Source organism: Pseudomonas sp. MWU347 (assembly GCF_017947305.1).
GTDB lineage: Bacteria > Pseudomonadota > Gammaproteobacteria > Pseudomonadales > Pseudomonadaceae > Aquipseudomonas > Aquipseudomonas putida_A.
In genome coordinates this window covers 57,672-173,014 of record NZ_JAFGZB010000003.1, presented here as the reverse complement: position 1 = coordinate 173,014, position 115,343 = coordinate 57,672, and the positions used below count along the sequence as shown (strand labels likewise).

The following is a 115,343-nucleotide window of genomic DNA, read 5'->3' as shown; positions in this document are numbered from 1 at the left end:
ACCCTGAACTTTGCCGAGCACCTGCTGCGCCGTCGTGACGATGCAGTCGCGGTGATTGCCGTGGCGGAAAACGGTCAGCGCGAACAGCTGACCTGGGCCGAACTGGCCGAGCACGTCGCCGGTTTTCAGGCCAGCCTGCAAGCCGCCGGTGTCGGCCTCGGCGACCGCGTGGCCGCGTGCATACCCAACACCTGGCAGACTCTGGTGGCGATGCTCGCGACCACCAGCCTCGGGGCGATCTGGTCGTGCTCGTCGCCGGACTTCGGCACCCACGGCGTGATCGACCGTTTCGGCCAGATCGAACCCAAAGTGTTGATCACCTGCGCCGGCTACCGTTACGCCGGCAAAGACATCAACCAGACCAGCAAGATCAACGAAATCCTCGCGCAACTGCCATCGCTGCAGCAGTTGATCATCGTGCCCTACGCTCGCGCGCAGACCCGTACCGAGGATTACCAAACCCACGCCAACGTGACGTTGTGGGACGAGTTCTACCAACCCGGCGGCGAACCGCGGTTTGTCCCGGTGCTGTTCAATCACCCGTTGTACGTGTTGTATTCCAGTGGCACCACCGGCGTACCGAAATGCATCGTGCACAGTACTGGCGGCGTGTTGCTGCAGCATGCCAAGGAACACGGACTGCACGTCGATCTCGGCCCCGGTGACCGGTTGTTCTACTACACCACTTGCGGCTGGATGATGTGGAACTGGCTGGTCTCGGCCCTCGCGGTCGGCAGCGCGGTGGTGCTGTATGACGGCTCGCCGTTTCACCCGGGCCATGAGCGCTTGCTCGACCTGATCGACGACGAGCGCATCAGTGTGTTCGGCACTAGCCCCAAGTTTCTCGCGACACTGGAAAGCAGCGGTTTAAAGCCTGCGCACAGCCATGATCTGAGTAGCCTGAAGACCCTGCTCTGCACCGGCTCCGCGCTGTCGCCGCAGAGTTATGACTTCGTCTACCGCGACTTCAAGCCCGATGTGTGCCTGGCGTCGATGTCCGGCGGCACCGATGTGGTGTCGTGCTTCGTCAACGGTAATCCGCTGTCGGCGGTGCGCCGCGGCGAAATCATGGGCAAGAGCCTGGGCATGGCGGTTGAAGTGTGGAACGACGCCGGCGTTGCCGTGATCGGCGAAAAAGGCGAGCTGGTCTGCACCCGGCACTTCCCGGCGATGCCCGTCGGGCTGTGGCATGACCCTGACGGCGCAAAACTGCGCAAATCCTATTTCAGCCTGTTCCCCGGTGTCTGGGCCCAGGGCGACTACGCCGAGCAATTGCCCCACGGCGGGATGCTGATCCACGGCCGCTCCGACGCCGTGCTCAACCCCGGCGGCGTGCGCATTGGCACGGCGGAAATCTATCGTCAGGTCGAGAAAGTCCCGCAGGTGCTGGACAGCGTGGCGATCGGACAGCAATGGCAGGACGATGTGCGCGTAGTGCTGTTTGTCCGTCTGCAGGACGGAGTGACGCTGGATGACCATCTGCAACAGCAGATCCGCCAGGTGATCCGCGCCAACACCACACCGCGCCACGTGCCGGCGAAGATCGTCGCGGTGACCGATATTCCGCGCACCATCAGCGGCAAGGTGGTGGAACTCGCGGTGCGCAATGTGGTGCATGGCGAGCCGGTGAAAAATACCGATGCGCTGGCCAATCCCGAGGCCTTGGAGCAGTTCCGCAATCGCCCGGAGCTGTCCGATTAGCACGCCATGCCCTTGTGGGAGCGGGCTTGCTCGCGAAAGCGGTGTGTCAGTCCCGCTGATATCGACTGATGGATTGCATTCGCGAGCAAGCCCGCTCCCACAGGGGTGAGGTGTTAATCCATCAGGCCCCAATCGCCTGATGTGGTGGGCGCAGGCAGCGGCCGCGCAATCGCCTGGAGCTGTCGGACTGATCCCTCATGCCCTTGTGGGAGCGGGCTTGCTCGCGAAAGCGGTGTGCCAGTCCCGCTGATATCGACTGATGGATTGCATTCGCGAGCAAGCCCGCTCCCACAGGGGTGGGGTGTTAATCCATCAGGCCCCAATCGCCTGATGTTGTGGGTGCGGGCGCCGGGCCCGCCTCGGTGTGCAGTTTCAAACGCAGGCGCAGATTGTTCTGCGAATCGGCATGCTTGAGCGCTTCGTCCTCACTGATCACGCCCTCCACCACCAGCCCGTACAGCGCCGCGTCGAAGGTCTGCATGCCGACCTCGCCGGACTTTTCCATGATGCCCTTGAGTTCGCCCAACTCGTTGCGGCGGATCAGGTCGGCGATGGTCGGGGTGCCAAGCATCACCTCGACCGCCGCCCGGCGCTGACCGTCCAGCGTACGCACCAGCCGTTGCGAGACGAACGCCTTGAGATTGTTGCCCAGTGCATGCAATAGCTGCGGGCGGCGTTCTTCGGGGAACAGATTGACGATACGGTCCAGCGCCTGATTGGCGTTGTGCGCATGCAGCGTCGACAGCACCAGGTGCCCGGTGTCGGCAAATGTCAGCGCATGCTCCATGGTTTCGCGGTCACGGATTTCGCCGATCAGCACCACGTCCGGGGCCTGGCGCAGGGTGTTTTTCAGCGCCGCATGGAAGCTGCGGGTATCGACGCCGACTTCGCGTTGATTGATGATCGAGCGCTGGTGTCGATGGATATACTCCACCGGGTCTTCGATGGTGATGATGTGCCCGCTGCTGTGGCGGTTGCGGTGATCGATCAGCGCGGCCAGCGAAGTGGACTTGCCGGAGTCGGTGGCGCCAACGAACAGGATCAGCCCCTGTTTGAGCATTACCGTTTCCAGCAATACCGGCGGCAGTTTCAGGTCTTCGAAGCGCGGGATATCGAGTTTGACGTTGCGGATTACAATTGACACGTCATTGCGTTGCTTGAAGACGTTCACCCGAAAACGCCCGATGCCCGTACGGGAAATCGCCAGGTTCATTTCCAGATCCCGATCGAACTCGCGCCGTTGCTCGGCGTCCATCAGGGAGTTGGCGATGGTCTCGACCTCGCCGGGCTTGAACGGCCGCTCGCTGAACGGCGTCAGCACGCCATCGATGCGCGCACTGGGTGGCGCTCCCGTGGACAGGAACAGGTCAGAGCCGTGCTGGCTCGACAGACGGAGCAACAGTGCATCGATTTCCATGGCAATAAGCACCCGCGAAGCATTCAATGAACAGAAATGACCCGCTGTCGTGACGTAACGGGTCATACAGCGTCTACCGCAAGTGCAAGAATAGTAGATGCCAACGCACTGACCGACGCTCAGGATACATGTGATGAACGCAGCACCCTCCCCCGATGACGCCCAAGCCCTGATCGCCCGTACCGACTGGAGTCGCACGCCGTTGGGCGCTTCTGGCACTTGGCCGCAAAGCCTGCGCACCGCGGTGGACATCGTGATTCACTCGCCGATGCCGATGCTGCTGTTGTGGGGGCCGCAGCTCACGCAGATCTACAACAATGGCTTTGCGATGCTCGCCGGCAGCAAGCATCCGCACGCTTTCGGACAGCCGGCGCACCTTATATGGCCGGAACTTCAGGACTTTACCGACCCGATTTATCGAGCCGTCCTACAAGGCCAGGTGCGCACCTACAGCGAACGGCGATTTACCCTGCAACGCGAAGGCGTAGAGTCCGACTTCTGGCTGGACCTGACCTACAGCCCCATCCGCGATGAAAACACGCAGGTGGCCGGGATCCTGGTGACCGCCATCGAAACCAACGAACGCCGGCGCATCGCCCTCGAACTGCAACGCCGTTCCGAAGAAAGCCTCAAGGCCCAGCGCGATACCGAGGAGCGCCTGCAACTGGCGCTGGCCGCCACCGATGCGGTCGGCACCTGGGACTGGGACATCGGTGAAGACCGCTTCATTGCCGACGCCCATTTCGCCCAGTTGCACGGCATCGATCCGGCCCACGCCAGTCAGTTGCCGATCAGCGACTACCTGCAAGGCGTGCACCCCGAAGACCGCGCGTTGATCGCCCGCAGCATCAAGCATTGCATCACCCACGGCACCGAATACGCCGAGGAATACCGCCTGCTGAAAGCCGACGGCGAACTGCGCTGGGTGTTTGCCCGGGGCCGCTGTTACAAGGATCACCACGGGCGACCGGTGCGTTTCCTCGGCGCCGCGCTGGATCTGACCGAGCGCAAGCACACCGAGCAGGCGCTGCGTCAGAGCCAGACGGAATTGCAGCTGATCATCAATGCAATGCCGATCCTCATCAGTTACGTCGACCACGAAGAGCGCTTTCGCCTGAACAACGCGGCGTATCTGGACTGGTACGGCCTGACGCCGCAGGAACTGTATGGCCGCACCATTCGCGAAGTGATCGGCGAAGAAGCCTACTTTCTGCGTGCGCCGTACATTGCAGAAGCGCTGGCCGGACGGCCCTGCTCGTTCAGCCTGTACACCCCGCATCGCGACGGCAGCAGCCGCCATGCGCTGATGAATTACCTGCCGCGCCACGGTGCTGATGGCTCAGTCAACGGTTTCTATATTTTCGTGATCGACGAATCCGAACGGAAGAAGACCGAAGAAGCGTTGCGCAATCTCAATGAAACCCTGGAGGAGCGGGTCAGTGCCCGTACCGAGCAACTGGCCCAGGCCAATCAGCGCCTGCAGAACGAGATGTTCGAACGCGAGCGCGCCGAAGACGCGTTGCGCCACGCGCAGAAGATGGAAGCGGTCGGCCAGCTCACTGGCGGTATCGCCCACGACTTCAACAACATGCTCACCGGGATCATCGGCAGCCTTGACTTGATGCAACGCTACATCGCCGACGGCCGTGCCGATGAAATCGGGCGCTTCACTGAAGCGGCGGTGTCATCGGCCAACCGAGCAGCGGCGCTGACCCATCGCTTGCTGGCGTTCTCGCGCCGGCAGTCGCTGGACCGCAAGACCCTCAACGTCAACGAACTGATTCATTCGCTGGAAGATTTGATCCGCCGCACCAAGGGCGACCCGATCGAACTCACGCTGCGCCTGGCCGACGATGTCTGGCCGATCAGCACCGACGTCAGCCAACTGGAAAATGCCCTGCTCAACCTGGTGATCAACGCCCGCGACGCCATGCCCGATGGCGGCGAACTGCTGATCGAAACCGCCAACGTCTACCTCGACGGCAACGACATCACCACCCTCGAACCGGTCAAGGCCGGCGACTACCTGATGCTGGCGGTCAGCGACAACGGCACCGGCATGACGCCGTCGGTGCGCGCCAAGGCGTTCGATCCGTTCTTCACCACCAAACCGATCGGCCAGGGCACCGGGCTCGGACTGTCGATGATTTATGGCTTCGCCCAGCAGTCGGGCGGCCATGTCAGCCTCGACAGCCTGCCGAATCAGGGCACCTGTGTGCGCTTGTACTTGCCGCGCCTGAACCTGCTGGAGCCGGAACGGCCAGTTGTGGAAACCCTCGGTGCCGCGCCGACGGCCACTTGCGGGGAAACCGTGGTGGTGGTTGAGGATGACCCGGCAGTGCGCATGCTGGTGCTCGATCTGCTCAAGGAGCTGGGTTACCTCGCCCACGAAGCCGCCGACGCCAGCGCCGCCCTGCCGCTGCTGGAATCGGAGCTGCGTGTGGATCTGCTGGTGACCGACGTTGGTCTACCGGGGATGAATGGCCGGCAACTGGCGGAAATCGCCCGCCAGCATCGTCCGGGGCTGAAGGTGCTGTTCATGACCGGCTACGCGCAGAAAGCCGCCGAGCGTCAGGGCTTTCTCGAGGATGGCATGGACATGGTGGCCAAGCCGTTTTCGATTGAAGTGCTGGCCAACAAGATCCGCGAGATGATCAACCAAACGCCGTCACTTGAGGCATAATCCCGCGCCCCGCCGTCACCGCGTTACAGGTATCGCACGATGAAAGCCCAAGCCCGCCACATTCTGGTGAAAACCGCCGAAGAGGCCGAACAGCTCAAACAACGCATTGCCAAGGGCGAAGCGTTTGATGTGCTGGCGAAGAAATACTCGACCTGCCCGTCCGGCAAACGCGGCGGTGATCTGGGTGAAGTGCGGCCGGGACAGATGGTCGGCGCGATCGATGCGGTGATCTTCAAGAAGCCGCTGCGCACGGTGCATGGGCCGATCAAGAGCAAGTTCGGCTATCACCTGGTGCAGGTGTTTTTCCGCGATTGAGTGCTTGGCCTTAGGGCCTCTTCGCGAGCAAGCTCGCTCCCACAGTCTGGAATGCGGTCCCCTGTGGGAGCGGGCTTGCCCGCGAACCGATTGCGCAGCAAGCGGCCATCCACCGCTTACCTGGGAATCAATGCCCCCGGCACCTGAATCACCCGACTTGCCAGCCAATGCCCCGCCTGCGCCGCCTCGACCGGACTGCCACCCAGCAACCGCCTGGCCAGATACGCCGCGCTGAACGAGTCCCCCGCCGCCGTCGTATCCACCACCTTCTCGACCTGCTGCGCCGGCACTTCGAACGCCTCATCATCGCAGCGAATCAGACACGCCTCGGCGCCACGCTTGAGCACCACCTCCGGCGTGCCGATCTGCGCGTACGCCTCGAACACTGCGTCGCAATCGGCAAAATGGAACAGCGCCTGTTCGTCATCCACGGTCAGCAACGCCAGATCGACATGCGGCAACACGCTGCGATAGGCCGCCCGCGCCTCTTCCTGTGAGGCCCACAAGCGTGGTCGATAATTGTTGTCGAAGACGATCCGCGCATCGCGCTGGCGGGCTTCGATCAGGGTCTGGATCAAGCGTTCGCGGCCCTTCGCACCTAACACTGCGAGGGTGATGCCGCTGAAATACAGCACATCGTAGTCCGGCAGCGCCGCCAGAATCGGCTCCGCCGCCGGGGTGGTGAAGCAATCGCGCACCGCCGCTTCATTGCGCCAGTAGAGGAAACGCCGTTCACCGTTGGCGTCGGTCTGAATGCAGTACAAGCCGGGCAAGCGACCGGGCAGACGCTGCACGAGATCCAGGCCAATGCCTTCGTCAGCCCAGCTCTGGCACATGGCGTCGCTGAAGCTGTCGTCGCCGAGCGCGGTGACGTAATCGACCTGGGCTTTGTCGCCGAGGGCGCGGGACAGGTACACCGCGGTGTTCAAGGTATCGCCGCCGAAGCTTTGCTGCAGGCTGCCGTCGGCGCGGTGCTGGAGTTCGATCATGCATTCACCGATCAGGGCGATGCGCGGGGTATTCGGGCCCAGGGGGCTGAGGCTGGTCATCGGGAGGTGTCTCTGGATAATCATCGGTGTTTGGGCGGCCCTCATCGCGAGCAGGCTCACTCCTACAATTGGAATGCATTCCCTTGTGGGAGCGAGCTTGCTCGCGAATGGCCACGACTCGGTCTGAAGCCTTAGAAACAAGTCTCCATGCTTTCGACCACGGCCAACTGCTCATCCACCAGCAACCCCACCCGCCACTTGTCGAACGTCAGGCACGGGTGCGAGGTGCCGAAGGAAATGATATCGCCCACCCGCAATTCAACCCCCGGCGCCACGCTCATGAACGCATGCTGGTCCATCACCGCCGTCACCTTGCACGCGCCGACATCGTCGCCCACCGCCGGCAACACACCGGCCTTGTAACGCAGCAACGGCACCGGCAGCCCGGCATCAAACGCCACGTCACGTTTGCCGAGGGCGATCACCGCGAAACCCGGCTCCGGCATCGACTGTACATGCGCCCAGACCTCCAGTGCCGGACGCAGGCCTTCGTGCAGATCGCCGCGACGATCCAGCACGCAGCACTGCGCTTCCTTGTAGATGCCATGGTCATGCGCCACGTAACTGCCAGGGCGCAGCACACTGAGGAAGCGTCCGCTCGCATTCTGCGTTTCGAACGACTCGGCAATCAGGTCGTACCACGCCGAACCCGAGGCGGTGATGATCGGCTTGGCAATGGCAAACGCGCCGCTGTCCTGCAACTGCACCGCCAGACGCACCAGCGACGCGGCGAATTCACGAATGCCGCTGACCGCGTGATCGCCATGGATCACCCCTTCGTAACCCTCGATGCCGGTCAGAGCCAGCGCCGGTTGCGCGTTGATCGCCTGGGCCAGCGCGATGACTTCCTGCTCGCTGCGGCAACCGCAGCGGCCACCGACCACGCCGTACTCGATCATCACATTCAACTTCACTCCGCGCGAGGCGAAGTAGGCGCCGAGATCGGCGACGTTGTCCGGGTGATCGACCATGCAGTAGAAATCGAAATCGACATCGGCCAGCAGATCGGCGATCAGCGCCATGTTCGGCGTGCCGACCAGTTGGTTGGCCATCAGCACCCGGCGTACACCGTGGGCGTATGCGGCGCGGGTCTGGGTGGCGCTGGCAAGGGTGATGCCCCAGGCGCCGGCGTCGAGCTGACGCTGGAACAGCGCCGGGGTCATGCTGGTCTTGCCGTGGGGCGCGAGCTCGGCGCCGCTGTCGCTGACGAACTTCTGCATCCAGCGAATGTTGTGCTCCAGCGCCTCGCGGTGCAGCACCAGCGCCGGCAGGCTGACGTCACGCACAAGGTGCGCACCGATGGCGGCTTCGCCCTTTTCCACAGCGGTATTGATGGCAGTCGTCATGCTTGAACTCCTCACTGTCGCGGCCGCAGGCAGCCGCGGTTATTCGTTGATGCGCCGGGCGAGGCTGTTGGCGCTCTCGATCAGCACCCGGCGATAGTCGTCGTAATTGTTCTTCGCATCGGCCCGTGGGGCGACGATGCACAGGGTGCAGATGGCCACGCCACTGGGGTCTTTGACCGGCGCGGCGAAGCAATGGGTGAAGGTGTCGGCCACGCTGTCGAACGAGAAGAATCCGTCGATGCCAGCCTGGCGGATCTCCGCCAGAAAGCGCTCCAGCGGCAGGCGTTCGCCGTCGGGCAGGATGTAATCGTCTTCGTCGATCAGGTCGATGATCTGCTGGTCGCTCAAATGCGCCAGCAGCAAGCGCCCGGACGCGGTCCACGGGATCGGCGCGTTTTCGCCGATGTCGGACGAAATGCGGAAATGCCGCTCGCCCTCCTTCATCAGCGCCACCGTGTATTTGCGCCCGTTGAGCAGGCACATTTGCGCGGTTTCCCGGGTCTGGCTGACGATCTCCTGCAAGGCGTGATCGGCCTCGCGACTGAGGTCGAAATGGCGCAGGTGCGCCTGCCCGAGGAAGTACAACTGGCGCCCCAGATAGACGTGACCGTCCTTGCCCACCGGCTCCAGAATCCGTCGTTCCAGCAGTGACGCCACCAGTTCGTAGACCGTGGATTTCGGGCTGCCGATGCCATTGGCGATGTCGTTCGGACGCAGCGGCTGGCCGATTTCCTTGAGGAAGTCGAGGATATCGAACGCCCGGTCCAGACCACGGGCCCGGCGTTTGATGGTGTCTTCGGTCATGTCAGTGGTTCCCATAAAAAGTGCCGGGATGGTAACTGGCCTGAGGTGTTGTGTCAGTTGGATCGAGGCCCTCACCCCCCGCCCTCTCCCGGAGGTAGAGGGAGCCTAACCGTATCGATGCAAATGTAAGCGTCATACGCGAAATTCGCATCGATACAGATCAGTCCCCTCTCCCTCCGGGAGAGGGTTAGGGTGAGGGGTAGCCATCACTCAAACCTTTTTCTTGTAAGCGATGCAATCGATCTCGACCTTGCAATCAACCATCATGCTCGCCTGCACACAGGCCCGTGCCGGGGCGTGTTCAGGCTTGAAGTACTCGCCGAAAACCTTGTTGAAACTGCTGAAATCCCGTGGATCGTCCAGCCATACGCCGGCGCGCACCACGTCCTCCAGGCCATAACCGGCCTCTTCGAGAATCGCGATCAGGTTTTTCATGGTCTGGTGGGTCTGCTCGACGATGCCGCCAACGATGATCTCGCCATCCACCGCCGGCACCTGGCCGGACACGTGCAGCCAGCCATCCGCTTCAACGGCGCGCGCGAAGGGACGTGGCTGACCGCCAGCGGCGGTGCTGCCGGTGCCGTATCGAGTAATGCTCATGGGTACTTCTCCTGATGACAAAACAAAAAATTAGAACCGCGTGCTCTTGAGAAACTCGGCCAGACGCGGCGATTGCGGGCGTTCGAACAGTTCCTTGGGAGGCCCCTGCTCTTCGATCCGCCCCTGATTCATGAACACGATCTTGTCCGAGACCTCGAAGGCGAAACGCATTTCGTGGGTCACCAGCAACATGGTCATGCCGTCTTCGGCCAGGCCCTTGATCACGTTCAACACTTCACCGACCAGCTCCGGATCGAGGGCCGAGGTGACTTCGTCGAACAGCATCAGACTGGGGTTCATCGCAATCGCCCGAGCAATCGCCACACGCTGTTGCTGACCACCGGACAACTGCCCGGGAAAGTGATTGCGCCGCTCCAGCAGGCCGACACGCTCCAGCCATTTTTCGGCCAGCACCACGGCTTGGTCCTTGTGCATTTTCTTTACCTTGAGCAGACCGAGGGTGACGTTCTGCAACGCCGTCAGGTGCGGGAACAGGTTGAATTGCTGGAAGGCCATGCCGGTCATCGCACGATGGCGGGCGATGACTTTTTCGGCGTGACGCACACGTTTGCCACCGACCTCGTCATAGCCGATGGACTCGCCGTCGAGCAGGATCTGCCCGCCCTGGAACTCTTCGAGCATGTTCACGCAGCGCAGCAAGGTGGTCTTGCCCGAACCGCTGGAGCCGATCAGCGTCACGACGTTGCCGCGCTGCATGCTCAAGTCGACGCCCTTGAGCACTTCGACTGCGCCGTACTGCTTGTGCAGGCCACGGATGTCCAGCAGCGGCTGAGCGTTCTGAACGTTGGAAACTTGAGCTTGACTCATGGCAGGGCCACCCGCTTTTCAATATGCCGGCCGAGTAATTCGATGCCGTAGTTGATGACGAAGAACAGAAAACCGGCGAACAGGTAGAACTCCAGAGTCATGAAGGTCCGGGCGATGATCTGTTGGGTGCTGAGCAACAATTCGGCGACGCCGATCACCGAGAGCAGGGTCGAAGCCTTGACGATTTCGGTGGACGAGTTGACCCAGGTCGGCAGGATCTGCCGCAACGCCTGGGGCAACAGCACGTAACCGAGGGATTGATAAAACGTCAGGCCAATCGCCTTGCTCGCTTCCATCTGCCCGCGTGGCAATGCCTGCAAGGCGCCGCGCACGATCTCGGCGACGTGCGAACCGCAAAACAGCGTCAGGCCCAGCGCACCGGCCTGAAACGCGCTGATCTGCCAGCCCAACGCCGGCGCCATGTAGAAGCAGGCCAGCACCAATACAAACACCGGCGTGCCGCGAATAATGTCGACATAAAAGCGGAACGGCGCGCGCATCCAGAACTTGCCGTAAGTCAGCACCAGACCGGTGACAACCCCGAGCAGCGTGCCGAACAGAATCGCCAATGCCGACACCTGCACACTGGTCAGGAAGCCTTGCAGCAACGTCTCGCGTGCCAACCACAATTCATGCAACCAACTGGGAGATTCGTACATCGCAGCCTCCTATCGGCGGATCGCCAGACGCTGCTCGAGGTAACGCAGCAGCATGGCAATGAGGTAACAGGCGGCGACATACAACGCCGTGGTCACCAGCCAGGTTTCGATCACCCGGTAGCTCTCGACGTTGATCTTGCGCGCGTAATAGGTCAGCTCCGGCACCGCAATCGCGGCGGCCAGCGAGGTGTCCTTGAACAGCGAGATAAAGTTGTTCGACAGCGCCGGCAACACGTTGCGCAGCATCACCGGCACGGTGACGTAGGCCTTGACCTGCCACTCACCGAGTCCGATCGCCAGCCCCGCTTCGCGCTGGCCTTTGGGGATGCTCAGCAAGCCGCCACGGAACACTTCGGTCAGATAGGCACCGGCATACAGCGACAGCGTGATGATGAACGACGGGATCTTGTCCAGCCGGATACCCAGGCTTGGCAAGGCAAAGTAGATCAACAGAATCAACACCAGAATCGGCGTGTTACGCACCACCGTGACGTACACCGAGGCCAGCACCCGCAAGGCGCGATGCTTCGAGAGCAAGGCAAACGCCATCAGCAGGCCGATCACGCAGCCGATGGCGATCGACACCAGCGCCAGTTCAAGACCCAGACCGAGCCCCGCCAGCAAGGTGTCGAAATCGCGCCACACGGCAGCAAAGTTCAACTGATAGTTCATGGTCAGCAGTACCTTGAGCGGGGCGCGTGCAGGCGCCCCACTCTCACGGGATCATTTGAATTCGACAGGGAAACCGATCGCCGGCGACGGCAGGTCGACACCGAACCATTGCTTGAAGGATGCCGCGTAAGTCGGGAACTCAACGCCGGTCATGGCTTCATGCAGAGTGGTGTTGACGAAGTTCAGCCAGTCCTGATCGCCGCGCTTGACTGCGCAGGCGTAGGTCTGTGGGCTCCACGCGTAGGTCGGGCTGCGGTAGCGGCCAGGGTTCTGCACCATCAGGTACTTGACCGACGACTGATCGGTAGCAGCGGCATCGGCGCGACCGGAATTCACCGCCTGATACATCAGATCGACACTGTCGTACTGATCGACCTTGGCCTTGGGCAGCGCCTGATGCACCAATTCTTCGGCATAGACGTTTTGCAGCACGGCCACAGTAACGCTGTCACCGGCCGCCTGCAGGTCTTCGATTTCCTTGTACTTGCTGTTGGCCGGCAGCAGCAGGCCGACACCTTCGCGGTAGTACGGCAGGGTGAACGCCACTTGTTGCGCACGGCTGGCGGTAACGGTGATGAACTGGCAGCTCATGTCGACCTTGTCGGTCAGCAGATTGGGAATTCGCGCGTCGGACGACTGCACGACGAACTCGACTTTGCTTGGGTCATTGAACAACCCCTTGGCCACCATCCTGGCGATGTCGATATCAAAGCCCTGCAACTTGCCGTCCGCACCCTGAAAGTGCCACGGCGCATTGGTGCTGCCGGTGCCGACAATCAGCTTGCCCCGGGCCAGAACACTGTCGAGCTTGCTATCGGCTGCCTGGGCCATGCCCATCACAGCGGACGAAGCCGCAAGAACGAAAACACACGCTTTGAACAACGAAGGACGGCGATGCATGGCAAGCACTCCAGGATGATGTTTATTCCGCTATACCGGAACACGGTTTGTTACTACGGAATAGACAGCAGAAAGTGTGCCACAGGCATCACAGGGAATCTGTAGAGGGGTTAAATGTTTTTGGAATCAACGGGATGCAGGAAATGCGAAAAATGGAGTCAGGTGCGGGTACTGATGGGCTGCGCTACCTTAGGCTACAAATAACGAGTAGCAGGTTCCCAGATGGAGCACGAAGGACTACTTCGGTGCAATGTGGTTAGCGATTCAAGGGGCCAGCTCTCCATATCTATCGGCAAGCGGCTTTGTCGTAGACCTCTCCCCGCTCTCTTCTCCCTACCGCAATCACGGTAACAACCAAAACCTCGTTCTTTACGCGATAGACCAGCCTGTATCCAGCACTGCGAAGCTTGATTTTGTAGGCGTTTCCCAACCCTCGGAGTCGATCGGCAGGAACGTGAGGATTGACCAGACGTGTAGAGAGCTTTTTCTTGAACTGATCCTGAAGTGCTGAATCAAGCTTTCTCCATTCCCTCCAGGCTTTCTCGGAAAACTCCAGCTCATAGGTCATCTATAGAGACCTTGATGGTGGGATCGTTTTCTCGCTCCTTGCACAGTGCGATCAGTTCCAGATCCTCAAGGCGATTCATCATCGCCTCATACTCCTTTGCGGGAACACAATAAAACGCTGGCTCATTTCGATTGAGGATTGCAACAGATTGGCCGCCACCGGCGGCCACGGTACCCATGGGGTTTCTTTTCAATTCAGAAATACTCGCAACGATATTGGAAAGAACTACGTGAGTCATGATGGTGCTCCCTGGAGTGCTGTTAATGGTGCTTAAAATAGCACTCCAAGACGGCTTCGACGCCTATCGCTTATTACCGACTTCTCTTTTATTGAGTGAAAAAAGGTATCACGTCCCGACATTCCACATTTCCGGGCTTCGTGTCGGGCCGGTCCTTCATAAAAGTGGGAAAAATCTCGCGAATCCACAGGCCACCTGTAATTTCTGACAGTAGACCTGTTCTTCACCCTTCTTTAACGTCATCGAACCTTCGAGGTCGTTGAAAAGGAGTTCTCAATGAGCACTGCCGATACCATTTCCAATCTGGCCCCGGTTTACCGCAAAGCCCTGAAAACCTGGCGCCCGGTGATCCTGTATTTCGCCAATGAACACTGCCCCGCCTGCGAGTTCGCCGGGCCGGTGTTTCGTGAGGTGGCCGAGCCGTACCGTCATCGCGCCAACATCTACATGCTTAACACCAGCGAGTCGCCACGCCATCCGCTGGTTACCGGAACGCCTACCGTGCTGTTCTACAAGAACGGCAGGTTGCTGAAGAAGCTCAAAGGGATTGGCACGGAGGAAACACTGGCGGCGGACTTTGCCCGGCATATCGGCAGGACCAGGGCACCGGTGGTGCAGCAGAAACCACGACATGACCTGCCGTGGTTGCGCCGCACATTGAGCAGGCTCTGCACAATCACGCGTGCGCATCGGCAGGTGATTTGAGGCAGTGCATTTCCCGTAATCGTTGCGGCGTCTGTCACATCGCTTTCGCGGGCAAGCCCGCTCCCACAGGGGTCAACGTTGTTCACACATTTCGTGTACGACGCGTGCACTGTGGGAGCGGGCTTGCCCGCGAAGGGGCCGGCACCGTCAGCGCAAGGCTGCTGCCTTACGCAGAATCGCGCACCAGCAACACCTGCGTCACCCGTCGTTCCTCAACGGCTTTGACGGTCATTTGCCAGCCTGCGTACTGCAGCCGATCGCCGATCATCGGCAAGCGATCCAGCAGGCTCATCACCAGTCCGGCCAGGGTCTGATAGTCCTCGGTCGGTTCGGCGCCAAACCCGGTGCGCTGGCGAACACGCGTCAGGTTCAACGCGCCGTTGACGATGAACCCGCCCTGCCCCTCGATCACGTCCGGACCTTCGATTTCGCTGGCATCAGGCAGTTCGCCGGCAATCGACTCGAGGATGTCGGTCATGGTCAATACGCCGACGAAGTCACCGAATTCGTTGACCACGAAGGCAATGTGGGTCGACGCCGCGCGCATCTGCTCCAGCGCATTGAGGATCGAATAGCTGTCGAGCAGGTTGATGGTCTTGCGTGCCAGGTGTTCCAGATTCGGCTCGGTACCGGCCAGGTATTCCTTGAGCAATTCCTTCTTGTGCACGAAGCCCAGCGGTTCATCCACCGCGCCGTGGCGAATCAGCGGCAGACGTGAATACGACGAGTGCATCAATTTTGTGCGAATCGTTTCGGCGTCGTCGGCCAGATCGATGGTGTCGACGTCCGCGCGTACGGTCATCAGGTTCCGAATCGGCCGCTCGGCCAGTTGCAGCACACCACTGATCATCACTCGCTCGCGGCGATCGAATAGCTCCGCACTCGGGGCTTCGCCGTCATCCAGCAGATCGGAAATTTCCTCGCCGACCTCCTCCGCCTCCAGCTTGCGCCCGCCCAGCAGACGCATTACCGCGTGGGCCGTGCGCTCACGTATGGGGCGCAAGCCTTGCATCGAACGTTTGCGTCGGGCCCGGGCGATCTGGTTGAACACCTCGATCAGGATCGAGAAACCAATCGCCGCATACAGATAACCTTTCGGGATGTGGAAACCCAGGCCTTCGGCCGTCAGGGCGAAACCGATCATCATCAGGAAGCCCAGACACAGCATGATCACCGTCGGGTGCGCATTGACGAAGCGGGTCAGCGGCTTGCTGGCGACGATCATCAGGCCGATGGAAATGATCACCGCGATCATCATCACCGCCAGTTCATCAACCATGCCGACGGCGGTGATTACCGCGTCCAGCGAGAACACCGCATCGAGTACCACGATCTGCGCGACGATTGGCCAGAACAGCGCGTAGGCGGCGTTGGTCGAGCGCTGGCCGACGTGGCCTTCGAGTCGTTCGTGCAGCTCCATCGTCGCCTTGAACAGCAGGAACACACCACCGAACAGCATGATCAGGTCACGGCCGGAGAAGCTCTTGTCGAATACCTCGAACAACGGCTGCGTGAGGGTGACCAGCCAGGAAATACTCGCCAACAGGCCCAGGCGCATGATCAGCGCCAACGACAGGCCGATGATTCGCGCACGGTCGCGCTGATGCGGCGGCAGTTTGTCCGCCAGGATCGCGATGAACACCAGGTTGTCGATACCCAGCACCAGTTCCAGCACGATCAGAGTCAACAAGCCTAACCAGGCCGTGGGATCCGCTAACCATTCCATAAAATGTCTCGATCTCTCTTCAGTGAATTCAGGCTGCCGGGCACGGCAAAGTGCAACGCGAAGGCTCTGAAGCCGCGTTGTCAACGATAGTCGGGAGTCGAAAAACCGGATGCTGCGAGTGCGTCAAGACCGCGCCTGGGCGCGAGGAGAAGGTACGACTGGGAGGCTCCAAGAGGGTGTTCATGCAAATCCTGAATGAAAAATGGCCTTGGAGCGTACAGGCTCAAGGCACATTTTCTACAGCGGCAAATCATTTCAAAATCTGTAAGAGCACAAGAAATGTGTTTTTCCTGTTGGCCCTTTCGCGAGCAAGCCCGCTCCCACAGGGGTTGTTCGTCGGACGCAAGTTCTGAGTTCAAAGAGGAGCCAATGTGGGAGCGGGCTTGCTCGCGAAGGGGTCACCAAACACGCCACATCATCGCCCGGCAAAACGCAACCGCGACAACTGCCGCAAATCCCCCTCTACGTAATAATCGTTGGTCCAGCTGTCATCCACCGCCAGCGGACTCACCTGCTTGAGCTCGAGTTTTTTCGCGAAATAGCGAAAGCGGTAATGCTCATAAAACCGCAGCAACTCCAGGCCATAGCGATCAGCCAGATCGGTGTCGCCACGAATGATCAGGAAGTTCTCGTCATTGCCGTTACTGGCTGACGTACTGAGGTTGTGACTGCCGCTGATGATGGTCGGCGCATCGGTGGTGAAGTCGGTGATCACGGCTTTGGTGTGCACCAGCAGGTTGCCCTTCTGGCCTTTCATGTTTTCTTTCAGCCAGCCTTCCAGCCCGGTGTTGAGCAAAGCTGTGGCAGCGAATTCGGCGGTGCGGTCGGCATGAAACCCGGTGATGCTGCTCGCGGTATTTTGCAGGCCGTAACGCAGGATGTCGTCATGCGGTTTGCCGAGCAGCGCGTTGAGAATCGCGTCCGGCAGGCTGAAAGCGGTGACGAACAACACGTCCTTTTTCGCCGCCTCGATGATCTCGACGAACTCACGCAAATCGCCACCACCGCTGCGTGGCGAGAACCCGGCGAACAGCGCCTGTGTTGGGTCCATCGGGTTGTGCTCGGTGATCCAGCTGCGCGTCGCAGCGACGTCGGCCGGGTTGGCCCAGACTTCTTCGAACACTTGCAAATACCGCGCGGCAACCATCACGTCGTCGAGCGTATGCACCACGTTAGCCTGGCGATAAACACCGTTGGCGGTGAAATTGGTGCTGCCGCACAGCACCGCCTGCGGTTGCCGCTGACCCGCGCCATCGACACGGCTGAGAACAATGAATTTGTCGTGAAAGATGTTATGGGTGACCCGGCCGCGTTTGTTCGCCGCCGGCAATTTGGCAAGGTTCGTTTCGTTCAGGGTCGTATCTGGATCATCAGGCTGAGCGTGATACAGAACGCGCACCTGAACCCCACGGGCAAATGCCGCATTTAAAGCGTCGATGATCGCCTGCAATTGATACTCGTAGATCGCGATGTCCAGCGCCCACTGCGCGTCCACCGCACGTTCGATAAAGCCCAGTAATCGCTCCAGCAACCCGTTCTCCAGCCACAGTCGCGCCGCGTCGGGCCAAGCTTCGATGGGCAGGTTCTTGTTGGCGCTGATCTGCGCGTCAAGGTCGGGAAACTTGCGCTGGAAGGCCTGACTGGCGGCCACAGCACGGTTGAAGATCACACTTTGATTGGCTGGGTGGCCGTCGTCACTGGTGATGCTTAGCTCCAGTGATTCGCCCAATAGCGGCGCGTCCGCCGTGCCGTAGGCCAAATGCACGCGATAGTGCATGGTCGTGCCCGGATTGACCGCGTAATCGGCCCAGCGGAATTTCTGTAGCGGCGCTTTATCGCTGGGCGTGGCGTGATACTGCGGGAAGGTGTGCGTCTTGCCGGGAAATGTCAGGCTGTTGAACAGGAACAACCACGGTTTGTCGCCCTGCTGCTTCTCAATGGCAAACCCAAGCAGGCCTTTGCGTCGGGGCTCGGCGAGGTCCATGGCGAGTAATACGCCGTTGGTGCCGGCGTAGGCTTTGACGCGAAAATCGTCCTGAGGATTGGCGACCAGTACCCGCATGATTCACTCCTTGTGATTGGGCTGGTGTGGAGCATAGAGGGTCGCTCCCTGATTGCCATGTTCACTTGGAATTGAGTGGATGCCATCGCCAGCAGGCTGGCTCCTACAAGGATTTTTGTCGCACTCGTAATCTGTGAACACCGCTCACAGTGTGGGAGCGGGCTTGCTCGCGAAGAGGCCCGCACAGGCATCACACATCATCGATATGCCGATATTCCGCACTCAGCGCCGCCGCTAATTCCCGCGCCCGTGCCAATCGGATGGGCCCGCGCTCAATGTCGATCAACAATCCCGGACACTCCAGCGGCGGCATCGACGGTAAGGCTTTCAAACGCCCATCCGTGACCACCAGCAAGCGCTGCTGCTCGGCCGGGAAGCGCTTTTGTCGCTGCACCAGCCATTGCTGTGCCTGCGTCAATGCCGCCACCAACGGCGTGCCGCCGCCCGCCCCCAACGCCTCCAGCCAGGTGCGCAAGCCACTCGATGCTTTCAGACCTTGCACCTGCCATTTCGGCGCGCTGCCGCTGGCGGTCAGCAGGGCCAGCCGCGCACGCTGCCGATAAGCATCATCGAACAATTGCGCGAGCAACCCCTTGGCATCGCTCAGCGCCTGATGCCGACGCGTTGAAGCCGAGGCATCAACGATCACCAGCCACAGCTCATGGGGAGTTCGAGTACGCAACTGGAACTGCAGATCTTCACGAGTCTGCGGCCGACCATTGAGCAGCGTGCCCGGCCAGTTCACCAGGCCGCTGCGCGCAGCGTGGCGCTGGCCCTGGCGTCCGTGGTCGAGGCGTCCGGCGCGGGGTCTGGCATTCGCCCCCGCGTCGGATCGGGGACGAATGCCGGTTACTTTTTTGGCCAGCTCGGCACTTCGCGGCGAGCGCCAGTGGCCAGTGCCGGGGCGGGCATATCGCCCCGCTGGCCCTGCCCTTCGCTCGGTTCGGCCTGGCTACTGGCCGGGTTCTGCGCGGGTGGCTGAGGGCTGGAAGAAGAGGATTCGCGACGGCGATGCCGCAGGGCAAATTCCGCCACGGCGTCGATGTCCTGCTCGGCAATCGCTGCAGCGCCGCGCCATGCTGCGTGCGCACGGGCCGCCCGCAGCCAGACCAGATCGGCACGCAAGCCATCGACACCCGCCGCAAAACAACGCTCGGTGATGTTCGCCAACGCGTCGTCGTCCAGCGCAATGCTCGCCAAGGCGATGCGCGCCTGTTCGCAGCGTTCGCGCAGCGCTTGCTGCCGGGCTTCCCACTGCGCGCAGAACACCTGTGGATCGCTGTCGAAATCCAGGCGGCGGCGGATGATCTGCCCGCGTTCGGTCGGCGCGGTGTGGCCGCTGAGGGCGACGTTCAGGCCGAAACGGTCAAGCAGCTGTGGCCGCAATTCGCCCTCTTCCGGGTTCATCGTGCCGATCAATACAAATCGCGCCGAATGCCGATGGGAAATACCGTCGCGCTCGATCAGGTTGGTGCCACTGGCTGCCACATCGAGCAGCAGATCCACCAGATGATCGGGCAGCAGGTTCACTTCATCGACGTACAGCACACCGCCGTCAGCCTTGGCCAAAACACCGGGAGAAAACTGCGCACGACCCGCGCTCAGCGCCGCGTCGAGATCGAGGGTGCCGACCAGACGTTCTTCGGTGGCACCCAATGGCAGCGTGACGAATTGACCGCTGGCGAGCAGATCGGCCAAGCCACGGGCCAGGGTCGATTTGGCCATGCCGCGCGGGCCTTCGATCAGCACGCCACCGATTTTCGGGTCGATGGCGGTCAGGCACAGCGCGAGTTTCAGGTCATCGGCGCCGACCACGGCGGAGAGCGGGAAATGCGGGGTGTCGGTCATCTTCGGTACTCGGTCATGGTCGGTGTGAATTCATTTCAATGTAGGAGTGAGCCTGCTCGCGATAGCGGTGGGTCAGCGACAAATAGGTTGGCTGATACACCGCTATCGCGAGCAGGCTCACTCCTACAAAATGTTGTGGTGTGTCAGGTGTCTTCTTCTATATCCAGCAGCAGGTTTTCCAGTGCTTCTTTATACACGCCGGGTTCCTGCCACATCCCGCGCTGCTGCGCTTCGAGCATGCGCTCGGTCATGTCGCGCAGCGCATGCGGATTGTGTTCACGAACAAAATCGCGGGTCGTCGGGTCGAGCAAATAGGCGTCCGCCAGCAACGCGTACTGATGATCATCGATCAGTTGCGTGGTGGCGTCGAAAGCGAACAGGTTATCGACTGTCGCCGCCAGTTCGAACGCGCCTTTATAGCCATGACGCTTGACCCCGTCGATCCATTTCGGATTGGCCGCCCGCGAGCGTATCACTCGGTTTAGTTCTTCTTTCAGGGTACGGATTCTCGGCAGATCCGGCTGGCTGTGATCGCCGTGATAACTCGCCGCCGCTTCGCCGCGCAGGGTTTCCACCGCCGCGAGCATGCCGCCCTGAAACTGGTAATAGTCGTTGGAATCGAGCAAGTCGTGCTCGCGATTGTCCTGGTTCTGTAGCACCGCTTGCACCTGACTCAGACGCTGGACGAACTGTTCACGAGCGGCGGTGCCTTCGTCAGCACCGCCGTAAGCGTAGGCGCCCCAGTTCAGGTAGACCTCGGCCAGATCCTCGCGGGTCTGCCACAGGCGCCCGTCGATCGCGCCTTGCACACCGGCGCCGTAAGCCCCGGGCTTGGCGCCGAAAATACGCCAGCCGGCCTGGCGCCGTGCCGCGTCGGCATCCAGCCCCGATTGCAGCAGCGCTTCACGCTCGGCGCGGACTTTGGCGGCCAGCGGATTGAGGTCATCCGGTTCGTCCAGCGCCGCCACCGCTTGCACGGCGGCGTCGAACAGGCGAATCAGGTTGGCAAAGGCATCGCGGAAGAAGCCCGAGACCCGCAGCGTGACATCGACTCGTGGCCGGTCGAGCAGGCTCAGCGGCAGAATTTCGAAGTCATCAACGCGCTGACTGCCGGTGGCCCAAACAGGACGCACGCCCATCAACGCCATGGCCTGGGCGATGTCGTCACCGCCGGTGCGCATCGTCGCAGTGCCCCACACCGACAGCCCGAGCTGGCGCAGGTGATCACCGTGATCCTGCAAGTGGCGCTCAAGGATCAACGTGGCGGACTGGAAACCGATGCGCCACGCGGTGGTGGTCGGCAGGTTGCGTACGTCCACCGAATAGAAGTTGCGCCCTGTGGGCAACACGTCGAGACGACCACGACTGGGCGCGCCGCTTGGGCCGGCGGGGACGAAGCGACCGTTGAGGGCGTCGAGCAGACCGCGCATTTCGGCGGGGCCGCAGGCGTCGAGGCGTGGGGCGACGACTTCGCGCAGGCTATCAATGATTGCCCTCACTTCAGCCCCCCTCGGTTCCTGTAGGAGTGAGCCTGCTCGCGATGGCGTCAGGTCAGACAATTCAGTGTTGAATGACACACCGCTATCGCGAGCAGGCTCACTCCTACAAAGGGCGTGCACTGTTTCGGAGATCAGTTGGGTGGCGAATAGCTCAAGGCGTTCGCGGGTATCACCGGCGCTGCGCCAGACTTCGTCGCTGACGCTTTGCAGCTCTGGCGGACGCGGGCCGCTCCACGGATCGGCAAGCACACAATCCAGCGGATCAAAGCCCAACTCAAACGCCTTGGCCAACGCCCGCAGCAGACTCGACTGCGCACCCTTGCCGTCGCCGCGCGGGATGCGCAGCAGCGCCAGCAGCGTGTCGATGCGCAAACGTCCGGTCGGCGACTCGCCGAAAATGTGCAGGCCATCGCGGATCTGCGATTCCTTCAGGTCACACAGATAGGTGTCCAGACGCGGCAGCCAGATCGCTGCATCGGCGTCGCTGTCCAGACCGGCGTCGAGTTGCAGTTCGCGGTCGATCTGCGTCTCGCGCACCAGTTGCAGAATGTCGCGCTGCAGCTCCCGCGCACGACGCGGATCGAGCAGTTGCGCCTCGTAATATTCGTCGGCCAGCAGCTCCAGATTGCGCAGCGGGCCGTAGGTTTCGGCGCGGGTCAGCGGCGGCATCAGGTGGTCGATGATCACCGCTTGCGTGCGCCGTTTGGCCTGGGCGCCCTCGCCCGGGTCGTTGACGATAAACGGATAGATGTTCGGCAGCGGCCCGAGCAATGCGTCCGGCCAGCAATTTTCCGAAAGGCCGACGCCCTTGCCCGGCAACCATTCGAGGTTGCCGTGCTTGCCGACGTGAATCACCGCGTGCGCGCCGTAGGTGTTGCGCAGCCAGAAATAGAACGCCAGATAGCCGTGCGGCGGCACCAGATCCGGGTCGTGGTACACCGCACTCGGATCGACCTGATAACCGCGCGCCGGTTGAATGCCGACGAAGGTCAGGCCAAAACGCAGCCCGGCGATCATCATCCGCCCGTCGCGGCACATCGGATCGTTTTGCGGCGCGCCCCAGCGTTCCAGCACTGCCGCGCGATTGGCTTGCGGCAGCGCGTTGAACATCGCCAGATAGGCATCCATCGCCAGACTTTGCTGGCACGGACGCAGGTCGATGCTGTCGAGGTCGTTGCTGACGCCGCCGAGCAATTGCTGGATTAACGCGGTGCCGCTGTCCGGCAACTCCGCCGTCAGCGGGAAGCCTTCCGCCTGCAACGCGCGCAGGATATTCAATGCCGCCGCCGGCGTATCGAGACCGACGCCATTGCCGATTCGACCATCGCGGGTCGGGTAGTTGGCGAGGATCAGCGCGATGCGTTTTTCCGCGTTCGGCAGCCGCGCCAGATCGCTCCAGCGCCGCGCCAGTTCAGCGACGAAATCCATGCGTTCGGGTTGCGCCCGGTAGCAGACCACGTCGGACTGGCTGCGCTCGCTGCGCCAGGCCAGATCCTTGAAGCTGATCGGCCGGCTGATGATGCGCCCGTCGAGTTCCGGCAAGGCGATGTGCATTGCCAGATCTCGCGGGCCAAGGCCCTGCTCGCTGTCGCGCCAACCGGGCTCGTTGTCCTGAGCGCAGATCGCCTGAATCACCGGAATATTGCGCCGGAACGGGCGCAGATGCGGGGCTTCTGGACTGGACTGCGCGAAACCGGTGGTGTTGAGAATCACCGCCGCCTCGACCTCGTCCAGCCAGTCCTCGACCACGCTCAGACAGCCGGGTTCTTTCAGGCTGGCGACCGCGATCGGCAACGGATTGAGCCCCGCCGCCTGCAAGCGCTGGCAGAACACATCGATGAATGCGGTGTTCGCCGCTTGCAAATGCGATCGATAAAACAACACCGCCGCGACCGGTTGACCGGGCAGCCATTCGGCTTGCCAGTCGCTCAGTGCGGCGGTGTTTTTCTGTGGGTGATAAATCGCTGTACGCGGCAACGCCTGCGGCTCGCCCCAGGCGTAGTCACGCGCCAGCCAGCGGTTGGCCAGGCAATGGAAGAAGTCCAGCGCATTGCCCATGCCGCCCTGACGCAGGAACTGCCAGAGGCGGTCGCGATCTTCGGCGGGCACCGTGCTCAGGTCGCTGAGTTCCGGGTCGGGACGATCATCCCCCGGTACCAGAATCACCTGCACCCCGCGCTCGGACAACTCCACCAGTCGCTCGACGCCATAACGCCAATAAGCGATGCCGCCGTGCAGCGAAATCAGAATGACCTTGGCGTGCCGCAGCACCTCATCGACATACAGGTCGACCGAGGCGTGATTCTGCACCTGCATCGGATTGGCCAGGCGCAGGCTCGGGTAGTCCTCAGGCAGTTGCTGCGCCGCTTCGGCGAGCAGCGCCAGGCTGGAATCGCCGCTGCACAGGATCACCAGCTCGGCGGGGGTTTGTCCAAGGTCGGCAATGTTGTCATCCGACACGAAACCGCCGGGCTGGGTCCTGAGCAGGTGCATGGCTTAAACGCTGAGCGCGGCGCGCAGTTGCGCTTCGAGTTGCGCGGCGTCGAGTTCCTGACCGATCAGCACCAGACGGGTGACGCGCGCTTCGTCAGCGCCCCACTGTCGGTCGAAGTGCTTGTCGAAACGCGTGCCCACGCCCTGAATCAACAGGCGCATCGGCTTGTTCGGAATCGCCGCGAAGCCCTTCACGCGCAGAATGCCGTGCTGCACAACCAGTTGCGTCAGCGCGTCGAGCAGCAGGCTTTCGTCGGCTTGTGGCAGTTCGATCGAGATCGAATCAAAGGCGTCGTGATCGTGGTCATCGTGGTCGTCATCACCGTCGTGGTGGTGATCGTGATGGCTGTGGCGGCTGTCGATATGTTCTTCGGATCCGGCACCGAGGCCGATCAGCACGTCCAGCGGCAGGCGACCGTTGCTGGCTTCGATGATTTTCACCGCTGGCGGCAGTTCTTCGGCGACTTCGGCGCGAACGCGAGCCAGATCTTCGGCGCTGGTCTGGTCGGCCTTGTTGAGGATCACCAGATCGGCGCTGGCCAGTTGGTCGGCGAACAGCTCATGAAGTGGCGATTCGTGATCCAGGTTCGGGTCGAGTTTGCGCTGGGCATCGACCTGATCCGGGAACGCGGCAAAGGTGCCAGCGGCCACGGCTGGGCTGTCGACCACGGTGATCACCGCATCCACGGTGCAGGCGCTGCGGATTTCCGGCCACTGGAAGGCTTGTACCAGCGGTTTTGGCAGGGCCAGACCGGACGTCTCGATCAGGATGTGATCGAGGTCACCGCGCCGGGCGACCAGTTCACGCATCACCGGGAAGAACTCTTCCTGCACCGTGCAGCACAGGCAACCGTTGGCCAGTTCGTAGACGCGGCCAGTGGCTTCTTCTTCGGTGCAGCCGATGGTGCATTGCTTGAGGATCTCACCGTCGATGCCCAGTTCGCCGAACTCGTTGACGATCACCGCGATGCGACGGCCCTGAGCGTTGTCGAGCATGTGTCGCAGCAAGGTGGTTTTGCCCGAGCCGAGGAAACCGGTGACGATGGTGACGGGGAGTTTGGCCAGTGTTTTCATCGGATGCCCTTTGGCAAGGTGGCGGGCATACGGGACGAGATCCGCTGCGAGCGTGCGCGCGGAAGAATTCGCCACCGGATCACCCCGCCCGGTTGTAGTGAGAAATCTGTGACGAGGCAGGTCTCCTGGCTGACGGTGTTCGGGCCTTGGGCCCGGCGTTCGCTGCGCCTTCCCGCGGGCTCAGTGGATTGAGCTGGCAGTGGCGTGGCAACGAACTTCACCGTTCACAGTTGCGGGGGCAGCCGCGGCTTTGACCGCGTTCCCTTCTTAGCTTCGGCGTGGGCCGAAGAACCTCGAAAGCGCAAGGCTACGCATGGCTTGAGGATGGGTCAATGCTTTGGTTTTTTTTTGGATTGGGGGCATATCCGTTGCTGCGGTAACGGCCTCCTATGGTTTCGCTCTTACAGCGGTCACTTTTTCCAAACGCCGGGTTTGAGGTTTGGGGTTTGGGGGCATATCCGTTCCTTCGGGTGTTGCCTCTGGCGGTTTCGCTCTTACAGCGAGTCACCTTTTCCAAACGCCGAAAAGGTAACCCAAAAGGCTTTGCCCCGGCGTACGGCACTTCGCTTAGGCTCAGTGTTCCCTCGCTACGGTGTCCATCCGGGGGCATCGCCTCCGGTTTGCTTCGCTGCACCTCCTCTCGATGTATGCGGCTTCGCCGCATGGCGCTGCGCGCCTAACCCCCGGATGAACACCTACGCTCGGCCTGCCGAAGGGGCTGAAGATCAAAAGCCACTTCAAGAGCCAGAGCCAAAGCCAAAGCCAAAGCAGATCAAAAGATCACAGCCTTCGGCAGTTCCTACAGGGGATTGGGTGTATTCAGTTTGGGATTTGGTCGGCTGTCAGGCCGCCTTCGCGAGCAAGCTCGCTCCCACAGTTGGAATGGGTGTGTTCAGTTGGAAATTGGTCGGCTGTCAGGCCGCCATCACTGGCAAGCCAGCTCCCACAGTGGGATCGGGTGTGATCAGTTAGAAATTGGTCGGCTGTCAGGCCGCCATCGCCAGCAGGCTGAAAGCGTGCACCCCATGCGGCGAAGCCGCCCCACTCAACACAATGAGCGTTAGCTCGAGTACCGCTTTTGATCTGCGGGCCCGTCGGCAGGCTGAGTGGAGGGATTTATCCGGGAGCGCAGCGACCGTTTGGCGCAGCCAAACACAGCGAGAGGAGGTGCAGCGAAGCAAACCGTAGGCGCTGCCCCCCGGATAAATCCCGCAGCGAAGGAACCCGAGCCTAGGCGAGGGCCGAACGTCAGGGCATAGACCTTTTGGTTACTTTTGGGGCGTTTGCCAAAAGTGACCCGCCGTAAGGGCGGAACCCTAAGTGGCCGTTACCGCAGCAACGGATCCACCCCCAAAATTGACTAAATCCCCCACCCCATGCTCTCCTACACAACTTGTTACGGGTGCCCTTCACAGGGTGAAACGGGAAACCGGTGAATCATGTGCTTTACTCAAAGCCATGTCAGTCCGGTGCTGCCCCCGCAACGGTAAGCGAGCGAAGCGTCAGATCCACTGTGCCAACGCGGCATGGGAAGGTGACGCTTGCAGGTCGGCCAGACGCCAACCCCTCGTGAGCCCGGAGACCGGCCCGCAACACACAGTGCGCATTGTGCGTCGCTGAACATAACAAACCCGCGGTGGGCGGGCGCTGTTCGAACCTCTGCGTGCCCGACTCGCAGGGGTTTTCATGCGCTCTATATCACCCGCTGACACTCCAGAGGGAAGCGCCATGTCGATCATCAGCAGCACCGGCAGCAACACCGACAAAATCTCCAGCACCGCCACCTTGAGCCAACGCCTGACCGCCGCGATCTTCGCGTCGATTCTGGGTGCCAGCCTTGTGTACTTCGCCGGTTTCTCGCACATCGAAGCGGTGCACAACGCCGCTCACGATACCCGCCACAGCGCCGCGTTCCCGTGCCACTGAGACCTGCAGACATGATCAAGCGTATCGCGCAAACCGCAGGCTTCACCGGCCTGCTGGCCGCCCTGCTGCTGACGTTGCTGCAAAGCTTCTGGGTCTCGCCGCTGATTCTACAAGCCGAAACCTTCGAGAAGTCCGAACCGGTGGCCGTTCACGAACACGCCGCCGGTACGGCTGCTCACACCCATGACGCCGAAGCCTGGGAGCCGGAGGACGGCTGGCAACGCGTGGTCTCGACCACCGGCGGCAATCTGGTGGTGGCGGTCGGTTTCGCCCTGATGCTCGCTGGCCTGTACACCCTGCGTGCACCGACCAAAACCTCGCAAGGCCTGCTCTGGGGCCTGGCCGGTTACGCGACCTTCGTGCTCGCACCGACCCTGGGCCTGCCGCCTGAACTGCCGGGCACCGCTGCAGCCGATCTGGCGTCGCGGCAAACCTGGTGGATCGGCACCGCCGCTTCCACCGCTGTCGGCCTGGCGCTGATCGTGTTCAGCCGCCACTGGCTGATGAAGCTGCTCGGCGTGGCGATCCTCGCCGTGCCGCACGTGATCGGCGCACCGCAACCGGAAGTGCATTCGATGCTCGCCCCGGAGGCGCTGGGAGCCCAGTTCAAAATCGCTTCGCAGTTGACCAATGTGGCGTTCTGGCTGGCCCTGGGTCTGATCAGCGCCTGGTTGTTCCGCCGCAAAAGCGATGGTCAATACCACGCATGACCGATGACCGCGCAGCGCCGACCTTTGTGGTCGGCCTGGGCTGCCAGCGCGGCTGCCCGGTCAGCACGCTGCGCGCGCTACTCGATCAAGCGTTGCAGGCGCATCGTATAGAACTTGAAGCGGTCAAGGCCTTGGCCAGCATCGATCTTAAACGCGATGAACCCGGCCTGCAGGAACTGGCCAGTCAACTGGCGTTGCCGCTGTTGTATTTCAGCAGCGACGAACTGGCCAGTTATCAGCAACGCCTGAGCCACCATTCGCAGATCGCCTATGAGCGCACTGGCTGCTACGGCGTGGCGGAAAGTGCCGCCCTGGCCCTTGCCGAGCAGTTGATTCAGGCACCGGCAAAACTGCTGATTTCCCGGCAAAAATACGCTCAGGCAACCTTGGCATTGGCCGGCGCTGCGTAAATTCCCGATAATCCCCCCGTTTGATCATGAGCAATCTTCATCTGAAGCGTTGCCCTGCCCCGTTTTTCACAGGATTTCTTCATGACCGTCTACTTCATCGGCGCCGGCCCAGGCGACCCGGAATTGATCACCGTCAAAGGCCAGCGGCTGATCCGCAGCTGCCCGGTGATCATCTACGCAGGCTCGCTGGTACCGGCTGCGGTGCTGGAGGGGCATCAGGCTGAAACCGTGGTCAACAGCGCCGAATTGCATCTGGAGCAGATCATTGAATTGATCAAAACCACCCATGCAAAGGGCCAGGATGTGGCGCGGGTGCATTCCGGCGATCCGAGCCTGTATGGCGCGATTGGCGAGCAGATTCGTTATCTGCGCGAGCTGAATATTCCGTTCGAGATCATTCCCGGCGTCACCGCGACCGCAGCGTGTGCGGCGTTGCTTGGCACGGAACTGACACTGCCGGACGTGTCGCAGAGCGTGATTCTGACCCGCTACGCGGACAAGACCGCAATGCCGGCGGGTGAGGAGCTGAGCAGTCTGGCGCAGCATGGCGCGACCATGGCGATTCATCTGGGGGTCAATCATCTGCAGAAAATCATCGCCGAACTGCTGCCGCATTACGGCGCGGATTGCCCGATTGCGGTGATTCACCGGGCGACGTGGCCGGATCAGGACTGGGTGGTGGGGACGCTGGCGGATATTGCCGCGAAGGTTGCGGCCAAAGGGTTTCGGCGCACGGCGTTGATTCTGGTGGGACGGGTGTTGGGCAGTGAGGTGTTTAGCGAATCGTCGCTGTATCGCGCGGGGCATGCGCACCTCTACAGACCCTGAATCATATGGGATTGGGTGCCAACCTGTGGCGAGGGGATTTATCCCCGATGAACTGCGCAGCAGTTCCTTTTCTGGGGCTGCTTCGCAACCCATCGGGGATAAATCCCCTCGCCACACAATAAACAGGCACTCATTAATCAAGTGCATAAAAAAACGGCGCTCACGGGGCGCCGTTTTTCGTGTTCGCAGTGAACACCTTACTCAGTAGTAGGCGTTTTCTTTCTGCGTGTGGTCGGTCACGTCGCGCACACCTTTGAGCTCTGGAATACGCTCGAGCAAGGTGCGTTCGATGCCTTCCTTCAGGGTCACGTCGGCCTGGCCGCAGCCCTGGCAGCCGCCGCCGAACTGCAGCACGGCAATGCCGTCCTCGACCACATCGATCAGGCTGACCTGACCGCCGTGGCTGGCCAGCCCCGGGTTGATTTCGGTTTGCAGATAGTAATTGATGCGCTCGTTGACCGGGCTGTCGGCATTGACCTTCGGGACTTTGGCGTTTGGCGCCTTGATGGTCAGTTGGCCGCCCATGCGGTCGGTGGCGTAATCGACGACGGCGTCGTCAAGGAACGCTTCGCTGAACGAATCGATATAGGCTGTGAAGCTTTTCAGCCCCAGCGCGGTATCTTCAGGTTTTTCTTCGCCCGGCTTGCAGTAGGCAATGCAGGTTTCGGCGTACTGGGTGCCAGGCTGGGTGATGAAGACGCGGATGCCGATGCCTGGAGTGTTCTGCTTGGAGAGCAGATCGGCCAGGTAATCGTGGGCGGCGTCGGTAATGGTAATAGCGGTCATGGAAACTCCTCGCAGGCTTGGGCGCAGTTTACGCCAATCATTGCGCCGGACAAAGTCCTAGTATTTTTGTCGGGAAAGATTCTCGACAGGTGCGCGCATCGGTTCGCCCTCGATCCGCGCTTTAAGCCACTGATAGCTGCGTTTTTCCACCCATTCGTAGCTCAACCATGACCCCACACCAATCGCCAGAGCGCAGACGATGAACATCAGATACGGGTTGATTCCGTAGCGTCGCGCGATAAAACCACCAACCGACAACACCAACACGTGCATCAGATACACTGAATAGGAACAGTCACCGAGCCATTTCATCACCCGATTGCGCTCGACGTAGCGCTCCAGCGCCATGCAAGCCATCACCAGCACCGCGCTCGGCACGCCCCAGTTCAATAACCTTGGCGCCGGTGCCAGGTGATAGATCGCCATCATCGCAGCGCCCATCGCCAACAGCGGCAGCCACAGGCCGGCGCCAATCCAGCCCCGGCGATAGAGCACGCCAATGCCGATCCCCAGCAGAAACTCGTAGACGATGTCGGAACGGTAAAACTCGTTGAGCCAGCCGAACGCCTGACACACCGAAAACAGCAACGCGGCGACCACCAGCAAGCGCACCTGCCAGCGGAACACCAGCGCGCATCCAAACAACACATAGAAGAGCATTTCGTAGTTGAGCGTCCAGCCGACATTCAGCGTCGGATAAATCCCGTAACCGCCGGGGTTTTGCGCAGGAATGAATAACAGCGACGCGAGGAAATGCGCCCAGTCCACCGTCTGATCCGGCAACATTGGCCGGGCGAACAGCACCAGCAACGCCATCAACAGCGTGTACAGCCAGTACGCCGGGACAATGCGAAACAACCGATACAGCAGAAACCGCGCCGGAGGCAGCGCTTTGCTTTCGGTGGAGAGGAAAATCACCAGACCACTGATGACGAAGAAAACATCGACGCCGACTGCGCCCTTGTCGATGAAGAATTGCCCGACCGGGCCGCGCGCCTTGAAGTCGAAGAAAATCTGCATGAAGTGGTGACAGACCACCGTCCACGCGGCAAGCGCCCGCAGGGCCTGCACTGAAATCAACATGATCGGCTCCTGTCCACAACTCTCAAAACCACCACCGCCCCCTTGTAGGAGTGAGCCTGCTCGCGATGACGACATGTCAGGCGACAACCATTCTGAATGGACTGACGCCATCGCGAGCAGGCTCACTCCTACAGGGAATGTGCGGTGTTGCTAAGAATTGGGACAGCAGACCTGTATTAAATGATCAAAGATTCTGGTAGCGGTTCATGTCCAGCACGCCCTCTTCCACCGGATCGGTTTCGTGGAGGTATTGGCTCAGGTCGTGGAAATAGAACCAGAATTGCGGATGACTGCGACGAATCCCCCAGCGTTCGACGATTTTCTCGAAACGATCGGCATCCTTGGCATTCTCCATGGCATCGACAAACTCCGGCACTTGTTCGGCTGGAACGTTGAAGATGAAATTCGGATAGCTGCTCAATACGCCCGGGTAGATGGTCAAGGTGTCGAGCCCCGGTTGATAGCGCAGCGATTCGCCCAACAGAAACGCCACGTTACTGTGCGCACGGTTGCGCAGCAGGCTGTACATCTCGCGTTTGCCGCTGCGGGTTTCGATGCGCAGCATGGTTGCTTCCGGCAATTGGTCGATCACCTTCAAACCGGCGGCCGGACGCGAGGTCAGGCGACTCAGCGCCTGCTCGGCGTTCTGTAGCGCCGGGTCGATATTCGGTCGCGAGCAATAGGCGCCGTCACAGCGATTGATCGGATCCGGCCGCGCATTGAGGTCGCCGTAACGCGCCAGCAACTGCATGGCGAAATCGTATTTAGGGTCCTTCGGATCGAGTTTCAGCGCGGTCGGTTTGTCGTCGTCGATCGCCTCATAGTCGAGCCACATCTTGAACTGGCCGCTGCTTTGGTACCAATCATCGAGGTAGTCCTCGCGGGAATCGGCCGGCATCAGGCGCAGGAAGTTCTGCTCGGCGCCGTTGCGGATCAGGTCGAAATACAGACGCGTCTGCGCCTGATGGGAGACGTTGCCGAACACATCGAAGTTGACCGCCAACTGATAATAGGTGCGCTCCAGCAGTGGATAGTCGAACAGCCACATGGTCTGTGGCACTTCGCCGATCAGGCCTTTGGTCACCGACGCACTGTCGAAGTGGCGGAAAATGCTCAGCAGCGCGTTGTCGTTGCCGGCCCACAGGGTTGACCAGCTCGGAGCCGGCAGTTCGGCGTAACTGTCGCGGCGCAGGGCTTCGTATTCGTTGCGCTTGTTACGGTAGTTGTGCCACAGGCTCAGCACACTGCCGACGTCATCGTTCTGCCCAGGCATTGCCAGCAACGGCGTGGCCTGGCCGCGATAGTTGGGGTCGGTGATGTACAGATCATGTTCCGGAGCCTGGAACAGCGCCCAGAAGTTATCGCGGATCACATCCGTCGCAATCTGCCCACGGCACACCGGCCCGCGAATGAAGGTGCGGACGAAGTATTCAGCGTTATCGAGCATGAACTGATAACGCGCCTGCGCCGGAATCGCCTCGAAGGTGGCGAACGGGTTGGCCCGGCTCTGCGGGCCGTAACCCGGCAGCGCGTTGACCTGCCAGTTTCCGCTGTAGAACAGACTCTTGACCCGCGCCATCTTCGCCGCACTCAGCGGATAGGTGATGTGGGTCTTGTGCACGATCACCCCTCGCACCGGCCACAAGCGGTAATACACCTGAGTGCCCGGATCGTCATTCGGGCGGCGGGTGGCGATCAGGTCGATCGGCTGCCCTGTCGGCGTGCGCGAACGCACCCACTGGAAGTAGTGCCCCGGCTCGCCGTCCTTGAAATAGATATGCGCGAGGAACCAGTGTTCGAACAGCCAGCGCCCGACCAGACTCTGCCGCGCCCCCGGCGCATTGAGCAGGTTTTCCCACTGGACGATTTGCAGCGCTTCCCTGGCGCTCGGCGCCAGCCCCTGCTCGTCGATCGGCGCACCGGACGCCAGCCAGTGTTGCAGGGTCTGGTATTGCTGATCGGTCAGCCCCGTCACCGCCAGCGGCATGCCTTCTTTCGGGTGGGCGCCGGCATAGCCGTCAAACTCGGCGGGCATCGCGCACATGTTTTCCCGTTGCAGGCCGAGCACGATGTCTTCCGGGAGCTTGGCATTCGGTGTCAGCGGGGTTTTGTGGCCCAGTTCCAGCATCCGCGCCATCAGCGCCGCCTGGCTGCCCTGAGCGTCGAGTACCGAATAAAAGCCCTTCTGCTGCCAGGCACGTTTGCCGAAAGCGTCGTAGAACAGCCGAGTGGTCGGCGCCGCCTGAGTGCGCTCGCCATCGTAGACCGGCATCTTGCTCGCGCCCCGCGCTGCGCCTTCGCCGCTGCCCAGATTGAGCTGGCACGCCGAGTCGTAGCAGGCATGGCAGGCCACACACTTCTCGGTGAAGATTGGCTGGATGTCACGCGTATATGAAATAGAAGGTGAGATCGCGGGTTCCTGCGCAATGGCGCCCCAGCTTAAAAACAGCATGAAAATGCTGATGACGCGGTACGACATGCCCATGATCCCGATCGTGAAAAAAACGCCCGCGATTCTACAGTATGACGCTCGTACCAACATGAACGATATTCATGCAAAAGCAGCACGTGCTCCAAAAGCGCACAGGTTTGTTATGATCCCGGCCCTTCGTCATGGTCTTTTTCGAGTAGTCCCAATGTCCGATCGCAGCGTCCGCCTTCAAGCTCTCAAGCAAGCCCTCAAAGAGCGCATCCTGATTCTCGACGGCGGCATGGGCACGATGATCCAGAGCTACAAGCTCGAAGAACAGGATTATCGCGGCAAACGCTTCGCTGACTGGCCGAGCGACGTCAAGGGCAACAACGACCTGCTGGTGATTACCCGTCCGGACGTGATCGGCGGCATCGAAAAGGCCTATCTGGATGCCGGCGCCGACATTCTGGAAACCAACACCTTCAACGCCACACGCATTTCCATGGCCGACTACGGCATGGAAGAACTGGCGTACGAATTAAACGTAGAAGGCGCGCGACTGGCGCGCAAGGTGGCCGACGCCAAGACCGCCGAGAACCCGGACAAGCCACGTTTCGTCGCCGGCGTGCTCGGCCCGACCAGCCGCACCTGCTCGCTGTCGCCAGACGTGAACAACCCCGGCTACCGCAACGTCACCTTCGATGAACTGGTGGAGAACTACACCGAGGCCACCAAAGGCCTGATCGAGGGCGGCGTCGACCTGATCCTGATCGAAACCATCTTCGACACCCTCAACGCCAAAGCCGCGATCTTCGCCGTGCAAGGCGTGTTCGAAGAGCTGCACATCGAACTGCCGATCATGATTTCCGGGACCATCACCGATGCGTCCGGCCGCACCCTGTCGGGCCAGACCACCGAAGCGTTCTGGAACTCCGTGGCCCACGCCAAGCCGATCTCGGTCGGCCTCAACTGCGCCCTCGGCGCCAGTGAGCTGCGCCCCTACCTGGAAGAGCTGTCGAACAAGGCCAGCACTCACGTTTCCGCGCACCCGAACGCCGGTTTGCCGAACGAGTTCGGCGAGTACGACGAGTTGCCGGCGCAAACCGCCAAAGTCATCGAAGAATTCGCCCAGAGCGGTTTCCTCAATATCGTCGGCGGTTGCTGCGGCACCACCCCGGGCCACATCGAAGCCATCGCCAAGGCCGTGGCCGGTTACGCACCGCGGCAGATTCCGGACATCCCCAAGGCCTGCCGCCTCTCGGGCCTAGAGCCGTTCACCATCGATCGCAGCTCGTTGTTCGTCAACGTCGGCGAGCGCACCAACATCACCGGTTCCGCCAAGTTCGCCCGTCTGATCCGTGAAGACAACTACACCGAAGCCCTGGAAGTCGCCCTGCAGCAGGTCGAGGCCGGCGCGCAGGTGATCGACATCAACATGGACGAAGGCATGCTCGATTCGAAGAAGGCCATGGTGACCTTCCTCAATCTGATCGCCGGGGAACCGGACATCTCCCGCGTACCGATCATGATCGACTCCTCGAAATGGGAAGTGATCGAAGCCGGTCTGAAGTGCATTCAGGGCAAGGGCATCGTCAACTCGATCAGCATGAAAGAAGGCGTCGAGCAATTCATCCATCACGCCAAGCTGTGCAAACGCTACGGCGCTGCGGTGGTGGTGATGGCGTTCGACGAAGCCGGCCAGGCCGACACCGAAGCGCGCAAGAAAGAAATCTGCAAACGCTCCTACGACATTCTGGTCAACGAAGTCGGCTTCCCGCCGGAAGACATTATCTTCGACCCGAACATCTTCGCCGTGGCCACCGGCATCGAAGAACACAACAACTACGCTGTGGACTTCATCAACGCCTGTGCGTACATCCGCGACGAGCTGCCGTATGCGCTGAGTTCCGGCGGCGTGTCCAACGTGTCGTTCTCGTTCCGTGGCAACAACCCGGTGCGTGAAGCGATTCACTCGGTGTTCCTGCTGTATGCGATCCGCGCCGGCCTGACCATGGGTATCGTCAACGCCGGTCAGCTGGAAATCTACGACCAGATCCCGCAGGAGCTGCGCGACGCCGTCGAAGACGTGATCCTCAACCGCACGCCGGAAGGCACCGACGCCCTCCTCGCCATCGCCGACAAGTACAAGGGCGACGGCAGCGTCAAGGAAGCCGAGACCGAAGAGTGGCGCAGCTGGGACGTCAACAAGCGTCTGGAGCATGCGCTGGTCAAGGGCATCACCACGCACATCGTCGAAGACACCGAAGAGTCGCGCCAGTCGTTTGCGCGGCCGATCGAAGTCATCGAAGGCCCGCTGATGTCCGGCATGAACATCGTCGGCGACCTGTTCGGTGCCGGCAAAATGTTCCTGCCGCAGGTGGTGAAATCCGCGCGCGTGATGAAACAGGCCGTAGCGCATCTGATCCCGTTCATCGAACTGGAAAAAGGCGACAAGCCGGAAGCCAAGGGCAAGATCCTGATGGCCACGGTAAAAGGCGACGTGCACGACATCGGCAAGAACATCGTCGGCGTGGTGCTGGGTTGCAACGGCTATGACATCGTCGACCTCGGCGTGATGGTCCCGGCGGAGAAAATCCTCCAGGTCGCCAAGGAAGAAAAGTGCGACATCATCGGCCTGTCTGGCCTGATCACCCCGTCGCTGGACGAGATGGTCCACGTTGCCCGTGAAATGCAGCGTCAGGATTTCCATCTGCCGTTGATGATTGGTGGCGCGACCACCTCCAAGGCGCACACCGCCGTGAAGATCGAGCCGAAGTACAGCAACGATGCGGTGGTCTACGTGACCGACGCCTCGCGTGCGGTCGGTGTCGCGACGCAGTTGCTGTCCAAGGAACTCAAGGCCGGTTTCGTCGAGAAGACCCGTCTGGAATACGTCGATGTGCGTGAGCGCACCGCCAACCGCAGCGCCCGTACCGAGCGCCTGAGCTACGCGGCGGCGATTGCCAAGAAGCCACAGTTCGACTGGGCCAACTACACGCCGGTCAAACCGACTTTCACCGGTACCCGGGTGCTGGACAACATCGACCTCAATGTTCTGGCCGAGTACATCGACTGGACGCCGTTCTTCATCTCCTGGGACCTGGCCGGCAAATTCCCGCGCATCCTCGAAGACGAAGTGGTCGGTGAAGCGGCCACCGCGCTGTACAAGGACGCCCGCGAGATGCTCACCAAGCTGATCGACGAAAAGCTGATCAGCGCCCGTGCGGTATTCGGTTTCTGGCCGGCCAATCAGGTGCATGACGACGACATCGAACTGTACGGCGATGACGGCAAGCCAATGGCGCGCCTGCATCACCTGCGCCAGCAGATCATCAAGACCGACGGCAAACCAAACTTCTCGCTGGCCGACTTCGTCGCACCGAAAGACAGCGAAGTGACCGACTACGTCGGTGGTTTCATCACCACCGCCGGCATCGGCGCCGAAGAAGTCGCCAAGGCCTATCAGGATGCTGGCGACGACTACAACTCGATCATGGTCAAGGCACTGGCCGACCGTCTGGCCGAAGCCTGCGCCGAATGGCTGCACCAGCAAGTGCGCAAAGAGCACTGGGGTTACGCCAAGGATGAGGTGCTGGACAACGACGCGCTGATCAAAGAACAGTACTCCGGTATCCGTCCGGCACCGGGTTATCCGGCCTGCCCGGATCACACCGAGAAAGCCACGTTGTTCACCCTGCTCGATCCTGAAGCCAGCGAAATGCGTGCCGGGCGCAGCGGCGTGTTCCTTACCGAGCATTACGCGATGTTCCCGGCGGCAGCGGTCAGCGGCTGGTACTTCGCCCATCCGCAGGCGCAATACTTCGCCGTCGGCAAGGTCGACAAGGATCAGGTGCAGAGCTACACCTCGCGCAAAGGTCAGGAACTGAGCGTGACCGAGCGCTGGCTGGCGCCGAACCTCGGTTACGACGAATAAGCGCAACGGTCAGTCCCCGAACCTCCCGGGGACTGACCGTTCAGCGGGTTTTACCCGCCTGACATTTGCCCGGACGTACCGGGCATTTGTGCGTTGCCGGCAGACAAACCGATCCGTTCGATCTCCTCTCGCGACAATTCGATGAGCCTGGCATTTCGCGCGGCCGCCTGGTCGAACAACCTGCTCAGATACAGCGGATCGTCAGCACTCAGACCTTCGTCCTCGCCCTCCTCCATCAACTGCAGTTCATCCATTTGCCGGAACGCCTCGGGCTGCTGCTCCTTGAGATAGTCCAGCCAGTAATCGCGCTGGATCAGGTCCTCCAGAAATCTCTCGGAGCGTTCCGCGCTGACCACTTCGGCCCGCGCATTGACCAACTGCTGCGGGGTGACACCGGAGGCAAATTTCATGTTTTTCGGCTGCCCGGGCAATTCCAGTCCATCGTCCCAGCCCCCGGTCAGACCGATCCGGTAACCGAGGCGGACTTCGGCTTCGTCGAAACCACTGCGCGCCGCCACCGCTTTTGCCAGCTCATCGACCTTGTCCAGCCGAAACAGCTGCCGCGACAGCGACAACAAGGCCTCGCCGCGGATTCCCGGACGGCCGGCCGGCAAATCGAGCAAGGCGTTGTAAGTGAAGACCTTGCCCTCCAGACCACTGAACGTAAGGATGCGCCCGTCCACGCAAGTCCCGTGTGTGGCCGAGCCGGCGAAAATCACCTCGCGCAGCTCACTGTTGGCCGCCGCCGCTTCCATGACCATCCACACCCGTCGGGTCAGATCGGCGTTGGCCACGCGAAACTCCTGGGTGTCCTGCAATCGATCAAGCAAATGGAAGAATGCCGCGCTATCCGGTTCGGCAGAGAGTTGATCCCAGAGTTTGTCGCGTGCCAACGCCTGCTCCGCCGGCAGATTCGCCAGCCACGGCGCCTTCTGTTGCGCATGGGCCTGTTCGCCCGGCAGGGTTTCGTCGGACTCGATGCTGTCGGTGGTTTCACTGAGCCCGCCGGCAACGTCGTCAGCCATTTCCTCCAGATCGGAACTGGAGAAACCGAGCACTCGCAGGCGATTACCCGCAGCCTGATAGGTTCTGAGCCTTTCAAGCGACTCCTCCGACAGGTTGTAGTTGTCAGTCAGGTCGGTGCCGTCCATCAGCTCATCGTGCTGACCGTCCAGCGCCTGTTCGGGGATGACGGTGATGTCGTTGCGACTGAGGTTGAGTGTCCGCAGGTGCTGCGCATACAGCGTCCCGGCCGGCCATTCGGCCAGGTTGTTATTACGCAGATCCAGACTTTGCAAATGCTCGAAATAGCTGACGTCGAACGCATCAAGATGGTTGTAGCTCAGGTCCAGTGTTTGCAAATGCTGCAGACCGGACAGCGCGGCATACAGCGGCTCGGTGTCAGTGAAGTTGTTGCTGGCAAGCTCGAGTCGCTCGAGCTGCGGCATTTGCCGGACGCCATCAGGCAGCGCGGTGAGTTCATTGCCACTGAGGGTCAGATCGCGCAGGTGAGTGAAGGACTTGAGAAAGCCGTTGCTGCCTTCGGCCGTCACTCGTGTGCCTGTCAGGTTCAAGCTGCTGACATGCCCGAAGTCCTCGGGCAGCGGCGGTAGATCACCCAATTGCAGGCCGTTGAGATCCAGAACCGCATCGCCCCCGACAATCGATAACCTTGCGCGCCAGCACGTCAGGATGCGCCACGCCGCCAGGCTGCGCGATTGCGAGGAGATGACCCAGTCAACGCCACGGGTTTCCCGGGTATACAGCCAGCCATTGAGTCGGCGAACGAGGGTTTCAAAGGTCTGGCTCCAGCCCGCGATCCGCTCGCCGATCTGCACATCGGTCGCACCCTCGGTACGCAGCGCCTCGATCACCTGCATGGCTTGTTCATCGGTAAGGGCCGGCTGCACTCGCTGCAGGTTCTGGCGCATCCGTGTCAGCCCGGTACTGACAGGCGCCTGCGTCAGCGGCAGCAACTGCCGGGCCACTGACAAACCGTTCTCCGCCGGCGGAAAAGTCGCCGGCACTGGCTGCCGGGCAAACGCATCCAGCGCGCCGGCAGGCAGGCCGAGGGTGTGCTCGAGCCGCAGTTGCCCCAGACGCAATTCAGCCGACGCCGCTGCGGTCAGCGGCGCACCGGTCAGGTTGATATTGAGCAGTGCGGTGCTCTCGAGTACGGCAGGCGGCAACGTGCTGATACGGGTATCGCGCAGATCCAGCCACCACAGTTGCGGCAGACCTTCGGCCCCTGTCGGCCACTGTTGCAGGTGCGTTGCCTGCAGGTCGAGGGCCTTTAAACGTTGCAGGCTGTCGACGTTCAGTTCGCTCAGCGGATTGTTCCGCAGATTCAGCTGTTCGAGCGCAGGCAATCCACTCAATCCGCTCTCCAGGCCTGAAGCGTCGGTCAACTGATTGTCGGCCAGATCCAGGTGCACCAGGCGCGAAAGGCTCTGCGACTCGATCGGCCATTCGTGCAAGGCATTGTCACTCAGATCAAGGGTTCGCAATTCGCTGAACGCACTGAGAAAACCGCGCATCTGCGCGGCCGCAACGCGCTGGCCGTTGAGCAGCAGCGTGCGTACATGCGCAAATGCGTCAGCGGGTAACGCCGGCAGGTCGCTGAGCATCAGCCCCGACAAGTCCAGAGTCGAAGCGCTGATGGTCGCGCCATAGCGCTTGAACATGCCCTTGCGCCAACTGGTTTTCAGGACATGGGCCAGGTTTGATCGCGCGACAAGTTCGCGCAGCGATTCTGCCGACACCACCACGCGCTGCTGCCACTGATTGAGTTGGCTATCCAGCGCGGCATATTGATCGCTCAAGGCATTGATGGCGGTGAAACGCTGCTGCTCATTCGGCCATTGCTCGAAGAAACGATTGAACACCCCCTCGGGCGATTGATTCACGCCCTCGCCCAGGCGCCGCAACTCGCCGCGGCAATAATCCCTGACCATCGTCTCTCGATCGATCAGGTGTTCCGGATGGGTCTTGATGTATTCGTACACGCCGGTGAAGTTTTCCCGGGAGAATCTTGACCAGTCCAGCGACAGCCCCGACCAGAGTTTTTCATGGCCCTGCAGCAGTGCTGCCGGCACGGTGCTGATCCCCGTGTCTCTGAGGTTCAGACGTTCCAGGGCCGGTAACTCCAGCACCCCCGCAGGCCAGTCGAACAATGAGTAGGCGACGATTTCCAGTGTGCGCAGATTACGCATGCCGCTGACATCGAAGGCCAGCGGCTGATAGCTCGAGGTGCTGACGCTCAATGCTTCAAGACGGGTCAGTTGAGCCAGACGTGCCGGCATGTCAGCGGCAAAGGGCATTGCGCTGTAAAGCGTCAGGTCAGTGAATTCCGGCAGGTTCTGCAACACCGCCGGCACGTTGGTGAACGCTTCTGCGGTGGCGTTGATGCGCAGCGACTTGAGCCTGGGGAAACTGCCCAACAGTTCATCGACGTTGGCATCGCTGATGCACCGCCCCCTGACTCGCAGATCGCGCACATGCGAGAAGTCCGCCGTCAGCACCGGCAACGGGTCATCGCAGGTCAGATCGAGGCGTGCCGCACTCACGTGACGATCGGCCAGCGGCGAATTGCGCCAGCTCTGCTTGAGGCTGCGCACCACGCTGGATCGGCCGCCGATCATCGACTCCAGCGTCGACTCAGGGGCCGGCACACCTTCCCATTGCGCCAGCGACGATTCGAGTTCCTGCCATTCACGCAGGCGCCTTTGCAACAGCTCGTAGATCTGCGCGTCAGTCCGGCCGGTTGCCAGTTGTCTGAGGATGAACCCGCCCGCTTGCTGATCGGTAAGCGCCGGATACACGTCCTGCACGCGCGTCACCAGCAACGGATTGACGCCTTCGCCGCGACCGCTGGCGTAATAACCGAGCCCGTGCTGGCGTATCCGCACCGGCGCCTTGAAGCGTTGCTTGTGGCCATGGCGTCTGCTCGCCAGTCGAGCCAGTTCGGCACGGTGTCGGGCCACATACCGGATCAGTGCCCGACGCAGTCCGGCGCTACGCGCAACCTGGGTAAAACCCAGGGCCTGTCGCGACTGGTCGGGCAAGGCATGGAGGATTGAGGCAAAAAAGTTGTCGCCGTGACGCGGAATGCTGTTCAGCTCTTCGCCGCGCTCGTTGTACGCCTGATAGACCGGCCCGCGCTTGACCAGATACTTGGTTTGGCCGGCACTTTCGCTGCCGACACTGTCAATCAACGGCCCGTCGAGGCTACCTTCGCGCACCTCGAGACGCACCTCGTCCGACCAGCCCGGCAGTCGTTCCAGGGCGCGCAAGGTCAGCCATTGGCTTTCGCTGCCGCCGGAATTTTCCATGTGCAGGCCGGCGACCGCGTGGTTGAAGCGGCGTCGCCGGGCAAATTCACGGGAGATCTCCAGCAGCCGCAACGGCACCCGCTTGCCGCTTTGCAGGCGCGCCAGCTCCTCGGCGTTCGCCTCCAGCAGCACGCGGATTGCCGCCGAACTGCCCAACCCCGGTGTCGCGGCTTGCAGCCTGGCGATTCGCCGGTCGTTCAACGCGGGCTCGTCATAGAGCCTGTCGAACATCGCCGGTTGCCGGGTGCGCAGGTAATCGGCGATCTGTTTGCGCAGTTCCAGCGGCCGCGATTCGACCACACGCGCCGGCTCGGCGCCCAGCAGCCAACGTGTTTGCGGCTCATCCAGCGCGGCCAGAATACGTTCAGGCAATTGGCCGTCGAGCACTTCGGCGCGGGTCACCTGGATCGGTGTATGCGTCTGGCCCTCGATCAAGCCTGATTCTGCGCCGAACAGCCGGCTGGGGCCGGACAGCTGCGCTCCGTCGAAGACTTGCAGAATCTTTCCGCTCGGCCAGCGCGGCATTTGCGTGAGCATTGGCAGCGTCAGCAGATACGAATCATCCAGGGGGGTTCCTCGTTCGACCTGATCGATCAGCCGCCCGACCTGCTGCTCCGCTTCATACAGGCGCAAAGTGTCGGCCAGGGCCAGTGGCGCTGGCTGATGATCGAGGTGCATCTGGCGCAGGGCTTCATCACTGACACCACTGACATCGGCGATTTCGAGCAGTTGCGCATCCGAAAACGCCTCAGTCGAGTGACCGATGCGCCGCAGCAGGGTCAGTCGATCCCAGCTCAACGGTCGCTCCAGGTTGTGGCGCCAGGCCCCCAGTCGATTGTGCTCAAGGATCGGTTGATACGCCGCAGGATCATGCGGGTGGCGGATGCGCCAGCTTTTCAGGGTCTCGTCGTAGTGCGTCTGGTAGACCTTGCCCTGCTGGCGAATGAAGGTCTTGCCGTCGAATCGATACACGCCCTGCGCATCAGGCACGGCACTCGCCGGCAGGACACTATCGCTGACGTAAGCATCAAGGTCAGGCTTCCACAGGCGGACCGAGCCGTCAGGCCGTTCGACCGGCTGCAGATGCTCGATCACGGGCTCGGCGGAGGCCGCCTGGAGTCGGCCTGCGCCCTTGCCGACCGCGCCCATCACGCCAATCAGCGCCAGGTTCTGCGCCACATCGACCAGATGCGCCTTGGCAGCCTGGCGATCACCTTCCGACCATTCGATGGCGCCTTCGAATGATTCATAGAGCAGTTGCCCGGCCATCACGGTCATCATGATTTCGCCCAGTACCGGGACAAACATCGACACCAGGTTCAACGCCATCATGCCGAGCTCGAGCAGATGACTGAGTTTTTCTGCGCGTACCCGGGCGTCGACATCCGCTGTGGGGACGGCGTGGGCCTTCGCATCGGCGATAAATTTGGCCTGGTGCTGCTCATAGAGGTACTGCCACAGATCGGTATTGTCGGCCCAGATCCCGGCCACGCCTTTGCGGGTGGTTGGCAACGGGTCGAGAAACGGGTCAGGCTGCGGCTCGCGCTTGCCGGGGGCTTCGGGTGGCAGCTCCTTGATTCGCGCGATGGTCGACAGTGGCGGTATCAGCTGTGCAACCTTGACCCAGATCGAATGCAACGGGTCACTCGGCGAGTCCGCAGCCTTTTGGGTGAACTGACTGAAATAGTAAGGACGGTCGGCATAGGCCACGAACTGACTGAAAAACTGCTGGTAAGCAGTCGGGCCTGGCGCGGAAGCCGTAGGGTCAGCAGCGGTGAACTTGCCTTTGAACACCTCACGCATCTGCGCCATGGTGTAGCGCTTGAGCGGGTGTTGTGGGTCATGGGGAATGTAGACGATGAACTCGTTGGTGTAGCGGTAGCGCTCGCTGATGCTGAACACCACGCAACCGGTCATCCGCCGCTTCATCAGGCTCAGATCACGAAACCACACGGCCTTGCCGCCGAGTTGCGGATAGATCTGGCCGTCCACCACCGACAGAATCATCCGGTAGTCGGCGGGCTCGATGTCCTGTTTCAGCAGCGCCCATTCAGCGGCGGCACGCAACGCGGTTTTCTGGCTGGCAATGAAGTGCCGGCGCAAGGTGTCGGTTTTCTCGAAAAACGCTTTGATCCTTGCCTGATAACGGGCACCGACGTCCAGCGAACGACACAGCGTCAGAAACTGCCTGACCGTGATGCCGATGTCTACTGCCTGAAACTCGCCCGGGGTTGCCGTCTCGACCACGAAACCGGATCTGGCGTGATAGGCACCTGCTTCACATTCCGAAGCCTCGAAGTTGTGCAATGCCGCTTGCAGCAAGGGCAGCTTCAACACTTCGAACGTGGAAACTTCAACTTCCAGCACCCCGAGTTCGAGGGGCCGTCTGAGACACAGCAAGGTCTTGCCGAGATCGACCGTGACGTTGAACTGGTCCTTGAGTGCCTTACCGAGCAACGCCTGGGCAAATGCATCGATGTTTTCAAGGCCGGCCATGGTCTTGTCGAGCCGGGTCTGGGCGACAAAGGCCGCCGTGACCCGCTCTTTCAAGGCTTGTTGCTGATCATTCGAGAAATGGTGATAGCCGTGCGCTGGCCGGGTACTGGCCACTTTCATCGCGGCCCGCCGCTCGGGTGAAGCGGCGATCAGCCAATCGGGGATCATCTGCTCCAGCAGCTTGCCGTGAAGGCTGGCGCTGACCGGTGCGCGGGGCAATGTCGGGGGATGAGTGGACATCCTGTCTCTCCTGAAAAATGGGAGGACAGGACACCATGTCCGCCACGGTGATCTGCGGTACATAGTTATCGTATCGGCATGGACGTGTTACCGGACAAGTCTGGAACCCGCGTGCGACCACGGCACAACCCGCTGGATTGACTATGCTATCGGGACAGCCTTTCGGACGGGGGATTTATGGACGATCCAGTCGACAACAAGCCACCGAGCTTCTGGCAGATGCTGCACAGCGTGATGGCTGCGGCATTCGGCGTGCAAAGCGGGAAGAACCGGGCAAGGGACTTCACCCATGGCAAGCCCAGCCATTTCGTGATCCTGGGGATCGGCTTCACCGCCGTGTTCGCTTTGACGCTGTTTGTCATCGTCAAGCTGGTACTGCATTTCGCCGGGGTCTGACGGGGTTCAGTGCATCAGGATCTGCAGGCTGAACGGGTAGCGATACGACGTGGGGTGGCCCTTGGCCGACAACTTGCGAAAACTCACGCCGTAATCCGGCGACGCGCCCATGGCCAGCATTTGCTGTGCCTGATGCTTGTCGATCAGTTGCAGCAGCGACAATTGCCGGTCACGTCCGCCAAAACGATCCAGATCGACGCCCTGCTCATAATCGTGCAACTCCACCAGCGCCCACCCGCCGAGAGTGAAGTGACCGCCCACCAGCGCGCTCAAGCGCCCGTCGACCACCGCCTGCAACGCCTCGGGTGAGGTATTGACCGCGCTGAACAGCACATCCTTGCCAGGGACTTTGCCGGCTTCGGCAAACGCATGCATGGCGCCGAACGCCATTTCATCATTGGCTGCCCACACCAGCGACACCTTCGGATAACGGTTGACCAGTTGTCGCGCCTGCTCGTAGGCACGCTGCCGGGTCCAGCCGCTGTACACCAGTTGCCGCAGTCTCACCTGCGGATGCTCGGCCAGAGCGCGTTGCATGCCCTGCTCGCGCAATTGCGCTGACGGGGTGATCTTCAGGCCGGAAAACGCCAGCACCTCAATCTGTTCGCCCCGCGCCACTGGAGGATGCAGGCGAATCAGCTCTTTCATCATCAGGTAGCCGCCCTCCTCGTCATTCGGCACCAGGCTGCCGATGCGATCGGCACGCTCGCCGATCATCGCCTGCTGATCGGGGGTGAGCACCGCGTTGACCATGAACAGCTTGACCCCGCTGCCCTCCGCCATACGCAGGATCTGCGGCGCCACGTACTGCTCGTTGACGAATACCAGATAGTCGGGACGATTCGGTCCCTGCAGGGCAACTCTGGCCTGAGCCAGGGTGAATTCCGGCTGGCGCTGGGAATAGAGAATCTGCAAATCGACGCCCAGGTCGCGGGCGGCCGCCTGCATGAATTGCGAGTAGCTGACCCAGAAGGCTTCCTGAGTTGAACCAGGATTGAGGAACAGCACCGACTCGGCCCGGGCCGCAGAGCCGAAAACCGCACCGAACAGCAGAAGGCTGAGGTGGAAAAACTTCAACATGAATGATCCGGGCCCAAGGAAAAATGGCCGCGCATTATAGCCCTCGAACCAGCGGCTATTGACGCCTGATCCCGCTTTTTGTCCGACAATCGTCGGAAGCGGACCCGGATCGGTCGTTTACTGATGACTGACCCAGAATACCGCCGTCCCTACTACCAGAATAATCAGGAACAGAATGGCCCATGCATCGACACTGCTATCGCTTTTTCTTGCCTTGGTCGGATTGCTCATTGCATCGCCTCTTGTCGGTTTTATCGGTGATTGCAGAAAGACTCGATCACAGTTAAGACGATGATTGTCCCCGCGACAAATGTGGGTTAATCAACAACTATTCTCGTTAGGCGATTTGGTTCTTTACATATACTCAAACATCACTTTTGCGCATAACTGCAAACGGGTATATTGCCCCGGCTCCGTTAGGGAGTGCGCGGCCGTGCGCGCGTAATTGCCGAGGCACCATCGGACTCCAGCAAGCGAAAACGCAGCGTTTTCCGAGTAGCCCAAAGCCTGAGAACAGGACTTATATGTACGTATACGACGAGTACGATCAGCGGATCATCGAGGACCGCGTCAAGCAGTTCCGTGATCAGACCCGACGCTATCTGGCAGGCGAGCTGAGCGAAGAAGAATTCCGCCCCCTGCGCCTGCAAAATGGCCTCTACATCCAGCGTTTTGCGCCGATGTTGCGCGTGGCGGTGCCTTACGGCCAACTGACATCGCGTCAGACGCGCATGATGGCCAAGATTGCCCGTGACTACGACAAGGGCTACGCCCACATCAGTACCCGGCAGAACGTGCAGTTCAACTGGCCGGCGGTGGAAGACATTCCGGACATCCTCGCGGAACTGGCCACCGTGCAGATGCACGCGATCCAGACCAGCGGCAACTGCCTGCGCAACGTCACCACCGACCAGTTCGCCGGTGTCGCTGCCGATGAAGTGATCGACCCACGCCCATGGTGCGAAATCGTCCGTCAGTGGACTACATTCCACCCGGAATTCGCCTACCTGCCGCGCAAGTTCAAGATCGCCGTCAACGGTTCGACCGCTGACCGTGCGGCCATCGAAGTCCACGACATCGGCCTTGAGCCGGTCCACAACGCCGCCGGCGAGCTGGGCTTCCGTGTGCTGGTCGGCGGTGGCCTGGGCCGTACCCCGGTGGTCGGCGCCTTCATCAACGAATTCCTGCCATGGCAGGACCTGTTGAGCTACCTCGACGCCATCCTGCGGGTGTACAACCGTTATGGCCGTCGCGACAACAAATACAAGGCGCGGATCAAGATCCTCGTCAAGGCGCTGACCCCTGAAGTGTTCGCGCAGAAAGTCGATGCCGAGATGGAACACCTGCGCGGTGGCCAGACCACACTGACCGAAGCCGAACTGCATCGCGTCGCCAAACACTTCGTCGATCCGGACTACAAGGCGCTGGAGAACCAGACTGCCGCCCTGGCCGAACTCGACAAAGAGCATCCGGGTTTCGCCCGCTGGCGTTCGCGCAACACCCTGGCGCACAAAAAGCCGGGCTATGTGGCCGTGACCCTGTCGCTGAAGCCGACCGGCGTTGCGCCGGGCGACATCACCGACAAGCAGCTGGACGCCGTCGCCGATCTGGCCGAGCGCTACAGCTTCGGTCAACTGCGCACGTCCCACGAGCAGAACATCATTCTCGCCGACGTCGAGCAGAGCCAGTTGTTCACCCTCTGGGGCGAGCTGCGTGAAGGTGGTTTCGCCACGCCGAACATCGGTCTGCTGACCGACATCATCTGCTGCCCGGGCGGCGATTTCTGCTCCCTGGCCAACGCCAAATCGATCCCGATCGCCGAATCGATCCAGCGCCGTTTCGACGACCTGGACTATCTGTTCGACATCGGTGAGCTGGACCTGAACATCTCTGGTTGCATGAATGCCTGCGGTCACCACCACGTCGGCCACATCGGCATCCTCGGGGTGGACAAGAAAGGTGAAGAGTTCTACCAGGTGTCCCTCGGTGGCAGCGCCAGCCGTGACGCCAGCCTGGGCAAGATCCTCGGCCCGTCCTTCGCCCAGGACGACATGCCGGACGTGATCTCGAAGCTGATCGACGTGTACGTTGAACAACGTACCGAAGACGAGCGCTTCATCGACACCTACCAGCGTATTGGCATCGACCTCTTCAAGGAACGCGTCTATGCAGCGAATCATTAAGAACAACGAGGTGGTCGACGAAACCTGGCACTTGCTGCCCAAGGACGCGACCCTCGACGGTATCTCCAACTGCGACGACCTGATCGTGCCGCTGGCCCTGTGGCGTGATCATGCTCACGCGCTCAAGGCCCGCGACGGCGGGCTGGGTGTGTGGCTGGACGCCGATGAAGAAGCCGAGGAAATCGGTGACGACGTCGCGCAGTTCCAGGTCATCGCGCTGAACTTCCCGGCCTTCACCGATGGCCGCAACTACTCCAACGCCCGCCTGCTGCGCGACCGCTATGGTTTCAAAGGTGAACTGCGGGCGATTGGCGATGTGCTGCGCGATCAGCTGTTCTACATGCACCGTTGCGGCTTCGATGCGTTCGCCCTGCGCGCCGACAAGGACCCGTACGAGGCACTGGAAAGCCTGAAAGACTTCTCGGTGACCTACCAGGCCGCCACTGACGAACCGCTGCCGCTGTTCCGTCGCCGCTGACTCGAATACGCCTTGAGCACCTGCTCAAGGCGTACTTCCCTCCTCTTCTGTATCCGAACTGGCCAGCTCATTGGCCGGATGGCGCGCCAGTGCCTGATCGGTGAGCTGACGAATCAGCGCCTGACGTTCATTTCTGAAATTGTCGTGAATCGCGTTCATCTGCACCGCTGCCTGATCGCGCGTCAGCTCCGCCTGCTCCTCCAGGCGCGCCAATGCCTGCGAAGTTCGAACATAGACAAGGGCGAAAGCGTCGGGGTAGGCCGATTCGAGAAACTCGACCCAGAATCGCTGGCCGATACACCAGTCGGGAAACGCCGAAGAGCCTTCAATACGCATCACGGCCTGATTGGCCTGATCCAGTTCTACCTGCGAGACCTCGACATTCAACGGGCTGCTCATCGCCCTTGGCTGCCCAGGCAAATTCAGACGTTCCGCCAGCCCCACCCGATAGGCCAGACTGAATTCGAGCGCATGCTCGTAGACACTCGGTTGGGCGCGGGCGTTGATCTCTGCCAAGGTGCGCTCTTCCAGCGTTTGCAGGCGAAACAAGCCTCTGAGCAAATGCGTCAATTGCCGCTCCAGCGGCGCGCCATCGATCCCGGCCGCGACCGTGGCTCGGTAACACAGAACCTGGACTTCCATCTCACTGAAAACCGCGGAATAACCATCGACACTGGTGGCGACGCGCGCCGTGCGGAACAATTCGCTGCGCAACCGCGTGTCTTCAGCGGCCGCCTCGACCACATTCCACACACGCTGACTGAAATACGGGTACAACCGGGTGTAATCGGCCGTGTGGATCAATTGTGAAAGTACATTGAAGAAATCCCGCGAGCCGGGCGCTGCCCTTACCGCCTCCCAGGTAACGCTGCGCGGTATCGCTTCGACGGCAGGCCTGCCGGTCAGCCAGCGCGCACTCTGACCTTCATACGACACGCTGGGTAGCGGCTGGTGTTGATAGACCCGGGCCATTACACCGAAACTGACGCTGTTCGCCCGTTGATACGCCGCAATCTGTCGCAAGGCGTCAGGCGACAAGGGGTTACCCATCAGGCGAACGGCGCGGCTGACCATCAGCGGAGCCCTGAGAACCGCCTCCGGTACCGTGCTTATCTGGTTATCGCGCAGATCGATCAGTTGCGGTCGTTTCAAACCGGTGGTTCCCTCGGGCCAATGATCGATTGCGCAACCGCGCAAGCGCAGTCTTTCCAGATCCGGCAGCGAGCTGACATCCGGGGCATGCGCAAGGTCTGCATTGAAGTCCAGACTCAGCACCCGCAGCTTTTTCAATCGCGCCAGTGACGGCACCGATGCAGAAGATAGACGAATATGGTTCTCGCTCAGATCCAGATGCGTCAGCCAGGGCATGCGCTCCAATGCCATCGGTAACTGGGTCAATTGGTTCCCCCTCAGGGAAAGGCTGCGCAAATTTCTGAAATGACGCAAAAACGCCGTCAGTCCCTGCGGCGTAATGCCTTCCATGACCAGATGCGTGACATGGCTGAAGTCCCCGACCAGCAGTGGCAACTCTCCCAAGGGCTCCGGAGCGAAGCTCAAGGTGTCGGGTGGCGCGTCGCCCGAGGCCCCTGGCTCTCTGCGCCAGCAGCGGATGATCGCGCGCATGGCACGGGCCTTCGCTGACTGTGGAACGTCAACCAATGAGCCATCGATCCCCTTGTACTGCGTTTGCCGCGTCACCCAACGATTCAAGACTTCGCGAATACCGAGAAACTCCAGCCGCAGCAATTCCAGCTTCATCAGCACCAGAATCTCATTGCGGCCCAAAACGTTGAGTAGCGCATGGATCTGCGCAGGGGAATGGGCCGGGTAGAGTTCCTGAATACGGCGCACCATCACTGAAACGCTCACACCTGAGTTCGCCCAGGGCCCTGCCGGTGGCCGTTCAGCCAGGGCCATGGGCGAATAATCGCCGGGACGGCCGCCCATGGTTCTGGCAAACGTTGTTCGCCGTTTCATGGCAAGTTCGGTGATTTTCTCCCGCAGCCCGCTCGCCCCGGTCTCGAGCGACAGGCCCAACGCGACCTTGCGTTGCGCCGACAACCCATGCCAAAGGGCCTGGAAATAATGCTCGCGGGTGCGCCCGGAAAATGACTTCAGCGCAGCATCATTACCCTGCTGAACGCTGATGCGGTCCGCCAACACATTGATGACCACCCGCTCACTGGATGAGCTTGACGCCGTCGTCGCAACACTGTCATGGCTGCCCGACCACTCCTGTATCTCGATCGCTGAAGCCCCTGACCAGCCCGGCAAATGCTCAAGGGTATCGAGCACCAGGCGATTGGTACTGTGGCCACCGCCACTATCCAGGTACAGGCCTTCATAGGCTCGACACACAGCAATTGCCTGTTGATAGCGGCGTACCTCCTGCGCCAGCCGCAATGGTACGCGGGCAGCGTCCAGCTCCTGCGCTTCGCCATCCAGGGCACTGCCCGCCAACTCCTCGGCAACACTGGCAGGCAGATCGGCAAAGGTCTTCACCAGAAACGCCACCCGGCCATTGCTCGGCGCTTCGTGGCGTCGATAGATTCGCTGGAACAACGGCTGCCGGCGACCTTGTGCCTGCTGGCCGATGATTTGCACCAGCTTGCGCGTCTGAACCGCCGAATCCTGGCTCGTCAAGCCGAGCAAGTTCTTGCGCCGCTGGCTGCCGAGTGCAGCCAGCAGAGAACGGTACAGTTTCCCCCGATGCACATCCTGCTGAGTTATCTTCAGGATCGTAGTGGCGGTGGGTGCGCCATAACGATTGATTGGCGTGCCCGCTGCATCGACGACACTGATGACGCAGTCTGCCGGCCAACTGGCCGATGTCGTCAGCAGGTGCAATTGCAGGTCAGCATCCGCCATGGGGGCCGACAACGGGATCTGCAGTTGCTCGATAAACTCCGTCACCGCTGCATCGGCGCGAAATCTCCACACCGTGTCGAGCAGCAAGGCCGGCGGATGACCGCGATCTACATGGATCTGACGCAACACGCTGTCTTCGATACCGCAGACAGCCAGAGCCTGCAGCGCACTGGCATCCGACAGCTCCTCGCGGGGATGGCCGAAGCGGCGCAGCAGCTTCAATCGATCCCAGTCCTGAACCAGCTCGCTGTCATGACGCCAGGCACCCCGATCATTGGTTTCGAGCAGCGGTGCATAGCGGCTCGCCGATTCCGGCGGCGCCTGCACTTCCCACAGCCCGGTCTGAGGCTCGGGGCGCACTGCATAGTGCAGATCATCGAGCGTCAGGTACGCCTGGCCATCGACCCAACGCAAGCCGCGGCCATCGCGACGCACTCCGGCAGGCAAGGCCCGACGCTGTTGATACACGTGCAGGTCAGGCTTCCAAAGGCGAGGCTGCCCTGAAGCCAGTTTGACCATGCGCAAGCGCTCGATAAAAGCCGATGACCTGACGACTTTGAACGCTGTGCCTACCGCCCTGGTACTCGCAGCGAAAGCCGCCATCAGAATCAGGTTTTCGACGACATCAAAAAAGTAATCCGTCGCCTGCTCCTGCTCGCCTCTGGACCAACTGGCAATCCCTTCATAGACCTGTGAGAGCAACTGCACCGCAGTGACCGCCAATAACGCCTCTCCTACTACAGGTATGAACGATACGGCGACCAACAGCAGGTCGACCCCGATTGCCTTATAGGTGTCCAGTCGGCCCAGCCGGGTTTTCTCGTCTTCATCGTCCGTTGGCACCACTACGAGCCGAGCGTCAGCCGTGGTCTGTTCGGCGTGCTGGCGATACATCAGGGTGAACGGGTCGCCCGCAAAATCGATGCCGGACAACGTCACGTAGAACGAGGCACGAGGCAGGATTGAATGACTGTGCGGATACAAACGCCCATCGAGTTCGGTCACCCACGCTGCGCGCTCACTGATCTTGATGAAGCGCATGAAGAATTGGCGAAACGCTGCGCCTTTCAACCGCTGGCTCAACTGTTTCTCGAAATCGCTGAAGGATGAATACTCCTTGAGCGGGTGCAACGGATCACCTGGCAGGTAAACAACGCAACGGTAGTCGTTGTCGGCGAGCTCACTCACCGGGCCGATAAACAGCACACCGTTAAGTGTGACACCAAGCATCCGCAAGGCCTGATAACCCAGGGTGTTGTTGCCCAGTTTGATCGTGTCCCGGTTATCCTTGACTGCCTGCAACATCTCATGCACTTCGACACTGATGTGTTTCTTCAGCAATGCGACGTGCCGATCCACCTCGAAGCGACACCGCAAGTTCGCAGTAAACTTGCTGCGCAACGGATTGGCCTCGGCATCCACATTGAAGACCGCACGAAGATGAGTCTGATATTGCTGGCCCAAGTCCAGGGTTCGACACAACAGCGCAAATTCATGGGGCTGGATCGATAATATATGCGCTTCTCGACCGGTTACTTTCTCGGGAATATAGATCAAGGAGGTATCGTTATAATTTGTGGCCTGAGTCTCACGGAGTTCGAAGTTTTCGCAGGCGGCCGTGAGCAGATCCCGATCGACTGGCAACACCAGTTTCCTGCGCAAGCCCAACAGACTAGAGGTGGAGCGCACATGCTGAAAAATCACCCCGCTGATATCCAGCGACTTGCCGAGCTTTTGCGACATGGCGCTGGTCAGTAACGGCGCGCAAAATGCTTCGGGCGACTTGAGCGTCTTCAGAAACGGGTCCATTTCACTCTGGGCGCGATGGCTGGCCATCATGCTTTGATAAAGTGTTTGACGCAGTTCATCCGATGCCGACAGCAGCCAGCCGGGAGCATTGTTCTTGATTAACTCAAAGAACATGCCTTTTTGTTCGGGTGTCAATACAGGCGCGACAGCCTGTACAGGTAAGGAAGACATTCTGAATATCTCGAAAACTGAAAGTAGCAACAGCTTATCGAGCAGGCCTTTTTATAAAAGCGCGAATTGCCGATGAAAAACTTCAAGTTCGAATCAACTATTCAAACTCAAACTATACATATATACCGCCACCATAAAAAAACCCCTTTCACCGTTACAGTGAAAGGGGTTTTTCGTTGGCCTTTTCTTACCAGAAGCGTTGCTGGGTCAAGCGGCTCCACCAGCTCAGCAGCACGCGATCCACTGAACCGCTGGCAGCCATGCCGATGCGCTCCTGCAGGCTTTTGCGCTCGGCGTAATGCAGGTGATAAACCTCGGCTTTCTTCGCCCGGTCTGCCAGGTATTCATCGCTGGTCTTGAGTTCGTCGATCAGTTGTTTGTCCAGCGCTGCAACACCAAGCCAGACCTCACCGGTGGCCACTTCGTCAATGGCCAGTTGCGGGCGATAACGGGAAACGAAGTTCTTGAACAGCTGATGGGTGATGTCCAGGTCTTCCTGGAACTTCTCCCGGCCCTTTTCGGTGTTTTCGCCGAACACGGTCAGGGTGCGCTTGTACTCACCGGCGGTCAGCACTTCGAAATCGATGTCGTGCTTTTTCAGCAGACGGTTGACGTTGGGCAACTGCGCCACCACACCAATCGAGCCGAGAATCGCGAACGGCGCGCTGATGATCTTCTCGCCAATGCACGCCATCATGTAACCGCCGCTGGCCGCGACCTTGTCGATACACACGGTCAACGGCACGCCGGCCTCGCGAATACGTGCCAGTTGCGAAGACGCCAGACCGTAGCTGTGCACCATGCCGCCGCCGCTTTCCAGACGCAGTACCACTTCGTCCTTGGGCGTGGCGAGGGTCAGCAGTGCGGTGATTTCGTGACGCAGGCTCTCGGTGGCCGAGGCCTTGATGTCACCGTCGAAATCGAGCACGAACACCCGGGATTTGCTCTCGGGTTTGTTCTTCTGCTTCTTCTCGGATTTTTCCGATTTGGCCTGGCCCTTGCGCAGGGCCTTGAGCTGATCCTTGTCGAGCAGGGTCTGCTCCAGACGTTCACGCAAGCCTTTATAGAAATCGTTGAGCTTGCTGACCTGCAACTGCCCCGCCGACTTGCGCCGGCCCTTGCTGCGCAATGCAGCAAAACTGGCGAGCACCACCAGGATGGCGACCACCAGCGTTACGGTCTTGGCCAGGAAGCTGGCGTATTCGGTGAAAAACTCCACAGAGACTCCTTAAAACAATGCGCGGATGCAAAACACGCGCGGGATGGTTCCAGCATACCCATGCGCCGCCTCGTCGGCCAGCCGTGAAACCTCTGGCAACAGGCCTGTAACGAGCATTTCAAACAAGCGTATGTTTTTTCATTGACAGCACTCTTTCATCCTCATAACCTCGCCAAACCTTCAACGTACCGGGATGACGCGGACGTGGGCAGCATCTATCTGATTCGACATGGCCAGGCCTCCTTTGGTGCAGACGACTATGACGTCCTGTCGCCCATCGGTGTGCGCCAGGCAGAAGTCCTCGGACAGCACCTCGCCGAGCTGGGAATCCGCTTTGATCGCTGCCTGGCCGGCGACCTGCGTCGTCAGCAACACACGGCCAGCAGTGCGCTGGAGCAATTCAGCGCCAAGGGCCTGTCGGTACCGACGCTGGAGACCGACTCCGCGTTCAACGAGTTCGATGCCGACGCGATCATCCGCGCCCTGATCCCGGCCATGCTCGAGGACGAGCCGGAAGCCATCGACATCCTGCGTAACGCTGCGCAGAACCGCGCCGAATTCCAGCGCATCTTCGCCCTGGTCATCGAGCGCTGGCTGGCTGGCACCTACGACACACCCGGGCTGGAAAGCTGGCTGGGTTTCGTCGAGCGGGTACAGGCCGGACTGCACCGGATCCTCGAACAGGCCGACGGCAACCAGAAAATCGCCGTATTCACCTCCGGCGGCACCATCACCGCCCTGCTCCACCTGATTACCCAAATGCCTGCCCGGCAGGCCTTTGAACTGAATTGGCAAATCGTCAACACCTCGCTCAACCAGCTGAAGTTCCGCGGTCGCGAGGTGGCTTTGGCCTCCTTCAACAGTCACGCACACCTGCAACTGCTGAAGGCTCCGGAACTCATCACTTTCCGCTGAGTCCGGATAATTGTGACCCTTGCTGTAATCAACCAGCGCCTAACCCAAGAAAGGATCGAACCATGACCTCCGTAGCTGATGCCGTAAAAGCGATGCAAGCCAAGTTCAACCCAGCCGCTGCTGCCGGTCTGGATCTGGTTTTCGGTTTCAACATCACCGACGAAGACAAGCACTACGCGCTGATCGTCAAAGACGGTACTTGCGACATCCAGGAAGGTGAAAACCCGGACGCCAACTGCACCCTGGTAATGGACAGTGCAACCCTGAAAGACATCGTCAGCGGTGAAACCGACGGCATGCAAGCGTTCATGGGCGGCAAGCTGCGCGTTGAAGGCGACATGATGTTGTCGATGAAGCTGTCCGAGCTGTTCCCGTCGTAAGACGTCGTTCGGTTTAAAGAAAATCCCGCCCCTGTGGCGGGATTTTTGCGTCTGGCTCCCGGGTTTCGTCATAAACAGGCCATAGGTGGGAGGGGGCTTGCTCCCGAAGACGTCGGATCAGCCACAAGTTTTGCCGCCTGTCACACCGCTTTCGGGAGCAAGCCCCCTCCCACATTGGTCACGTGGCGCACCATAAAACGCGGCATGCACCTTCTACTACGTTGGAGCTGTCATCAACCAGCAAATGATGCCGCCAACAGCTCCTGCGTATACGGATGCTGCGCATCGCTGAATAGCGCACGGGTCTCGCCACGCTCCAACACTTCGCCATCCTTCATCACAATCAGGTCATGGGCCAACGCCCGTACCACCGCCAGGTCATGACTGATGAACAGGTAAGTCAGCCCGTGCTCTTCCTGCAACCGCCGCAATAAAGCAACGATCTGCTTCTGCACCGTGCGATCCAGTGCCGAGGTCGGCTCATCGAGCAGAATCAAATCAGGCTTGAGCACCAGCGCCCGAGCGATGGCAATCCGTTGCCGCTGGCCACCGGAAAACTCGTGCGGATAGCGATGTCGGGTGGCCGGATCGAGACCGACTTCGCGCAGCACATCGATCACCGCCTGCTCACGCTCGGCAGCATTCAAGTCGCTATGTACCTGCAAGCCCTCGGCAATGATCTGCTCCACACACAGGCGCGGGCTGAGGCTGCCGAACGGGTCCTGAAACACCACTTGCAGGCGTTTGCGCAGTGGCCGCAGCTGCTTGCCGCTCAACTGCTCCAGCGCCTCACCGGCAAAGCGAATGCTGCCCTCGGCGTCGATCAGGCGCAAAATCGCCTGACCCAAGGTCGACTTGCCCGAGCCCGACTCGCCGACAATCCCCAGCGTCTTGCCGCGCTGCAGGTTCAGATCAATGCCCTTGACCGCCTGCAGCCAATTCTTCGGCCGCAGCCAACCGCCTCCCAGGCGAAAACGCACATGCAGATCGCGCACCTGCAACGAGTCCTGCGCCACATCCCGGCATAGCGCCTCGCCCCCCGGCTCGGCGTTGAGCAATTCGATGCTGTACGGATGCTGCGGCGCACGGAACAGTTGCTCGCACGACGCCTGCTCGACGATCCGCCCACCGCGCATCACCGCCACCCGTTGCGCAATGGTGCGCACCAGATTCAGGTCATGGCTGATGATCAACAGCGCCATGCCGAGCCGCTGCTGCAAGTCTTTGAGCAGCAACAGAATCCTGCGCTGCACCGTCACATCCAGCGCCGTGGTCGGCTCGTCGGCGATCAGCAGTTGCGGCTCGCAGGCCAGCGCCATGGCAATCATCACCCGCTGGCGTTGACCTCCAGAGAGTTGATGCGGATAGGCCTTGAGCCGTTCGCGCGGTTTCTGAATCCCCACCAGTTCGAGCAGTTCAAGAATCCGTTCACGGGCTTGCGCGCCCGCCAGGCCTTTGTGCAACGCCAGGCTCTCACCGAGTTGCCGCTCGATGGTATGCAGTGGATTCAGCGAACTCATCGGTTCCTGAAAAATCATCGCGATGCGGTTGCCCCGTAACTGGCGCAGATAGCGCTCATGCACACCGAGCAGCTCTTCACCGGCATAACGAATGCTGCCGTCGATCCGCGTGATGTTCGGGTCAAGCAATTGCAGGATGCTGTGAGCAGTCACCGATTTGCCCGAGCCCGACTCGCCGACCAGCGCCAGGCATTCGCCCGGACGAATATCGAGGTCGATGCCATGCACCACTGGCTGACCGTTGAATGCCACACGCAGGTCGCGGATTTCAATCAGGTTATCGTTCATCTCAAGTCCTCGGATCATAAGCATCTCGGCAGGCCTCACCGATGAACACCAACAGAGAAAGAATCAGCGCCAGGGCAAAAAACGCCGTCAGCCCCAACCACGGCGCTTGCAGATTGCTCTTGCCCTGGCCAATCAATTCGCCCAGCGAGGCGCTGCCGGCGGGCATGCCGAAACCGAGAAAATCCAGCGCCGACAAGGTCGCGATCGCTCCGGTAAGAATGAACGGCAAATAGGTCAGGGTCGCACTCATGGCGTTGGGCAAGATGTGACGGCTGATCACCTGCGCATCGCCAACCCCCAGCGCCCGCGCGGCTTTCACGTATTCCAGACCGCGGCTGCGCAGGAACTCGGCGCGCACTACATCGACCAGACTCAGCCAGGAAAACAGCGCCATGATCCCCAACAGCCACCAGAAATTCGGCTCGACGAACCCGGACAGGATGATCAGCAGATACAACACCGGCAGCCCCGACCACACCTCCAGCAATCGCTGCCCGAGCAGATCGACCCAACCGCCGTAATAGCCTTGCAAGGCACCGGCCGCAATGCCGATCAGCGCACTGGCGGCGGTCAGCGCCAGGGCAAACAGCAGCGACACCCGCGTACCGAAGATCACCCGCGCCAGCACATCCCGCGCCTGATCGTCGGTGCCCAGCCAGTTCTCGCCGCTCGGTGGACTCGGTGCCGGTTCAGTCAGGTCGTAATTCACCGTATCGAAACCGAACGGGATCGGCGCAAACCATATCCGCCCGCCCTGCCCCTCGATCAGTTGCCGCACCTGCGCGCTGCGATAGTCCGGCTGGAACGGCAATTCGCCGCCGAAATCCTGCTCGGTGTAGCGCTTGAACGCCGGGAAATACCACTGGCCCTGATACTCGACCAGCAGCGGTTTGTCATTGGCGATCAACTCGCCGCCCAGGCTCAGGCCAAACAGCAGCAGAAACAGCCACAGTGACCACCAGCCACGTCGATGGGCCTTGAACCGCGTCCAACGGCGCTGTCCGATGGGAGATAGAGTCAACATCAGGCAGTCCTCGCGGTGAAGTCGATGCGCGGGTCGACCAGCGTGTAGCACAGGTCGCCGAGGAGTTTTATCAGCAGGCCGAACAGGGTGAAGATGAACAGCGAACCGAACACCACCGGGTAATCGCGGGACACCGCCGCTTCGTAACTCAGGCGACCGAGGCCATCCAGCGAGAAGATCACTTCGATCAGCAGCGAGCCGCCGAAAAATACCGTCACCAGTGCCTGAGGCAGGCCGGCCACCACCAGCAGCATCGCGTTGCGAAACACATGGCCGTACAGCACCTGACGTTCACTCAGGCCCTTGGCCCGCGCCGTCACCACATACAGCCGCGAGATCTCGTTGAGAAAGCTGTTTTTGGTGAGGATGGTCAGCGTGGCGAATCCACCGATGACCAGCGCGGTGACCGGCAACACCAGATGCCAGAAGTAGTCCGCGACCTTGGCCCACGGCGACAGCTCGGCGAAGTTGTCGGAGACCAGTCCGCGCACCGGAAACCAGTCCAACGCGGAGCCGCCGGCAAACACGATGATCAACAACAGCGCAAACAGAAACCCCGGCATCGCATAGCCGATGATGATCGCCACGCTGCTCCAGACATCGAACGCCGAACCGTTGTGCACGGCCTTGCGGATGCCCAGCGGAATCGACACCAGGTAAGTGATCAACGTGGCCCACAAGCCCAGTGACAAGGTCACCGGCAGCTTCTGCCAGATCAGCTCGGTGACGCTGGCACCGCGGAAAAAGCTCTGGCCGAAATCCAGTTGCGCGTAGCTCTTGAGCATCAGCCACAGGCGCTCATCAGCCGGTTTGTCGAAGCCGTACTGGCGCTCGATGTCGGCCACCAGTTTCGGGTCGAGACCCCGGGTGGCGCGGGATTCGCCACCGATGGTTTCAACATGACCACCGCCCACCGCCGCGCCGACACCAATGCCCTGCAACCGGGCAATCGCCTGTTCCACCGGGCCACCCGGCGCAGCCTGCACGATGACGAAGTTGACCAGCAGAATGGCGAGCAACGTCGGCACGATCAGCAGCAGACGCCGCAGGCTATAACCCCACATGGGCGTACTCCTTTTGCTGTTGCTGCATCTGCGTGGCGGTCAGCGCGGTCGGGCTGATTTCCCACCAGGTATCGAGTCCGGCGTCATACAACGGCGCCGTCGCCGGACGACCAAAACGGTTCCACCACACCGTGGAAATTCCCGGTGGGTAGTAATTGGGAATCCAGTAATAGCCCCACTGCAACACCCGATCCAGGGCATGGGCATGGCGCAGCAGACTTTCGCGGTTGTCGGCCTGCACCAGCCCTTCGAGCAAGGCATCGACCGCAGGATCACGCAACACCATGTAGTTGTTCGAGCCGGGATCGTCGGCGCCGTCGGAGCCGAAGTAATTGAACATCTCGCGCCCCGGCGCCTGACTTACCGGGTAGCCGACGACGATCATGTCGTAGTCGCGATTGCGCACGCGGTTGGTGTATTGCGCGGTGTCGACCTGGCGAATATCGAAGCCGATGCCGATCTGCGCCAGGTTGCGCTTGAACGGCAGCAGCAGTCGTTCAAAGCCCTTCTGGCCGTTGAGAAAAGTGAACTGCAGCGGCTCGCCATTGGCATTCACCAACTGATCGCCACGGGGTTTCCAGCCGGCGGCTTCCAGCAACTTCAACGCTTGCAACTGCTCGGCGCGGATGTTGCCGCTGCCGTCGGTTTTCGGCGCTTCGAAGACCTCGGTGAACACCTCGTCGGGGATCTTGCCGCGCCATGGTTCGAGAATTTTCAGTTCCTCGGCGTCCGGCAACTCGGTGGCGGCCAATGCGCTGTGCGAAAAATAACTGCGCTGGCGCAGGTACATACTGCGCATCATCTGCCGGTTGCTCCATTCGAAATCCCAGAGCATGGCGATCGCCTGCCGCACCCGACGATCCTGAAACATCGGTTTTTGCAGGTTGAACACGAAACCCTGCGAACCTTGCGCAGCACCCGGCGCCAGATGTTCGCGAAGCAATTTGCCCTGCTCCAGCGCCGCCCCGGCATAGCCGATGGTGTAACTGGTCGCGGAAAACTCGCGGTTGTAATCGAAGCCACCGGCCTTGAGCACTTGCCGGGAAACATCGGTGTCGGCGAAGAACTCCACGCTCAAGTGATCGAAGTTATACAGGCCGCGAGTGATCGGCAGGTCCTTGGCCCACCAGTCGGTAACACGCTGAAATTTCACGCTGCGCCCGGCATCCACCGCGCTGATCCGGTACGGGCCACTGCCCGGCGGGATTTCGAAACCGCCGCCCTCGGCGAAATTGCGCGTACGCCACCAATGTTCGGGCAGCACCGGCAGCGTCGCCAGATCCAGCGGCAAGGTGCGGCTGTCGTTGTTCTTGAAGTTGAAGCGCACTTGCGTTGGCGACTCCACCACTACGTCGGCGACGTCACGAAACTGCTGGCGATATTTGAGGCTGCCCTGAGTGGTGAACAGCTCGAAGGTGTAACGCACGTCTTCGGCAGTGATTGGCGTGCCGTCGTCGAACCGGGCCTTGGGATTGAGGTAGAAGCGCAGCCAGCGACGATCCGCATCCAGTTCCATCTGCTGCGCCACCAGGCCGTAGACGCTATAGGGTTCATCCTTGCTGCGATAGGCCAGCGGCGCGTAGAGCCAGCCGTCGATGTCGGCGACACCGGTGCCTTTGTCGATGTACGGAATCAGGTGATCGAACGGACCGCTTTCCAGTGAGGAGCGGCGCAGTGTCCCGCCCTTGGGGGCGTTGGGGTTGGCGTAGGCCAGGTGTTGAAAGTCCGGGGCGTATTTGGGGGCTTCGCCGTAGACCGTTAACGCAGGTTGCGGGGCGGCCCAACTGAATGGGCTTGAGAGCGCAAAAGCGCTGAGCAGAATGAGCCTGGATAGCATTGGCAGATCCTTTCACAAGGTGTTGCTACTGGCCTCTTCGCGAGCAAGCCCGCTCCCACAAGGAAGTTGTGCTCACCGCAGATTCCCCACGGGAACGGGCTTGCTCGCGAAGAGGCCAGTACAGTCACCAAACCTTCTGCCTACCTGTGATGTGCAACAGGCCGGCGATTTTTATAGGGCAGGCTTAGATCAATAAGTGACTAAAACCCGCCGCCTCTGGGCATTCTCAGAACTTGTAATTGACCCGCGTATACAACGTCCGCCCGAACGGGTCGCCGTATTTCGGGTCGTAGCCGCTCTGGAAGGTGTAGGTCTGGTTGCTGAACGGTGGCTCGCGGTCGAACAGGTTCTTCGCGCCGAGGGTCACGCTCAGGGTTTTACGCCAGGTGTAGGTGCCGGCCAGATCCCAGACGTTGTACGAACCAACGTAATCGTGGGTCTCGCGGTCGGAGTCGTGGTAACCGCTGGTGTAGCGGTTGGTCAGGGCGATACCGTAGGGGCCGTAATTCCAGCTGCCGGTCAGGCTGTGGCGCCAGCGGGCCACGGCACCGGCCGAGGAAAAGTCGCCACCACGGAAATCGCCGAGCTTGTCGATGTAGTCGCCCTTGAGCTGCTGCTGGTACTCGTAACGGCTGACATAGGTGCCTTGCAGGCCAATGCCGAAGTTGCCGTACGGGGTGCTCGGCAAGCGGTAGTCGAAGCTGACGTCGACGCCATTGGTCTTGATTTTGCCGAGGTTGGCCAGGCCGGTAACGATGTGATCAATGGAGCCGTCCGGCTTGCGCACCAGACGATCCGGATACAGCTCCGGGTTTTCGAACACCGCCGATTCCGGGAATTCGGCGATCTGATTGGCGATGTTGATCCACCAGAAATCCAGCCCGGTGCTCAGGCGCTCGAATGGCTGATAGACGAAACCGAGGGTGACGTTGCGCGCGGTTTCCGGACTGAGGTCCGTATTGCCACCGGTGCGGCTGTAGAACTGCTGGGCGCAGTCGCGGTTGGCGATCCCGCCGTTGCTCGGGTTGCCACCGGCACACAGTCGCGGGTCGTTGTAATTGGCGACGGTGAACGTCGTGAAGTTCGGGTTGTACAGCTCATACAACGACGGCGCGCGAAAACCTTCACTGTAGGCGCCGCGCACCACCAGTTGCTTGAACGGCTGGAAGCGGAACGAGTATTTCGGGTTGGTGGTGCTGCCAAAATCGCTGTACTTGTCGTGGCGCACGGCGGCGGACAATTCGAGGCTGTCGAGCACTGGCACGTTGACCTCGGCGTACTGCGCCGAGACGCTGCGATCCCCGGCGACGCTGGCATTGGGGTCGACACCCAGGCTCTGCACATCGGCGGCGAACTGGGCAAAATCCTGATGGAAATCTTCCTTGCGGTATTCGCCACCCAGCGCCAGTGCCGAAGGGCCGGCGCCGAACCAGTCACCGATCTCGCGACTGACACGTCCATCAATCGCCTTCACCCGCCCCACTGCCGTCGAGTAATCGCCGTCCACCGCGTTGGCTGCCAGCAGCGCCTGCCCGGCAGCGGTCTGCGCGCCAAACGGGTTGATGATGCCGTTGGCAATACCGGCGCTGACGGCGCGGTCGTTGACGTAGCCGGCCTCGATGCTATTGACCACTTTGTTCTGGTTGTACGACGCGCCGACGTTGTAGTCCCAACCGACCACGCTGCCGTCGAAACTCAACAGCAAACGCTGGCCGGTGTTGTCGTCTTCGTGCTGGCGCGCGCCAACGGCGGTTTCGCGCCAGTTCACATCCACCGGTTGCGTCGGGTCGAGGGCGAAACCGTTGGGGCCGGGGGTAATGCCGTTACCGGGGTAGAACGTCGTGCCGGGATTGACCTGATTGCCCATCAGCGTACCGGGGCCGATCTGCGTGCGGTTTTCGTTGCGTGCCCAGAAGTATTCGAGGCTGACGTTGTGATCATCCGCGAGCTTGCCGGTGGCTTTGGCGAAAGCCGAGGTTTTCTCGGTTTCCGGCACCAGATCGAGGTAGTTCCACAGGCTCTGGCGGCAGATGCCATTGCGCGCCAGCAGGCCCGGGGCGTTGCAGCCGGAACTGGCCAGCGGGTTGGTGGCGTTGCTGCCCTGACTCCAGTTGGCCGGCGATGCGGTGCCGGAGGTGTAATCGAGGCCGCGTCCCGGCTGGTAGTTGTAGGTGTAGCCACGATCCTCGGCAGCCAGTCGTTGCTGCTTGTCATGACTGACCACGCCAAACACGTTGAAACGGTCATCCTGCAAATCACCGAAGCCCCAGCTACCGCTGAAGTTACGACTTTCACCACCGCCGGCATGGGTCGGCGTGTCGTAGTTGGTGCTCAGTTGGCCTTCGGTGAGACTGGTCTTGGTGATGAAGTTGATCACCCCGCCGATCGCATCGGTGCCGTACAACGCCGAAGCACCGTCACGCAGTACTTCGACACGGTCGATGGCGGCGAACGGAATGGTGTTCAGGTCAACCCCGGAGCCATTGATCGCATTGGTCGCGTTGTTACTCAGCCGCCGGCCATTGAGCAGTACCAGCGTCTTGTTCGGGCCGATACCGCGCAAATCGGCATACGACGCCCCACCGCTGCTCGAACCCACCGAACGACCGGAGCCGACCGAGGACTGGTTGGCGGAAATCCGGCTGACCAGTTCTTCCGTGGTGCTCACCCCCTGCTCGCGCAGTTCTTCAACTCGCAGAATGGTGACCGGCACCGCGGTTTCCGCATCGACCCGGCGAATCGCCGTGCCGGTGACTTCCACCCGTTGCAACTGGGTCGTGGGTTCGTCGCTAGCGACTGCCGGCAAGGTATTGATCGCCAGCAGCAAGGCCAGGCTCAAACGGGATCTAACGGGTGAAAAATGGATCATGAACAGCCATCCCTGCGTTTTGGTTTATGCAGGGATGTGCAATGGACAGCAGGGTTTTATAGAGCTCGATTTAGACCGTTGGGTGATGAGGTTATGCAAAAAAATGGCAGGTGTGGATCAAGCCAGTTCCATCTCCCTCAGCAACCGGGTATCCAGCCCAAACCGCTCCTGGGAAACCATCCTGAACTGCCCTTCAGCCAATTCGCAGCTCACCAGCAGATTCCACGAGTGCCGGGTTGCCGCCGAGGGGATCAGTACAAACGGATGCTCTGCCAACAACGCATCGGCGAACAGTTGTTGATTGGGGGAAGGCTTGGCGGGGCTCAACCAATAAGGATTCGGCACATCCTCCGGCTGGACGATTTTCACTTTTGCTTCGCTGACGACCTCAAAACACGTGAGCACATAAGGTTCACTGTCCAGCGCATCAAAGCTGTGATTCGCTGCCACCTCCAGAATGGCCGACGACGGATCGACTGATGCATAAACGACTCGCCGCCCGGGTATGTTCCATCGGCCACCATTGAGATTCGAACCCATCCCGCTGTCCCACGTCCCGCCATAAACCTCGGGGTCCAGCCGCCAGGCATACCAGTGCTCGTCCCAGGGCAAGGGATTCATGTGTAAACCCCGTATATCAGTTGCCCCAGATACTGCTCCACCATCTGAAACCCCAGTGAATGCCGGATAAACTCCACCGGTACGCGACCGTTCAGGTAGGTGCTGGGCTTGCGCAGCCACTCCTCGGCCCGTGACTGCCTCCCGAAGGCGCGAGTGGCCTTTTCCAGCACCAAGGCATATTGGTAGGCGACGACGCTCTGCTGCGGGTCAAGCCGTACCGTTTTACCTTCCTTCAGTAATCGGCGTACGGTGCTGACCGACTTGCCGGTGATGCGTTTGACCATGTCGCCTTGCAGATAAAGCTCAGAGGTTGAAAGCATGTTGACGACATCGTTCAGCTCAAAACCTTCGTCGGTCAGGTCAACGATCAGAAAGGCATCGTCACCTATGTTCCGACCATTCACGAGCAAGTCGACAGGTCTGCCCTCGGCCCTCTTCACCCCCGTCAGCCGGGGTACCTTGACGCTGGGCATCGTGACCTCCTCCATGGGGCATCTGGCACGATCGGTGCGCCAGTGAAGGCGATGGGAATAAGCAGGCGTTTCGTATTCGAGGTGGGGAGTTCGCATAATCCATCCGTTATCAGAGGCCTGAGCGTCCAAGCCGTTTACGACTTCAATGTCATGTCCGATGCTATAGATCGCGCTTCCGACGACCAACCTGAGAATGTCGTCGGAAATATCCCCGTTTCTGCGAAATCCAGACCTGTTTCCGTAGGACATTACCCACGAATACCGCGCGCTCAACTGCCGAAGTGATAACTCACATCCAGCCACCACTGCCGCCCGTACGGGTCATAGTTACCGGTCGGGTAATACGGCCAGCCAGCCGAGTCATCGTGTTTGATCTGGTTGAGCACGTTGTTCACGGTCAGCCCGACGCTGGCGCGGTCATTGAGTTTGTATCGCGCACTGGCGTTGAACACCGTCCACGGCGACAGGCGCCCGTCACCCGCGCCGTTGGTCACCGACCCATAGCGAATGCCCATCAGCGTCGCCGTGGCCTTCTGGTAATCCCAGGTCAGGCTGGCGTTGACCTTGCTGCGCCAGTCGTAATTGGTCCGCGATGTGCGCCAGTCCTGGGTCGGCGCCTCGTCGGACTCCTTGTAGAAATGCGAAAGCACCAGGGTATAGCCCAGCGCCGAACTGAACGCGCCGTACTGGCCGGCGCCCCAGCGGATGTTGCTCTTGAAGTCCAGCCCACTGACCCGCTCGCTGGCGGCGTTGATCGCATTGACCCGCACTCGTTGCAACTGATTCGGATCGATGGCGGCATTCCCCGGATTGCGGTCGATGCGCGCCAGGGTCGACTGGCAGTTGGCCGAGTTGATGTCCTGGGTGCCGTTGCGGCATTCGTTCTCTTGCTGCAACAGGCGATTTTCGTCGACGGTGGTCAGCAGGTCGTCGATCTCGACTCGCCAGAAATCGGTGGAGAAATCGAAATTGCGCGACGGCGACCAGACAAACCCATAGGTCCAGGATTTGCCGCGCTCGGACTCAAGATCCGGGGTGCCGCTCTGGGTGTAGTCGACCCGCCCACGATCACACGCGCCCTGCACGCCCTGGCTGCAACCGTAGTAGTCGATCTGTGCCGGGTAGTAACCGTTGCTGTCGGACTGGTAGATGTAGTTCAGGTCCGGCGCGCGGAAACTGGTGCCGTAACTGCCGCGCAGCAAAAGACTGGTGATCGGGCGCCATTCGAGGCCGAGGTTATAGGTTTTCTGCTGCTCGCTGCGGCCGCTGAATTTGTATTGGTCCCAACGCCCGGCGGCGGTGGCCAGCACGGTGTCGGTGACCGGAATACTGAACTCGCCGCCCGCCGCGTAGCGCTTGCGCGAACCGCCGGAGCTTTGCGCCGGGCTCACGCCATAAAAGGTGCCGTTATTCAGAGCGTCATCCGGGTCGACGCGATATTCCTGCTTGCCGGCTTCCAGCACGCCGGCGAATCCGACCGGGCCGGCCGGCAGGTCAAACAAGTCGCCATTGATCGAGGCGTTGTAGCTGGTGGAAACCGACTTGCTGCGCTGGGTCAGGTTGCTGCGAAACTGCTCCCACTCTTGTGGCGTCAGCGGGCGATCGAGGCGCGAGGCGTCCGGGGCGAACACCGGATAACCGCCACTCACGCCCAATTGCGGGCCGAGGTAGAAATCCTGAATCGATGAAAGCGGCGTGTAGCGCGTGGTTCTGACGCTGCGGTACTCCGATCGGTTGGCCGCCAGATCATAGCTCCAGCCGGTGTCGGCGATCTTGTCCGAGAGGCCGAGGGTGCCGGTCCACGAAGTGTCGGTCCACTTGCTGTTGTTGCTGGTACGGCCACCAATTTCCTCTTCACCGTAACGCCGATACCAGCGCTCGAGATTGCCGCTGTTCTGGTTGATGAAATCCGGTGAAGTGAAGGTCGGGCCACGGGTGTTGTTCTGGATGTGATCAAGGCCATACATCAAGTCGGCAAACACCTGACCGCTGTCGCTGAAATGCCAGGTGCCACGGGTGTAGCCGTCGTAGTTTTCCTTTTGCGTCTGAATGGTCCAGTAATCGTTGTACATCTGATCGGTGCGGCAACGGCCAGCGTTGTTCAACAGCTTGTTGTCGAAGGTGCCTTGATAGGCGCCGCAACCGGGGCCGAGGTAGCGGTTGTTGCTCAGGTCGCGACGGTAACCGACATCCGCCAGCGGGCCGCTCTGCATGAAGCCGCGATCGTCGGCCCAGATCGGATCGCGGTTGGTCAGCTCCAGGCCGAACAGGCCGTCGAAGTCGCCCCAACTGCCACCACCGCTGATTTGCAGGCGTTTATTGTCGCCACCGCCACGCTCGCTGGTGCCGCCCTTGAGATTGACGTCGACGCCATTGATCTGCTTCTTGAGGATGATATTGACCACCCCGGCAATCGCGTCCGAACCGTAGATCGCCGAGGCGCCGCTGCTGAGGATTTCGATGCGTTCGATGACCGCCGAGGGAATGTTCGCCAGGTTAGTGAAGTTGACCTTGCCGTCATAGGGCGTCGGGTAATCGGCGACGCGCCGGCCGTTGATCAGCACCAGCGTGTGGTTGGGGCCGAGGCCACGCAGGTTGATCGCACTGGCTGCCGGTTGCCAGGTGTTGCCGTAGTCCTCGCCCTGGGTCATGCCGGTGTTTTGCGTCTGCGTCGCCAGGGCGTCATAGACGTTCTTGTAGCCGCGCGCTTCCATTTCTTCATGGGTGATGACGTTGACCGGGGTCGCGCCATCACTCTGCGCACGGGCGATTCGCGAGCCGGTAACGGTGACTTTTTCCATGCGGTAATCGGCGCTGGTGGCTGGGGCCACAGCGCTGACTTTGGCCGCCACCGGCGTACTCGCCTCACCTTCGCGCACGCTCAGGCCCTGGGCACTTTGCTCGACGTGCAAGCCGCTGCCGAGCAAGGCCTTCTCGACGGCCTGACGCCCGCCCAACGCACCGCGCACCGCACGGCTGCGCTTGCCTTGCACCAGATTCTGACTGAAGGAAATCGGCACGCCGGTCTGGCGTGAGATATCCAGCAAGACCTCATCCAGCGGGCCGCTGGCGATGTCGAAGGTGTAGACCTGGGCCGCAGAATCCTGCGCATACACCGCGATCGGCCCTAGCCCCATCGCCAGTGCGGCGGCGAGGGTCAGGCGCGGAAATTGTTGTTTGAATGAAATCATCAAGGGCTTCCCTGTTGAAGGCGTCTGCAGGGAATGAGCAGCGGGCCGGCGCTTTTTATAGGGCGGCGATTAGGCCAAGAAGTTATGACGCTATAACCGCGCGCCGATGCTGACCCAATAGGGGTTGTGCCAGGTGACGCGGATCGGCAGCGAGCGCTCCAGCAGTTGCAGGGTGCGGTCGCTATCGTCCAGCGGATAGAGGCCGCTCAGGCGCAGATCGGCCACTTCGGGACTCAGGTGCAGAATGCCCCGGCGATAGCGGCGCAGGCTGTCGATCACTTCACTCAGCGGCCGGTCGCGCACTTCCAGACGACCTTGCACCCATGCGCTTTCCTGACCGTTGCTGCGTTCGAGGGCGAGAATGTCCTGGGCGTTGAACAGCAGACTTTCCCCCGCCTCCACCACTTGCCGCGCACCGCCGGCGGTGACCACTTCGACCTGCGAGTGCAGCATCACCAGCCGCGTAGAATCGTCGCCCTGTTGCACCAGAAATTTCGTCCCTAGCGCCCGCATCCGCCCATGTTCGGTCTCGACCACGAACGGCCGCGCGGGATCCTTGGCGACATCCACCAACAACTCGCCCGTACGCAATTCCAACAAGCGCTGAACCGCATCGAATTGCGTCACTACGCGCGTCCGCGCATTCAGGCTCAGCGCACTGCCATCCTCCAGGGTGAAATCGCGCCGCTCGCCGGTGCCGGTCGCCAACTCCCCCACTTCCGGCAGCCAGCCATAGCGGCGCCCGAGCAGACCGGCCAGCACAGCGATGCCGAGCACGCTCAAGCTGCCACTGACAAAGCGCCGCCGGCTCGACGGCGCATTCAGGCTGTGCAGCAGACTGTTGCGCGACAGCCCGCGCAAGGTCGGGCTGCGCAGCAAGTTAAGGCCGCCGCCCATTTGTTCAATGATCCGCTGATGGCGCGGATCAGCCGCGCGCCACACTTCGAACGCCGCACGCTCGCCAGCGCTGGCCTCGCCGGACTGCAACAGCGCCATCCACTGCGCCGCTTCATCGATCACCGCCTCATCCGGCCTCATGCCTGCATCGCCTGATAGCAGCGTTTGAACGCCTCGACCATGTATTGCTGCACCCGACTGGTGGAAACCCCGAGCCGCTCGCCGATTTCGCTGTAGGTCAAACCGTCGAGCTGATGGTAGAGAAACGCGGCTTTGGCCTTGGCCGACAAGCCATTGAGCAAGCGATCGACCGCCAGCAGCGCTTCGATCACCAGCGCGCGCTCTTCCGGTGATGGATGCACCGGTTCCGGCGCCAGCGCCAGGCTTTCCAGATAGGCACGTTCGAGATCCTGGCGGCGCCAGCCTTCATAGACCAGGCGCCGGGCGATGGTGGTCAGCAGCGCCCGCGGCTCGCGAATGGCGCTCGGGTCCGGCAGGGCCAGCACCCGTAAAAAAGTTTCCGAGGCGATGTCCTGTGCGCTGTGCGGGCAACCCAGCGTGCGGCCAACGGCAGCGCACAGCCAGCGATAGTCCTTTTGGAACATTTGCCCAATCATCCGGTAATGCGGGTTTTGAACATCCCCCATGCCTTGCTCCCTGAAACGGGTCCCACCCGCTGCGAAAAACCATCGTTCTGCCGGGATCGTCCGGCTCTTGATCAGGCGCGACTGTGCAATAGCGTTGCGGACATTTGAAGTAATTAAAAATCAGGATAAGCAAACCTTTGAGAATAAGGCGCTCCGTCGCCGCAGAAATATTGACTGACACAACGTTGACCCTGATCAGTTGCCAGCGCGCAGCCACTCTCTAATCTGCGCGCTTCATCGAACGCCAAGGACGGCTCACCGGGAGCCCGCGGCTATCCCTTCAAGGAAGAAAACCATGCGATCACTGAAGATTATTCTGCTGTCATCGGCCTTCAACGGCCTGACTCAACGCGCCTGGCTGGAACTGCGTCAGGCCGGGCACTCGCCCAGCGTCGTGGTGTTCACCGACGAGGCATCGGTGTGCGAACAGATCGAACACAGCGGCGCCGATCTGGTGATCTGCCCGTTCCTCAAGGACCGCGTACCGCAGGCGCTGTGGAGCAATGCGCGGCGCCCGGTGGTGATCATCCACCCGGGCATCGTCGGTGATCGTGGCGCCAGCGCGCTGGACTGGGCGATCACCAATGAACTCACACAGTGGGGCGTGACTGCGCTGCAAGCGGTGGAAGAAATGGACGCCGGCCCGGTCTGGGCCACCTGCGAATTCAATCTGCCGTCGGGCTTGCGCAAGTCCGAGCTGTATAACGGGCGGGTCAGCGATGCGGCGATTCGCTGCATTCGCGAAGTGGTCGACAAATTCATCGACGGCGTGCAACCCGTCGCGTTGGACTACACCGATCCCAAAGTCCGTGGTCGCCTGCAGCCAAACATGAAACAGGCCGATCGCACCTTCAGCTGGCACGACTGCTCGCGGTTCATCAAACGCTGCATCGACGCCGCTGACGGCCAGCCCGGGGTCTTGGCAAGCCTGGCCGGCGGGCAGTATTACGTGTACGACGCGCACCTCGATCAGCGCACCGGCATTCCCGGCAAGATTCTCGCGGTACATGACGACGCGGTGTTGGTCGCGACCGGCGATCACAGCTTGTGGATCGGCTCGTTGCGGCGCAAGCCGCTACCCGGCGAGGAGACCTTCAAGCAACCGGCGCGGCATGTGCTGGCCGGGCAACTGAACGGCGTGCCGACCCTCGACTGGTCGATCGCCAGCGAGCCGTTCAACGACGAGGCCTATCAGCCGATCCGCTACCGCGAATCCGGGCATGTCGGGGAGCTGACGTTCGAGTTCTACAACGGTGCGATGAGCACCGAACAGTGCCAGCGCATGGTTGAAGCGCTGCGCTGGGCCAAGTCCCGTGACACCCGCGTGCTGTTGATCAAGGGCGGGCGCGGCAGCTTCTCCAACGGCGTGCACCTGAACGTGATCCAAGCGGCGCAGGATCCGGGCGCCGAAGCGTGGGCGAATATTCAGGCGATCGACGATGTTTGCGCCGAGCTGCTCAGCGCGCGGCAACTGGTGGTCAGCGGCGTGACCGGCAATGCCGGGGCTGGCGGCGTGATGCTCGCACTGGCTGCTGACATCGTGTTTGCCCGGGCCGACATCGTGCTCAATCCGCATTACAAAAGCATGGGCCTGTATGGCTCGGAATACTGGACCTACAGCCTGCCGCGCGCCGTCGGCCCGGCGATGGCCGAGCAACTGACCCAGGCCTGCCTCCCGGTCAGTGCCACGCAGGCGCTGCAACTGGGCATGGTCCAGGAAATCGGCCCGCGCTGCCCGGATGAGTTTTCCTTGTGGTTGCTGCAACGGGCCAACGCGGCGCTGACCGACCCGACCTACGCTGCCGTGCGCGAGCGCAAGTTGCGCGTGGATCAGGTGCTGATCCAGCAATGTCGGGAAAGCGAACTGCAAGAGATGCAGGAAGACATGCTCTACAACCGCAACCAGTTTGCCGAGAAGTGCAGCCACTTCGTCTACAAGCGCAAGGCCTGCGGCACGCCGGCGCGATTGGTGGAAGACTGGGCGCGGGTGCGTTCGACCGAGTTGGCCAGTTGATTTTGCGGTGACTGCCTTCCCCTCACCCTGGCCCTCTCCCAAGGGAGAGGGAACTGACCAGAGTGTCTGGCGCCCAGCATCGACCTGGAATATCTCGGCCGATTATGGATTCAACGCTGATCGCTCAAGTCGGTGTATTTCTTCAATATCCCCCAATCAGCCCCCTCTCCCAAGGGAGAGGGAACTGACCAAAGTGTCTGGCGCCCCGCATCGACCTGAAATATCTCGGTCGATTATGGATTCAACGCTGATCGTTCAAGTCGGTGTATTTCTTCAATATCCCCCAATCAGCCCCCTCTCCCAAGGGAGAGGAAACTGACCAAAGTGTCTGGCGCCCCGCATCGACCTGGAATATCTCGGCCGATTATGGATTCAACGCTGATCGCTCAAGTCGGTGTACTTCTTCGATATCCCCCAATCAGCCCCCTCTCCCAAGGGAGAGGGAACTGACCAGAGTGTCTGGCGCCCCGCATCGACCTGAAATATCTCGGCCGATTATGGATTCAACGCTGATCGTTCAAGTCGGTGTATTTCTTCAATATTCCCCAATCAGCCCCCTCTCCCAAGGGAGAGGAAACTGACCAAAGTGTCTGGCGCCCCGCATCGACCTGGAATATCTCGGTCGATTATGGATTCAACGCTGATCGCTCAAGTCGGTGTATTTCTTCAATATCCCCCAATCAGCGCCCTCTCCCAAGGGAGAGGGAACTGACCAAAGTGTCTGGCGCCCAGTATCGACCTGGAATATCTCGGCCGATTATGGATTCAACGCTGATCGCTCAAGTCGGTGTATTTCTTCAATATTCCCCAATCAGTCCCCTCTCCCTCCGGGAGAGGGTTAGGGTGAGGGGCTTTTGCCTTTACAATGCCCGCACCTCAGACACCGGCCCGCCCATGGACATCGACCTCGCCCGCACCTTTCTGGAAATCGTTCGCCACGGCAGTCTCGCGGCGGCGGCGCAGAAGCTGTTCGTCACGCAGACAGCGATCACCGCCCGGGTGCAGAAACTCGAAAGTCAGCTGGGCAGTACGCTGTTCGTGCGCAACCGCGCCGGGGCGAAACTGACTGCCAACGGCGAGGCCTTCGTGGTCTACGCCAATCAACTGGTGCAGACCTGGGAAGCCGCGCGGCGCGACCTGCCGTTGCTGGACGGCTATCACAACGTGCTGCACATCGGCGGCGAAGTCAGCCTGTGCAACCCGTTGATGCTCAGCTGGGCCGCCGAACTGCGCGATAAGATTCCCGGCCACGCCCTGCGCATGGAAATCCGCGACGGTGAAAACCTGTTGCGCCAACTCGAACTCGGCGTGCTCGATGCCGCGCTGGTCTATCAGCCGGAATACTGGCCGGGCCTGCAGGTTGAGCAGGTGCTGGAAGAAAAACTGATTCTGGTGCGTGCGCCGAACCGCCCGGATCCCTACGTCTACATCGACTGGGGGCCGGATTTTCGTCGCCAGCACGACGCCGCACTGCCGGAGAAGGCCAAAGCCGCGCTGAGTTTCAACCTCGGCCCGTTGGCCCTGCAATACATCCTCGAACATGGCGGCAGTGGCTACTTCCGTACCCGTGTGGTGCGCAGCTATCTGGAAACCGGCGCACTGGAAGCGGTCACCAAAGCCCCGGAATTCGGTTACCCGACCTATCTGGTGTACGCCCGCGAGCGCGACTCGGCGACGCTGCAACAGGCGTTCGATCTGCTGCGCCAGGTGATCGCCACCGATGACGACTGGTCGCAACGCTGGAACCCGCTGAGCTGAGTCGGCCGCTTTACACCGGAGCATGGCGCAACTGACCTCAAGGTGCGGCCTGCACAAACGGCCGGATCGGCTAATCTGCCGGGTATAACAACAATACCCACAGGTGAACGCAGTGAGGCAGACCACCGAGGCATTCCGCAGCCGCTACCGTGCGGCCATTCATCCGCTGTACAACCCGTGGTTGCACGGCGCCTTCGTGCTGCTGTTCGGCGTACTCGCGATCGGCGCTTTCTGGAGCAGCGCGCATCAGGTGCAGCCGCTGGAATGGCTGAGCGTGCCGTTGACCCTGCTGCTGTTCAACTTTGGCGTGTACATGGTCCATCGCCATCTCGGCCACCACAAAAAGACCTTCGCCAAGCTGTTCTATGCGCGGCATGCCGGCGACCATCACAGCTTTTTCACCCCCGGCCACATGACGTATGACGGCGCCCGCGACTGGCGGGTGATTCTGTTTCCAGCCTGGCTTATCGTCGTGCATACACTGGTTTTCACCCTGCCGCTGTGGTGGCTGCTCGCGCAGTTCAACGCCAATGTCGCCGGGCTGTTCGGCGGCTGCATGGTCCTGGGTTATCTGACCTACGAGGTGTTTCACGCTTGCGAGCATCTACCGCCGAATAATCCGCTGACCCGCCTGCCGTGGATCCGCCAGATGCGTCATCTGCACGAATTGCATCACCGCCGCGAGCGCATGCAGGAGCGCAATTTCAATATCGTTTTTCCGCTGATGGATTACCTGTTCGGCACCCTGTACTGGGAGCCGCAACCCGCCCCGTTGCGCTATTCGAGATCGCCCATGACCCGCATGCAGCACCAGATCGATATCGCCGGCGAACCGATCGCCGTGCTCCGCTACGCCGCCAGCGTCAACCACTGGCCCGAGTGGCACCCGTCGTCGCTGAAAATCGACGGACCGCAAGGCCCGCTGCATGCCGGCGCGCGTTTCGAAGAAGACATTCATGCCGGCGGGCGCGCCGGCCATTTGCGCTGGGAGGTCACCGAGTATCTGCCCGGTCGCCGCTGGTGCGCTCAGGCGCGGGGCGATCATGGCTTGTCGCTGTTGCTGACCTACGAGTGCGCGGCGCAAGGCGACGGCACGCGGTTCGTGCGCACTCTGGATTACCGGTTCGATGGCCTTGGCATGCGCCTGGCCAATCTGCTGCTGCTCAAGCGCCGCATCGAACGTGAATCGGCGACCTCGATGCAGGCCCTGCGCGACATGGCGCTCAGGCACCTGACGCTGACCGGGCACCTTTCATGAAGCGCCTGCTGTTACTGCTGGTGATCCTCGTCATCGCGTTTCTGCTGCTGATGCCGACCAAGGTACAGCCGGTGGCGTGGAAGCCGCCGGCGGCGCCGTCACTGAACGAAGGGGTCTACGCGGAAAACCAGCGACTCAAAGCCGCCAAACAGGTTGGCCCGAGCGACATCGACGGCCCCGAAGCACTGCTGCTGGAGGGCGATTACCTGATCACTGGCCTGCATGACGGGCGACTGATCCGCACCAGCCTCGATGGCAAGGAGCGCAAGGTGCTGAGCGACACTGGCGGCCGGCCGCTGGGCCTGGCGCGGCATCCCAACGGTTTGCTGGTGATTGCCGACGGGGTCAAAGGTCTGCTGTCGCTCGACGCCCAGGGTCAGTTGATTCCTCTGACCACCGAGGCCAATGGCCTGCCTTTCGGTTTTACCGACGACGTGGCGATCGACAAGTCCGGGCACTACGCCTATTTCAGCGATGCCAGCAGCCGTTGGGGTTACGGCCATGACGGTGAGGCGATCATTGAACATCGCGGTGACGGGCGCCTGCTGCGCTATGACTTTCAGACCGGCAAGACCAGCGTGCTGCTGGACAAACTGCAGTTTGCCAACGGCGTGACCCTCGGCCCGGATGACGCTTATGTGCTGGTCAACGAAACCGGCGCCTACCGCATCAGTCGTTACTGGCTGACGGGACCCAAGGCCGGTACCCATGACCTGTTCATCGACAACCTGCCCGGCCTGCCGGACAACCTCGCGTTCAATGGCAGCAACCGCTTCTGGGTCGCGCTGTACGCACCGCGCAGTGCCTTGCTCGATCGGACCGCCGGGCATCCGCGGGTGCGCAAGATGATCGTGCGCGCGCTGACGGTGCTGCCAAAACCGGTGGAGAAACGCGGGTTCGTCCTGGGGCTGGATCTTGAGGGCAAGGTGATCGCCAATCTGCAGGACGCCAGCAGCGGCAATTACTCGCCGATCACCACAGCGCGCGAGTATGGGGACTGGTTGTATCTGGGGTCGCTGAAGGCTACGCACATGGCGCGGCTGCCGTTGGCGGATGCATTGAAATGATGCATGGCAAATGTGGGAGCTGTAATTCCAATGTGGGAGCGAGCTTGCTCGCGAAAGCGGAGTGTCAGGCAACGATAATGTTGGATGGGCTGGCCTCTTCGCGAGCAAGCCCGCTCCCACAGGGGAACCGCATTCCAATGTGGGAGCAAGCTTGCTCGCGAAGGCGGAGTGTCAGGCAACGATGATGTTGAATGGGCTGGCCTCTTCCCGAGCAAGCTCGCTCCCACAGGTTCAAGCGGCTGGCACAACCTTTGTGGACACCTAAAAATCCTGTGGGAGCGGGCTTGCTCGCGAAGTCGGACTGTCAGTTACCGGATCTGTCGAACTTGTCCGGATCTTCGTCTTCAGGAAGATCTTCGTCCGGCTCTTCGGGAAAAGTGGTGGTGTGTGCCGGGCTGTTGGGCTCAGGGTGAGTGGGAACCGGGTCGAAACCGCCCTGCTCTTCACTGGGGAATCTGGGTGTGTTCATGTGGCACCTCGCAAAGAGTCGCTGAGTGAAGACTCTGTACATTCGAGGTGCCGGTCAGGGGCTGCGTTCAGTCATTTCACCATTTTGAATCGGTGAAGCGACTGACGGTCAGGATCGAGCCTGCAACTGCGCGACGATCTTGTCTTTGACCTGCAAGCGTTTCTCTTTGAGTTTCTTCAGGGTGTCATCGCTGGGTGCATCCGAGGTCGCCGTCTCGGCCTTGACTACTTCGGCGTCCGCCTGGGAATACTTGTTGATCAGTGCATCCAGAAATGGATCCTCGGTGCGTTTTTGCTGGACCTCTTCCTTCGTTAGCTTCAAGTCCTGATACAGGTCATGAGTCACCGGCATGGAACACCTCCGTCAGTTGATCGGCAACCAACGCGACCGATTGCGCTGGCAGTTATCAGAATGGCCTTGGTCGGGCCGTTCTGTCGACCACCTGTCAGACCAGCGGTTGCCGTTCGTCGCCCTGTCGGAAACGCGATCAAACCTTTTTCCGCTGTGCTCCCTCCATTGCATAACGTCAACAAAAACCTGTGTGGAGATACATCAATGGACGGATTCAACCTGCGTCATCTCGTTCTGGCTGTCGCTCTGAGCAGCGGCATGGGCAGTGCCTTCGCCGCCACTTCCAACGACTTCGTCGACAACGCCGCTGCCGGTGGCATCGCGGAGATCGAGACCAGTCGCCTCGCCCTGGAAAAAAGTCAGTCGGCCGACATCAAGGCGTTCGCCAACATGATGATCACCGACCACAGCAAGGCCAACGACGAACTGGCCAGCATTGCCAAGGCCAATGACATTGAGGTCCCGGACACCACCACCCTGGTCAAACAGGCCAAGGAAAAGATCCTCGACATGCGCGATGAATCCTTCGACGCAGCCTACGCCAACAACCAGGTCAAGGCCCACGAAGAAACCATCGAACTGTTCAAGAAAGAAGCCAACACCGTCACCGACGACAAAGTCAAAGGCGCCCCCGAACTAAAGGCCTTCGCACAGAAAATGTTGCCGGCGCTGGAAAAACACCTGACCGCGGCCAAAGAGCTGCAAGCCAAGCACCCGAGCAAGTAACCCGGGCGCTGTACAGCAAAAGGCCGCATTGATTAATGCGGCCTTTTGTCGTTTCAGCGCGATCAACCGCCGTCAGTATCGATGTCGGCATCGGTTTCTTCACCGGGCTTCGGACGATCGGGCTCAGGTTCGAAACCGGGGCTGAACTCGTTGTCGTTGTCGGTGTGTTTGTTCTTTTGATCCACCGCCGGATCGGCGCTCTGCGCCTGCTCGGTGCCACCCGTGGGTTGCGTTGGCGGACTCTGTCCCGGCACTTGCGGGTCGATGGCCGGGTCGTTGCGATTGATCGGCTCTGTACCGTGGTTCTGTTGTTGCTTGGTTTGCTCGTTCATGGCTACCTCGTTTTTCACTACCGGCGCGACTCAAACCCGTCGGCCTCGTATATTCGAAGCCGCTACGGTGCCAACGTTCAAAACATCGCTGGTTTGAAGGGCGCCGACTAGAGTTACCGGGGCATTCCTTGCGCCGGATCAAAAATATCCTTGCGCACCTGAACAACTATTTTGAACGGCAAAGGTCACTGACTTCGCACCGGTCACTTTTTACAGAACCGGCCCCAATACGCTACGGAGCAACAGGCACATGGCAGCACTGCAGAACAGCACATTCGATGCGATGAAAAACAAACAACCCCAACTGCTGAGCGAATGGATCAACGGCCTGGAAGCCAGCGGCGCCACCCGCAATCTCAAGGACCATGACCTGCAACAACAGACCAGCGAATTCCTGCAACTGGTGATCAATGGCTTGCAGGATGACAACGGCACCAACATCAATGCGCCGGGTTGGGAAGCCACCCGCCAGTTCCTCGAAAAGCTCTCCCACAGCCGTGCCCAGCTCGGTCAGGATTCGCAGCAGACTGCCAGTTTCATCTTCGCCCTGAAGGGCCCGCTGTTTGCCCTGCTGCAAGCGCACTATAAAGAACAGCCAGCGCTGCTCGCCGAACAACTCTGGGAAATTTCCGAACTGTTCGACGCCTTCGGCATGCACACCATCCGTACCTTCCAGAAGTCCCGTGAAGCGGTGATCAAACGCCAACAGGAAGAACTGCTGGAGCTCTCCACGCCGGTGGTCAAACTGTGGGACGGCGTCCTGGCGCTGCCGATGATCGGCACCCTCGATTCGCAACGCACCCAAGTGGTGATGGAGTCCTTGCTACAACGCATCGTCGACACCGGTTCGGAAATCGCCATCATCGACATTACCGGCGTACCGACCGTCGACACTCTGGTTGCGCAGCACCTGCTGAAAACCGTGACCGCGATTCGTCTGATGGGTGCCGATTGCATCATCAGCGGCGTGCGTCCGCAAATCGCCCAGACCATCGTCCACCTGGGCCTCGACCTGCAAGGCGTGGTGACCAAGGCCAATCTTGCCGACGCACTGAAGCTTGCCCTCACCCGCCTGGGCATCAGCCTCGGCAAAGCGGTCTGAGCCGATGGAACGTATCCCGATTCTTCAAATGGGCAAGTTCCTGCTGGTGACCATTCAGGTCGACATGCACGACCAACTCGCCCTCACGTTGCAGGACGACTTGTCCGAGCGCATCAGCAACACTTCGGCTCGCGGTGTGCTGATCGACATCTCGGCGCTGGACATGGTCGACTCGTTCATTGGCCGGATGATCAGCACCATCTCCGGGCTGTCGAAAATCATGGACGCCGAAACCATGCTGGTCGGCATGCAGCCGGCCGTGGCGATCACCCTGGTCGAACTCGGCCTGACCCTGCCCGGCGTCAGCACCGCACTGAACGTCGAGCGCGGGATGAAACTGCTGCAGGAACGAGTAGACCGGCAATGACCGTACGCAGCAGCGGTACTCAACCGATCAACATCGAGCAGGACGTGGTACTCGCCCGGCAGACGGCGCGCAAACTGGCCACCGAATGCGGAATGCGCCTTATCGACCTGACAAAAATGGTCACGGCGGTCAGCGAGCTGGCTCGCAACACCATGGTTTACGGTGGTGGCGGCGACATGGACTGGCAGATTCTCGATGAAGATCACAAGGTCGGTCTGCGCCTGACGTTCCGTGACGAAGGCCCCGGTATTGCCGATATCAAACTGGCGATGACCGACGGCTGGACCTCCGGCAGCGGCATGGGCCTGGGCCTGACCGGCGCGAAGCGGCTGGTGGACGAGTTCGAACTGGACACCGAGCCTGGCAAGGGCACCCGAATAACGATCACCCGATGGACATGAATATCGCGGGGTCACTGACCCAGGTGCTGCTGATCGAAGACAGCAGCCAGATCGGCCATGCCCGGCGCACCGCGCAGCGGCTCGCCGAGCAACACGGCTTTGATGCAACGGATGCCGGACGTGTGGCGCTGGTCGCCACTGAACTGGCGAGCAACATACTCAAGCATGCCAGTCGCGGCGAGTTTCACCTGCGTCTGTTGCCGCGTCCCGGTGGATTCGGCATCGAAATGCTCGCGATCGATCGCGCCCAGGGCTTTGACCTGGACGCCTGCCTGACCGACGGTTTTTCCACCGGCGGCACACAGGGCATCGGTCTGGGTGCCGTGGCGCGGCAGACCGAGGTCTTCGACGTGCACGCCGATGCCCGTGGCGCGGTGCTGCTGGCGCGTCTATATCCGCGCGGCGACCGCCAACCGGACTTGCGCTACGGCGTCAGCCAGCATTCGCTGCACAACGATCCGGCGTGTGGCGACACCTGGCACCTGGCGTACAACGGCGCGAATGTCAGTGCGCTGATCATCGACGGCCTCGGCCACGGTGAGGATGCCGAACGCGCGGCCAAGGCCGGCGAGCGGGTGTTCGCCGAGACTCCGTTCGCCAGTCCGGTGCTGCTGATGGAGGATATGCACCGAGACATGATCGGCAGCCGTGGCGGCGCCGCAGCGTTCGCCCAGTACAATGCCGCCCGCGACGGCCTGACGTTTACTGGCGTGGGCAACATCGGCGCCAGCCTGATTACCGCCGACAAGTCGCGGGGCCTGGCCTCGCACCCGGGCATCGTCGGCGGCCAATACCGGAAAGCCCAGCCCTTTGACTATGCTCACGTGAACGGACATCTATTGATCATGTACAGCGACGGCTTGCAGTCCCGTTGGAATCTTCAAGACTACCCCGGTCTGGTGCACCGCCATCCCGCCGTGATAGCCAGCGTCCTGCACCGCGACTTCTGTCGCGGGCGCGACGATGTAACCGTGCTGGTCGTTGCCCTGGAGGCCGCCCATGGCTGAGTCGCCAAGCCTGAATGCCGCCGAACAGGCTGCGCTGATCGCCCGATTGCAGAGCGAGACCGCGGCCCTGCGCGAGGAACTCGACGAGACCAACCAGGGCGTGCTGGCGCTCTACGCCGAACTCGACACCCAGGCGGAAGAACTGAGGCAGGCCTCGGACCTGAAAAGCCGCTTTCTGTCGTACATGAGCCATGAGTTCCGCACCCCGCTCGGCTCGATCCTCAGCATCAACAGCCTGCTGGCCGATGAGCTCGACGGCCCGCTCAGCCCCGAGCAGCACAAGCAGGTGGCGTTCGTCAGCAGCGCCGCGCGTGAACTCAGCGACATGGTCGATGACTTGCTCGATCTGGCGAAGATCGAAGCCGGGCGGATCACTATTTCCCCGGCATGGTTCGACATGTTCGACCTGTTCTCCGCCCTGCGCGGGATGTTCCGGCCGATCGTCGATGCCTCGGCGGTGGACCTGATCTTCGAAGAGCCGGTCGGCCTGCCACGCCTGTACACCGACGACAAAAAACTCGGGCAGATTCTGCGCAATTTCATTTCCAACTCTCTGAAATTCACCACCCGCGGTGAAGTGCGGGTTTCGGCGCGCCTGGAAGGCTCGGACAAAGTACGTTTTGCCGTCAGCGACACCGGTATCGGTATCGCGCCGGAGCTGCACGGTGCATTGTTCGAGGACTTCTCGCAGGTCGACTCGCCGCTGCAGAAACGTCTGCGCGGGACCGGCCTCGGCTTGTCCCTGTGCAAGCGCTTCGCTGCCCTGCTCGGCGGCGAGGTCGGGATGGACAGCACGCCGGGGGTCGGCTCGACCTTTTTCGTGATCATTCCGCTGGCGCTCGCCTTGGAGAACGTCGATGAAACGTGACATCCGTCTATTGATCGTCGACGACAACGCCGCCACCCGCTACGCCTTGCGCCGGCGCCTGGAGCGCCATGACTACGAGGTGCTGGAGGCCGGCACCGGCAGCGAGGGCCTGGCGCTGATCGCGAGCGAGCCACTCGATGCGCTGATCCTCGACGTCAACCTGCCGGACATGAGCGGCTTCGACATCGTGCGCATCTTGCGTGCTGATGCACGCACCGCGCTGCTGCCGGTGATCCACGTGTCTGCGGCGTCGATCCAGACCGGCGACATCATCACCGGCCTGAACGCCGGGGCCGACGCCTACCTGATTCACCCGGTAGACCCGGACGTGCTATTGGCGACCCTGCGCACTCTGCTGCGGGTACGTGATACCGAAAACGCGCTGCGCGAGAGCGAGGCCCGGTTTCGCGAGATTTTCGTCAACGTCTCGGCGCCGATTGCCGTGCTCGATGCCAACCTGAAAGTGCATGAGTGCAACCACGCCTTCACGCAGATGATTCAGGACAACCGCAACCCGGAAACTCTCAGCGAGTGCTTTGACCAAGACCAGGGCGCGATCCTCAACGAGTTGCGCCTGCGGCTGGTCGATGGCGAGCGCTGGAAAGGCACGTTGAACATGCGCGTACAGGGCGAGGTCCGCGAAACCGAGTGGCAGATTTCCCCGTACCGCACACCGCAACTGAGCCTGGTATTCGTCGAAGATGTCACCGAGCATCGCCACCGCGAGCGCTCGCACCTGGCACAGCTGGACGACACCACCACACAACTGGCCAAGGAAGTCGCCGAGCGGGTGCGCGCCGAATCGCAGTTGCTGCAAGTGCAGAAAATGGACGCACTGGGCAAGCTCACCGGGGGCATCGCCCACGACTTCAACAATCTGCTGACCGGGATCATCACCAGCCTCGAACTGATCCAGAAACGCATCGCCGATGCCAGGCCCGACAAAGTGCAGCTCTATGCTGAAGCAGCGCTGAATTCAGCGATGAGTGCAGCGTCCCTCACTCATCGTCTGCTGGCCTTCGCCCGCCAACAGCCACTGGATACCCGGCCGGTGGACATCAACGAGCAGGTGCGCTCGCTGGAAGAATTGCTGGTGCGCACCATCGGCGAACGCATCACCCTCAAGCTTGAACTGACCAACAAACCGGCGATTGCCCTGGTCGACCCGGTACAGCTGGAAAGCGCGGTGCTGAATCTGGTCATCAACGCCCGGGATGCGCTGCCCCGAGGCGGCAATATCTGGGTCAACACCTATGCCGCGTATTCCCACGGCGACCCGAACATGGCCGATGGTGCGTATGTCGCGCTGTCGGTGCGCGATGACGGCACCGGTATCGAGCACAGTGTGATCGACAAGGTGTTCGACCCGTTCTTCACCACCAAACCGCTGGGCCAGGGTACTGGTCTGGGGTTGTCGACCATCTACGGTTTCGCCCGCCAGTCCGGTGGCGATGCGCACATCCGCAGCGTGGCACGGCGTGGCACCGAAGTGACCATCATGCTGCCGGCGACGAACGACCCGACCGGCGCCGACATCCCGGCGCCGAAGGTGGATCCGCAGGGTGCCGGCGAGCATGTCCTGATTGTCGAGGACATGCCGGCAGTGCGCATGTTCGTCACCGAAGTGCTGGAAGACGCAGGTTACCGCTGCACGCAGGCGGCGGATATCGAAACCGCGCTGGAGCGCTTGCAGAATGATCCGACGATCGACCTGCTGCTGAGCGACGTCGGCCTGCCGCGCATGAGCGGCCGGGAACTGGCGGACGTGGCGCGGGGCTGGCGTGAAAGCCTGCCGATTCTGTTCATGACCGGTTATGCCGAGACCGCGATCAATCGCCAGGTGTTCCTCGGCAGCGGCATGGAAATGCTGGTCAAGCCGTTCCAGATCAGCGAACTGCTGGACAAGGTCCGCCGCACGCTTGATGGCGCCTGACCCGTCGCTTTCGCGAGCAAGCCCGCTCCCACACTGGATTGGTGGTGATCACAAGCCTTTTGCACACCGCAAAACCTGTGGGAGCCGGGCTTGCCCGCGAAGGCGTCGGTATAGCCAGCATCTCGTTGCCTGACACACCGCTTTCGCGAGCAAGCTCGCTCCCACACTGGAGCTGTGTTGATCACCAGCCTTGTGCACACCGCAAAACCTGTGGGAGCCGGGCTTGCCCGCGAAAGCGTCGGTATAGCCAGCATCTCGTTGCCTGACACACCGCTTTCGCGAGCAAGCCCGCTCCCACTTTGGGGCGTGTTGATCACTAGCCTTGTGCACACCGCAAAACCTGTGGGAGCCGGGCTTGCCCGCGAAGGCGTCGGTATAGCCAGCATCTCTATTGCCTGACACACCGCTTTCGCGAGCAAGCTCGCTCCCACACTGGAGCTGTGGTGATCACTAGCCTTGTGCACACCGCAAAACCTGTGGGAGCCGGGCTTGCCCGCGAAGGCGTCGGTATAGCCAGCATCTCGTTGCCTGACACACCGCTTTCGCGAGCAAGCTCGCTCCCACACTGGAGCTGTGTTGATCACCAGCCTTGTGCACACCGCAAAACCTGTGGGAGCCGGGCTTGCCCGCGAAGGCGTCGGTATAGCCAGCATCTCTATTGCCTGACACACCGCTTTCGCGAGCAAGCCCGCTCCCACTTTGGGGCTGTGTTGACCGCTAGCCTTGTGCACACCGCAAAACCTGTGGGAGCCGGGCTTGCCCGCGAAGGCGTCGGAACATTCAGCATCTGATTGCCTAATACACCGTTTTCGCGAGCAAGCCCGCTCCCACACTGGATTGGTGGTGATCACTAGCCTTGTGCACACCGCAAAACCTGTGGGAGCCGGGCTTGCCCGCGAAGGCGTCGGTATAGCCAGCATCTCTATTGCCTGACACACCGCTTTCGCGAGCAAGCCCGCTCCCACACTGGGGCGTGTTGATCACCAGCCTTGTGCACACCGTAAAACCTGTGGGAGCCGGGCTTGCCCGCGAAGGCGTCGGTATAGCCAGCATCTCTATTGCCTGACACACCGCTTTCGCGAGCAAGCCCGCTCCCACATTGGGGCTGTGGTGATCACCAGCCTTGTGCACACCGCAAACCTGTGGGAGTTAGCTTGCTGGCGATGGGGCCAGTGGGATCGCCGCGGTTATTGGTTCAAGGCCCGCGCCAGAAACGGTGCGGTTCGGCTCTTCTTGCTCGCGGCAACTTTCTGCGGCGTGCCGGCGGCGACGATTTTGCCGCCCTGATCACCAGCCCCCGGGCCGATGTCGATCACCCAGTCACTCTGTGCGACTACGCGCATTTCATGCTCGACGACGATCACTGTGTGCCCTGCCGTGACCAGGTTGTCCAGCTGCTCCAGCAGCCGATCGACATCCCGCGGATGCAGCCCGGTGGTCGGTTCATCCAGCACATACAGGGTCGCGCCGCGCTGATTGCGCTGCAGCTCAGTGGCCAGTTTGATCCGTTGTGCTTCACCACCGGACAACTCGGTGGCCGGTTGGCCGAGCCGCAGATAACCGAGGCCGATGTCACGCAGCACCTCCAGTGAACGACGAATCCCCGGCTGCTCGCTGAACACTTCTACCGCCTCTTCCACGGTCAGTTGCAGCACCTGCGCAATGCTCAAGCCTTGCCACTGAATCGCCAGGGTCTGCGGGTTGTAGCGCGCGCCATGACAGGTCGGGCACGGCGCATACACGCTCGGCATGAACAGCAACTCGACGCTGACAAAACCTTCCCCCTCGCAGGTCGGGCAACGACCCTTGGCGACGTTGAAGGAAAACTGCCCGGCGTCATACCCCGCCGCCCGTGCCTCGGGCGTGGCGGCGAACAGTTTGCGCACATTGTCAAACAGCCCGGTGTAGGTCGCCAGATTCGAACGTGGCGTGCGGCCGATGGGTTTCTGATCGACCTGCACCAGGCGCTTGATCGACTCCAACCCCGCCGTCACCTGACCAGTGCTGGCCTGCGGCGCATCGTCTTCGAGGCTGAGCTCTTCCGGCTCGTCCTCAACCAGCGGCCGCCCGAGTTGCGCGCCGACCAGTTCGAGCAACGCCTGACTGACCAGACTCGACTTGCCCGAACCGGAAACCCCGGTGACCGAGGTGAAGCAGCCCAAGGGAAATTCAGCGCTGAGGTTGTGCAGGTTATTGCGGCTGATGCCATCGAGTTTCAGCCAACCGCTCGGCTTGCGCGCGGTGCGGGTCTGCCGCTGGCTCTCGGCAAACAGATAGGCGCGGGTCTGCGATTCGTCGATCTCGGCCAGCCCGGCCGGAGGACCGCTGTACAACACCCGCCCACCCTTCTCGCCCGCCGCCGGACCGACGTCGATCAGCCAGTCGGCGCGGCGCATGGTTTCCAGATCGTGCTCGACCACAAACAGCGTATTGCCATCGGCCTTCAAGCGCTGCAAGGCTTCGAACAACGCCTCGCCATCGGCCGGATGCAGACCGGCGGACGGCTCGTCGAGCACGTAGATCACGCCGAACAGTTGCGAGCCCAATTGCGTCGCCAGGCGCAGGCGTTGCAGCTCGCCGGACGACAACGTCGGCGTGCTGCGCTCCAGCGCCAGATAACCGAGGCCCAGATCGGTCAGGGTGCTGACCCGCTCCAGCAAGTCCTCGGCAATCCGCTGCGCCGCCAGACGTTTTTCCAGCGACAGGTTCGGCGTGTGGCGCACGTCCGGCGCACTGGCGTGGCCGCTGGCACCGTGGGCCACGCGCTGCTGGCGCGCCTCGCGGGTTTGCGCATGGCTGAGGGTTTCGCCGCTTTCTTCGGCCTGCTGCAGATAGGTCGCCGCAGCCACGGGTTTCAATACTTCGGCCACTTGCAGCAACGGCATCTGCGACAGCTCACCGATGTCGTAACCGGCAAAGGTCACCGACAACGCTTCACGCTTGAGGCGCTTGCCGTCGCATAACGGACACGGGCTGCCAAGCATGAACTGCGAAACGCGCTTCTTCATCAGCGCACTTTGCGAGTGGGTAAAGGTGTGCAGGATGTAACGGCGGGCGCCGGTGAAGGTGCCCTGATAACTCGGTTCCATCTTGCGCTTGAGGGCGACCCGGGTTTCCTCCGGGGTCAGCCCGGCGTACACCGGCACGGTCGGGGTTTCTTCGGTGAACAGAATCCAGTCACGCTGCTTTTTCGGCAGTTTCTTCCAGGGGATATCGACGTCGATGCCCATGGTCACGAGGATGTCGCGCAGGTTCTGCCCCTGCCACGCCAGCGGCCAGGAGGCCACGGCGCGTTGGCGGATGGTCAGGTTCGGATCGGGCACCATCAGCGCCTCGGTCACCTCGTAGACCCGGCCCAGACCGTGGCACTCCGGGCACGCGCCTTGCGGGGTGTTCGGCGAGAAATCCTCGGCGTAGAGCATCGGTTGCCCCGGCGGGTAACTGCCGGCGCGGGAATAGAGCATGCGGATCAGGCTCGACAAGGTGGTCACGCTGCCCACCGACGACCGCGTGCTTGGCGTACCGCGCTGCTGTTGCAGGGCCACGGCGGGTGGCAGGCCTTCGATGGAATCGACATCCGGCACCCCGACCTGATCGATCAGCCGCCGCGCATACGGCGCCACAGATTCGAAATAACGCCGCTGGGCTTCGGCGTACAACGTTGAAAACGCCAGCGACGACTTGCCCGAACCCGAAACCCCGGTGAACACCACCAGCGCGTCGCGAGGGATATCGACGTCGACATTCTTCAGATTGTGTTCGCGGGCGCCACGCACCCGAACCATGCCGGCGGGTGCCTTGGAATTACGCTTGGAAGTCATGGGCGGTCCCTGCAGAAAAATTGGGGGCGAAGTTGGACCCTGTGGTGAGGGGATTTATCCCCGATCGGCGGCGCAGCCGGCGCAGTCACTGCAAATTCCATATAGCTGGAAAAATGCTGGGGAGTGCTGCGCACTCCATCGGGGATGAATCCCCTCGCCACAGGGAATCGGGAATTCGCCAGTTAGGCACTGAGCACCGAGCGAATCATCTGCAACAACGCCTCCGGGCCATACGGTTTGCCGAGCAAGTGCGTGTCCGGGCTCAACTGGTGGTTGCGTGAAATGATGTCGCGGGTGTGGCCGGAGGTGAACAGCACCGCCACCGGTGGTGTCTGCACCTTGGCCCACGCCGCCAGATCAGAGCTTTTGATCAGCCCCGGCATCACCACATCGGTGAAAATCAGATCCACTTGCGCGCCGTCCAGCAGCAACTGCATTGCCACGTCGCCATTGCTCGCAGTCAGTACGCGGTAGCCTTCCTCGCGCAGCAATTCCACTGCCGAGGCGCGCACCGCGTCGTTGTCTTCAACCACCAGAATGGTTTCGTGGCCTCCGCCCTGTTGCAGGTCGACGCTCGGCGTCTCATCGAGGACCGGACGCAGGCTGCGCGGAAAGTACAGTTGCACCCGCGTGCCTTCGCCCACGGTGCTGTCGATCTCGACGTGGCCGCCACTCTGTTTGACGAAGCCGAACACCATACTCAGACCAAGCCCGGTGCCCTGGCCGTCGGCCTTGGTGGTGAAGAATGGCTCGAACACCTGCTCGAGCATTTGCGGCGCAATGCCGACGCCGGTATCGCTGACCACCACCCGCACGAAATCGCCGGCGACGATGCCTTTGCCCGCGCAAAAAGTGCTGTCCAGCCGAGTATTAATGGCACTGAGAACAATCGTGCCCTCGCCTTTCATCGCATCGCGGGCGTTGATCGCCAGATTGAGAATGGCGTTTTCCAGTTGATTGCGGTCGACGTTGATGTGCCACGGGTCCTGCGGCAATTGCACGTCGATCTGAATGGTTTCGCCCAACGCACGCTGCAGCAATTCTCCGACGCCGTCGAAGATCTGCCGCGGATCGCACACCGCCGGTGACAACGGTTGGCGCCGGGCAAAGGCGAGCAGTTGCGACGACAGCTTGGCGCCGCGCTCGACCGCTGCCAGCGAGGCGCTGACCCGGCGTTGCACGTTGGCATTGTCCGGCTCATGCCGCGCCAGCAAATGCAGGTTGCCGGCAATTACCTGCAGCAGGTTGTTGAAATCGTGGGCCACGCCGCCGGTCAGTCCGCCGATGGCTTCAAGCTTCTGCGACTGACGCAATTGCTCTTCCGCCGCCAGCCGGGCATCCACTTCGTTGGCCACCCGCTGCTCCAGGTTGCGCGTGAATTTGAGCAGGGATTCTTCGGCAATCTTGCGTTCATGGATGTCGATCAACACCCCGGGAAAACGGAGCGGCGCGCCTTGCTCGTCAAACTCGCATGCGCCACTGGCAAGCACCCACATATAGCTGCCGTCGGCCCGCAACACGCGGTACTCGGCGTTGTACGGCTCGCCGGTCTGCAGCGAATGACTGACCCGATCATGCACCCACGCCAGGTCGTCCGGGTGGATCCGCGACTCATTGACGGATTGCGGCAGGTTGCTCAGATCCTGCTCCGGCGGATAGCAAAAGGTTCGGGCGAAACGCTCGTCGGCCGACAGCACATTGTTCTTCACGTCCCAGACGAACGAGCCGAGCAAGGCCCCGGCATTCAGCGCCAGACGCACCCGTTCGTTGTCGGCCCGATAAGCGTCTTCTGCCGCCTGACGCAGGCGCTCGGAGCGCACCAACTCGGTGGTCTCGACCACCATCGCCATCACTCCTGAAGGCACGCCGTCATCGTTGGCCACCGGGCTGTAATACAGATCCATCCAGACATCTTCGGGCACGCCATCGCGCAACAGCACCAGCTCCTTGTTGCGGTAGGACAAGGTGCCGCCCGCCAGACAGGTGTCGACCACATGCCGGTTGAACTCGGCGACTTCCGGCCAGCCCAGCTCCACCGGCACCCCCAACAGATAGGGGTGGCGGCCACCGGCAAACTGCGAGTAAGCGTCGTTGTAGATCATGTAGCCGGCGTGGCCCCAGAGCATGACCATCGGCAAGGGCGAGGCCAGCATCAATTGCACGGTGCTGCACAAGCTGGCAGGCCACGTGTCGAGCGGGCCGAGTTCGGTGAGGCGCCAGTCGAACGCGCAAATGCGTTCGGCCATCTCGCCTTTCCAGCCGTCACAACCGTGGCTATCGGATAAAAACTGCATCGATTGACTCGGTGTCCTGTGGTGTTTGCCCGATACATCGCGACGGCAGAACGCCGCGACGCCCGTCTGTTTCGAGCCTCATCGGCCGTAATGGTTTCATTAGAGGTATAGCCGATTTCAGACCAGGCCCGGATCAGACCCCGATCAGGTGCTTGAGCGGATGGTAGCCAGTTTTCATCTTCGCCGCGACGTCGAGAATCGCCTTCTCGATGCCGTTCAAATGCGTGCAGGTCAGTTCGATGGCGGCGCTCTGGTCGCCCGCCTCGATGTATTCGATCAGGCGCAGATGTTCGTTGTCACGGCAGGCTTCATGGCTGTCGTCATCCAGTGCAGCGACATACAGCGAGGCGCGGGAAATCAGCTTCTGGAACCAGTCGAGCAGCACCGGGTTGTTGAGGCTGCGCGCCAGTTTGAGGTGGAATTCGCCGAGCAGGTAAATCAGTTGCTCGTGATCACCTGCCGCGTGGGCTGCGTCCTCCAGTAGCAGGTGCTCGCGCAAGACCTGCATGGCGGCGGTGTCCTTGCGCCGACAGAGTTCGGTGACCATGCCGATTTCGATCAGCCGCCGGGTTTCGAACAGCGAGCGGATCTCTTCGTTGCTCGGCAGCGACACCGATGCACCTTTATTCGGCTCGGTGGTGACCAGCCCCTCGGCTTCCAGTTGCTTGAGCGCGGCGCGTACCGACGTGCGGCTGACATTGAACAGTTCGGCCAGGGACGCTTCGCCCAGCTTCATCCCCGGACGCAGCGAACGCTTGCTGATCGCCTGGTAAACCCCTTGGTAGACGCGGTCGACCGTGGTTTCCAGTTTCTTCTCGGTCATTCGAACACTCCTTTAGCCTCGGGCAAACACGGTGTTGCAGCGTTATTCGCCGTTTGCGCAGATAAGTGTGGCGCAGGATATCGCCTTCGGCCTCCTGATGCAGGGTCTGGATACGATTAGGGCGGGATGACTTCGATTTGCCGACCCGCTCATTGCAAACGTGGACGGAAGCAGCGGGCGGTGGCGAGCGGTTTTGGCGGACGCCAAATAAATCGGCTGCGAAACGCCTTTCCCTTGTGTGAGCGGGCTTGCTCGCGAAAGCGGTGTGTCAGCCACTTATTTGCCAACTGACACACCGTCTTCGCGAGCAAGCCCGCTCCCACAGAGGATTTCAGGCGTGCCGGTAATTTTTAGTCCGTACCGTATTTCGGCGAACGCGGGCCGTACAACAGGCCTGCGCGCTGACCGGCCGACAACAGGCGATTGCTCGCCACGCCGGCAATCGGATACCCGGCATCGGTCGAACTGTTGATCACCTGCTTCACCGCGGCAGTGATCAGCATGCCGACCAGGCCGCCACCACTGTTATTGCCGCCCTCTTCGCTCGACGCCCGTGCCGAACCGGTCCACAGCGTGGTGCCGGATTTCAGATCGACCAGCTTGGCGGTGGCGGTTACCGCGGTTTCGCTGCTGATCACCATGTAGCGCGTACCGTACTCGGTCACAGTGATGTACAGCGCAGCGTCGGCACCGAAGATTTCCTTGAGCTTGTTGGCCGGTGCCTGATGAATGTCATCCGGGGTGGTCAGGCCGTTCTGGCGGAAGGTTTCGTCCACCAGGGTGATCGGCAGCACGTAGTAACCGGCCTCGGCCAATGGGAACGTCACCTGCGACAGCAAGCTGTAGGAAGCCTTGACGTCCGGCGAGGTGTTCAGCGGCGGCAGCACCAGAATGGTCTTCGGCCGTGCCTGTTTGTACGCCGAGTAATCCACGGTTTTCGGCGCGACGCAGCCACCGAGCACGGTCAGGGCCAAACCGGCGGCCAGCAGTTTCAGGGTGCGCGAGATCATTTGGCGTCTCCGGTCTTGGCGTTTTTAAGCAGAAAATCCATGTATGGGCCGGACTCGGGGAACAGCGCTTTCTCGGTGCGGAACTGCTGCACCATCTGATCGTCCTTGCCCATGCTCAGGTACAGCAGGCCCAGGTGCGCGTGGTAGCCCGGCGGCACCGCCTTGCCGGTGGAGCGGATCTTTTGCAGGTCGCGCTCCAGCACTTCGGCCTGGGCTTCTTTCGGCTCTTCGCCTTTGAAGTATTCGTAGACCTGCGGTTGGTAGTCTTCCCACTGGTACAGGGTTTTCGGGCTGCTGCAACCGGCCAGCAAGGCGCTGGCGGCCAGCGTCAGGGCCAGCAGCGACCGCGACAAAGTCAGATTCATGGGTGTTGCTCCTTGCAATGGGTGTCGATCAGTTGCCCGGTTTCCAGGCACCGGCGTTCATGCCATCGACCAGACGATTGATCGCCTCGCGCATGGCCAGATCGAGGACTTTCCCGTTGAGGGTGGAGTCGTACGCAGCAGTGCCGCCAAAGCCGATGATTTCGCGGTTGGACAAGGCGTATTCACCGGCGCCCTGAGTCGAATACACCACTTCGGAGGTGCTGATGTTGACGATGTTCAGGTTGACCTTGGCGTAGGCAACCTGGGTCTTGCCACGGCCGAGAATGCCGAACAGCTGGTGGTCGCCGGTTTCCTTGCGGCCGAACTCGGTGACGTCACCGGTGACCACGTAATCGGCACCCTTGAGGCGCTGGGCCTGGCCCTTGATCGCCGCTTCCTGCTGGATCTCGCCCATGTTGTCGCGATCCAGTACCGAGAAGCGGTTGGTCTGCTGCAAGTGAGTGATCAGGATGGTCTTGGCCTGGCCGCCGAGACGATCAACACCATCGGAGAAGATCCCGCGCATGTAGCTGGAGCGGTTATCGAACTTGCCCACCGCCATCGGCACGCGAGCACCGGTCCAGACTTGCGTGGCGCTCTCGACCTTGGCCACCGGCAGTGCGCGGGAGCTTTCGGTGGCGCACCCGGCAAGGGAGCCGGCGAGGGTGCCGAGCACGGCAATCGCAACGCCTGAGACCAACATCCGGGAGATCATTCTCACTGTGCATTCCTTCTGAAAAAAAACGGTGTGTCCCGGCACGGCAAGGCAGTGGGGAGCGGAAAAGGGCCGGCATTATGACAAAGTGCCACCATTGGTGACAGAGATTTTTGACGCCAATGGATTGGCTTGTTTGGACGCACACAAATCCCCTGTGGGAGCGGGCTTGCTCGCGAAGACGGTGTGTCAGCCACTTATTTGCCAACTGACACACCGTCTTCGCGAGCAAGCCCGCTCCCACAGGGGGGATTTGTGGTGTTCTGGGGTTTAGTGGAAGTCGCGGCTCTGCACGCGGATGCCGTCGAGCAGCGGAGTCAGATCGCTCAGCCGCCCGGCGATCAGGTGTCGAACTTCGCCCTCCCGCTCCCAGCGGCCATCGACCTTGAGCAATTGCGAACCGACCAGCACCTGACGCTGGCGCTCGGCCAGATCGCGCCAGACCACCACGTTGACGTTGCCGAACTCGTCTTCGAGGGTGACGAAAGTCACGCCGCTGGCAGTGCCCGGTCGCTGCCGCCCGGTGACCAGCCCGGCGATGCTCACCGGCCGGCCGTGCTCGACGTCCAGCAACTCCTGAGAGCTGCGACAACGCCGCGCCTTCAGTTCACCACGCAGCAGCGCCAGCGGATGCGGCCCCAGCGTGGTGCCGATGGTCGCGTAATCGGCCTGCAGGTCCTCACCGACACTCGGTTTGGGCAGCAGCACATCGGCTTCTTCCTGGCTCGGCAAGCCGGCAAACAGGCCCAGCTGTTTCTGCACCCCGGCCACTTCCCAGCGCGCGCGGTGCCGATGCCCGGCCATGCCACGCAACGCGCCGGAGTCTGCCAATAATGCCTGGGCGCGACTGTCGAGCGCGGCCCGTTCGCCCAGATCGGCGACATCGGCAAACGCCCCCCGCGCCCGCGCCGCTTCGATGCGCCGGGCGTCGTCCTCGCGAAAACCCTTGATCATCCGCAGGCCCATGCGAATCGCCGGTTGCGCGCCGCTGATCGGTTCCAGACTGCAATCCCAGTCGCTGGCACGCACGTCCACCGGACGGATCTGCAACTGATGGCGACGGGCGTCCTGAAGGATCTGATCCGGGCTGTAGAAGCCCATCGGCCAACTGTTGATCAACGCGCAAGCGAACGCCGCCGGTTCGTGACACTTGAGCCAGCAACTGGCGTAAGTCAGCAAGGCAAAACTGGCGGCGTGGGACTCGGGAAAACCATAGCTGCCGAAACCCTTGATCTGCTCGAAGATCTGCGCGGCGAATTCCTCGGTGTAGCCGTTTTTCTTCATGCCGGCGGCGAGGCGTTCCTTGTGCGGCTCCAAGCCTCCATGGCGTTTCCACGCGGCCATCGAGCGACGCAACTGATCGGCCTCGCCGGGGCTGTAGTCGGCGGCGACGATGGCGATCTGCATCACCTGTTCCTGAAACAGCGGCACGCCGAGGGTGCGTTTGAGCACCACTTCCAGTTCCGGCGAGGGATAGGTTGTCGGCTCTTCCTTGTTGCGTCGGCGCAGGTACGGATGAACCATCCCGCCCTGAATCGGCCCCGGGCGGACGATCGCCACTTCGATCACCAGATCGTAGAACTTCGCCGGTTTCAGGCGCGGCAACATCGACATCTGCGCCCGCGATTCGATCTGAAATACACCGATGGTGTCGGCGCGGCTGATCATCTCGTAGGTCGGTTTGTCTTTGTCTGGAATCGTCGCCAGGCTCAGATCGAGATGGCGATGACGACGCAGCAGATCGAAGCAACGGCGGATGGCACTGAGCATGCCGAGGGCGAGGATGTCGACCTTGAGCAGCCCGACCGCATCGAGGTCGTCCTTGTCCCATTGAATGATCGTGCGCTCGGCCATGGCGGCATTTTCCACCGGCACCAGCGTGTCCAACGGCTGTTCGGAAATCACGAAACCGCCGGGGTGCTGCGACAGGTGTCGGGGGAAGCCGATCAGTTGCCCGGTCAGGCTCAGCACCCGACGCAGTACCGGGCTGTCGGGGTCGAAGCCGCCTTCGAGCAAGCGCGCCAGCGGCGGTGTTTCGTCGCTCCAGTGGCCGCAGCAATCGGCCAGTGCATTGATCTGATCCGGCGGTAGCCCAAGGGCCTTGGCTACGTCGCGCACCGCACCGGCAGCGTGGTAAGTGCTGACCACCGCCGTCAACGCCGCACGCCGCCGGCCATAACGGCGAAACACGTATTGCAGGACTTCTTCGCGACGTTCGTGCTCGAAATCGACGTCGATGTCCGGCGGCTCGTTGCGCTCTTTCGACATGAAACGCTCGAACAGCAGCGTGGTGCGGTCCGGGTCGATCTCGGTGATACCCAAGGCAAAACACACCGCCGAGTTAGCCGCCGAACCGCGGCCCTGACAGAGAATCTGCTGATCGCGAGCGAAACGCACCACGTCGTGCACGGTGAGGAAGTAGCTTTCGTAGCCGAGCTCGGCGATCAGTTTCAGCTCATCGTCGATTTGCTTGAGCACTTTGGCCTGCGGCCCTTTTGGCCAGCGCCAGGCAATCCCTTTTTCGGTCAACTGCCGCAACCAGGAACTGCCGGTGTGCCCCTCTGGCACCAGCTCTTTCGGATACTCATAGCGCAACTCGCTCAGCTCAAAAGTGCAACGCCGGGCCAGTTGCACCGAGGCGTCGAGCAACGCCGGCGGGTACAGCTCGCGCAACACCTCGAGGCTGCGTAGATGCCGCTCGCCGTTGGGGTGCAGGCGCAATCCGGCCTCGGCCACCGGGACGTGATGGCGGATCGCGGTCATGGTGTCCTGCAGGGCGCGCCGCCCACGGGCGTGCATGTGCACGTCGCCGCTGGCCACGGCGGCGATCTGCAGTTGCTCGGCCAGACTCAGCAGTGCCGCCAGCCGCCGCTGATCGTCCTGCCCGCGATGTAGCTGTACCGCCAGATACAGGCGCTCGCCGAAAGTCTGTTTCAGCCAGCGGCCCTCCTCGACATCATTAACGCTGTCCGGCACCCACACGGTGAACAATCCCGGCAACGGCTCGTTGAAGTCCTCGCGCAGCACCTGGTACTGGCCCTTCTGTGTACGCCGCCGGGCCTGAGTAATCAAGCCGCACAAGGCCTGATAGCCCGCCAGGTTCTCCACCAACAGCAGCAGTTTCGGGCCGTTATCGATGCGGATTTCGCTGCCGATGATCAGCGGCAGCTCCACCGATTTCGCCGCTTGCCAGGCCCGGACGATCCCGGCCAGGGTGCACTCGTCGGTGATCGCCAGCGCCTGATAACCATGTTTTTTCGCCCGCTGAAACAGCTCAAGGGCACTGGAGGCACCGCGCTGGAAACTGAAGTTCGACAGGCAATGCAGTTCGGCATAACCGTGGTTCATGCAAACCAGCCTTGCAGCCACAACGGCCCGCCCTCGCCCACGGCTCGATAGGCCCAGCCCTGCTGACCGGCGCGGTTCTGGATCAGGTAGTAATCGCGGCGCACGTCGTCACCGTCCCACCAGCCGGACTCGATGCGCTCCGGGCCCATGAGAATCCGCGCCGAACCTTCCGGCACACTCTGCGGTTTGCCGAGCAGCCAGCCCGGGCGCTGCACGCTCGGCAAACCGCTGCAAAGCTGCTTGTCGACGCCGTTCTGCCACGCACATTCCGGTCGGTGGTCGGCCTGAAAGCGCAGGCCCTGCACCGCGTCATCGCCGAGCCGTGCACGCAGACGTTCGCGCAATTGCTCCCAAGGCAAGGTCTGTTGCGGACGGTCATCGAACAGTTCCTGAAACTGCGGCACGAAACTCGGAAGGTCTTCGGCGCGCAGGCGAAAGCCGCGCACCGGCGCTTCGACCTGGACTTGTTCCAGTCGCCCACGGGCCAGTTCGAAGAGCATCGCCGGGTCGCGCTCGGCGCTGAGCAGGCCGACCTTGATCAGCGTGTCCGGCAGACCGGCGTGCTCCAGATGCAGGTCGAAACGCTGCACGCCGCTGTCACGTCCGCAGAGGAACGCCGACAGGTCCGCGGTCAAACGCCGTAACGGGAATAGCAGCGCCTGATGGGATTGCACGTCGAAATTGAGTTCGATGCGCACATCGAAACGATCCGGCGGCAGATAGAACGCCAAGGCCAGCGGCCGTGCGCCGAACAACGTGTCGAGATGCTTGAGCATCGACGCTTCGAAGCGCCGGGCCAGGGCCTGACGCGGCAGGCTCTGCAGCTGGTTCAGGTTGCGCAGGCCCATGCGCGTCAGCGCGGTGGCGACCTGCGGCTCCAGCCCGACACGGTCGACGGGCAACTTTCCGAGGTGATGCTGCAGGGCCTCACCGTCAGGTACCACCAGACCGTCGTAGGCGTTGGCCAGCACCCGCGCCGCCACCGGATTCGGTGCGGCGACGATGCGATGGCGGAAACCCAGCTCAGTCAGTTCCTTGCGCAGCCGCGCTTCGAACTGCGCCCAGGAGCCGAACAGGCCCAGGCTCGACTCGATCTCGAACACCACGGTACGCGGATAATGCACGCTGACCTGCGCGCTGAAACGATAGGCCCACGCGGCGAGAAACTGCTGCCAGTGCTCGACCTCGGCGAGGTCGTAATCGGCGGTGGCAAAGCCTTTGCTTAGGGCCTGCGCGGCGGTCATCGACTGGCCGGCGCGCAAGCCGAGCTGGCGCGCCGCTGCATTCACCGCTTGCAGCACCCGGCGCTGGGCCGGGCCACTGAGCAGCACCAACGGCTCAGCAGGATCGGCACGCTGACGCAGCACGGCGTCGAGGGCCAATTGCGGGAACAGAATACACACCCAGCGCATGACGACCTCAGTGCCCCACGGCAAACGCAATCGGCGCCGTGCGCGCCAGTCCGCCACGGCACTTGAGCACGCGCAACTGGGCCGGTCTTGCGTCGATGGCAATACGCAACGCGGCCGGCGACGGGTTGATCGCCTCGCTCAGCGGGCGCCAGGCAAACGCCAGGGTCTGGCCGGTTTCCGCTGCCACCTGCAAGCGCCGCAACGCGCGGTCATCGGCCTTGTGCGGCCAGCACAGCACCGCGCCGCAACTGCCGGAACGCAGGCATTGTTCCGCCGCCCACAAGGCATCGCGTTCGCTGGCCTGAATCACCGACAACTGGCGCAGATCGACCCCGGCGTTCGCCCACGCCTGCGGGTACGGCACGAACGGTGGCGCCACCAGCACGATGCGCTCGCCCGCCGCCGACATCCGCGCCAGCGTCGGCCACACCAGTTGCAACTCGCCAACCCCGGGGCCGGCCAGGAGGATTTCGCTCAGCGCCGCTTCCGGCCAGCCACCGCTGGGCAGTGCTGCATCCAGCGCGGCATGCCCGGTGGGTTGCGGGCTGGCCGCCGGTGGCGCAGGCCGGCCCTTCCAGACCTGGCCGCCATTGAACAGCGTATCGAGTGCAACGACGGCGCCCATCAGCCTTGCCTCACCAGACCGCAGAACACCCCTTCGATGGCCAGGTCCTGATCATCGCGCACGACAATCGGCTGGTACGCCGGGTTGCGCGGCAGCAGGCGCACCGTAGCGCCGACACGCTCGAAGCGTTTGATCGTCACCTCACCATCGAGTCGCGCCACCACGATCTGGCCGTTGAGCGCCTCGGGATTACGCTTCACTCCCACCAGATCACCGTCGAGAATGCCGTCCTCGATCATCGAGTCGCCCTGCACCCGCAACATGTAGTCGGGCGCACGGGAGAACAGCGCGGGATCAAGCATCAAGCGGTTATGGATGTCGGCATCGGCGCCGATCGGTGCACCGGCAGCCACCCGGCCGAGCACCGGAATGTCCAGCAGCTCCGGCCGCGCGGGTTGCCCGAGCAGGCGAATGCCCCGGGCCTGGTGCGGGTTGACCTCGATATACCCGGCTTCGGTGAGCGCCAGCACATGCTTGCGCGCCACGCTGCGCGAGGCAAAACCAAAAGCCTCGCTGATTTCAGCGAGGCTTGGGGGCTGACCGTGTTCGGCGATGCGTTCGCGGATAAAGGTCAGGATGGCGGTACGGCGGGGAGTCAGGTTTGTCATGGAGTACATTTGTACTCCTGTGGGATTTTACTGACAAGCACCGCCAGTCGGCCTGCGCTGGCGATCCACAAAAATCACAAGATCGCAGCCTTCGGCAGCTCCTACAGGGAACGGGTGTCAGTTCAATCCGCGCTCGGCCAGAAATGCCGAGATGTAATCTATGAAGGCGACGACCTTGGCCGTGGCCCGTCGATGGCTCGGGTACACCGCGAGAATGTGCGGGCCGAAGCTGTCCGGGTCGATTTCATAGTCAGCCATGACCCGCACCAGACGCCCGTCGGCAATGTACGGTGCGGCGCTCCACAGCGGTGTGTGCAGCAAGCCGCGTCCGGCCAAAGCACTGGCCAGCAACAGGTCGTAATTGTCGCTGCGCAAGCGCGGCGCCGTCGGCTGTGGCAGGCTCAGCCGCTGGCCATCGCGCTCGGCCCACCAGAACTCGCGACTGAGCAACGGGTGCTGATACAGCAGCCATTCATGCTGCTCAAGGGTTTGCGGATTCACCGGCAAACCCTTGCGCGCCAGATACTCCGGGCTGCCGCACAACGCCAGCCGATTGCTGCCGACCACCCGGGCGATCAGCCCCGGCAGGTCGTCATGGCCCTCGCGCAAGGCCAGGTCGTAGCCGCTTTCCAGCAGATTGACGAACGCGTCGCACAGGTCCACTTGCAGGCTGATCTGCGGGTATTGCTGCAAAAAGCCGTCGCACACCTGATCGAGAAACGCCCGCCCGTACGCCAGCGGTGCGGTGATTTTCAGGCTGCCGCGCAGACCGTGCTGCAACTGCTCGATTTCCTCGCTGGCCTCCTCCAGTCGCTGCAACACCAGCCGCGCGGTTTCCAGATAAACCCGGCCGATTTCGGTGAGCAGAATCCGCCGCGTGCTGCGTTCAAACAGCCGCGCGCCGAGTTCCGACTCCAGATGATTGACCGCTTTGGTCAGGGCCGACGGGGTCTTGCCCAACGGCTCCGCCGCGCGGCTGAAACTGCCGAGTTGCGCGGTGACCACGAACATTTTCAGTGCACCCAGCTTGTCCATGCTTTTTCCATTCAGGCAAAAACGTTTTTCGTGAGGGAGGCGTTCTGTCGGCCAGTGTCAGCCACTAATCTGGCCATCAGACGCAATAACAAGGAAATCTTCAATGAAAAGATTCATCCCGAGTCTGTTGGTGAGCGCTGTAAGTTTTGCCTCGATGGAAGCCATGGCCGCCACCGATCTGGTACTGGTGAACGGCAAGATTTTCACCGCCGATCGCTCGCAACCGAAGGTGCAGGCGTTGGCCGTGGAAAACGGCAAGGTGCTGAAAGTCGGCAGCGATGCGCAGATCAAGGCGCTGATCGAACCCGGCACGCAGGTGATCGACCTCGGCGGCAAGACGCTGATGCCAGGCTTGATCGACAGCCATTCCCACGCGATTTTCGGTGGCTTGGAAATGGTCTCGGCCAACATGGAAGACGAAGTCGTCGCCCTCGCCGAACTGGAAAAACGCCTGCGCGCCTGGCGTGACGACGGCAAGGCCAGACATGGCGATGTGCTGAGCATTGCCGGCATGAGCTCGGCGTACTGGGCGCAGGCCGAAGCGCTGGGCAAGACCTTCAACCACGGCGAGTGGACTGACGTGCCGGTGGTGTTCACCGGCAGCGATCACCACACCGCGTGGGCCAACAACGTGATGCTCAAGCGCGCCGGCATCGACGCGGCGTTGCTCAAGACCCTGCCCGCTGCGGAACAAGACACGATCGGCAAACTGGCCAGCGGCGAGCCCAACGGCTTTCTGGTCGATGCCGGTTGGGACCGGGTCGCCGCGAAAATGCCGGTGCCGAGCCCGGCCGATATGCTCACCGCGGCCAAATCCGCGGTGCGCTTCAACAACAGCCTCGGCATCACCGCGTGGATGGACCCCGCCGCCAACGCCGCACCGGGCGAGGCCGTGTTCGCGCTCAAACCCACCGAGAAAACCGTCGGCGTGCTGCCAGCCTACAAAGCCCTGTCGGAAAGCGGCGACATGAGCGTGCACGTTGCAGCGTTGCTGGTCGCCAACCCGAAAAGCCTGCCCGCCGACCTCGATACGCTGGATAAGGTGCGCCAGCAATTTCAGGGCATCCCCAACCTGACCCTGCCCGGGGTCAAGATCTTCGCCGACGGCGTGATCGAGTACCCGGCGCAGAGCGCGGCGATGATCGACCCGTACCGCAACTCGCACAAACAGGGCGAACTGCTGATCGATCCAAAACATTTCGGCGAGCTGGTCAGCGCCATCGACCAGCGCGGCTGGCTGGTGCACATCCACGCCATCGGCGACCGTGCGGTGCGTGAATCACTCAACGGCATCGAACGTGCGCGCAAGGATCGGCAGAGCGGCATCACCCATTCGATCACCCACCTGCAGATGGTCAACCCGAAAGAGTTCGCCCGCTTCAAGCCGCTGAACGTGATCGCCTCGATGCAATTGCTGTGGGCCAGTGCCGATGACTACACCACCGACATGATCAAGCCCTACGTCAGCGCCCTCGCCTTCCGTTATCAATACCCGGCGCACTCGCTGCTCAAACAGGGCGCGACGATTGCCGGTGCCAGCGACTGGCCGGTGTCGTCGCCCAACCCGTTCAACGCCATGGCCCAGGCCATCACCCGCGTCGGTCCGTTGGGGGTGCTGAATGCCGACGAGCGTCTGGATCGCGAAAGCATGTTTTACGCCTACACCCTCAACGCGGCGCGCACGATTGGCCTGGAGAAGCAGATTGGCTCGCTGACGCCGGGCAAGCAGGCTGATTTCATCGTGGTCGACCGCGACGTGTTCAGCGTCGACAACAAGGCGCTGCATGACACCCAGGTGCTGCAAACCTGGTTCGCTGGCCGCCAGGTCTACACCGCCACCCCATAACAACAGGCCCCCCTCGCTTTTGTGGGAGGGGGCTTGCTCCCGAAGGCGTCCGGTCAGCAAACATTTCGATACCTGACCCACCGTCTTCGCGATCAAGCCCGCTCCCACAGGGACTTTCACCCTACCCAAGCATTTCCACTGCTTTTTCCAGCCCCCATAACAATCACAACACCGGGACTTCACATGAAAGCCTTGCCCCTGTTCGCCCTCGGTTTTTCCAGTTTGCTGCCCTTGAGCAGCCACGCGATCCCCCTGAACGACGATTTCGCCGTGCTGCTCGACCTAACCCTCGCCAGCGACTACCGCACCCGCGGCATCTCGCAAACCCAAAATGACCCGGCCTTGCAAGCCGGTCTGACCCTGGCCCACAGCAGCGGCCTGTACGTGGGTGCCTGGAGCTCCAACGTCGATTTCGGCGGTAGCCTGAAAACCCGGCAGGAAGTCGATTACTACGCCGGCTGGCTGTGGCAGGCCACCGAGGATGTCAGCCTCGATCTGGGTTACCTCAAGTACGCCTATCCCAAGGAAAGCCAGTTCAACCAGAGCGAGGTCTACGGGATTCTCGGTGTCTACGGGTTGAAGCTGGCGGCGTATTACTCCAGCGATGCGCCGGGGATCGACAGCAAGCAGAGCTCGCTCTACACCTATGTCGGTTATGAAACCGAGTTGCCATTCGATTCGGGGCTGAAACTGCGTTACGGCAACATGGACTTCAAGGACCCGCACCTGTACTCGGCGTCCGGGCGTGGCGAGGAGAGTTATCGGGAGTGGGAGGTCAAGCTGACCCACAACCTGGCGGGAGTGGTGTTGGGCTTGAGCTACATCGACACCGACCTGTCGCAGAGCCAGTGCCAGAGCAACTGGGGATTCAAGGATGTGTGCACCGCAACGGTGGTGGCGAGCCTGAGCAAATCCTTCTGACCCACCAAAGTACCCATTGTAGGAGTGAGCCTGCTCGCGATGGCGGTGTGGCATTCAACAACGATGTCGGCCGACCCACCGCTATCGCGAGCAGGCTCACTCCTACAGGGTTTTGCGTTGACCTGATTGTTTGTTACGAGATGTTTACAAAATTTTTACCAATGTTCTTCTACAGTTACGCGCGTTACCGCGCGTGTTTTCTATTCTGCTAGAGGAATGTCTGTAATGGCTTTGGGCAAAGGACTGCGTTTACCGTCCATCACTTCAACCCGTCTGGTGCTGCTGTTTTCCCTGGCACTGGTGACGCTGTACAACCTGGCGACCTGGAAGGCGCTGGGTACGCTGATCACCCTGCAAGGTGCACACAAACTGGCGTTTTTCGCTTCGTTCGGGCTGTTCCTGTGGGCGGCGATCACCCTGCTGCTGACCCTGGTGTCGTTTCGCTGGACGCTGAAACCGGCGCTGACTGTGGTGGCCCTGCTCTCGGCCTGCGCTGCGTATTTCATGAACGAATACGGGATCACCATCGACACGGTGATGATCCAGAACGTCTTCGAAACCAACCCGGGCGAAGCCGCTGCGCTGTTCAACGGCAAGCTGCTGGCTTACGTGTTGCTGCTCGGCGTGCTGCCGGCGGTGTTGATCTGGCGCTGGCCGGTGCGTTATCGGCCGTTCTTTCGCGGCCTGCTCAACAAGCTGCTGGTGATTGTCGCTTGCGTGCTGGTGATCGGCGCCTCGGTGGGCGCGTTCTATTCGACCTATGCGCCGATCTTCCGCGAAGAAGACAAGCTCACCCACTTCATCAACCCGACCAACTACATTTACGCCATCAGCAAATACACCAAGCAGCGCCTGGGCATCAAAAAGCACTTTGTGGTGCAGGCAATCGGTGAAGACGCGGTGATGAGCGCCAAAGCCGCCAGCCGCGAGAAGAAATCGCTGATGGTATTTGTGGTCGGCGAAACCGCCCGCGCCGATCACTTTTCGCTGAACGGCTATGCGCGCGAGACCAATCCCGAGCTGAGCAAACTGGACATCCTCAACTTCACCCAGGTGCACTCCTGTGGCACGTCCACGGCAGTTTCGGTGCCGTGCATGTTCTCGATGTTCCCGCGTGAGGACTACAGCGACAAGAAAGGCAAAACCTACGAAGGCCTGCTGGATATCCTGCAACGCGCCGGTGTGCAGGTGCTGTGGCTGGACAACAACAGCGACTGCAAAGGCACCTGCCTGCGCGTGCCGCACCGCGACATCGCGAAGAACCAGCCGGGGCCGTTCTGCGACGGCAACAACTGCCTCGATGAGGCGCTGCTGGCCGACCTGCAAAGCTACATCGACAGCCTCAAGGGCCACGCGATCATCGTGTTGCACGCCGACGGCAGCCATGGCCCGGAATACTACGAGCGTTATCCGCAAGCGCTCGAACGCTTCAAGCCGATCTGCCACACCAACCAGTTGGGCAGTTGCAGCCGTGATGAACTGGTGAACGTGTACGACAACACGATCCTCTACACCGACCACTTCCTCGCCAAGGTCATCGAGTTGCTCAAGCGTAATCAGGACACCCTGGATACCTCGATGCTGTATGTCTCCGACCACGGCGAATCGCTGGGTGAAAACGGTTTGTACCTGCATGCGGCGCCGTATGCATTGGCGCCAGAAGCGCAGACCCATGTGCCGATGGTGATGTGGTTTGGCAACAATACCCTGGCGCAACTGGGGATTGATCGCGATTGCCTGCAAGGCAAGACCGGGCAGCCGGACCTGAGCCATGACAACCTGTTCCATTCGGTGCTGGGCTTGTTTGAGGTGAAGACCGCGCTGTATCAGCCTGGGCTGGATGTGTTTCGCGGGTGCCGGCCAGCCATGACGGCTGGGCAGTAACCCGGAGTTGCACCTATACCCTTGTAGGAGTGAGCCTGCTCGCGATAGCGGTGTGTCATTCAACAATGATGTCGGCTGATACACCGCTATCGCGAGCAGGCTCACTCCTACAAGGGGCTGTGGCACATCAAGAATCGAGCTGTGCCAAATAGTCCCACGGGTAGATCCCGCGTTGATGGCCGTCGCTGAACACCAGTTGCACGCCGTAGCCCTGCGGGTTGATCTCAATCAGGCGAACACGCTCATCCACCAGCGGCGTCAGACCTTTCAGGCGAAACGCGCGGCACTGCGAGCACGGGCACTGGCGGCGCAGTTCGGCGTGATTGAACAGCGATTCGCGGCCGTCCGGCCAGCTCAGCCGCAGCGTCCGCTGGCTCTGCGAATTGCCGACTGACAGCGGGTTCATTGCAACTGACTCAAGGCAATCCGCACCGCTTTGCGCACTTCCGGGTCGCCGTCATCCTGCGCCGCCTGCAACGCCGCCACCGCGCCGCGATCATGCAACTCACCGAGGGCCAGCGCGGCTTCCTTGCGCAGGTTGCTGATGCGATGGCCAAGGGTCTCGATCAGGGCGTCCAGCGCCGGCGCAAAACGCAAGCGACCGAGGCTGCGGGTAGCACGCAGGCGCACTTGCCAATAGTCATCGCCGAGGGCTGCGATCAACGCCGGCCCGGCGTCGCTGTGTCCGACCTTGCCCAGCGTCGTGGCCGCTTCTTCGCGCACTTGCCAGGCATCGTCCTGCAGCGCTTGACGCAGGGCTGGCAGCACGTCGGCGCCGGACGCCAGACCGAGGGCGCCGGTGGCGGCGCGGCGCACTTCGGTGTCCGGGTCGGCGCTGGCCAGGCGCGCCAGAGCCGGCAGTGCGTCGAGCTGCTTGAGCCAGCCGAGCACACCGACGGCTTCGCGGCGCACGTTGGCGTCGGCATCGCTCAACGCAGTGATAGCAGCCGGTGCGGCCTCGGCGAAACGCAATTCGCGCAAGGCACGGAACGCGGCGATTCGCACGCTGACTTCAGCATGATCGGTCCACGGCAGAATCACCCGGCCGGCCGCTTCAGTTTTGAGCAGGCTCAGACTTTGCGCGGCGGCTGCCTGCACTGCCGCAGATGGATCGGTCAGTGCCTGGCACAGCGCAGCCACTACCGGTTCGTCTTCCCACGCTTCCAGCAGCCGCGCAGCTTCGGCGCGGACTTCTTCGGCCGGATCTTCGCTCAGTCTTTCGACCAGCCACAGCAGGCCGTCCGGTTCTTCCAGATCCGCCAAATCAATCAGGGCAATGTGTCGCACACCGGCATCGTCAGCGGTCAGACGCGGTTGCAGGGCGAGGATGTCGTCGTTATCGGTCACAGCAAAAAATGAGGTCATAGGGCAAATCGCGGCAAGGGGTTTTCGGGAGGCAGGCCGAGCGGGTTGAGGCGCGGCAGCGGGCGGGAGTTGTCGTGGCGCAGCAGGTCGAGACAATGGCGCTTGAGGCGGGAGAATTCGGTGCTGGTGACCAGTTCAGAAGTGCGCGGGCGTGGGAAATCCAGGCGCAGGTCTTCGATGATTCGCCCCGGACGTGCGCTCATCACCAGCAAGCGGTCGGCGAGAAACAGCGCCTCGTCGATGTCGTGGGTGACGAACACCACGGTGGTGCGAATCCGCGTCCAGATGTCCAGCAGCAGCTCCTGCATGTTCAGGCGGGTCAAGGCATCCAGCGCGCCGAACGGTTCGTCCATCAGCAGCAGACGCGGACGGTTGACCAGCACCCGAGCAATCTCCACCCGTTGCTGCATGCCGCCGGAGAGCTGATCGGGCCAGCGCTCGGCAAAACCGTCGAGGCCCACCAGTTTGAGCATTTCATCCGCCGCGCGATGACGTTCAGCCTTGCCGATGCCGCGCATCTTCAAGCCGAAAGCCACGTTATCGCGCACCGTGCGCCACGGAAACAGCGTGTGATGCTGGAACACCATGCCGCGTTGTGGCGACGGCCCGGACACCTCGCCGCCATCGACTTTGAGGCTGCCGGTATGGGCGCTCAAGTGTCCGGCGAGTGCGCCGAGCAAGGTCGACTTGCCGCAACCGGACGGGCCGAGAATGCACACGAACTGGCCCGGTTCGATCTGGCAATCCAGCCCCTGCACGGCTTCGAAGGCTTGCTGCCCCTCACCGAGAACGATCGACAACTGGCGAATATCGATTCGCCCTTCCGGGGTTTGCATTGCGCTCATCAGGCTTTTCCTCGTGGTCGATGCCAGGGCGTGAACAGCCCGCCCAGGCGCTTGATCAGCAGACTGCTGCCCATGCCCAGCACACCGATCAGCAGCATGCCGACGACGATGTCGGCGTAGTTCTGAATGGTGTAGGACTCCCAGGTGTAGTAACCGATGCCGAACTGGCCGGAGATCATTTCCGCCGTGACCAGACAGAACCACGAGGTGCCCATGCCGATGGCGAGGCCAGTGATGATGCTCGGGGCGGCACCCGGCAAAATCACTTCCAGCAGGATCGCCCGGCGCCCTGCACCGAGGCTTTTTGCCGAGGCGATCAGCCGTGGGTCGACACCCTCCACCCCGTGCACGGTGTTGAGCAAAATCGGGAACAACGCACCGGTGAAGGTGATGAACACCATCGACAGCTCAGACGACGGGAACATCAGGATCGCCAACGGAATCCACGCCACCGCCGGAATCGGCCGCAGTACTTCCAGCGGTGGCAGCAGCAGGTCTTCGGCCCATTTCGAGCGGCCGATGGCCAGGCCCAGGGCAATGCCGATGATCAATGCCGCGAGATAGCCAGCGAACACGCGGCCGAGGCTCGCGCTCAGGTGCTGCAGCAGCTTGCCGGAGTCGCCCAGGCCCAACGCCGCTTCGATCACCGCCAACGGGGTTGGCATGTTGGCGAAGGTGACCAGGCCGAGGTTCCAGTGGTGGCTCGCGGCGAGTTGCCAGAACAGCAGGCAGAGCGCTATGGAGGTTGCTCTGGTGATCCAGCGGGGTTTTGGGATTTTCATGAATCGGGTTTCCATGTTTGGAGCGGTGTGATGGCTGAGATCGCCCCCCTCACCCCAGCCCTCTCCCCCAGGGGGGCGAGGGGGAAAGGGAGCAGATCTTCAAGCCTTTCAAAATCTCGGTTCGGCTCGATAGCGAGCAGATATTCATGATTTTCAAAAACTGAGTTCGGCTCGATATTTCAGGTCGGCTTAGCTCCCGCAAACACCTCGTTCAGTCCCCTCTCCCTCCGGGAGACGGCTAGGGTGAGGGTGAGTTTTTGATCTTCAATTAGCGGGCAGCCACGGCCTGGGTCGTGGCGTCGGTAAAGTCGAAGACCTTGCCACCCTGCGCCGCCGCATATTGCTGGGCCTGGCCCTTGAGCAGAAACGCGCTCAAGCGGCCCTTGGCATCGCTGGCGAACCACGCCTGATCGGCGAGCAATTTGATCCCGCTGTCACTGGCCTGGGCATACACCGCGCGGATGTTTTTGCCGTCGTGTTTCAGAGCGGCCAACGCGGTGAAGGCCGATTCGGCGGAGGCGTACTGGCGCACCTTGTCTTCACCGCGCACCCAGATTTCGGCGACGTGGCTGAAGTCGGTGATGGCTTTGCCGGTCGCTGCATCCAGCGCTTTCAACGGCGTTTGCGCGTAGTTGGCGAGTTGCGCGGTGTAGTCCAGATTCGAAGCCTTGAAGGCGGTGCGGATGTACTGATCGTCGACGAAGGTGTTGAGGTCGAGGCCGCGATCGGCCTTCTTCAGCAGCTTCAGGGTGTCGATCGCCGTGCCCACCGCCTGACGGTATTCCGGCTTCCAGCTCAGGTCACGGGTCTGCACGCCAAGCGGGCCGTGGAACAGGTAGTTGACCTCGGCATCGACGCCGGTGACTTTGGCGATCAGCTCGCTGTACTTCTCAGGCTCAGCAGCCAGCAACTGATTGGCCTCGATGCTCGCCCGCAGGTAGGCGACGACGATTTCCGGGTACTGTTTCGCGTAGGCCTGATCCACCAGTGCACCGTGGAAAGTCGGCGCGTTGGCCTGGGCGCCGTCGTAAATCTTGCGGGCGAAACCACGGCTGGGGAACAGTTCGGCGAACGGCACGAAATCGGCGTGAGCGTCGATCTTGCCGGCCTGCAATGCAGAGCCTGCGACTTCCGGTGGCTGAGCGATGATGTTGACGTCTTTGAGTGGGTCCCAACCCTGCTCCGCCACCGCGCGCAGCAACATGCCGTGGGCGGTCGAAGCGAATGGCACCGAGATGGTCTTGCCCTTGAGTTCGCTCAGCGCCTGCACCCCGGACGCACTCGGCACCACGATGCCGTTGCCGCTGCCCTTGATGCTGCCCGACAGCACGCTGATGAACAGGCTGTGCTTGCCGGCGGTTTCGAACGCCACCCCGTTGAATGCACCGGGGAAGTCGGCCATGGCGCCGAAGTCGAGTTTGCCGGCGACCATCTCGTTGGTCAGCGGCGCACCGCTGGTGAAGTTCTTCCACTGCACATCGTATTTCGCGTCTTTGTAGGCGCCGTCGTGCGGCAGGTATTTGTCGAGCAGACCGAGTTCACGAATCAACAGGCCGCCGGCGGCGCAATTGATGGTGGTGTCCTGGGTGCCGATGGCGATGCGGATGGTTTCGGCCGAGGCCGACAGGGTGAATGAAGCCAGTACCAGACCGGCAATTGCTGCACGCAACATGAGTGTTTCCCCTCGAATCATTTATTGGATGTTCGTCTCCGCCGCGATCAGGGCGCGGTGGGAAACGAGGGGGTCTGTAAATTAGCGTCCGGGGTTTCCGGGTAGCTTTAGGGTGTCGTAGATCTCTGTAGGAGTGAGCCTGCTCGCGATAGCGGTGTATTGGATGTCGATGTGTTGTCTGCCACACCGCTATCGCGAGCAGGCTCACTCCTACAGGGGAAAGCGTTTAACGCAGGAGATAAGGGATGTCGACTTTGACGGCGCCAGTCGGGCAGTCCTTTTCACACGGCATGCAGTACCAGCATTCATCGAACGCCATGTAGGCCTTCTGTGTGGCCGGGTTGATCGCCAGCAGGTCCATCGGGCAGACGTCGACGCACACGGTGCAGCCCTTCTCGGCGATGCATTTGTCCTCGTCCACGGTGACCGGGGCGTTGGAGCGGAAGAAGATTTCCTGGGCTTGATAGGCCATGGTTCGGACTCTCTCTGGTGATGCATCAAGCGGCGAACGCGCCCACCCGCAAGCGATCGTAAGCCTGCATTTCTTCGGCATCGAGCGGGATGATGTACGGCTCGACGGGTTTCTTGAAACTGGTCATGCGGCCGTCTTCACCCTTCTTCAGATGGCAATGGCAGAACCACTCGCTGTCGTTGCGCTGCGGGTGATCGACGCGGTAGTGGTACAGGCCCCAGCGGCTCTCCGCGCGGAACAGCGAGGCGCGCGCGGCCATTTCGGCGCAGTCGCGGATCACACTGGTTTCCATCGCGCGCATCAGTTCGTGGGCGTTGTTGGCCTTCATCTGATCGAGGTCGCGCTCGATGTCGCTGAAGCGCTGCAAGCCGATCTGCATTTTTTTGGTCACTTTCGGCGGTTGCAGGTAGTCGTTGACGAAGCGCCGCAGCTTGTACTCGACCTGTGCCGGCGGCAGACCCTGTTCGCGATCCAGCGGCGCATAGACCCGCGCTTGTTCTTTCTCGATCTGCGCGGCATCCAGCGTCGAGAACTCGCGCCCGGCGACAAAATCCGCGGCGTTGTGCCCGGCAAACCAGCCGTAGGTGAACGCGCCGAGCATGTAGTTGTGCGGCACGGCGGCCATGTCACCCGCCGAGTACAAGCCTTTCACCGAGGTCTCGGCCCGCTCGTTGACCCACACCCCGGACGCCGAATGGCCGCTGCAAAAGCCGATCTCCGAGATGTGCATCTCGACCATTTGCGTGCGGTAATCAGTGCCGCGATTGGCGTGGAACTGACCACGACTCGGGCGCTCGTTACTGTGCAAGATCTCTTCGATGTTCTGGATGGTTTCCTCGGCCAGGTGATCGAGTTTGAGAAACACCGGGCCATTGCCGCTTTCCAGTTCCTGGTGGAACTCCCACATCATCTGCCCGCTCCAGTAGTCGCACTCGATGAAGCGTTCACCCTTGTTGTTGGCGGTGTAGCCGCCCAGCGGGCCGGTCACATAGGCGCAGGCCGGGCCGTTGTAGTCCTTGATCAACGGGTTGATCTGGAAGCATTCGAGGTTGGCCAGCTCGGCCCCGGCGTGATAGGCCATGGCGTAGCCGTCGCCGGCGTTGGTCGGATTTTCATAGGTGCCCATCAGGTAACCCGAGGACGGCAGACCGAGGCGACCGGCCGCGCCGCACGCGAGGATCACCGCTTTGGCCTTGATCACATGGAAATCGGCGGTGCGGCAATCGAAGCCCATCACGCCGTTGACCGCGCCCTCCTCGTCGGTGAGCAAACGGGTGCAGACCAGACGATTGGTGATACTCACCCGCGCGCGTTTCAACTGGCGGTAAAGGACCTTTTTGATGTCGTGCCCTTCTGGCATCGGCAGCACGTAGGCGCCCATGTGGTGGACTTTTTTCACCGCGTAATCACCGGTCTCGTCCTTCTCGAACTTCACGCCCCAGCGATCCAGTTGCTCGATGGTTTCGAAGCTGTGAGTGGCGTAGGCGTACACCGCCGCCTGATTGACGATGCCGTCGTTGGCGATGGTGATTTCCTTGGTGTACTGCTCCGGCGTCGAGTGCCCAGGGATGATCGCGTTGTTCAGGCCGTCCATGCCCATGCTGATCGCGCCGCTGCGCTTGACGTTGGCCTTGTCCACCAGCAGCACGCGCAAGTCGCGGTTCTTCTCTTTGGCCTTGATCGCCGCCATCGGGCCGGCAGTGCCGCCGCCGATCACGACGATGTCGTATTCCTGTTCCAAGATCTTGCGGGTCATGTCACGCCCCTTTTTGCCGGTCGATCCGCAGGCGGTACTGGAACGCATCGCCACGGTAGTAAAGGTGTTCGAAGTCCAGCGGCTGGCCGTTGGCGTCGTGGGTCAGACGTTCGATGCGCATGATCGGCGAGCCGGCCTCGACGTTCAGCGCCTGGGTCAAATCGCTGTCGGCCAGCACCGCGTCAATCGCCAGATCGGCGTGGCCGAGGGCGATGCCGCAGTCGTTTTCCAGAATCAGGAAGATGTCGCGAGTCACCAGATCGGCCTTCTCCAGCCGTTCGCCGACGGCTTTGGGCAGGTAGGTGATTTCCAGCGAGATCGGCTCGCGGTTGATCAGGCGTACGCGTTTGATCTGCGCCACGGTCTCGCCTTCGGCCACCTGCAAGCGCTCGGCGACACGTTTGTCGGCGGGGATGAATTTGAAACTGCGCAGGCGGTTGATCACCTCGTAGCCGCGCCCGGTCATGGACTCGGCGAGGCCTTGCAGGCTGCTGACGTTCTGAAAGGTTTTCGGCTTGGCGACGAAGGTGCCCTTGCCGTGGATCTTGAAGATCAGCCCTTCTTTCTGCAGATCACCCAGCGCCTGGCGCACGGTGATGCGGCTGACTTTGAACAGCGTGCCGAGCTCACTTTCGGACGGCATCTGGCTGTCTTGCGGGTATTCGCCATCAAGAATGCGTGCGCGCAGGACATCGCGCAGCTGGGTGTGCAGCGGGACGCTACTGAGGGACAGGACATTATCGGTCATCAGGGATCACTTGTTATAACGAGTTATGACGTGATCTTAGAGACGTTATGACAAGCTTGAGAAATATTGTTTGGGCATAACCTTAGACACGACAACACACAGACCCTTGTGGGAGGGGGCTTGCTCCCGAAGGCGGTGTGTCAGGCGATGGAAATACCAGCAATGCCGGCCTCTTCGGGAGCAAGCCCCCTCCCACAAGGAAATGGTGTTGTGGTCTGGAGGATCAGTGCCGTTTGAGGATCTGGTCCATCACCCAATCGGTCTTCAGGGCTTGCGCGGCGACTGCCGGATGCTGCGAACCACCACGAATATGCGCATTCATGCCCAGCACGTGATGCCACTGAATGTGCTCGTGATGGGGGATCTCCAGGCTGATCTGCTCATCGGCGAACAGCTGCACAGGATGCTCGTCAAACACGGAGAACGCGATCCGGCCCTGACTGCCGATAATCTGCACCCGATCCTCGCGCCGATCCGCCACAAAGCTCCAGCAACCCATGCCCAGCGCGCCCGAGGCGAACCGCCAACTGGCGCTGACCGCGTCTTCCGCCGCATACAAACCGGCCTGACGCGCAGTGAAACCGGCGACTTCGACGATATCGCCGAGCAGGTACTGGAACAGGTCAAAACCGTGGCTGGCCAGATCGGCAAAGTAGCCGCCGCCGGCCACACTCGGGTCAGTTCGCCAGTTGGCGCTGCCGTCCAGATCCGCCGCCGATGGGGCCTTGGTCAGCGTCCAGCTCAGGTGCCGCACCTCGCCGATGCGGCCCTGCGCCAGCCATTGCCGAACCTGGGCAAAGCGCGGCAACGAACGGCGGTAGTACGACACGAACAAGTGCAGACCGGCGTCGGCAAACGCCTGCTGCATTTCGCGGCTTTGTCCGGCGTTGAGCGCCATCGGTTTCTCGACACAGCAGTGCTTGCCGGCGGCGGCGACTTTCAGGCTGTAGGCGTAGTGGCTGTCGGGGGGCGTGGCGATGTACACCGCGTCCACCTCGGGGTCGTTGATCAGCGCATCGACATCGGTGTAGGCCCGGGCGATGCCGTGGCGCGCGGCGTAATCGCTCACCGCTTCGAGGCGGCGGCCCATCACCGCCACCAGCGCCGAACCGGGCGCCTTGTAAAAGGCCGGCCCGCTCTTGCGTTCAGTGACGCTGCCGCAACCGATCATGCCCCACCGCACCACATCCATGCTCAACTCCCTGTGTTTGAAACACTCAGCCGATGCGCAACGCGCGCAGATCGAGGTGGCCGTCCTTGATGGGCGGGCACCAGTAGTAGCCGCCGGTGATCGGCCGGCTGATGCGATACAGACCGTCAGTGATGCCGTCTTCCAGACCGCTCATACGCCGCAGTTGGGCCTCGAAGGCGTCCAGCGAAAAACCGAAGGCGAGGAACATCAGGCCGGCGCGATCACCGTCGATCCATGGCATCGAACGGCGCACGACGAACGCTTCGGGGGCGAAGCTTTCCTGGGCGGTGCGTTTGACGTGGGCGGAGACTGGCGCGTCATCGATCTCTTCGTTGTCGCTGAGGCGACGGCCCATGATGTTGTCCTTGTCTTCGGCGGACAGCTTATGGAACCCCTTGAGGTCGTGCTGCCACTGCTGGATCGCGGCGAAGCTGCCTCCGACCAGACCATCAGCGCCCTCGCCCAGCAACGCGGCGGCGATCGCGGCGTCATCGTGCGGGTTTTCGGTGCCGTCTTCGTAGCCGGTCAGGTCATGGCCGTCCTTGTGGCGGAAGGCTTCCTGCATGTCTACCAGGCGCAGCGCCGGGGCCAGCGCGGCTTCGAAGGCGTGGCAGCGATTGAGCAATTCACCCCGGTCAACACCGTGCAGCCAGACCCACAGCGCGTGCTGGGTCGACGGGTTTTCCACGCCGACGCCGCTCATGGCCGGAAAGCTGCGCAGACCGTCGATCTGCACGTTCAGGGCTTTGGTCAGGGATTCACCGAAACCCATCACAGCCGACTTGCCGTCCACCAGATTCATCAGGTTGTCGATCGCCTGCGGCAGTGCTTCAACCGACGCAAGGGCAAAAAACAGGTGACGTGCTTGCGCAGGAACAGGGGTGGCGAGAATGCCCGGCTGGTAGTAACTCATGTGAACTCCTTGGGAAAGTGCGCGGGAGTTTACCTGTGGCCGGAGGGTTTGTGTGGGTTTGGAGAATGCTAAAAACCCCTCACCCTAACCCTCTCCCAGAGGGAGAGGGAACTGAACGGGGGAAGCTGTAGAGATATGCCGACTTGAAAATGATGTACCGAATCCATAATCGACAAAAATCTTTCAGGTCGATGTATGACGCGACACACCTCGGTCGGCCCCCTCTCCCTCCGGGAGATGGCTGGGGTGAGGGTTTGTGTCATGCCGCCACGCACTCGGGCTCATCCCGGTCCAGCGCTTGAACGCCCGGCGAAAACTGCGCACGTCGCTGTAGCCGACTTCTTCGGTAATCCGCTCGATGGGCATGTCCGGATTGGCCAGCAGACTCATGGTCCGCGCCTGACGTACCTGTTCCAGCAGCGCTTCAAAGGTCAGCGCATGCTCGGTCAAACGGCGGCGCAAGGTGCGACTGCTCATGTTCAGATCGCCGGCGATTTTTTCGATATGGCTGCCCCGGCTCAGGTCCCGGGCAATCGCCCGCTCCACTGCTTGAATCAGATCGAGTTTCTGATGCACCTGCGCCGCTTCCAGCTCCAGCAACGCAACCGCCTGACGCAGCGCCAGCGAATGATGATTGGGCAGGTTGACGTCCAGCCACCGGGCATCGATCAGCATGCGATTGTGCAGACAGCCGAAGCGTACGTCCGGCCCGAGCAGGCGGTGATATTCGCTCAGGTAATCCGGCGCGGCATGCACGAACTCCACGGCGATCGCCTTGAAATCATGGCCCGCCAAGGCCCGGCCATACACCAGCAGGCTGGCGAAAAACTCTTCAACGGCGAACACCTGCACGTCGGCAAACGGCAAGCGACATTCGGCATCGAGGTGCACCTGATCACCCACCACATCGACGCTGGATACCACGATTCCGCCGGAGGTGTGCTGATGGCGAATGCCGAGGGCA

87 protein-coding genes and 2 riboswitches (2 of these 89 cut by a window edge) are annotated in these 115,343 nt (G+C 61.4%); of the genes, 28 read left to right on the top strand and 59 right to left on the bottom strand.

The genetic code is table 11. The features are described from left to right. Positions 1-1,701, top strand: the 3' portion of a protein-coding gene (locus KCG87_RS07150; protein ID WP_210557282.1) for an acetoacetate--CoA ligase. The gene continues 255 nt to the left of window position 1, outside the view; only the last 1,701 of its 1,956 coding nucleotides appear in the window; its start codon lies beyond the left edge, outside the window; it ends in the stop codon at positions 1,699-1,701. 304 nt (positions 1,702-2,005) lie between these two features. Here the strand turns inward: KCG87_RS07150 and KCG87_RS07145 are convergent, their stop codons facing one another. Further along, entirely contained in the window at positions 2,006-3,118 is a 1,113-nt protein-coding gene (locus KCG87_RS07145) for a PilT/PilU family type 4a pilus ATPase (RefSeq protein WP_150368395.1), read from the bottom strand. Between the two features lie 133 nt (positions 3,119-3,251). Between KCG87_RS07145 and KCG87_RS07140 the strand changes: the two genes are divergently transcribed. Together KCG87_RS07140 and KCG87_RS07135 are read left to right on the top strand one after the other, a co-directional pair. Next, positions 3,252-5,801, top strand: coding sequence for a PAS domain-containing sensor histidine kinase (locus tag KCG87_RS07140; protein ID WP_095136159.1), 2,550 nt, complete (start codon positions 3,252-3,254; stop codon positions 5,799-5,801). 39 nt (positions 5,802-5,840) lie between these two features. Continuing rightward, the gene (locus KCG87_RS07135) at positions 5,841-6,116 is read left to right on the top strand and encodes a peptidylprolyl isomerase (RefSeq protein WP_003225447.1); all 276 of its coding nucleotides are present in this window, start codon (positions 5,841-5,843) and stop codon (positions 6,114-6,116) included. A 116-nt stretch (positions 6,117-6,232) separates the two neighbouring features. Here KCG87_RS07135 and KCG87_RS07130 read toward each other — a convergent pair whose 3' ends face one another. The 10 genes from KCG87_RS07130 to KCG87_RS07085 all read right to left on the bottom strand — a co-directional run bounded on the left by KCG87_RS07130 (position 6,233) and on the right by KCG87_RS07085 (position 13,780). Next, positions 6,233-7,165 (bottom strand): sugar kinase, encoded by a 933-nt coding sequence (locus tag KCG87_RS07130; protein WP_210557287.1) that lies wholly within the window; start codon positions 7,163-7,165, stop codon positions 6,233-6,235. A 131-nt stretch (positions 7,166-7,296) separates the two neighbouring features. Next, positions 7,297-8,511 carry an amino acid deaminase gene (locus KCG87_RS07125; RefSeq protein WP_210557289.1) on the bottom strand — a complete coding sequence of 405 codons (1,215 nt, stop codon included), beginning with the start codon at positions 8,509-8,511 and terminating at the stop codon, positions 7,297-7,299. Between the two features lie 39 nt (positions 8,512-8,550). Continuing rightward, positions 8,551-9,315, bottom strand: coding sequence for an IclR family transcriptional regulator (locus tag KCG87_RS07120; RefSeq protein WP_027612656.1), 765 nt, complete (start codon positions 9,313-9,315; stop codon positions 8,551-8,553). Between the two features lie 210 nt (positions 9,316-9,525). Beyond that, positions 9,526-9,915 carry a RidA family protein gene (locus tag KCG87_RS07115; protein WP_016984340.1) on the bottom strand — a complete coding sequence of 130 codons (390 nt, stop codon included), beginning with the start codon at positions 9,913-9,915 and terminating at the stop codon, positions 9,526-9,528. A 30-nt stretch (positions 9,916-9,945) separates the two neighbouring features. Then, a complete protein-coding gene (locus KCG87_RS07110; RefSeq protein ID WP_210557290.1) occupies positions 9,946-10,743 on the bottom strand; it encodes an amino acid ABC transporter ATP-binding protein in 798 nt (265 codons plus the stop codon). Further along, the gene (locus KCG87_RS07105; RefSeq protein WP_134786515.1) at positions 10,740-11,402 is read right to left on the bottom strand and encodes an amino acid ABC transporter permease; all 663 of its coding nucleotides are present in this window, start codon (positions 11,400-11,402) and stop codon (positions 10,740-10,742) included. The genes KCG87_RS07110 and KCG87_RS07105 overlap by 4 nt, the downstream gene beginning before the upstream one ends. A 9-nt stretch (positions 11,403-11,411) precedes the next feature. Further along, positions 11,412-12,074 (bottom strand): amino acid ABC transporter permease, encoded by a 663-nt coding sequence (locus KCG87_RS07100; RefSeq protein ID WP_003225455.1) that lies wholly within the window; start codon positions 12,072-12,074, stop codon positions 11,412-11,414. Positions 12,075-12,125: 51 nt separating this feature from the next. Further along, positions 12,126-12,974 carry a transporter substrate-binding domain-containing protein gene (locus KCG87_RS07095; protein WP_098964184.1) on the bottom strand — a complete coding sequence of 283 codons (849 nt, stop codon included), beginning with the start codon at positions 12,972-12,974 and terminating at the stop codon, positions 12,126-12,128. Positions 12,975-13,260: 286 nt separating this feature from the next. After that, positions 13,261-13,542 carry a type II toxin-antitoxin system RelE/ParE family toxin gene (locus tag KCG87_RS07090; protein ID WP_098964185.1) on the bottom strand — a complete coding sequence of 94 codons (282 nt, stop codon included), beginning with the start codon at positions 13,540-13,542 and terminating at the stop codon, positions 13,261-13,263. Beyond that, a complete protein-coding gene (locus KCG87_RS07085) occupies positions 13,532-13,780 on the bottom strand; it encodes a type II toxin-antitoxin system Phd/YefM family antitoxin (protein WP_003225462.1) in 249 nt (82 codons plus the stop codon). Before KCG87_RS07085 ends, KCG87_RS07090 begins: the two co-directional genes overlap by 11 nt. A gap of 276 nt (positions 13,781-14,056) precedes the next feature. Between KCG87_RS07085 and KCG87_RS07080 the strand changes: the two genes are divergently transcribed. Further along, positions 14,057-14,485 (top strand): thioredoxin family protein, encoded by a 429-nt coding sequence (locus tag KCG87_RS07080; RefSeq protein ID WP_210557293.1) that lies wholly within the window; start codon positions 14,057-14,059, stop codon positions 14,483-14,485. 166 nt (positions 14,486-14,651) lie between these two features. Here KCG87_RS07080 and KCG87_RS07075 read toward each other — a convergent pair whose 3' ends face one another. The 6 genes from KCG87_RS07075 to cobW form a co-directional block, all read right to left on the bottom strand. Next, a complete protein-coding gene (locus KCG87_RS07075; protein ID WP_135295912.1) occupies positions 14,652-16,211 on the bottom strand; it encodes a TerC family protein in 1,560 nt (519 codons plus the stop codon). Between the two features lie 415 nt (positions 16,212-16,626). Continuing rightward, positions 16,627-18,273: a phospholipase D-like domain-containing protein gene (locus KCG87_RS07070; protein WP_210557294.1), complete on the bottom strand. Its 1,647-nt coding sequence runs from the start codon at positions 18,271-18,273 to the stop codon at positions 16,627-16,629. A 190-nt stretch (positions 18,274-18,463) separates the two neighbouring features. Beyond that, a complete protein-coding gene (locus KCG87_RS07065; protein WP_210557436.1) occupies positions 18,464-19,138 on the bottom strand; it encodes a VWA domain-containing protein in 675 nt (224 codons plus the stop codon). Then, positions 19,123-20,121: an AAA family ATPase gene (locus KCG87_RS07060; RefSeq protein WP_210557296.1), complete on the bottom strand. Its 999-nt coding sequence runs from the start codon at positions 20,119-20,121 to the stop codon at positions 19,123-19,125. The genes KCG87_RS07065 and KCG87_RS07060 overlap by 16 nt, the downstream gene beginning before the upstream one ends. A gap of 143 nt (positions 20,122-20,264) precedes the next feature. Continuing rightward, positions 20,265-24,113 (bottom strand): cobaltochelatase subunit CobN, encoded by a 3,849-nt coding sequence (gene cobN, locus KCG87_RS07055; protein ID WP_210557298.1) that lies wholly within the window; start codon positions 24,111-24,113, stop codon positions 20,265-20,267. 3 nt (positions 24,114-24,116) lie between these two features. Further along, the gene (cobW, locus tag KCG87_RS07050) at positions 24,117-25,187 is read right to left on the bottom strand and encodes a cobalamin biosynthesis protein CobW (protein ID WP_095136192.1); all 1,071 of its coding nucleotides are present in this window, start codon (positions 25,185-25,187) and stop codon (positions 24,117-24,119) included. A 97-nt stretch (positions 25,188-25,284) separates the two neighbouring features. Beyond that, positions 25,285-25,498, bottom strand: a riboswitch (cobalamin riboswitch). A gap of 1,072 nt (positions 25,499-26,570) precedes the next feature. After that, a riboswitch (cobalamin riboswitch) is annotated at positions 26,571-26,793 on the top strand. 122 nt (positions 26,794-26,915) lie between these two features. Between cobW and KCG87_RS07045 the strand changes: the two genes are divergently transcribed. The 4 genes from KCG87_RS07045 to cobM all read left to right on the top strand — a co-directional run bounded on the left by KCG87_RS07045 (position 26,916) and on the right by cobM (position 29,061). Further along, positions 26,916-27,113: a CbtB domain-containing protein gene (locus tag KCG87_RS07045; RefSeq protein WP_003225486.1), complete on the top strand. Its 198-nt coding sequence runs from the start codon at positions 26,916-26,918 to the stop codon at positions 27,111-27,113. A gap of 11 nt (positions 27,114-27,124) precedes the next feature. After that, the gene (locus KCG87_RS07040) at positions 27,125-27,823 is read left to right on the top strand and encodes a CbtA family protein (protein WP_210557300.1); all 699 of its coding nucleotides are present in this window, start codon (positions 27,125-27,127) and stop codon (positions 27,821-27,823) included. Continuing rightward, positions 27,820-28,233: a cobalamin biosynthesis protein gene (locus KCG87_RS07035; RefSeq protein WP_041072679.1), complete on the top strand. Its 414-nt coding sequence runs from the start codon at positions 27,820-27,822 to the stop codon at positions 28,231-28,233. The genes KCG87_RS07040 and KCG87_RS07035 overlap by 4 nt, the downstream gene beginning before the upstream one ends. A gap of 81 nt (positions 28,234-28,314) precedes the next feature. After that, positions 28,315-29,061 (top strand): precorrin-4 C(11)-methyltransferase, encoded by a 747-nt coding sequence (gene cobM, locus KCG87_RS07030; RefSeq protein ID WP_210557303.1) that lies wholly within the window; start codon positions 28,315-28,317, stop codon positions 29,059-29,061. 201 nt (positions 29,062-29,262) lie between these two features. Here cobM and nfuA read toward each other — a convergent pair whose 3' ends face one another. From nfuA to KCG87_RS07015, 3 genes are all read right to left on the bottom strand, one after another. Next, the gene (gene nfuA, locus KCG87_RS07025) at positions 29,263-29,847 is read right to left on the bottom strand and encodes a Fe-S biogenesis protein NfuA (RefSeq protein ID WP_210557305.1); all 585 of its coding nucleotides are present in this window, start codon (positions 29,845-29,847) and stop codon (positions 29,263-29,265) included. Between the two features lie 57 nt (positions 29,848-29,904). After that, positions 29,905-30,930, bottom strand: coding sequence for an acyltransferase (locus tag KCG87_RS07020; protein ID WP_210557307.1), 1,026 nt, complete (start codon positions 30,928-30,930; stop codon positions 29,905-29,907). A 184-nt stretch (positions 30,931-31,114) separates the two neighbouring features. After that, positions 31,115-33,409: a fatty acid cis/trans isomerase gene (locus KCG87_RS07015; RefSeq protein WP_210557309.1), complete on the bottom strand. Its 2,295-nt coding sequence runs from the start codon at positions 33,407-33,409 to the stop codon at positions 31,115-31,117. A gap of 157 nt (positions 33,410-33,566) precedes the next feature. Here KCG87_RS07015 and metH point away from each other — a divergent pair, with 157 nt between their 5' ends. Continuing rightward, positions 33,567-37,277, top strand: coding sequence for a methionine synthase (gene metH / locus KCG87_RS07010; protein WP_027613709.1), 3,711 nt, complete (start codon positions 33,567-33,569; stop codon positions 37,275-37,277). 50 nt (positions 37,278-37,327) lie between these two features. Here the strand turns inward: metH and KCG87_RS07005 are convergent, their stop codons facing one another. Next, a complete protein-coding gene (locus KCG87_RS07005; RefSeq protein WP_210557311.1) occupies positions 37,328-44,344 on the bottom strand; it encodes an NEL-type E3 ubiquitin ligase domain-containing protein in 7,017 nt (2,338 codons plus the stop codon). Between the two features lie 177 nt (positions 44,345-44,521). Between KCG87_RS07005 and KCG87_RS07000 the strand changes: the two genes are divergently transcribed. After that, positions 44,522-44,740, top strand: coding sequence for a DUF2970 domain-containing protein (locus tag KCG87_RS07000; protein WP_007967863.1), 219 nt, complete (start codon positions 44,522-44,524; stop codon positions 44,738-44,740). A 6-nt stretch (positions 44,741-44,746) separates the two neighbouring features. On the opposite strand, the gene KCG87_RS06995 is transcribed toward KCG87_RS07000, so the two are convergent. Next, complete coding sequence (locus tag KCG87_RS06995; RefSeq protein ID WP_210557312.1) at positions 44,747-45,820, bottom strand: ABC transporter substrate-binding protein; 1,074 nt, start codon at positions 45,818-45,820, stop codon at positions 44,747-44,749. A 524-nt stretch (positions 45,821-46,344) separates the two neighbouring features. Here KCG87_RS06995 and KCG87_RS06990 point away from each other — a divergent pair. Beyond that, positions 46,345-48,003 (top strand): nitrite/sulfite reductase, encoded by a 1,659-nt coding sequence (locus KCG87_RS06990; protein ID WP_098964197.1) that lies wholly within the window; start codon positions 46,345-46,347, stop codon positions 48,001-48,003. Further along, on the top strand, positions 47,987-48,481 hold the full coding sequence (locus tag KCG87_RS06985; RefSeq protein ID WP_098964198.1) for a DUF934 domain-containing protein: 495 nt from the start codon (positions 47,987-47,989) through the stop codon (positions 48,479-48,481). The genes KCG87_RS06990 and KCG87_RS06985 overlap by 17 nt, the downstream gene beginning before the upstream one ends. A gap of 24 nt (positions 48,482-48,505) precedes the next feature. On the opposite strand, the gene KCG87_RS06980 is transcribed toward KCG87_RS06985, so the two are convergent. Continuing rightward, positions 48,506-53,329 carry a DUF6543 domain-containing protein gene (locus tag KCG87_RS06980; RefSeq protein ID WP_210557313.1) on the bottom strand — a complete coding sequence of 1,608 codons (4,824 nt, stop codon included), beginning with the start codon at positions 53,327-53,329 and terminating at the stop codon, positions 48,506-48,508. A 187-nt stretch (positions 53,330-53,516) separates the two neighbouring features. Further along, positions 53,517-54,548, bottom strand: coding sequence for a protease SohB (gene sohB / locus KCG87_RS06975; protein WP_210557314.1), 1,032 nt, complete (start codon positions 54,546-54,548; stop codon positions 53,517-53,519). A 204-nt stretch (positions 54,549-54,752) separates the two neighbouring features. Between sohB and KCG87_RS06970 the strand changes: the two genes are divergently transcribed. Beyond that, positions 54,753-55,463 carry a histidine phosphatase family protein gene (locus KCG87_RS06970; protein ID WP_027613702.1) on the top strand — a complete coding sequence of 237 codons (711 nt, stop codon included), beginning with the start codon at positions 54,753-54,755 and terminating at the stop codon, positions 55,461-55,463. Between the two features lie 62 nt (positions 55,464-55,525). Next, the gene (locus tag KCG87_RS06965) at positions 55,526-55,843 is read left to right on the top strand and encodes an SCP2 sterol-binding domain-containing protein (RefSeq protein WP_210557315.1); all 318 of its coding nucleotides are present in this window, start codon (positions 55,526-55,528) and stop codon (positions 55,841-55,843) included. 233 nt (positions 55,844-56,076) lie between these two features. Here the strand turns inward: KCG87_RS06965 and KCG87_RS06960 are convergent, their stop codons facing one another. The 10 genes from KCG87_RS06960 to KCG87_RS06915 form a co-directional block, all read right to left on the bottom strand. Continuing rightward, positions 56,077-57,651, bottom strand: coding sequence for an ABC transporter ATP-binding protein (locus KCG87_RS06960; RefSeq protein ID WP_210557318.1), 1,575 nt, complete (start codon positions 57,649-57,651; stop codon positions 56,077-56,079). 1 nt (position 57,652) lies between these two features. Continuing rightward, the gene (locus tag KCG87_RS06955) at positions 57,653-58,675 is read right to left on the bottom strand and encodes an ABC transporter permease (protein WP_210557319.1); all 1,023 of its coding nucleotides are present in this window, start codon (positions 58,673-58,675) and stop codon (positions 57,653-57,655) included. Then, the gene (gene yejB, locus KCG87_RS06950; RefSeq protein ID WP_210557321.1) at positions 58,675-59,739 is read right to left on the bottom strand and encodes a microcin C ABC transporter permease YejB; all 1,065 of its coding nucleotides are present in this window, start codon (positions 59,737-59,739) and stop codon (positions 58,675-58,677) included. The genes KCG87_RS06955 and yejB overlap by 1 nt, the downstream gene beginning before the upstream one ends. Beyond that, positions 59,726-61,576, bottom strand: a complete 1,851-nt coding sequence (locus tag KCG87_RS06945; protein WP_210557323.1) for an extracellular solute-binding protein — start codon at positions 61,574-61,576, stop codon at positions 59,726-59,728. The genes yejB and KCG87_RS06945 overlap by 14 nt, the downstream gene beginning before the upstream one ends. Before the next feature lie 226 nt (positions 61,577-61,802). Beyond that, positions 61,803-64,445, bottom strand: a complete 2,643-nt coding sequence (locus KCG87_RS06940) for a TonB-dependent receptor (RefSeq protein WP_210557326.1) — start codon at positions 64,443-64,445, stop codon at positions 61,803-61,805. 117 nt (positions 64,446-64,562) lie between these two features. After that, positions 64,563-65,066, bottom strand: a complete 504-nt coding sequence (locus tag KCG87_RS06935) for an RES family NAD+ phosphorylase (protein ID WP_027613695.1) — start codon at positions 65,064-65,066, stop codon at positions 64,563-64,565. Further along, positions 65,063-65,539: an MbcA/ParS/Xre antitoxin family protein gene (locus KCG87_RS06930; protein WP_027613694.1), complete on the bottom strand. Its 477-nt coding sequence runs from the start codon at positions 65,537-65,539 to the stop codon at positions 65,063-65,065. Before KCG87_RS06930 ends, KCG87_RS06935 begins: the two co-directional genes overlap by 4 nt. Before the next feature lie 269 nt (positions 65,540-65,808). Then, the gene (locus KCG87_RS06925) at positions 65,809-68,730 is read right to left on the bottom strand and encodes a TonB-dependent receptor (RefSeq protein WP_210557327.1); all 2,922 of its coding nucleotides are present in this window, start codon (positions 68,728-68,730) and stop codon (positions 65,809-65,811) included. 90 nt (positions 68,731-68,820) lie between these two features. Continuing rightward, a complete protein-coding gene (locus KCG87_RS06920) occupies positions 68,821-69,768 on the bottom strand; it encodes a FecR family protein (RefSeq protein WP_210557329.1) in 948 nt (315 codons plus the stop codon). Continuing rightward, positions 69,765-70,274, bottom strand: a complete 510-nt coding sequence (locus KCG87_RS06915; protein ID WP_135295930.1) for a sigma-70 family RNA polymerase sigma factor — start codon at positions 70,272-70,274, stop codon at positions 69,765-69,767. The genes KCG87_RS06920 and KCG87_RS06915 overlap by 4 nt, the downstream gene beginning before the upstream one ends. A 295-nt stretch (positions 70,275-70,569) precedes the next feature. Between KCG87_RS06915 and KCG87_RS06910 the strand changes: the two genes are divergently transcribed. From KCG87_RS06910 to KCG87_RS06895, 4 genes are all read left to right on the top strand, one after another. Continuing rightward, positions 70,570-72,288 carry a hydrogenase maturation protein gene (locus KCG87_RS06910; RefSeq protein WP_210557330.1) on the top strand — a complete coding sequence of 573 codons (1,719 nt, stop codon included), beginning with the start codon at positions 70,570-70,572 and terminating at the stop codon, positions 72,286-72,288. An 894-nt stretch (positions 72,289-73,182) separates the two neighbouring features. Continuing rightward, positions 73,183-74,046, top strand: a complete 864-nt coding sequence (locus tag KCG87_RS06905; protein ID WP_210557347.1) for a LysR family transcriptional regulator — start codon at positions 73,183-73,185, stop codon at positions 74,044-74,046. 112 nt (positions 74,047-74,158) lie between these two features. Continuing rightward, positions 74,159-75,304 carry an SRPBCC family protein gene (locus KCG87_RS06900; RefSeq protein ID WP_210557349.1) on the top strand — a complete coding sequence of 382 codons (1,146 nt, stop codon included), beginning with the start codon at positions 74,159-74,161 and terminating at the stop codon, positions 75,302-75,304. Further along, positions 75,301-76,371 (top strand): SMP-30/gluconolactonase/LRE family protein, encoded by a 1,071-nt coding sequence (locus KCG87_RS06895; protein ID WP_210557352.1) that lies wholly within the window; start codon positions 75,301-75,303, stop codon positions 76,369-76,371. The genes KCG87_RS06900 and KCG87_RS06895 overlap by 4 nt, the downstream gene beginning before the upstream one ends. Positions 76,372-76,675: 304 nt before the next feature. On the opposite strand, the gene KCG87_RS06890 is transcribed toward KCG87_RS06895, so the two are convergent. Together KCG87_RS06890 and KCG87_RS06885 are read right to left on the bottom strand one after the other, a co-directional pair. Beyond that, entirely contained in the window at positions 76,676-76,840 is a 165-nt protein-coding gene (locus KCG87_RS06890; protein WP_166495921.1) for a hypothetical protein, read from the bottom strand. Between the two features lie 108 nt (positions 76,841-76,948). Then, complete coding sequence (locus KCG87_RS06885) at positions 76,949-77,191, bottom strand: DUF465 domain-containing protein (protein ID WP_027613686.1); 243 nt, start codon at positions 77,189-77,191, stop codon at positions 76,949-76,951. 204 nt (positions 77,192-77,395) lie between these two features. Here KCG87_RS06885 and KCG87_RS06880 point away from each other — a divergent pair, with 204 nt between their 5' ends. Then, the gene (locus KCG87_RS06880) at positions 77,396-77,917 is read left to right on the top strand and encodes a DUF4142 domain-containing protein (RefSeq protein ID WP_097087254.1); all 522 of its coding nucleotides are present in this window, start codon (positions 77,396-77,398) and stop codon (positions 77,915-77,917) included. A gap of 62 nt (positions 77,918-77,979) precedes the next feature. Here the strand turns inward: KCG87_RS06880 and KCG87_RS06875 are convergent, their stop codons facing one another. Next, a complete protein-coding gene (locus KCG87_RS06875; protein ID WP_098964212.1) occupies positions 77,980-78,249 on the bottom strand; it encodes a hypothetical protein in 270 nt (89 codons plus the stop codon). A gap of 250 nt (positions 78,250-78,499) precedes the next feature. On the opposite strand from KCG87_RS06875, the gene KCG87_RS06870 reads away from it, so the two are divergent. Genes KCG87_RS06870 through KCG87_RS06845 form a run of 6 tightly spaced genes read left to right on the top strand, consistent with a single transcriptional unit; the run spans position 78,500 to position 83,927 of the window. Continuing rightward, on the top strand, positions 78,500-79,351 hold the full coding sequence (locus KCG87_RS06870) for an STAS domain-containing protein (RefSeq protein WP_095136271.1): 852 nt from the start codon (positions 78,500-78,502) through the stop codon (positions 79,349-79,351). 4 nt (positions 79,352-79,355) lie between these two features. After that, positions 79,356-79,718, top strand: coding sequence for an STAS domain-containing protein (locus KCG87_RS06865; RefSeq protein WP_095136273.1), 363 nt, complete (start codon positions 79,356-79,358; stop codon positions 79,716-79,718). Beyond that, complete coding sequence (locus KCG87_RS06860) at positions 79,715-80,119, top strand: anti-sigma regulatory factor (RefSeq protein ID WP_210557353.1); 405 nt, start codon at positions 79,715-79,717, stop codon at positions 80,117-80,119. The genes KCG87_RS06865 and KCG87_RS06860 overlap by 4 nt, the downstream gene beginning before the upstream one ends. Further along, positions 80,116-81,126, top strand: a complete 1,011-nt coding sequence (locus tag KCG87_RS06855; RefSeq protein WP_210557437.1) for an ATP-binding protein — start codon at positions 80,116-80,118, stop codon at positions 81,124-81,126. The genes KCG87_RS06860 and KCG87_RS06855 overlap by 4 nt, the downstream gene beginning before the upstream one ends. Further along, positions 81,119-81,994, top strand: coding sequence for an ATP-binding protein (locus KCG87_RS06850; RefSeq protein WP_134786543.1), 876 nt, complete (start codon positions 81,119-81,121; stop codon positions 81,992-81,994). Before KCG87_RS06855 ends, KCG87_RS06850 begins: the two co-directional genes overlap by 8 nt. Further along, positions 81,984-83,927: a response regulator gene (locus KCG87_RS06845; RefSeq protein ID WP_135295934.1), complete on the top strand. Its 1,944-nt coding sequence runs from the start codon at positions 81,984-81,986 to the stop codon at positions 83,925-83,927. The genes KCG87_RS06850 and KCG87_RS06845 overlap by 11 nt, the downstream gene beginning before the upstream one ends. Before the next feature lie 1,187 nt (positions 83,928-85,114). Here the strand turns inward: KCG87_RS06845 and KCG87_RS06840 are convergent. The 11 genes from KCG87_RS06840 to KCG87_RS06790 all read right to left on the bottom strand — a co-directional run bounded on the left by KCG87_RS06840 (position 85,115) and on the right by KCG87_RS06790 (position 99,983). Next, positions 85,115-87,748 (bottom strand): excinuclease ABC subunit UvrA, encoded by a 2,634-nt coding sequence (locus tag KCG87_RS06840; RefSeq protein WP_210557355.1) that lies wholly within the window; start codon positions 87,746-87,748, stop codon positions 85,115-85,117. 182 nt (positions 87,749-87,930) lie between these two features. Next, positions 87,931-90,042, bottom strand: a complete 2,112-nt coding sequence (locus KCG87_RS06835; protein ID WP_210557357.1) for a hybrid sensor histidine kinase/response regulator — start codon at positions 90,040-90,042, stop codon at positions 87,931-87,933. 133 nt (positions 90,043-90,175) lie between these two features. Continuing rightward, a complete protein-coding gene (locus KCG87_RS06830; RefSeq protein ID WP_027613675.1) occupies positions 90,176-90,865 on the bottom strand; it encodes a GntR family transcriptional regulator in 690 nt (229 codons plus the stop codon). Between the two features lie 350 nt (positions 90,866-91,215). Continuing rightward, a complete protein-coding gene (locus KCG87_RS06825; RefSeq protein ID WP_134786548.1) occupies positions 91,216-91,875 on the bottom strand; it encodes a DUF799 domain-containing protein in 660 nt (219 codons plus the stop codon). Then, positions 91,872-92,240 (bottom strand): DUF4810 domain-containing protein, encoded by a 369-nt coding sequence (locus tag KCG87_RS06820; protein WP_003225593.1) that lies wholly within the window; start codon positions 92,238-92,240, stop codon positions 91,872-91,874. The genes KCG87_RS06825 and KCG87_RS06820 overlap by 4 nt, the downstream gene beginning before the upstream one ends. 28 nt (positions 92,241-92,268) lie before the next feature. Next, complete coding sequence (locus tag KCG87_RS06815; protein WP_167797100.1) at positions 92,269-92,955, bottom strand: CsgG/HfaB family protein; 687 nt, start codon at positions 92,953-92,955, stop codon at positions 92,269-92,271. Between the two features lie 270 nt (positions 92,956-93,225). Next, positions 93,226-96,303, bottom strand: coding sequence for an error-prone DNA polymerase (locus KCG87_RS06810; protein WP_210557359.1), 3,078 nt, complete (start codon positions 96,301-96,303; stop codon positions 93,226-93,228). Then, positions 96,300-97,715, bottom strand: a complete 1,416-nt coding sequence (locus tag KCG87_RS06805) for a DNA polymerase Y family protein (protein ID WP_210557361.1) — start codon at positions 97,713-97,715, stop codon at positions 96,300-96,302. Before KCG87_RS06805 ends, KCG87_RS06810 begins: the two co-directional genes overlap by 4 nt. A 7-nt stretch (positions 97,716-97,722) precedes the next feature. After that, on the bottom strand, positions 97,723-98,340 hold the full coding sequence (imuA, locus tag KCG87_RS06800; protein ID WP_097087240.1) for a translesion DNA synthesis-associated protein ImuA: 618 nt from the start codon (positions 98,338-98,340) through the stop codon (positions 97,723-97,725). Continuing rightward, a complete protein-coding gene (gene lexA / locus KCG87_RS06795) occupies positions 98,340-98,957 on the bottom strand; it encodes a transcriptional repressor LexA (RefSeq protein WP_098964221.1) in 618 nt (205 codons plus the stop codon). The genes imuA and lexA overlap by 1 nt, the downstream gene beginning before the upstream one ends. Positions 98,958-99,065: 108 nt before the next feature. After that, entirely contained in the window at positions 99,066-99,983 is a 918-nt protein-coding gene (locus KCG87_RS06790) for a LysR family transcriptional regulator (protein ID WP_210557363.1), read from the bottom strand. A gap of 103 nt (positions 99,984-100,086) precedes the next feature. Here KCG87_RS06790 and KCG87_RS06785 point away from each other — a divergent pair, with 103 nt between their 5' ends. The 3 genes from KCG87_RS06785 to KCG87_RS06775 all read left to right on the top strand — a co-directional run bounded on the left by KCG87_RS06785 (position 100,087) and on the right by KCG87_RS06775 (position 104,634). Beyond that, the gene (locus KCG87_RS06785; protein ID WP_210557365.1) at positions 100,087-101,829 is read left to right on the top strand and encodes an amidohydrolase; all 1,743 of its coding nucleotides are present in this window, start codon (positions 100,087-100,089) and stop codon (positions 101,827-101,829) included. Positions 101,830-102,012: 183 nt separating this feature from the next. Next, positions 102,013-102,750, top strand: coding sequence for a TorF family putative porin (locus tag KCG87_RS06780; RefSeq protein ID WP_210557367.1), 738 nt, complete (start codon positions 102,013-102,015; stop codon positions 102,748-102,750). 225 nt (positions 102,751-102,975) lie between these two features. Beyond that, the gene (locus tag KCG87_RS06775) at positions 102,976-104,634 is read left to right on the top strand and encodes a phosphoethanolamine--lipid A transferase (RefSeq protein WP_210557369.1); all 1,659 of its coding nucleotides are present in this window, start codon (positions 102,976-102,978) and stop codon (positions 104,632-104,634) included. A 127-nt stretch (positions 104,635-104,761) separates the two neighbouring features. Here the strand turns inward: KCG87_RS06775 and KCG87_RS06770 are convergent, their stop codons facing one another. The 11 genes from KCG87_RS06770 to KCG87_RS06720 all read right to left on the bottom strand — a co-directional run. After that, entirely contained in the window at positions 104,762-105,040 is a 279-nt protein-coding gene (locus KCG87_RS06770) for a DUF971 domain-containing protein (protein ID WP_096796819.1), read from the bottom strand. Then, the gene (locus KCG87_RS06765) at positions 105,037-105,999 is read right to left on the bottom strand and encodes a HEAT repeat domain-containing protein (RefSeq protein ID WP_210557371.1); all 963 of its coding nucleotides are present in this window, start codon (positions 105,997-105,999) and stop codon (positions 105,037-105,039) included. Before KCG87_RS06765 ends, KCG87_RS06770 begins: the two co-directional genes overlap by 4 nt. After that, on the bottom strand, positions 105,996-106,844 hold the full coding sequence (locus KCG87_RS06760; protein WP_210557373.1) for an ABC transporter ATP-binding protein: 849 nt from the start codon (positions 106,842-106,844) through the stop codon (positions 105,996-105,998). Before KCG87_RS06760 ends, KCG87_RS06765 begins: the two co-directional genes overlap by 4 nt. Continuing rightward, complete coding sequence (locus tag KCG87_RS06755; protein ID WP_210557374.1) at positions 106,844-107,626, bottom strand: ABC transporter permease; 783 nt, start codon at positions 107,624-107,626, stop codon at positions 106,844-106,846. The genes KCG87_RS06760 and KCG87_RS06755 overlap by 1 nt, the downstream gene beginning before the upstream one ends. A 268-nt stretch (positions 107,627-107,894) precedes the next feature. Further along, complete coding sequence (locus tag KCG87_RS06750) at positions 107,895-109,319, bottom strand: ABC transporter substrate-binding protein (RefSeq protein WP_177416195.1); 1,425 nt, start codon at positions 109,317-109,319, stop codon at positions 107,895-107,897. Between the two features lie 205 nt (positions 109,320-109,524). Continuing rightward, complete coding sequence (locus KCG87_RS06745) at positions 109,525-109,770, bottom strand: ferredoxin family protein (protein WP_003225615.1); 246 nt, start codon at positions 109,768-109,770, stop codon at positions 109,525-109,527. Positions 109,771-109,795: 25 nt separating this feature from the next. Further along, complete coding sequence (locus KCG87_RS06740) at positions 109,796-111,526, bottom strand: fumarate reductase/succinate dehydrogenase flavoprotein subunit (RefSeq protein WP_210557375.1); 1,731 nt, start codon at positions 111,524-111,526, stop codon at positions 109,796-109,798. A 1-nt stretch (position 111,527) separates the two neighbouring features. Then, entirely contained in the window at positions 111,528-112,274 is a 747-nt protein-coding gene (locus tag KCG87_RS06735) for a GntR family transcriptional regulator (protein WP_166497284.1), read from the bottom strand. Between the two features lie 223 nt (positions 112,275-112,497). Continuing rightward, positions 112,498-113,466 (bottom strand): Gfo/Idh/MocA family oxidoreductase, encoded by a 969-nt coding sequence (locus KCG87_RS06730; protein ID WP_210557376.1) that lies wholly within the window; start codon positions 113,464-113,466, stop codon positions 112,498-112,500. Positions 113,467-113,491: 25 nt separating this feature from the next. Next, positions 113,492-114,379 (bottom strand): Dyp-type peroxidase, encoded by an 888-nt coding sequence (locus tag KCG87_RS06725; RefSeq protein ID WP_210557377.1) that lies wholly within the window; start codon positions 114,377-114,379, stop codon positions 113,492-113,494. A 183-nt stretch (positions 114,380-114,562) separates the two neighbouring features. After that, positions 114,563-115,343: the 3' portion of an AraC family transcriptional regulator gene (locus tag KCG87_RS06720; RefSeq protein ID WP_210557378.1), read on the bottom strand. It continues 317 nt past the right edge of the window; 781 of the gene's 1,098 nt are visible here — the last part of the coding sequence; the start codon falls outside the window, past its right edge; it ends in the stop codon at positions 114,563-114,565.

Excerpts from the sequence above, each read along its gene's own strand:
- KCG87_RS07080 (WP_210557293.1), top strand. The coding sequence starts at position 14,057 with ATGAGCACTGCCGATACCATTTCCAATCTGGCCCCGGTTTACCGCAAA.
- KCG87_RS06890 (WP_166495921.1), bottom strand. The coding sequence starts at position 76,840 with ATGAACACACCCAGATTCCCCAGTGAAGAGCAGGGCGGTTTCGACCCG.
- KCG87_RS07075 (WP_135295912.1), bottom strand. The coding sequence starts at position 16,211 with ATGGAATGGTTAGCGGATCCCACGGCCTGGTTAGGCTTGTTGACTCTG.
- KCG87_RS07125 (WP_210557289.1), bottom strand. The coding sequence starts at position 8,511 with ATGACGACTGCCATCAATACCGCTGTGGAAAAGGGCGAAGCCGCCATC.
- KCG87_RS06875 (WP_098964212.1), bottom strand. The coding sequence starts at position 78,249 with ATGAACGAGCAAACCAAGCAACAACAGAACCACGGTACAGAGCCGATC.
- KCG87_RS06735 (WP_166497284.1), bottom strand. The coding sequence starts at position 112,274 with ATGACCGATAATGTCCTGTCCCTCAGTAGCGTCCCGCTGCACACCCAG.
- KCG87_RS06835 (WP_210557357.1), bottom strand. The coding sequence starts at position 90,042 with ATGCAGTTTTTATCCGATAGCCACGGTTGTGACGGCTGGAAAGGCGAG.
- nfuA (WP_210557305.1), bottom strand. The coding sequence starts at position 29,847 with ATGACCGCTATTACCATTACCGACGCCGCCCACGATTACCTGGCCGAT.
- imuA (WP_097087240.1), bottom strand. The coding sequence starts at position 98,340 with ATGGGCGCCGTCGTTGCACTCGATACGCTGTTCAATGGCGGCCAGGTC.
- KCG87_RS06855 (WP_210557437.1), top strand. The coding sequence starts at position 80,116 with ATGAATATCGCGGGGTCACTGACCCAGGTGCTGCTGATCGAAGACAGC.
- KCG87_RS06995 (WP_210557312.1), bottom strand. The coding sequence starts at position 45,820 with ATGTTGAAGTTTTTCCACCTCAGCCTTCTGCTGTTCGGTGCGGTTTTC.
- KCG87_RS06725 (WP_210557377.1), bottom strand. The coding sequence starts at position 114,379 with ATGAGTTACTACCAGCCGGGCATTCTCGCCACCCCTGTTCCTGCGCAA.
- KCG87_RS06825 (WP_134786548.1), bottom strand. The coding sequence starts at position 91,875 with ATGATCTCGCGCACCCTGAAACTGCTGGCCGCCGGTTTGGCCCTGACC.
- cobW (WP_095136192.1), bottom strand. The coding sequence starts at position 25,187 with ATGAAAACACTGGCCAAACTCCCCGTCACCATCGTCACCGGTTTCCTC.
- KCG87_RS06760 (WP_210557373.1), bottom strand. The coding sequence starts at position 106,844 with ATGAGCGCAATGCAAACCCCGGAAGGGCGAATCGATATTCGCCAGTTG.
- KCG87_RS06810 (WP_210557359.1), bottom strand. The coding sequence starts at position 96,303 with ATGAACCACGGTTATGCCGAACTGCATTGCCTGTCGAACTTCAGTTTC.
- KCG87_RS06790 (WP_210557363.1), bottom strand. The coding sequence starts at position 99,983 with ATGGACAAGCTGGGTGCACTGAAAATGTTCGTGGTCACCGCGCAACTC.
- KCG87_RS06945 (WP_210557323.1), bottom strand. The coding sequence starts at position 61,576 with ATGCTATCCAGGCTCATTCTGCTCAGCGCTTTTGCGCTCTCAAGCCCA.
- KCG87_RS06885 (WP_027613686.1), bottom strand. The coding sequence starts at position 77,191 with ATGCCGGTGACTCATGACCTGTATCAGGACTTGAAGCTAACGAAGGAA.
- KCG87_RS06895 (WP_210557352.1), top strand. The coding sequence starts at position 75,301 with ATGAAGCGCCTGCTGTTACTGCTGGTGATCCTCGTCATCGCGTTTCTG.
- KCG87_RS07040 (WP_210557300.1), top strand. The coding sequence starts at position 27,125 with ATGATCAAGCGTATCGCGCAAACCGCAGGCTTCACCGGCCTGCTGGCC.
- KCG87_RS07000 (WP_007967863.1), top strand. The coding sequence starts at position 44,522 with ATGGACGATCCAGTCGACAACAAGCCACCGAGCTTCTGGCAGATGCTG.
- KCG87_RS06955 (WP_210557319.1), bottom strand. The coding sequence starts at position 58,675 with ATGTTGACTCTATCTCCCATCGGACAGCGCCGTTGGACGCGGTTCAAG.
- KCG87_RS06865 (WP_095136273.1), top strand. The coding sequence starts at position 79,356 with ATGGAACGTATCCCGATTCTTCAAATGGGCAAGTTCCTGCTGGTGACC.
- KCG87_RS07060 (WP_210557296.1), bottom strand. The coding sequence starts at position 20,121 with ATGACCGACACCCCGCATTTCCCGCTCTCCGCCGTGGTCGGCGCCGAT.
- cobN (WP_210557298.1), bottom strand. The coding sequence starts at position 24,113 with ATGCACCTGCTCAGGACCCAGCCCGGCGGTTTCGTGTCGGATGACAAC.
- KCG87_RS06880 (WP_097087254.1), top strand. The coding sequence starts at position 77,396 with ATGGACGGATTCAACCTGCGTCATCTCGTTCTGGCTGTCGCTCTGAGC.
- KCG87_RS06920 (WP_210557329.1), bottom strand. The coding sequence starts at position 69,768 with ATGAGGCCGGATGAGGCGGTGATCGATGAAGCGGCGCAGTGGATGGCG.
- KCG87_RS07100 (WP_003225455.1), bottom strand. The coding sequence starts at position 12,074 with ATGAACTATCAGTTGAACTTTGCTGCCGTGTGGCGCGATTTCGACACC.
- KCG87_RS06740 (WP_210557375.1), bottom strand. The coding sequence starts at position 111,526 with ATGACCCGCAAGATCTTGGAACAGGAATACGACATCGTCGTGATCGGC.
- yejB (WP_210557321.1), bottom strand. The coding sequence starts at position 59,739 with ATGTGGGGTTATAGCCTGCGGCGTCTGCTGCTGATCGTGCCGACGTTG.
- KCG87_RS06765 (WP_210557371.1), bottom strand. The coding sequence starts at position 105,999 with ATGACCTCATTTTTTGCTGTGACCGATAACGACGACATCCTCGCCCTG.
- KCG87_RS06805 (WP_210557361.1), bottom strand. The coding sequence starts at position 97,715 with ATGCGCTGGGTGTGTATTCTGTTCCCGCAATTGGCCCTCGACGCCGTG.
- KCG87_RS07140 (WP_095136159.1), top strand. The coding sequence starts at position 3,252 with ATGAACGCAGCACCCTCCCCCGATGACGCCCAAGCCCTGATCGCCCGT.
- KCG87_RS07120 (WP_027612656.1), bottom strand. The coding sequence starts at position 9,315 with ATGACCGAAGACACCATCAAACGCCGGGCCCGTGGTCTGGACCGGGCG.
- KCG87_RS06820 (WP_003225593.1), bottom strand. The coding sequence starts at position 92,240 with ATGAATCTGACTTTGTCGCGGTCGCTGCTGGCCCTGACGCTGGCCGCC.
- KCG87_RS07090 (WP_098964185.1), bottom strand. The coding sequence starts at position 13,542 with ATGACCTATGAGCTGGAGTTTTCCGAGAAAGCCTGGAGGGAATGGAGA.
- KCG87_RS06840 (WP_210557355.1), bottom strand. The coding sequence starts at position 87,748 with ATGACTTCCAAGCGTAATTCCAAGGCACCCGCCGGCATGGTTCGGGTG.
- KCG87_RS07145 (WP_150368395.1), bottom strand. The coding sequence starts at position 3,118 with ATGGAAATCGATGCACTGTTGCTCCGTCTGTCGAGCCAGCACGGCTCT.
- KCG87_RS07035 (WP_041072679.1), top strand. The coding sequence starts at position 27,820 with ATGACCGATGACCGCGCAGCGCCGACCTTTGTGGTCGGCCTGGGCTGC.
- KCG87_RS06775 (WP_210557369.1), top strand. The coding sequence starts at position 102,976 with ATGGCTTTGGGCAAAGGACTGCGTTTACCGTCCATCACTTCAACCCGT.
- KCG87_RS06845 (WP_135295934.1), top strand. The coding sequence starts at position 81,984 with ATGAAACGTGACATCCGTCTATTGATCGTCGACGACAACGCCGCCACC.
- metH (WP_027613709.1), top strand. The coding sequence starts at position 33,567 with ATGTCCGATCGCAGCGTCCGCCTTCAAGCTCTCAAGCAAGCCCTCAAA.
- KCG87_RS06980 (WP_210557313.1), bottom strand. The coding sequence starts at position 53,329 with ATGTCTTCCTTACCTGTACAGGCTGTCGCGCCTGTATTGACACCCGAA.
- KCG87_RS07045 (WP_003225486.1), top strand. The coding sequence starts at position 26,916 with ATGTCGATCATCAGCAGCACCGGCAGCAACACCGACAAAATCTCCAGC.
- KCG87_RS06940 (WP_210557326.1), bottom strand. The coding sequence starts at position 64,445 with ATGATCCATTTTTCACCCGTTAGATCCCGTTTGAGCCTGGCCTTGCTG.
- KCG87_RS06830 (WP_027613675.1), bottom strand. The coding sequence starts at position 90,865 with ATGACCGAGAAGAAACTGGAAACCACGGTCGACCGCGTCTACCAAGGG.
- KCG87_RS06850 (WP_134786543.1), top strand. The coding sequence starts at position 81,119 with ATGGCTGAGTCGCCAAGCCTGAATGCCGCCGAACAGGCTGCGCTGATC.
- KCG87_RS06910 (WP_210557330.1), top strand. The coding sequence starts at position 70,570 with ATGCGATCACTGAAGATTATTCTGCTGTCATCGGCCTTCAACGGCCTG.
- KCG87_RS07135 (WP_003225447.1), top strand. The coding sequence starts at position 5,841 with ATGAAAGCCCAAGCCCGCCACATTCTGGTGAAAACCGCCGAAGAGGCC.
- KCG87_RS07005 (WP_210557311.1), bottom strand. The coding sequence starts at position 44,344 with ATGTCCACTCATCCCCCGACATTGCCCCGCGCACCGGTCAGCGCCAGC.
- KCG87_RS06935 (WP_027613695.1), bottom strand. The coding sequence starts at position 65,066 with ATGAATCCCTTGCCCTGGGACGAGCACTGGTATGCCTGGCGGCTGGAC.
- KCG87_RS06780 (WP_210557367.1), top strand. The coding sequence starts at position 102,013 with ATGAAAGCCTTGCCCCTGTTCGCCCTCGGTTTTTCCAGTTTGCTGCCC.
- KCG87_RS07070 (WP_210557294.1), bottom strand. The coding sequence starts at position 18,273 with ATGCGGGTACTGGTCGCCAATCCTCAGGACGATTTTCGCGTCAAAGCC.
- KCG87_RS06745 (WP_003225615.1), bottom strand. The coding sequence starts at position 109,770 with ATGGCCTATCAAGCCCAGGAAATCTTCTTCCGCTCCAACGCCCCGGTC.
- KCG87_RS06770 (WP_096796819.1), bottom strand. The coding sequence starts at position 105,040 with ATGAACCCGCTGTCAGTCGGCAATTCGCAGAGCCAGCGGACGCTGCGG.
- KCG87_RS06990 (WP_098964197.1), top strand. The coding sequence starts at position 46,345 with ATGTACGTATACGACGAGTACGATCAGCGGATCATCGAGGACCGCGTC.
- KCG87_RS06730 (WP_210557376.1), bottom strand. The coding sequence starts at position 113,466 with ATGGATGTGGTGCGGTGGGGCATGATCGGTTGCGGCAGCGTCACTGAA.
- KCG87_RS06960 (WP_210557318.1), bottom strand. The coding sequence starts at position 57,651 with ATGAACGATAACCTGATTGAAATCCGCGACCTGCGTGTGGCATTCAAC.
- KCG87_RS07020 (WP_210557307.1), bottom strand. The coding sequence starts at position 30,930 with ATGTTGATTTCAGTGCAGGCCCTGCGGGCGCTTGCCGCGTGGACGGTG.
- KCG87_RS07105 (WP_134786515.1), bottom strand. The coding sequence starts at position 11,402 with ATGTACGAATCTCCCAGTTGGTTGCATGAATTGTGGTTGGCACGCGAG.
- KCG87_RS06785 (WP_210557365.1), top strand. The coding sequence starts at position 100,087 with ATGAAAAGATTCATCCCGAGTCTGTTGGTGAGCGCTGTAAGTTTTGCC.
- lexA (WP_098964221.1), bottom strand. The coding sequence starts at position 98,957 with ATGTACTCCATGACAAACCTGACTCCCCGCCGTACCGCCATCCTGACC.
- KCG87_RS07115 (WP_016984340.1), bottom strand. The coding sequence starts at position 9,915 with ATGAGCATTACTCGATACGGCACCGGCAGCACCGCCGCTGGCGGTCAG.
- KCG87_RS06905 (WP_210557347.1), top strand. The coding sequence starts at position 73,183 with ATGGACATCGACCTCGCCCGCACCTTTCTGGAAATCGTTCGCCACGGC.
- KCG87_RS07095 (WP_098964184.1), bottom strand. The coding sequence starts at position 12,974 with ATGCATCGCCGTCCTTCGTTGTTCAAAGCGTGTGTTTTCGTTCTTGCG.
- KCG87_RS06985 (WP_098964198.1), top strand. The coding sequence starts at position 47,987 with ATGCAGCGAATCATTAAGAACAACGAGGTGGTCGACGAAACCTGGCAC.
- KCG87_RS06815 (WP_167797100.1), bottom strand. The coding sequence starts at position 92,955 with ATGATCTCCCGGATGTTGGTCTCAGGCGTTGCGATTGCCGTGCTCGGC.
- KCG87_RS07015 (WP_210557309.1), bottom strand. The coding sequence starts at position 33,409 with ATGTCGTACCGCGTCATCAGCATTTTCATGCTGTTTTTAAGCTGGGGC.
- cobM (WP_210557303.1), top strand. The coding sequence starts at position 28,315 with ATGACCGTCTACTTCATCGGCGCCGGCCCAGGCGACCCGGAATTGATC.
- KCG87_RS07110 (WP_210557290.1), bottom strand. The coding sequence starts at position 10,743 with ATGAGTCAAGCTCAAGTTTCCAACGTTCAGAACGCTCAGCCGCTGCTG.
- KCG87_RS06930 (WP_027613694.1), bottom strand. The coding sequence starts at position 65,539 with ATGCCCAGCGTCAAGGTACCCCGGCTGACGGGGGTGAAGAGGGCCGAG.
- KCG87_RS06870 (WP_095136271.1), top strand. The coding sequence starts at position 78,500 with ATGGCAGCACTGCAGAACAGCACATTCGATGCGATGAAAAACAAACAA.
- KCG87_RS06860 (WP_210557353.1), top strand. The coding sequence starts at position 79,715 with ATGACCGTACGCAGCAGCGGTACTCAACCGATCAACATCGAGCAGGAC.
- KCG87_RS06925 (WP_210557327.1), bottom strand. The coding sequence starts at position 68,730 with ATGATTTCATTCAAACAACAATTTCCGCGCCTGACCCTCGCCGCCGCA.
- KCG87_RS06750 (WP_177416195.1), bottom strand. The coding sequence starts at position 109,319 with ATGATTCGAGGGGAAACACTCATGTTGCGTGCAGCAATTGCCGGTCTG.
- KCG87_RS06915 (WP_135295930.1), bottom strand. The coding sequence starts at position 70,274 with ATGGGGGATGTTCAAAACCCGCATTACCGGATGATTGGGCAAATGTTC.
- KCG87_RS07130 (WP_210557287.1), bottom strand. The coding sequence starts at position 7,165 with ATGACCAGCCTCAGCCCCCTGGGCCCGAATACCCCGCGCATCGCCCTG.
- KCG87_RS06755 (WP_210557374.1), bottom strand. The coding sequence starts at position 107,626 with ATGAAAATCCCAAAACCCCGCTGGATCACCAGAGCAACCTCCATAGCG.
- KCG87_RS06965 (WP_210557315.1), top strand. The coding sequence starts at position 55,526 with ATGACCTCCGTAGCTGATGCCGTAAAAGCGATGCAAGCCAAGTTCAAC.
- KCG87_RS07085 (WP_003225462.1), bottom strand. The coding sequence starts at position 13,780 with ATGACTCACGTAGTTCTTTCCAATATCGTTGCGAGTATTTCTGAATTG.